Origin of the sequence: Deinococcus multiflagellatus, assembly GCF_020166415.1 — a bacterium.
GTDB classification, from domain to species: domain Bacteria; phylum Deinococcota; class Deinococci; order Deinococcales; family Deinococcaceae; genus Deinococcus; species Deinococcus multiflagellatus.
In genome coordinates, this window is sequence record NZ_JAIQXV010000002.1 from 277,266 (window position 1) to 389,429 (window position 112,164).

At 68.3% G+C, this 112,164-nt stretch carries 109 protein-coding genes and 1 tRNA gene (1 of these 110 cut by a window edge); 65 read left to right on the forward strand and 45 right to left on the reverse strand.

Annotated elements, in window-relative coordinates; genetic code table 11:
* Both K7W41_RS04315 and K7W41_RS04320 read left to right on the forward strand, forming a co-directional pair.
* Positions 1-365, forward strand: the final stretch of a protein-coding gene (locus K7W41_RS04315) for a glycosyltransferase family 4 protein (protein ID WP_224605092.1). It extends 778 nt beyond the left edge of the window; the window shows 365 of its 1,143 coding nt (coding positions 779-1,143); its start codon lies off the left edge, out of view; it ends in the stop codon at positions 363-365.
* Between the two features lie 623 nt (positions 366-988).
* Positions 989-1,213 carry a hypothetical protein gene (locus K7W41_RS04320; RefSeq protein ID WP_224605095.1) on the forward strand — a complete coding sequence of 75 codons (225 nt, stop codon included), beginning with the start codon at positions 989-991 and terminating at the stop codon, positions 1,211-1,213.
* Between the two features lie 276 nt (positions 1,214-1,489).
* Here the strand turns inward: K7W41_RS04320 and K7W41_RS04325 are convergent, their stop codons facing one another.
* The gene (locus tag K7W41_RS04325) at positions 1,490-3,508 is read right to left on the reverse strand and encodes a S9 family peptidase (protein ID WP_224605098.1); all 2,019 of its coding nucleotides are present in this window, start codon (positions 3,506-3,508) and stop codon (positions 1,490-1,492) included.
* A 588-nt stretch (positions 3,509-4,096) separates the two neighbouring features.
* On the opposite strand from K7W41_RS04325, the gene K7W41_RS04330 reads away from it, so the two are divergent.
* On the forward strand, positions 4,097-4,288 hold the full coding sequence (locus tag K7W41_RS04330; protein WP_107137890.1) for a hypothetical protein: 192 nt from the start codon (positions 4,097-4,099) through the stop codon (positions 4,286-4,288).
* A gap of 75 nt (positions 4,289-4,363) precedes the next feature.
* Positions 4,364-5,473, forward strand: a complete 1,110-nt coding sequence (locus K7W41_RS04335) for a M20 family metallopeptidase (RefSeq protein WP_224605101.1) — start codon at positions 4,364-4,366, stop codon at positions 5,471-5,473.
* Between the two features lie 137 nt (positions 5,474-5,610).
* Here K7W41_RS04335 and K7W41_RS04340 read toward each other — a convergent pair whose 3' ends face one another.
* Positions 5,611-7,506 (reverse strand): putative bifunctional diguanylate cyclase/phosphodiesterase, encoded by a 1,896-nt coding sequence (locus K7W41_RS04340; RefSeq protein WP_224605103.1) that lies wholly within the window; start codon positions 7,504-7,506, stop codon positions 5,611-5,613.
* 100 nt (positions 7,507-7,606) lie between these two features.
* On the opposite strand from K7W41_RS04340, the gene K7W41_RS04345 reads away from it, so the two are divergent.
* Positions 7,607-7,909 (forward strand): hypothetical protein, encoded by a 303-nt coding sequence (locus K7W41_RS04345; RefSeq protein WP_224605105.1) that lies wholly within the window; start codon positions 7,607-7,609, stop codon positions 7,907-7,909.
* 101 nt (positions 7,910-8,010) lie between these two features.
* On the opposite strand, the gene K7W41_RS04350 is transcribed toward K7W41_RS04345, so the two are convergent.
* The 4 genes from K7W41_RS04350 to K7W41_RS04365 form a co-directional block, all read right to left on the reverse strand.
* Entirely contained in the window at positions 8,011-8,694 is a 684-nt protein-coding gene (locus K7W41_RS04350) for a PIG-L deacetylase family protein (RefSeq protein WP_224605107.1), read from the reverse strand.
* Between the two features lie 246 nt (positions 8,695-8,940).
* Positions 8,941-9,438, reverse strand: coding sequence for an EVE domain-containing protein (locus tag K7W41_RS04355; RefSeq protein WP_224605108.1), 498 nt, complete (start codon positions 9,436-9,438; stop codon positions 8,941-8,943).
* Between the two features lie 34 nt (positions 9,439-9,472).
* Entirely contained in the window at positions 9,473-10,567 is a 1,095-nt protein-coding gene (locus tag K7W41_RS04360) for a permease prefix domain 1-containing protein (RefSeq protein WP_224605109.1), read from the reverse strand.
* Positions 10,564-10,893 (reverse strand): PadR family transcriptional regulator, encoded by a 330-nt coding sequence (locus K7W41_RS04365; protein WP_224605110.1) that lies wholly within the window; start codon positions 10,891-10,893, stop codon positions 10,564-10,566. Before K7W41_RS04365 ends, K7W41_RS04360 begins: the two co-directional genes overlap by 4 nt.
* Positions 10,894-11,015: 122 nt before the next feature.
* On the opposite strand from K7W41_RS04365, the gene K7W41_RS04370 reads away from it, so the two are divergent.
* Together K7W41_RS04370 and K7W41_RS04375 are read left to right on the forward strand one after the other, a co-directional pair.
* A complete protein-coding gene (locus K7W41_RS04370; protein ID WP_224605111.1) occupies positions 11,016-12,086 on the forward strand; it encodes a S1C family serine protease in 1,071 nt (356 codons plus the stop codon).
* A gap of 117 nt (positions 12,087-12,203) precedes the next feature.
* The gene (locus tag K7W41_RS04375) at positions 12,204-12,428 is read left to right on the forward strand and encodes a hypothetical protein (protein WP_224605112.1); all 225 of its coding nucleotides are present in this window, start codon (positions 12,204-12,206) and stop codon (positions 12,426-12,428) included.
* Positions 12,429-12,592: 164 nt separating this feature from the next.
* Here the strand turns inward: K7W41_RS04375 and K7W41_RS04380 are convergent, their stop codons facing one another.
* Genes K7W41_RS04380 through K7W41_RS04390 form a run of 3 tightly spaced genes read right to left on the reverse strand, consistent with a single transcriptional unit; the run spans position 12,593 to position 14,645 of the window.
* Complete coding sequence (locus tag K7W41_RS04380; protein ID WP_224605113.1) at positions 12,593-13,513, reverse strand: aldose 1-epimerase; 921 nt, start codon at positions 13,511-13,513, stop codon at positions 12,593-12,595.
* Positions 13,510-14,220, reverse strand: coding sequence for a 23S rRNA (guanosine(2251)-2'-O)-methyltransferase RlmB (rlmB, locus tag K7W41_RS04385; RefSeq protein WP_224605115.1), 711 nt, complete (start codon positions 14,218-14,220; stop codon positions 13,510-13,512). The genes K7W41_RS04380 and rlmB overlap by 4 nt, the downstream gene beginning before the upstream one ends.
* A gap of 32 nt (positions 14,221-14,252) precedes the next feature.
* Positions 14,253-14,645 carry a nuclear transport factor 2 family protein gene (locus K7W41_RS04390; RefSeq protein ID WP_224605117.1) on the reverse strand — a complete coding sequence of 131 codons (393 nt, stop codon included), beginning with the start codon at positions 14,643-14,645 and terminating at the stop codon, positions 14,253-14,255.
* A gap of 598 nt (positions 14,646-15,243) precedes the next feature.
* Between K7W41_RS04390 and K7W41_RS04395 the strand changes: the two genes are divergently transcribed.
* Positions 15,244-15,690 carry a hypothetical protein gene (locus tag K7W41_RS04395; RefSeq protein ID WP_224605120.1) on the forward strand — a complete coding sequence of 149 codons (447 nt, stop codon included), beginning with the start codon at positions 15,244-15,246 and terminating at the stop codon, positions 15,688-15,690.
* Positions 15,691-15,842: 152 nt separating this feature from the next.
* Here K7W41_RS04395 and K7W41_RS04400 read toward each other — a convergent pair.
* Together K7W41_RS04400 and K7W41_RS04405 are read right to left on the reverse strand one after the other, a co-directional pair.
* Positions 15,843-15,918 (reverse strand) — tRNA-Lys (locus tag K7W41_RS04400).
* A gap of 37 nt (positions 15,919-15,955) precedes the next feature.
* Positions 15,956-17,146 carry a glutamate ligase domain-containing protein gene (locus tag K7W41_RS04405; protein WP_224605123.1) on the reverse strand — a complete coding sequence of 397 codons (1,191 nt, stop codon included), beginning with the start codon at positions 17,144-17,146 and terminating at the stop codon, positions 15,956-15,958.
* Positions 17,147-17,269: 123 nt separating this feature from the next.
* Here K7W41_RS04405 and purE point away from each other — a divergent pair, with 123 nt between their 5' ends.
* From purE to K7W41_RS04430, 5 genes are all read left to right on the forward strand, one after another.
* Entirely contained in the window at positions 17,270-17,767 is a 498-nt protein-coding gene (gene purE / locus K7W41_RS04410; protein ID WP_396115111.1) for a 5-(carboxyamino)imidazole ribonucleotide mutase, read from the forward strand.
* Positions 17,764-18,888, forward strand: a complete 1,125-nt coding sequence (gene purK / locus K7W41_RS04415) for a 5-(carboxyamino)imidazole ribonucleotide synthase (RefSeq protein ID WP_224605128.1) — start codon at positions 17,764-17,766, stop codon at positions 18,886-18,888. Before purE ends, purK begins: the two co-directional genes overlap by 4 nt.
* A gap of 129 nt (positions 18,889-19,017) precedes the next feature.
* Positions 19,018-20,181, forward strand: coding sequence for a VanW family protein (locus K7W41_RS04420; RefSeq protein WP_224605131.1), 1,164 nt, complete (start codon positions 19,018-19,020; stop codon positions 20,179-20,181).
* Between the two features lie 268 nt (positions 20,182-20,449).
* Positions 20,450-20,779 carry a hypothetical protein gene (locus tag K7W41_RS04425; protein WP_224605134.1) on the forward strand — a complete coding sequence of 110 codons (330 nt, stop codon included), beginning with the start codon at positions 20,450-20,452 and terminating at the stop codon, positions 20,777-20,779.
* A gap of 105 nt (positions 20,780-20,884) precedes the next feature.
* Positions 20,885-21,463, forward strand: a complete 579-nt coding sequence (locus K7W41_RS04430) for a GNAT family N-acetyltransferase (RefSeq protein ID WP_224605135.1) — start codon at positions 20,885-20,887, stop codon at positions 21,461-21,463.
* Between the two features lie 70 nt (positions 21,464-21,533).
* Here the strand turns inward: K7W41_RS04430 and argB are convergent, their stop codons facing one another.
* Together argB and K7W41_RS04440 are read right to left on the reverse strand one after the other, a co-directional pair.
* Entirely contained in the window at positions 21,534-22,283 is a 750-nt protein-coding gene (gene argB, locus K7W41_RS04435; protein ID WP_224605137.1) for an acetylglutamate kinase, read from the reverse strand.
* Between the two features lie 43 nt (positions 22,284-22,326).
* Positions 22,327-22,836, reverse strand: coding sequence for a GNAT family N-acetyltransferase (locus tag K7W41_RS04440; protein WP_224605138.1), 510 nt, complete (start codon positions 22,834-22,836; stop codon positions 22,327-22,329).
* Positions 22,837-22,999: 163 nt separating this feature from the next.
* Here K7W41_RS04440 and K7W41_RS04445 point away from each other — a divergent pair, with 163 nt between their 5' ends.
* Complete coding sequence (locus K7W41_RS04445; protein ID WP_224605139.1) at positions 23,000-24,013, forward strand: tRNA dihydrouridine synthase; 1,014 nt, start codon at positions 23,000-23,002, stop codon at positions 24,011-24,013.
* Entirely contained in the window at positions 24,010-24,582 is a 573-nt protein-coding gene (locus K7W41_RS04450; protein ID WP_224605140.1) for a DinB family protein, read from the forward strand. The genes K7W41_RS04445 and K7W41_RS04450 overlap by 4 nt, the downstream gene beginning before the upstream one ends.
* 369 nt (positions 24,583-24,951) lie before the next feature.
* On the opposite strand, the gene K7W41_RS04455 is transcribed toward K7W41_RS04450, so the two are convergent.
* On the reverse strand, positions 24,952-26,148 hold the full coding sequence (locus K7W41_RS04455; RefSeq protein WP_224605141.1) for a S8 family serine peptidase: 1,197 nt from the start codon (positions 26,146-26,148) through the stop codon (positions 24,952-24,954).
* Positions 26,149-26,410: 262 nt separating this feature from the next.
* Here K7W41_RS04455 and K7W41_RS04460 point away from each other — a divergent pair, with 262 nt between their 5' ends.
* The gene (locus K7W41_RS04460; RefSeq protein ID WP_224605142.1) at positions 26,411-27,226 is read left to right on the forward strand and encodes an SDR family NAD(P)-dependent oxidoreductase; all 816 of its coding nucleotides are present in this window, start codon (positions 26,411-26,413) and stop codon (positions 27,224-27,226) included.
* Between the two features lie 76 nt (positions 27,227-27,302).
* Complete coding sequence (locus tag K7W41_RS04465) at positions 27,303-28,397, forward strand: App1 family protein (protein WP_224605143.1); 1,095 nt, start codon at positions 27,303-27,305, stop codon at positions 28,395-28,397.
* A 161-nt stretch (positions 28,398-28,558) separates the two neighbouring features.
* Here K7W41_RS04465 and K7W41_RS04470 read toward each other — a convergent pair whose 3' ends face one another.
* Positions 28,559-29,653 (reverse strand): GNAT family N-acetyltransferase, encoded by a 1,095-nt coding sequence (locus K7W41_RS04470; protein ID WP_224605145.1) that lies wholly within the window; start codon positions 29,651-29,653, stop codon positions 28,559-28,561.
* Positions 29,654-29,731: 78 nt separating this feature from the next.
* Positions 29,732-30,367, reverse strand: a complete 636-nt coding sequence (locus tag K7W41_RS04475; protein ID WP_224605148.1) for a helix-turn-helix domain-containing protein — start codon at positions 30,365-30,367, stop codon at positions 29,732-29,734.
* Between the two features lie 266 nt (positions 30,368-30,633).
* Here K7W41_RS04475 and K7W41_RS04480 point away from each other — a divergent pair, with 266 nt between their 5' ends.
* Positions 30,634-31,092, forward strand: a complete 459-nt coding sequence (locus K7W41_RS04480; RefSeq protein WP_224605150.1) for an NUDIX domain-containing protein — start codon at positions 30,634-30,636, stop codon at positions 31,090-31,092.
* Between the two features lie 205 nt (positions 31,093-31,297).
* On the opposite strand, the gene K7W41_RS04485 is transcribed toward K7W41_RS04480, so the two are convergent.
* Positions 31,298-31,573 (reverse strand): hypothetical protein, encoded by a 276-nt coding sequence (locus tag K7W41_RS04485; protein WP_224605153.1) that lies wholly within the window; start codon positions 31,571-31,573, stop codon positions 31,298-31,300.
* A 94-nt stretch (positions 31,574-31,667) separates the two neighbouring features.
* Here K7W41_RS04485 and K7W41_RS04490 point away from each other — a divergent pair, with 94 nt between their 5' ends.
* Entirely contained in the window at positions 31,668-32,954 is a 1,287-nt protein-coding gene (locus K7W41_RS04490) for a replication-associated recombination protein A (protein WP_318010890.1), read from the forward strand.
* A 100-nt stretch (positions 32,955-33,054) separates the two neighbouring features.
* Positions 33,055-34,026: a hypothetical protein gene (locus K7W41_RS04495; RefSeq protein ID WP_224605156.1), complete on the forward strand. Its 972-nt coding sequence runs from the start codon at positions 33,055-33,057 to the stop codon at positions 34,024-34,026.
* Positions 34,027-34,284: 258 nt separating this feature from the next.
* Here K7W41_RS04495 and K7W41_RS04500 read toward each other — a convergent pair whose 3' ends face one another.
* Positions 34,285-34,743, reverse strand: coding sequence for a DIP1984 family protein (locus tag K7W41_RS04500; RefSeq protein WP_224605159.1), 459 nt, complete (start codon positions 34,741-34,743; stop codon positions 34,285-34,287).
* A gap of 338 nt (positions 34,744-35,081) precedes the next feature.
* Between K7W41_RS04500 and K7W41_RS04505 the strand changes: the two genes are divergently transcribed.
* Positions 35,082-35,519 carry a hypothetical protein gene (locus K7W41_RS04505; RefSeq protein WP_224605161.1) on the forward strand — a complete coding sequence of 146 codons (438 nt, stop codon included), beginning with the start codon at positions 35,082-35,084 and terminating at the stop codon, positions 35,517-35,519.
* Here K7W41_RS04505 and K7W41_RS04510 read toward each other — a convergent pair.
* A complete protein-coding gene (locus tag K7W41_RS04510) occupies positions 35,482-36,588 on the reverse strand; it encodes an IS4 family transposase (protein ID WP_224605162.1) in 1,107 nt (368 codons plus the stop codon). The genes K7W41_RS04505 and K7W41_RS04510 overlap by 38 nt on opposite strands.
* A 363-nt stretch (positions 36,589-36,951) precedes the next feature.
* Between K7W41_RS04510 and K7W41_RS04515 the strand changes: the two genes are divergently transcribed.
* The 7 genes from K7W41_RS04515 to lysS all read left to right on the forward strand — a co-directional run bounded on the left by K7W41_RS04515 (position 36,952) and on the right by lysS (position 44,617).
* Positions 36,952-37,200: a hypothetical protein gene (locus K7W41_RS04515; RefSeq protein WP_224605163.1), complete on the forward strand. Its 249-nt coding sequence runs from the start codon at positions 36,952-36,954 to the stop codon at positions 37,198-37,200.
* A 3-nt stretch (positions 37,201-37,203) separates the two neighbouring features.
* Positions 37,204-37,614, forward strand: a complete 411-nt coding sequence (locus K7W41_RS04520; RefSeq protein WP_224605164.1) for a hypothetical protein — start codon at positions 37,204-37,206, stop codon at positions 37,612-37,614.
* A 484-nt stretch (positions 37,615-38,098) separates the two neighbouring features.
* Positions 38,099-40,402 (forward strand): endonuclease MutS2, encoded by a 2,304-nt coding sequence (locus K7W41_RS04525; RefSeq protein ID WP_224605165.1) that lies wholly within the window; start codon positions 38,099-38,101, stop codon positions 40,400-40,402.
* A 50-nt stretch (positions 40,403-40,452) separates the two neighbouring features.
* Positions 40,453-40,974, forward strand: coding sequence for a hypothetical protein (locus K7W41_RS04530; RefSeq protein ID WP_224605166.1), 522 nt, complete (start codon positions 40,453-40,455; stop codon positions 40,972-40,974).
* Positions 40,975-41,134: 160 nt separating this feature from the next.
* Positions 41,135-42,262 carry an MFS transporter gene (locus K7W41_RS04535; RefSeq protein WP_224605167.1) on the forward strand — a complete coding sequence of 376 codons (1,128 nt, stop codon included), beginning with the start codon at positions 41,135-41,137 and terminating at the stop codon, positions 42,260-42,262.
* Between the two features lie 120 nt (positions 42,263-42,382).
* The gene (locus K7W41_RS04540) at positions 42,383-42,871 is read left to right on the forward strand and encodes a GreA/GreB family elongation factor (RefSeq protein ID WP_107137924.1); all 489 of its coding nucleotides are present in this window, start codon (positions 42,383-42,385) and stop codon (positions 42,869-42,871) included.
* A gap of 204 nt (positions 42,872-43,075) precedes the next feature.
* Positions 43,076-44,617, forward strand: a complete 1,542-nt coding sequence (gene lysS, locus K7W41_RS04545) for a lysine--tRNA ligase (protein WP_224605168.1) — start codon at positions 43,076-43,078, stop codon at positions 44,615-44,617.
* Positions 44,618-44,677: 60 nt separating this feature from the next.
* Here the strand turns inward: lysS and K7W41_RS04550 are convergent, their stop codons facing one another.
* Positions 44,678-45,742 carry an IS4 family transposase gene (locus K7W41_RS04550; RefSeq protein ID WP_224605169.1) on the reverse strand — a complete coding sequence of 355 codons (1,065 nt, stop codon included), beginning with the start codon at positions 45,740-45,742 and terminating at the stop codon, positions 44,678-44,680.
* A 624-nt stretch (positions 45,743-46,366) separates the two neighbouring features.
* On the opposite strand from K7W41_RS04550, the gene K7W41_RS04555 reads away from it, so the two are divergent.
* The 20 genes from K7W41_RS04555 to K7W41_RS04650 all read left to right on the forward strand — a co-directional run bounded on the left by K7W41_RS04555 (position 46,367) and on the right by K7W41_RS04650 (position 68,800).
* Complete coding sequence (locus K7W41_RS04555) at positions 46,367-47,710, forward strand: ROK family transcriptional regulator (RefSeq protein ID WP_224605170.1); 1,344 nt, start codon at positions 46,367-46,369, stop codon at positions 47,708-47,710.
* Entirely contained in the window at positions 47,707-48,942 is a 1,236-nt protein-coding gene (locus K7W41_RS04560) for an ABC transporter substrate-binding protein (protein WP_224605172.1), read from the forward strand. The genes K7W41_RS04555 and K7W41_RS04560 overlap by 4 nt, the downstream gene beginning before the upstream one ends.
* A gap of 97 nt (positions 48,943-49,039) precedes the next feature.
* Positions 49,040-50,164, forward strand: coding sequence for a carbohydrate ABC transporter permease (locus K7W41_RS04565; protein ID WP_224605174.1), 1,125 nt, complete (start codon positions 49,040-49,042; stop codon positions 50,162-50,164).
* 151 nt (positions 50,165-50,315) lie between these two features.
* Positions 50,316-51,227 (forward strand): carbohydrate ABC transporter permease, encoded by a 912-nt coding sequence (locus K7W41_RS04570; protein WP_224605176.1) that lies wholly within the window; start codon positions 50,316-50,318, stop codon positions 51,225-51,227.
* Positions 51,228-51,395: 168 nt separating this feature from the next.
* Positions 51,396-52,544, forward strand: coding sequence for an ATP-binding protein (locus tag K7W41_RS04575; protein WP_224605179.1), 1,149 nt, complete (start codon positions 51,396-51,398; stop codon positions 52,542-52,544).
* A 425-nt stretch (positions 52,545-52,969) separates the two neighbouring features.
* Entirely contained in the window at positions 52,970-53,305 is a 336-nt protein-coding gene (locus tag K7W41_RS04580) for an NADH-quinone oxidoreductase subunit A (RefSeq protein WP_224605182.1), read from the forward strand.
* A 148-nt stretch (positions 53,306-53,453) separates the two neighbouring features.
* Positions 53,454-53,990 (forward strand): NuoB/complex I 20 kDa subunit family protein, encoded by a 537-nt coding sequence (locus tag K7W41_RS04585; protein ID WP_221089625.1) that lies wholly within the window; start codon positions 53,454-53,456, stop codon positions 53,988-53,990.
* Positions 53,991-54,040: 50 nt separating this feature from the next.
* A complete protein-coding gene (locus K7W41_RS04590; protein ID WP_380058220.1) occupies positions 54,041-54,676 on the forward strand; it encodes an NADH-quinone oxidoreductase subunit C in 636 nt (211 codons plus the stop codon).
* A gap of 163 nt (positions 54,677-54,839) precedes the next feature.
* Positions 54,840-56,075 carry an NADH dehydrogenase (quinone) subunit D gene (gene nuoD / locus K7W41_RS04595; protein ID WP_224605332.1) on the forward strand — a complete coding sequence of 412 codons (1,236 nt, stop codon included), beginning with the start codon at positions 54,840-54,842 and terminating at the stop codon, positions 56,073-56,075.
* Positions 56,072-56,500, forward strand: a complete 429-nt coding sequence (locus K7W41_RS04600) for a hypothetical protein (protein WP_224605185.1) — start codon at positions 56,072-56,074, stop codon at positions 56,498-56,500. The genes nuoD and K7W41_RS04600 overlap by 4 nt, the downstream gene beginning before the upstream one ends.
* Before the next feature lie 20 nt (positions 56,501-56,520).
* Complete coding sequence (nuoE, locus tag K7W41_RS04605; protein ID WP_224605187.1) at positions 56,521-57,141, forward strand: NADH-quinone oxidoreductase subunit NuoE; 621 nt, start codon at positions 56,521-56,523, stop codon at positions 57,139-57,141.
* A complete protein-coding gene (nuoF, locus tag K7W41_RS04610; protein ID WP_224605190.1) occupies positions 57,138-58,478 on the forward strand; it encodes an NADH-quinone oxidoreductase subunit NuoF in 1,341 nt (446 codons plus the stop codon). The genes nuoE and nuoF overlap by 4 nt, the downstream gene beginning before the upstream one ends.
* Positions 58,479-58,584: 106 nt before the next feature.
* Positions 58,585-60,756: an NADH-quinone oxidoreductase subunit NuoG gene (gene nuoG / locus K7W41_RS04615; protein ID WP_224605193.1), complete on the forward strand. Its 2,172-nt coding sequence runs from the start codon at positions 58,585-58,587 to the stop codon at positions 60,754-60,756.
* A gap of 175 nt (positions 60,757-60,931) precedes the next feature.
* Positions 60,932-62,107 (forward strand): NADH-quinone oxidoreductase subunit NuoH, encoded by a 1,176-nt coding sequence (gene nuoH / locus K7W41_RS04620; RefSeq protein WP_224605194.1) that lies wholly within the window; start codon positions 60,932-60,934, stop codon positions 62,105-62,107.
* A gap of 159 nt (positions 62,108-62,266) precedes the next feature.
* Positions 62,267-62,803 (forward strand): NADH-quinone oxidoreductase subunit NuoI, encoded by a 537-nt coding sequence (nuoI, locus tag K7W41_RS04625; protein WP_221089619.1) that lies wholly within the window; start codon positions 62,267-62,269, stop codon positions 62,801-62,803.
* A gap of 232 nt (positions 62,804-63,035) precedes the next feature.
* Entirely contained in the window at positions 63,036-63,665 is a 630-nt protein-coding gene (locus tag K7W41_RS04630) for an NADH-quinone oxidoreductase subunit J family protein (RefSeq protein ID WP_224605197.1), read from the forward strand.
* Positions 63,665-63,967: an NADH-quinone oxidoreductase subunit NuoK gene (gene nuoK / locus K7W41_RS04635; protein ID WP_224605199.1), complete on the forward strand. Its 303-nt coding sequence runs from the start codon at positions 63,665-63,667 to the stop codon at positions 63,965-63,967. The genes K7W41_RS04630 and nuoK overlap by 1 nt, the downstream gene beginning before the upstream one ends.
* Before the next feature lie 6 nt (positions 63,968-63,973).
* Positions 63,974-65,902 (forward strand): NADH-quinone oxidoreductase subunit L, encoded by a 1,929-nt coding sequence (nuoL, locus tag K7W41_RS04640; RefSeq protein ID WP_396115074.1) that lies wholly within the window; start codon positions 63,974-63,976, stop codon positions 65,900-65,902.
* Positions 65,899-67,341, forward strand: a complete 1,443-nt coding sequence (locus K7W41_RS04645; RefSeq protein WP_396115076.1) for an NADH-quinone oxidoreductase subunit M — start codon at positions 65,899-65,901, stop codon at positions 67,339-67,341. Before nuoL ends, K7W41_RS04645 begins: the two co-directional genes overlap by 4 nt.
* A 1-nt stretch (position 67,342) precedes the next feature.
* Complete coding sequence (locus K7W41_RS04650) at positions 67,343-68,800, forward strand: NADH-quinone oxidoreductase subunit N (RefSeq protein ID WP_224605202.1); 1,458 nt, start codon at positions 67,343-67,345, stop codon at positions 68,798-68,800.
* 230 nt (positions 68,801-69,030) lie between these two features.
* Here K7W41_RS04650 and proS read toward each other — a convergent pair whose 3' ends face one another.
* Positions 69,031-70,515: a proline--tRNA ligase gene (gene proS, locus K7W41_RS04655; protein WP_224605204.1), complete on the reverse strand. Its 1,485-nt coding sequence runs from the start codon at positions 70,513-70,515 to the stop codon at positions 69,031-69,033.
* 111 nt (positions 70,516-70,626) lie between these two features.
* On the opposite strand from proS, the gene K7W41_RS04660 reads away from it, so the two are divergent.
* From K7W41_RS04660 to K7W41_RS04675, 4 genes are all read left to right on the forward strand, one after another.
* Positions 70,627-71,097: an NADAR family protein gene (locus tag K7W41_RS04660; RefSeq protein ID WP_224605206.1), complete on the forward strand. Its 471-nt coding sequence runs from the start codon at positions 70,627-70,629 to the stop codon at positions 71,095-71,097.
* A gap of 48 nt (positions 71,098-71,145) precedes the next feature.
* Positions 71,146-73,083: an alpha-amylase family protein gene (locus tag K7W41_RS04665; protein ID WP_224605207.1), complete on the forward strand. Its 1,938-nt coding sequence runs from the start codon at positions 71,146-71,148 to the stop codon at positions 73,081-73,083.
* A 92-nt stretch (positions 73,084-73,175) separates the two neighbouring features.
* On the forward strand, positions 73,176-73,592 hold the full coding sequence (locus tag K7W41_RS04670) for a pyridoxamine 5'-phosphate oxidase family protein (protein ID WP_224605208.1): 417 nt from the start codon (positions 73,176-73,178) through the stop codon (positions 73,590-73,592).
* Between the two features lie 135 nt (positions 73,593-73,727).
* Positions 73,728-74,861, forward strand: a complete 1,134-nt coding sequence (locus tag K7W41_RS04675; RefSeq protein ID WP_224605210.1) for a tetratricopeptide repeat protein — start codon at positions 73,728-73,730, stop codon at positions 74,859-74,861.
* A gap of 72 nt (positions 74,862-74,933) precedes the next feature.
* On the opposite strand, the gene K7W41_RS04680 is transcribed toward K7W41_RS04675, so the two are convergent.
* The 8 genes from K7W41_RS04680 to sufC form a co-directional block, all read right to left on the reverse strand.
* Positions 74,934-75,113: a hypothetical protein gene (locus K7W41_RS04680; RefSeq protein WP_224605211.1), complete on the reverse strand. Its 180-nt coding sequence runs from the start codon at positions 75,111-75,113 to the stop codon at positions 74,934-74,936.
* A gap of 313 nt (positions 75,114-75,426) precedes the next feature.
* Positions 75,427-76,779 carry a Fe-S cluster assembly protein SufD gene (gene sufD, locus K7W41_RS04685; RefSeq protein WP_224605212.1) on the reverse strand — a complete coding sequence of 451 codons (1,353 nt, stop codon included), beginning with the start codon at positions 76,777-76,779 and terminating at the stop codon, positions 75,427-75,429.
* Positions 76,780-76,788: 9 nt separating this feature from the next.
* The gene (locus K7W41_RS04690; protein WP_224605214.1) at positions 76,789-77,241 is read right to left on the reverse strand and encodes a hypothetical protein; all 453 of its coding nucleotides are present in this window, start codon (positions 77,239-77,241) and stop codon (positions 76,789-76,791) included.
* Complete coding sequence (locus K7W41_RS04695) at positions 77,238-77,450, reverse strand: hypothetical protein (RefSeq protein WP_224605218.1); 213 nt, start codon at positions 77,448-77,450, stop codon at positions 77,238-77,240. Before K7W41_RS04695 ends, K7W41_RS04690 begins: the two co-directional genes overlap by 4 nt.
* Positions 77,447-77,905, reverse strand: a complete 459-nt coding sequence (locus K7W41_RS04700; RefSeq protein ID WP_224605221.1) for a DUF7832 domain-containing protein — start codon at positions 77,903-77,905, stop codon at positions 77,447-77,449. Before K7W41_RS04700 ends, K7W41_RS04695 begins: the two co-directional genes overlap by 4 nt.
* A 5-nt stretch (positions 77,906-77,910) precedes the next feature.
* Positions 77,911-79,317 (reverse strand): Fe-S cluster assembly protein SufB, encoded by a 1,407-nt coding sequence (gene sufB, locus K7W41_RS04705; RefSeq protein ID WP_224605222.1) that lies wholly within the window; start codon positions 79,315-79,317, stop codon positions 77,911-77,913.
* Positions 79,318-79,350: 33 nt separating this feature from the next.
* Positions 79,351-79,596 (reverse strand): DUF4377 domain-containing protein, encoded by a 246-nt coding sequence (locus K7W41_RS04710; protein WP_224605223.1) that lies wholly within the window; start codon positions 79,594-79,596, stop codon positions 79,351-79,353.
* A 103-nt stretch (positions 79,597-79,699) separates the two neighbouring features.
* Positions 79,700-80,455, reverse strand: a complete 756-nt coding sequence (gene sufC, locus K7W41_RS04715; protein WP_224605224.1) for a Fe-S cluster assembly ATPase SufC — start codon at positions 80,453-80,455, stop codon at positions 79,700-79,702.
* A gap of 151 nt (positions 80,456-80,606) precedes the next feature.
* Here sufC and K7W41_RS04720 point away from each other — a divergent pair, with 151 nt between their 5' ends.
* Positions 80,607-81,383: a type III pantothenate kinase gene (locus tag K7W41_RS04720; protein WP_396115083.1), complete on the forward strand. Its 777-nt coding sequence runs from the start codon at positions 80,607-80,609 to the stop codon at positions 81,381-81,383.
* A 179-nt stretch (positions 81,384-81,562) separates the two neighbouring features.
* On the opposite strand, the gene K7W41_RS04725 is transcribed toward K7W41_RS04720, so the two are convergent.
* From K7W41_RS04725 to K7W41_RS04745, 5 genes are all read right to left on the reverse strand, one after another.
* A complete protein-coding gene (locus K7W41_RS04725; RefSeq protein ID WP_224605226.1) occupies positions 81,563-82,741 on the reverse strand; it encodes a zinc-dependent alcohol dehydrogenase in 1,179 nt (392 codons plus the stop codon).
* 124 nt (positions 82,742-82,865) lie between these two features.
* Positions 82,866-83,609 carry an SRPBCC family protein gene (locus K7W41_RS04730; protein ID WP_224605227.1) on the reverse strand — a complete coding sequence of 248 codons (744 nt, stop codon included), beginning with the start codon at positions 83,607-83,609 and terminating at the stop codon, positions 82,866-82,868.
* 155 nt (positions 83,610-83,764) lie between these two features.
* Positions 83,765-84,781 (reverse strand): SDR family NAD(P)-dependent oxidoreductase, encoded by a 1,017-nt coding sequence (locus tag K7W41_RS04735; protein ID WP_224605228.1) that lies wholly within the window; start codon positions 84,779-84,781, stop codon positions 83,765-83,767.
* Between the two features lie 297 nt (positions 84,782-85,078).
* Positions 85,079-86,284, reverse strand: a complete 1,206-nt coding sequence (locus tag K7W41_RS04740) for a sensor histidine kinase (RefSeq protein WP_224605229.1) — start codon at positions 86,282-86,284, stop codon at positions 85,079-85,081.
* The gene (locus K7W41_RS04745) at positions 86,284-86,823 is read right to left on the reverse strand and encodes a hypothetical protein (RefSeq protein ID WP_224605230.1); all 540 of its coding nucleotides are present in this window, start codon (positions 86,821-86,823) and stop codon (positions 86,284-86,286) included. Before K7W41_RS04745 ends, K7W41_RS04740 begins: the two co-directional genes overlap by 1 nt.
* 98 nt (positions 86,824-86,921) lie before the next feature.
* Here K7W41_RS04745 and K7W41_RS04750 point away from each other — a divergent pair, with 98 nt between their 5' ends.
* The 4 genes from K7W41_RS04750 to K7W41_RS04765 are packed head-to-tail and all read left to right on the forward strand — an operon-like array spanning position 86,922 to position 89,876.
* Positions 86,922-87,881, forward strand: coding sequence for a carbohydrate kinase family protein (locus K7W41_RS04750; RefSeq protein ID WP_224605231.1), 960 nt, complete (start codon positions 86,922-86,924; stop codon positions 87,879-87,881).
* Positions 87,878-88,906: an endolytic transglycosylase MltG gene (gene mltG, locus K7W41_RS04755; RefSeq protein ID WP_224605232.1), complete on the forward strand. Its 1,029-nt coding sequence runs from the start codon at positions 87,878-87,880 to the stop codon at positions 88,904-88,906. The genes K7W41_RS04750 and mltG overlap by 4 nt, the downstream gene beginning before the upstream one ends.
* A gap of 6 nt (positions 88,907-88,912) precedes the next feature.
* Positions 88,913-89,095 carry a hypothetical protein gene (locus K7W41_RS04760; protein WP_224605234.1) on the forward strand — a complete coding sequence of 61 codons (183 nt, stop codon included), beginning with the start codon at positions 88,913-88,915 and terminating at the stop codon, positions 89,093-89,095.
* A complete protein-coding gene (locus K7W41_RS04765) occupies positions 89,085-89,876 on the forward strand; it encodes a DUF421 domain-containing protein (RefSeq protein WP_224605236.1) in 792 nt (263 codons plus the stop codon). Before K7W41_RS04760 ends, K7W41_RS04765 begins: the two co-directional genes overlap by 11 nt.
* A 211-nt stretch (positions 89,877-90,087) precedes the next feature.
* On the opposite strand, the gene K7W41_RS04770 is transcribed toward K7W41_RS04765, so the two are convergent.
* The 3 genes from K7W41_RS04770 to K7W41_RS04780 all read right to left on the reverse strand — a co-directional run bounded on the left by K7W41_RS04770 (position 90,088) and on the right by K7W41_RS04780 (position 93,876).
* Positions 90,088-90,471, reverse strand: coding sequence for a 2Fe-2S iron-sulfur cluster-binding protein (locus K7W41_RS04770; RefSeq protein ID WP_224605238.1), 384 nt, complete (start codon positions 90,469-90,471; stop codon positions 90,088-90,090).
* A gap of 20 nt (positions 90,472-90,491) precedes the next feature.
* Positions 90,492-92,138 carry a sensor domain-containing diguanylate cyclase gene (locus tag K7W41_RS04775; protein ID WP_224605240.1) on the reverse strand — a complete coding sequence of 549 codons (1,647 nt, stop codon included), beginning with the start codon at positions 92,136-92,138 and terminating at the stop codon, positions 90,492-90,494.
* An 85-nt stretch (positions 92,139-92,223) separates the two neighbouring features.
* Positions 92,224-93,876 (reverse strand): adenine deaminase, encoded by a 1,653-nt coding sequence (locus K7W41_RS04780; RefSeq protein WP_224605242.1) that lies wholly within the window; start codon positions 93,874-93,876, stop codon positions 92,224-92,226.
* A gap of 90 nt (positions 93,877-93,966) precedes the next feature.
* On the opposite strand from K7W41_RS04780, the gene ygfZ reads away from it, so the two are divergent.
* Together ygfZ and K7W41_RS04790 are read left to right on the forward strand one after the other, a co-directional pair.
* Complete coding sequence (gene ygfZ, locus K7W41_RS04785) at positions 93,967-94,848, forward strand: CAF17-like 4Fe-4S cluster assembly/insertion protein YgfZ (protein WP_224605246.1); 882 nt, start codon at positions 93,967-93,969, stop codon at positions 94,846-94,848.
* On the forward strand, positions 94,841-95,287 hold the full coding sequence (locus K7W41_RS04790) for a hypothetical protein (protein ID WP_224605247.1): 447 nt from the start codon (positions 94,841-94,843) through the stop codon (positions 95,285-95,287). Before ygfZ ends, K7W41_RS04790 begins: the two co-directional genes overlap by 8 nt.
* A 241-nt stretch (positions 95,288-95,528) precedes the next feature.
* Here the strand turns inward: K7W41_RS04790 and K7W41_RS04795 are convergent, their stop codons facing one another.
* The 3 genes from K7W41_RS04795 to K7W41_RS04805 all read right to left on the reverse strand — a co-directional run bounded on the left by K7W41_RS04795 (position 95,529) and on the right by K7W41_RS04805 (position 99,728).
* Complete coding sequence (locus K7W41_RS04795) at positions 95,529-96,551, reverse strand: ABC transporter permease (protein ID WP_224605249.1); 1,023 nt, start codon at positions 96,549-96,551, stop codon at positions 95,529-95,531.
* A gap of 28 nt (positions 96,552-96,579) precedes the next feature.
* A complete protein-coding gene (locus K7W41_RS04800; RefSeq protein WP_224605251.1) occupies positions 96,580-97,602 on the reverse strand; it encodes an ABC transporter permease in 1,023 nt (340 codons plus the stop codon).
* Positions 97,603-98,009: 407 nt separating this feature from the next.
* A complete protein-coding gene (locus tag K7W41_RS04805; protein ID WP_224605253.1) occupies positions 98,010-99,728 on the reverse strand; it encodes an ABC transporter substrate-binding protein in 1,719 nt (572 codons plus the stop codon).
* A gap of 605 nt (positions 99,729-100,333) precedes the next feature.
* Here K7W41_RS04805 and K7W41_RS04810 point away from each other — a divergent pair.
* The 4 genes from K7W41_RS04810 to K7W41_RS04825 all read left to right on the forward strand — a co-directional run bounded on the left by K7W41_RS04810 (position 100,334) and on the right by K7W41_RS04825 (position 103,969).
* Complete coding sequence (locus tag K7W41_RS04810; RefSeq protein ID WP_224605255.1) at positions 100,334-101,329, forward strand: IS110 family RNA-guided transposase; 996 nt, start codon at positions 100,334-100,336, stop codon at positions 101,327-101,329.
* A gap of 160 nt (positions 101,330-101,489) precedes the next feature.
* Complete coding sequence (locus K7W41_RS04815; protein WP_224605256.1) at positions 101,490-102,413, forward strand: DMT family transporter; 924 nt, start codon at positions 101,490-101,492, stop codon at positions 102,411-102,413.
* Positions 102,413-102,772, forward strand: coding sequence for a tRNA-binding protein (locus K7W41_RS04820; RefSeq protein ID WP_224605341.1), 360 nt, complete (start codon positions 102,413-102,415; stop codon positions 102,770-102,772). Before K7W41_RS04815 ends, K7W41_RS04820 begins: the two co-directional genes overlap by 1 nt.
* 177 nt (positions 102,773-102,949) lie before the next feature.
* Positions 102,950-103,969, forward strand: a complete 1,020-nt coding sequence (locus tag K7W41_RS04825) for a D-alanine--D-alanine ligase family protein (RefSeq protein ID WP_224605257.1) — start codon at positions 102,950-102,952, stop codon at positions 103,967-103,969.
* A 211-nt stretch (positions 103,970-104,180) separates the two neighbouring features.
* Here K7W41_RS04825 and K7W41_RS04830 read toward each other — a convergent pair whose 3' ends face one another.
* From K7W41_RS04830 to K7W41_RS04850, 5 genes are all read right to left on the reverse strand, one after another.
* The gene (locus tag K7W41_RS04830) at positions 104,181-104,771 is read right to left on the reverse strand and encodes an antibiotic biosynthesis monooxygenase (protein WP_224605258.1); all 591 of its coding nucleotides are present in this window, start codon (positions 104,769-104,771) and stop codon (positions 104,181-104,183) included.
* A complete protein-coding gene (yedA, locus tag K7W41_RS04835) occupies positions 104,768-105,679 on the reverse strand; it encodes a drug/metabolite exporter YedA (RefSeq protein ID WP_224605259.1) in 912 nt (303 codons plus the stop codon). Before yedA ends, K7W41_RS04830 begins: the two co-directional genes overlap by 4 nt.
* Positions 105,676-107,028 carry a histidinol dehydrogenase gene (gene hisD / locus K7W41_RS04840; protein ID WP_224605260.1) on the reverse strand — a complete coding sequence of 451 codons (1,353 nt, stop codon included), beginning with the start codon at positions 107,026-107,028 and terminating at the stop codon, positions 105,676-105,678. The genes yedA and hisD overlap by 4 nt, the downstream gene beginning before the upstream one ends.
* 191 nt (positions 107,029-107,219) lie before the next feature.
* Positions 107,220-107,720: a hypothetical protein gene (locus K7W41_RS04845; protein WP_380055865.1), complete on the reverse strand. Its 501-nt coding sequence runs from the start codon at positions 107,718-107,720 to the stop codon at positions 107,220-107,222.
* Between the two features lie 119 nt (positions 107,721-107,839).
* Complete coding sequence (locus K7W41_RS04850; protein ID WP_224605261.1) at positions 107,840-109,015, reverse strand: phosphopentomutase; 1,176 nt, start codon at positions 109,013-109,015, stop codon at positions 107,840-107,842.
* A gap of 88 nt (positions 109,016-109,103) precedes the next feature.
* On the opposite strand from K7W41_RS04850, the gene lptB reads away from it, so the two are divergent.
* Together lptB and K7W41_RS04860 are read left to right on the forward strand one after the other, a co-directional pair.
* A complete protein-coding gene (gene lptB, locus K7W41_RS04855) occupies positions 109,104-109,886 on the forward strand; it encodes an LPS export ABC transporter ATP-binding protein (protein ID WP_224605262.1) in 783 nt (260 codons plus the stop codon).
* Between the two features lie 20 nt (positions 109,887-109,906).
* On the forward strand, positions 109,907-111,643 hold the full coding sequence (locus K7W41_RS04860; RefSeq protein WP_224605263.1) for a DUF3084 domain-containing protein: 1,737 nt from the start codon (positions 109,907-109,909) through the stop codon (positions 111,641-111,643).
* Positions 111,644-112,164 lie beyond the last annotated feature (521 nt).

Consider the following 112,164-nt stretch of genomic DNA (forward strand, 5'->3'; position numbering starts at 1 on the left):
TGACCTTTACGGGCCCCATTCCCTACGCCCGCGTGCCCGAAGCCCTGGCCGCCGCCGACGCGTTTCTCACCGCCAGCACCAGCGAGGTGCTGCCCATGAGCATGATCGAGGCCCTGGCCTCGGGGACCCCGCTGGTGGCGGCGCGCAGCCCGGCGGCCCTGGACCTCATCACCGAGGGCGAAAACGGCACCGTGCGCGAGCCCACCCCCGAGGCCCTGGCGGGCGGGCTGCTGGACACCCTGGCCCCGGCGCGCCTGCCGGCGCTGCAGCGCGGCGCCCGGACCAGCGCCGCCCGCTACGACCTGCCGGTGCGGGCGCAGGCACTGGAAGCGGTATACGAACGTGTGCTCGCCGGGCGGTCTTAGGCCAACCGCCCCGCCGAAGGGTCTGGAGGTCAATGGCACGCAGTCAATGGACGCACAGCTGCAGAAAGCGCCATGAGCAGCGATGGTTTGGCCGGCAGCCAACTTTCGTTTACATGCTGATTAGTCACCGGTGGGATTTAACCTATGATTGTTGCACAAAACGATGAAAATCAGGATGTTTATTGGCATTCTTCCTTATGAAGACATGCAGAGTGGTAGTTCCAGATGATTATGCTCATGTGGTTGAAAAGACATTGAAGATTATAGAAGAGGCTTGGCAAATAAGACCACAGCAAGACATCCATATTCATAAAAGCGAGAACTGGTGGCCTGGTATTTCACCCCACCTCACACCTATTGAATACATCTGGCGCAGAATCTACCGTTCGCGGGACGAGGCCATTTGGAAGAGGTCTGCCGCCTGCCACGTTCAACTGAATCGTTGCGCTCTTATCTTGCTGAGGTCTTGCCCTGCGCCCCATGTGCCAGAAGTGTCCGTAGGGAGTCGCCTCTTTCAACCGGCGAGCAAAGAGGAGCGAGAACAGTGGTGGCTGTGTCATGAACTCACCCACGCCTGCACCTCGCATCTCCAGCTGCCTTTCTGGCTGAATGAGGGACTCGCCATGCTCGTGACTGATCTCTATGCTGGGCGTCAGACCGTACAGATCAGCACGCGACCAAGCTCGCACGACGAGGCCATCCTCACCATGAACGCGGTGCACCTGCACAAGCTCTCAGAGGATGAGTGGTTCGCCATTTACGCGCAGAGTTATTGGCGCACCCAGCAACTTTTTGACGAACATCCCCAGGCTCTTCAGCAGGCCCTGTGCCATTCCGCGAGGTGCTGAAGCAGGTCGGCCAAGAATTCGGTGATGGCCGCGGCCAGGACAAAACGCGTGTCCTGCCGCGTCCCGAAGTTGATGAGCTGGCCCCCGGTTGGCCGGGCCCCCGGCGCGCGGCCAACCGGCTCATACGGATTTCGGATAATCCGTTACAGCCCCTACGCGTCGCTTCGGTGCTTTCACTCCTCTCCGTCACCGTTTTTCCTTCTCTGCTGCGCAGCTCTGCGAGTCCCTCCGGTCGGGTTAATCCGTGATGGAATAACGGATTAACCGGAATCCTTATCAATCCGTGGCGGCCACGCCCGCGCTTTCGCGGCTCCGGTCGGTGGGGTGGGGCGTTTGGCCCAGCCATTGCCCCAGCCAGCTCAGATACTCGTTCAGGCGCACCAATCGCCGGTCGGGGCGGCCAGAGCGGCTCAGTTCGTGGTCCTCGCCGGGAAAGCGCACAAAGCGCACCGGCACGCCGTGCAGGGTCAGGGCGGCGTACCACTGCTCGGCCTGCTCCACCGGGCAGCGGTGGTCCAGCACCGAATGCACGATCAGGGTGGGGGTCTGTACATTCTCCACGTACTGCAGCGGGCTCAGGTCCCACAGCTTCAGGGCGTCGGCGCGGCGGTGAAAGTTCAGGCCCAGTTCGTCGTCCCAGAAGCGCAGGCCAATGTCGCTGGTGCCCCCGAAGGAAATCAGGTTGCAGATGGAGCGGTCGGTGATCGCCGCCTGAAAGCGGGGGGTGTGCGCCGTGATCCAGTTCGTCATGTAACCGCCGTAACTGCCGCCCATCACGGCCGTCCGGGTGCGGTCCAGGGTGGGGTCGGTGTCCAGGCAGCGGTCAAAAAAGGCCAGCAGGTCGTCCATGTCCACGCTGCCCCAGCGGCCATGAATGGCGTCCACCCAGGCCTGCCCGTAGCCCACGCTGCCGCGCGGGTTGCTGTAGCACACGCCGTAGCCGTGCGCGGCCAGCAGCTGGAACTCGTGCATGAAAGCGTGGCCGTAATCGGTGTGGGGCCCGCCGTGAATGTTCAGCAGGGCGGGGAAGGGGCCCTCGCCGGCCGGGCGCAGCACCCAGCCTTCGGCCTCGCCCAGTTCGGTGGCAAAGGTCACGCGGGTGGGGGAGAGCACCGGAAAGGGCAGGGCCGCGTGCAGCTCGGTCACCGCCACGCCGTTCAACTCCACCTCGGGAAAGCGGTCGGCGCGTTCGCGGATCAGGGCCACGCCGCCGCCCCGGGCCGTAAAGGCCGCGATCACGGTGTGCGGGTCGTGGTCGTGGGGGCGCACCTTACCGTCAACGGTGGCGGTGAACAGCCCGCAGCTGCCGCGCACCGTCGAGGAAAAGAGCAGCGTGCGTTCGTCCAGCCATGTGGGCTTGGCGGGCATGGCGCCCACATGGCAGTCGCCGCCAACCAGATTGCCCACCGGGGCATCGTGGCCAGGGTCCAGGCGCTGCGGGGCCGCGCCGCCCTGCAGGGGCAGCAGGTACAGGTGGGCGTGCTCGGTGTTGCCCTGGCCCTCAGGGCGGCCCACCAGCACGAACCGCTGGCCGTCCGGGTGCGGCACCACCGCCTGCACCGCCGAGTTCCACGCGGTTACCTGCCGGGGCTTGGCCGCGTTCAGGTCCAGCTGCCACACCTCGTCCTGCCACTGGGCGCCGTGGCGCTCGCTCTGGGGGGCCACGAACAGCACGCCCTGACCGCCGGGCAGCCACGTCACGCCGCTGATCTCCACTTCGGGGGCGTACCACTCGCGCACCTCACCGCTCTCTACGTGCAGCACAAACAGGCGCGCGGGGCGTTCAGGCAGCCAGTCGCGGCCGTTAAAGCGGTAGCGCGGCTTGGTGATGATCCGGGCCTCGCCGCGCTCGTCGCGCTTGTCCTCGTCGTCGGCGGTGCTCAGGAAGGCGAGGTGGGTGCCGCCTGGGCTCCACTGCAGGTCCTGCACGCCGCCCCGGAAGTGCGTGACTTGCCGCGCCTCCCCGCCCGAGAGCGGCAGCAGGTACAGCTGCGCGCCGCCCTCACCGGCCTTGCGGGTAAACGCCAGCGTCTGGCCGTCCGGCGACCAGCGCGGCGAGCCGTCGCGGCCCTCGCCATGCGTCAGCGCGCGGGTGCCGGCCGCGTCCGCAAGCCAGATCTGGCCCTTGTAGCGCGGCTTGGCAAAGGCGGCGTCGGGCTTGTGGGGGTCCTCTTCTTCCACCCGCGTCAGCACAAAGGCGGCGCGCTGGCCGTCTGGGCTGATCTGGGGGTCCGAGGGAAACGAGAGGCTCAGCAGGGTCTCTGGGCCGGGCTGGGCCGCCTTTGGTTGCGTCATGGCCCCCAGTCAAGCACACCATGCCCCCCCGGGCCGAGTCGCCCGTCCGGCCTGGGGGGCATGGCGGTGGCTAGGCCCGGCGGCGGCTCGACAGGGCCGGTGAAGCCGCAGGAGCCAGAGACTCGAAGGGGTTCTCAGCGTCAGTGGACGACCATCAGCCCCCACCTGAACCGGCCCGCTTGGCACCGTGCGTCACCCCCGTCTTTGGGTTGCACAGAGACCCCTCCAGATGGGGGCGCTTCGGCCGGTCGCGGCGTTCAGCCAGTGGAGGAGGGGGGGCCTGCCCTTTCATCCTTTGACCGGTCTTCCAGGACCCAGGGGGCCTCAGGCAGCACCCTTCCCCCCCCTCTGACTCTGTGAGCGCGCACCCTATAGAAGCGCTTCCAAACGCGAAAAATTCCCATTCATGATGACTCGCTCAAGGCGGAGTGGAACGAGTCTCGCTATTTCCAAAGAACCTTACCTTACTCTGACTGTACCGGCCCAATCCGGTCTGTCTCTCCCCTTCTGTCGGTGTGCGCCGCACGCTGACTGTCCGCCGACATCCCTGGTTTTTACTTCTCTTCATCGTCCCTCTGGAGGTCTGCTATGCAAGAGCTGTCCTGCACCTGGGTTCCCGGCACCTTTGATGTTGTTCGCCTGAAGTTCGCCGGCCGGACCGTGGAAATGACCAGCACCCGTCTCGCCCGCCTGTTTGGCAAACAGGCCCTGCACGACCTGTACCTCAAGGGCAGTGCCAAACTCAAGGCCGATCCGCAGCAGGTGGCCCTGCTCAGCTGAGTGCTGCCGCCGCTGCCCCCTCTTCAGGCGCCCCCTTCCCCGGGGCGCCTTTTTGCGGCGCGCTAGCATGCCGCCATGACCCCACACGTCCCCGACATAGACCCTCTGGCCCTGCAGGCCGATCTGCGCCAGCTCGTGGAGATCGAGTCGCCGTCCAGCGACCCGCTGGCGGTGGCGCATGTGATGAACGTGGTGGAAGGCTGGGCGCGCGACTTGGGCGCCCAGACCCACGCCCTGGGCGGCGGCACCCGTGTCTTTCACTTTGGCGTGGACGGCACCCGGCCCCCCCTGCTGGTGCTCACCCACGCCGACACCGTCTGGCCCCACGGCACCCTGGCAGGCATGCCCCTGCGCGTGGACGGCGAACGCCTGTATGGCCCCGGCACCTACGACATGAAAGCGGGCATCGTGGGCCTGTTTCACGCGCTGCGGGCCCTGGGTGGGGCGTGGCCGCGCGGCGGGATCACGGTGCTGCTCTCGCCCGACGAGGAAACCGGCAGCGAAACCAGCCGCGCCCACATTGAAGCCGCCGCCCGCCAGAGCCGCGCCGCGCTGGTGGTGGAGCCCCCGGTGGCCGACACCCACGCCCTGAAAACCGGGCGCAAGGGCACAGGGTCGTTTACGCTGACCTTCAGCGGGGTGGCCAGCCACGCGGGCAACAAGCCCGAGGAAGGTGCGAGCGCCATCACCGCCGCCGCCGAGGCGGTGCTGGCCCTGCAGGCCCTGGCCCGCCCCGAAGCCGGCACCACCGTCAGCGTGGGCCTGATTGCGGGCGGCAGCGCCGTGAACGTGATTCCCGCCGACTGCACCCTGCAGGTGGACCTGCGCGTGAGCACCTTGGCCGAGGCCGAGCGCCTGGACGCCGCCGTGCGCGCGTGGCGCCCCAGTGACCCCCGGGTGCGCGTGGCTGTGTCGGGGGGCCTGAACCGCCCGCCCTTCGAGCAGGGCGCCGGCACCCTGGCGCTGTACGAGCAGGCCCGCGCCGTGGCCCACGACCTGGGCTTCGAGCTGCCCCACGCGGTGGTGGGCGGCGGCAGCGACGGCAACTTCACAGCGCCCATCATTCCCACCCTGGACGGCCTGGGTGCCCCCGGCGACGGGGCCCACGCCGCCCACGAACACGTCCGCCTGGACCGCTGGCCCGACCATGTTCGCCTCCTGACCCGCCTGCTGCGCGAGGTGTAGGAGAGGGGGAAGGGCGAGGTTTCTGGCGGGGCTGGCTGTTGGGTCAGCAGCCTTCGATGGGTGGTGGGAAGGGCCCAGGTGACGCCTCCTTTCTGTAGCCAGGCGCCGTCGCCAACCCCCTCCTACGCGGCCCGCCCTCAGGAGCCGGACGGGATTTCGGGCTGGGGTGCGGCCAGCAGGGCGTCCAGTTCGGCGGGGGTCACTGGCGGGCAGAGGCCGTGGCCCTGGCCCAGCGGGCAGCCCAGGGCGCGCAGCACCTCCAGCTGGGCGGGGTGCTCAATGCCCTCGGCGGTCAGCTCGGCGCGCATGTGCCCGGCGATGTCCAGGGCGGCGCGCGTCAGGGCGTGGGCAAACCCGCCCGTCTCGTGGTCCGACAGCCCGGCGATGATCGAGCGGTCCAGCTTGACCCCGGTAATCGGCATGGTGCGCAGGCGCGCCAGATTGGAGTACCCGGACCCGAAGTCGTCAATGCTGATGCGCACGCCCAGCTCGCGCAGGTCCTGCAGGGTGCGCGCCACCCGGTCGTCCTCGTACAGCACGGCGGTTTCGGTGAGTTCCAGTTCCAGGCGCCGTGCCGGCAGGCCCGTGTGGTCCAGGGCTTCCCGCACCGTCGCCACAAAGTCGGCCTGCAGCAGCTGCACCGGGCTCACATTCACGCTGACCCGCACGCCTGGCCAGCCGCGCGCCGCCCGGCAGGCTTCGCGCAGCACCCAGGCCCCCACGGGCATGATCAGGCCCACCCGCTCGGCCACCGGAATGAACTCGCCCGGGGGCACCGGGCCCAGCTGCGGATGGGTCCAGCGCAGCAGCGCCTCGGCCTTGATCAGGCGCCGGTCGCGCAGGCGGTAGATGGGCTGAAAGCGCAGGGACAGTTCAGAGCGGGCCAGGGCGTGGCCCAGGTCGCGGGCCAGCACCTGAAAGCGTTCGGTGGCGGCGTCCTGCTGCGGGTGGTAGCGCCGCACCTGCCGCCGCCCGGCGCGCTTGACCGCGTACATGGCGCTGTCGGCGTGCCGCAGCAGGTCGGTGGGGTGCTGGGCGTCGTCGGGATACAGGCTCAGGCCAATGCTGACCGTGGCGTCCACCCCCACGCGGCGGCTGGGTTCCAGCGGCGCCTGCAGCAGGTGCTGGGCCAGCGCGTGGGCCTCGGGCTCGCGGGTGTCGGGCAGCAGCACCACGAACTCGTCGCCGCTGAGGCGGTACACCTGCGCCGCTGGCCCGGCCAGGCGCTGCAGTTCGCCGGCCAGCCCACGCAGCAGGTCGTCGCCGGCCGCGTGGCCCAGGGTGTCGTTGATCACCTTGAAGGCGTCCACGTCCACGAACAGCACCGCAAAGGGCGTTTGCTGGGCGGCCAGCCGCCCGAGTTGTTCGTGCAGGCGCACGCGTCCGGGTAGGCCGGTCAGCAGGTCGGTGTACACCAACTGCTGCAAGACCCGCTGCTCGCCGTGCAGCCGCCCCAGGGCGTCGTTGCGCTGCATAAAAAAAGACGCCCCGTACAGGCTGACGGCCGCCGACAGGTTGATCTGCAGCAGCGCCCGCGCCAGATCCACCGGCAGGCCCTCTCCCTGCACCACCGGCCACAGCACGATGATCAGGCTGCAGGCACCCACCGCCCACAGCAGCGCCCCCAGCACCCGCCGCACCTCGCGCGCCAGATCGGTCAGCATGGTCCAGGTGATCACGGTGGGCAGCCACACCAGGGTTTCGAGCACCTCCAGCACCCGGGTGTAGGGATCGCGCAGCACAAAGCCCAGCAGCAGCAGCTTGACGCTCAGAAACAGGCCGCTGCCCGCCGTGACGATCAGGGTGATCTGGCGAATGGACCCCCATGACCGCGCCACCGCCAGCCAGCAGCCCACCAGCAGGACCGACATGGCGAGGTACAGCGGCGGGTCGTAATAGGTGTCCCAGGGGTCGGGGCGGGCAAACAGCAGCGCCGCCAGCACCGACAGCTGCACCACCGGCAGGCCCAGCAGCAGCATGCGCCGCCACGCTTGGTGCAGCTCGTGCGTGATCGGCGTGCCTTCTGGTTCCATGCCCGGCAGCCTATCCACCCGCGCCCTACAGTTTCCATACGCGGCCGTGCGCGCCGCGGCGCCCTTGTGCCGGGTGCGGCGCGGCCCGCACAATCACCCCATGTTCCGCCTGCGCCGCCGCCCTCCCAACCCGTATGTCAAGACCGACAGCCCCCAGGTATTCCGCGTGCGGGTGCGCACGCAGCTCCACGGCGAGGAGGTGGAGGTGCGGTTTACCAAGGGCGCGCACATCGCCGCCGAGGAAGACGGCACTTTTTTCTTCCGCAAGCCCATCGTCTCGCCCCGCCACCTGGACCGGGGCGAACTGCTGGTGCGCTTTGACCGCGCCTACCGCGTGACCGCCACCGAGGGCGAGGGCCTGACCTTTATCCCGGTGAGCGAGTGGCCGGACCCTGAGGCGTAACCGGGGAAGCGGCTCTGTCACTGCTCTGACAACGCAGCCCCTTTCAATGGGGGCGTTGCGCCCTCTGCCCCCTCAACCCGAAGACCCCCTCTGGCCAGTGTTCAGGCCCGGCCTGCTCCCAGTCCCACGGCGTGAAAGGTCTCTTCTGTGATGCGCTGGGGGAACTTGCGAATAAAGTCCACGGTGCTCAGGGCCTGGGTGCGGTGACAGGCGATGGCCTGCAGCTTGCGGGTCACATGCGCGCTGACATCGTGGCGCACATTCGGCGGCAGCCACTCGGCGCGCAGGGCCTCGTGCTCGGGGGGCACGTCGCTGGCGTAGTACCACAGCTGGGGGCGTTCCTGGGGCGGCAGCGCGTCCCAGGCCGCCTTGACGGCGCGGTGGGTGGTGACGTGGTCGGGGTGGCCGTTGCTGCCGTTGGGGGGAAAGGTCAGCACGATTTCGGGGCGCAGGCGCGTCATGGCCTCGCGCGCCGTGTCCACCAGCGGGGCGAAGGGCTGGTCCTGCAGGTACTTGTCGGGAAAGTGGTGGTGTTCAAAAACGCTGCCCGGGTGGCGCGTCAGGCCAATCACGTCCAGGCAGGCGGCCAGTTCCACCTCGCGCATGCGGGCCAGGGCTTCGGGCGAGTCGCACAGGCCCAGGGTGCGCCCGGCCTCGCCCCGGGTCAGGGTCACCAGGCCGCATGGCTCGTCCGCCGCCAGATGCGTCATCAGGGTGCCAGCGGCGCCGTACACCTCGTCGTCGGGGTGCGGCACGATCAAGAGGAGTTTCAGGCGGGGGCTCATGCCGCCCAGGATACGGCGCGCGCCGCCTAGCGCTTGGAGCGGGGCGAGCGGCTGGGGCCACCCTGCCACGCCGCCAGAAGTAGTGACACCACAATGACCATGAAAGCCAGCAGCAATTCCATAGGGCATCCTCCCTTTCTTTATCTGACGTTAATGTGACGGCACGAGGCCGCGCCGTGAAATATCCATCAACCTCAGACCAATTGTGAGTAAACGCCCAACTGTACTGCCCCCTGCGAAAGCCCGTCAAAGGGCCAGCGGGGGGGGTGGTCCAGGCAAGTGGGCCAGCGCCGTGCCGGCCGCCTGCAGCGCCGCTTCAAACTGCCCGGGGCTGACCGGCAGCACGCTCAGGCGTGATCCGCGTGCCAGCAGCGGGGAATCAGCCCAGGCGGGCAGGCCCCGCAAGTCGTCCAGGGTCACCAGCCGCGCCAGGGCCTGGACCGGGGCCACATCCACCATGCTCCAGCGCGGGGCTTCCGGCGTGGCTTTGGGGTCCAGGTAGGGGCTCTGGGGGTCAAACTGCAGGTTGTCCGGGTAGGCCGCGCGCACCACCCGCGCCACGCCCGCGACCCCGGGCGGCTTGGCCCCCGAGTGGTAAAAGAGGCACAGGTCGCCGGCGGCCATCTCGCGCAGGAAGTTGCGGGCCTGATAGTTGCGCACCCCGTTCCAGGGCTCGCGCCCGGCCCGTTCCAGGTCCGGGTAGCCAAAGACCTCAGGTTCCGATTTCAGCAGCCAGAAACGCATGGCCCCCAGGGTAGAGGGTCCGGGGCCGCGCAGTTCAGGGGACGGCCGGGGGCAGGGGCGGGAGGGGCTGGGCGTCGCCGCTCAGCTGAAGCTGTCCCCCGCCCCAGCTGTACCCCCCGTCGCCGCCGGGTGTGCGGTTCAGGGGCAGGACGGCCACGTAAACACCCCGCGCTTTGGCGCTCAGGTTGCTTGCTGGCAAGCTTATGGTGTTGGGATCGGCCTGTGGGTCCACCTGCAGCCGGTACAGCACCGTCCATTCATTCAGCCGCAGGGGCATGACCCCCCGCTGCACGAAACCCTGCCCAGCGGGCGGCACCGTATGGGTTTCCTGGGTGGGGGTCTGGGTGGACAGCTGCTGCGTGACCTGATGCAGCCGCACGCGGGGACTGTGGCAGGGGTTTTCCGTGGTGGCCAGGCCACCACTGTACACAGAAATGCCCGAATTGGCCCAGCGCGAAGGCAGACCGTACCCCGACACGAAGATGATGGCCTGAGAGGCGCCCTCGCACGTGGCGGTCTGGGAGGTCAGCAGCAGCCGTTCCTGGTAGCGGTAGCTCCCGGGCAGGCGACCTGCGAAGTTCTGCTCCTCCTGCGCGGCGATGTGGTTGACCGAGACATCCGCCCCAAGGGGTTCCCAGCCCCCCTTCGAGCCGCTGACGGTGGCATAGACCGCCGCCTGGGTGCCGCGCGGATAGGTCAGGGTGACCGCCTGGTAAATGCCTCTGGGGGCGTCTGGCCGCGCGAAGAGCGCTGAAATGTCCTGCTGGTTGGTGGCCTCAAACCGCGCGCCTTCCTGGGGCGGCAGCCACTCGCGGTAGGCCGTCCAGCCCAGACCGCCCAGCACCAGCGCACCCAGGGTCAGCCAGCCGGCGCGGTGGGTCAGGGCGTGGCCCAGCAGGCGCCGGTTGACCGGCTGCGGGTTCCCCATGGCGCGCACGGCCAGGAACTCGGCTTCCTCGGGGGAAAAGCCCTGCGCTTCGTGCTCGGCGGCGCGGTCCAGCAGGTGGGTGCGCAGTTCGGCGGCGGCGTCCAGCCGCTCGGCGGCGGGCAGGCCCCGGGTGGCGCGGTGAACATAGCCTTCCACGGTCAGCGCCGAGGAGAGAAGGGCAGGGCGCCGCAGCAGCTTCATGCGGCCCGCCGCAGCAGCAGGGCGTCGAGGGCGCCGCGCAGGGTCTGCCATTCCTGGCGCTTGTGCTGCAGGGCGCGCCGGCCGTCGTCGGTCAGGCGGTAGACCTTGCGGGGGGCGCCCCCCCGGTCACTGGGTTGCCAGTCGCTCTCGATCCAGCCCGCTTTCACGAGGCGGTGCAGCGCCGGGTACAGACTGCCTTCGCGCAGGTCAAAGAGGCCCCCGCTGCGGGCGTTGACATGGTTCAGAATGTCCAGCCCGTACCGGGGCTGATCCTGCAGGGCGGCCAGCAAGGCCAGGTCCAGCGTGCCAGATTTGAGCGGATTCATAGGGACCTCCTAAGTTGCTTGCTTTGCAAAGTAGTGCTTGGCAAGAGTCTTGTCAAGCAAGGAAGCGGACCCCCGTGCCTTTCACTACCGTGGTTCCCCGGCGCGCGCACTACACTGCCCGCGTGCGCGCCTCGCCCTGGCTTCCGGTTCTGCTGCTGCTGGCGCTGGCCGCTTACCTGCTGCCAGATGCCAATCTGCCCTTTGCGCCGCCCGCCCCGGTGACGCAGGGCGCCCTGCCCGCCCCGCCGCGCGCCCTGCCGGCCCAGTCGCAGGCGCTGTTCGAGCGCAGCCGCCCCGCCACGGTGCGCGTGGAGAGCGTGAACCCCGACACCCGCAACGCCGGCATTGGCACCGGCTTTTTCATCAGCGCGGGCGGGCAGGTGCTCACGGCCTACCATGTGGTCAGCGGGGGGCGGCTCTTTCAGGTGCGCACCCTGTCGGGCGAGTCCTACCCCGCGCGGGTGACCGCCTTTGACGCCAACAACGATGTGGCGCTGCTGACGGTGCGCGGCGGCGAGGCGTTCCCCTTCCTGAAGCTGGCCACCCGGGCGCCGCGCGTGGGCGAGACGGTGCTGGCCATTGGCAACAGCGGCGGCGATTTCCTGCAGCCGCGCCGGGGCCAGCTGCTGCGCCTGAACGCCGCCTCGGCCCGCGCTGATTTTCCGGGCGGCACCCTGGAAATGACCGCGCCCCTGGCCCCCGGCGACAGCGGCGGCCCCATCCTGGACGGCAACGGGCAGGCGATTGGCGTGGTGAGCTACATCAGCGTGGACGGCAGCGGGCGGACCCGGCGCAGCTACGCGGTGCCGGTGGTGGAAGGCAACGAGCTGATCGTGGCCCTGCGGAGCGGCGAGAAACGCGACGTGCCAGTGGTGGGTCTGTTCTTCGACTCGCTGCACAGCGGCCTGACCGATCCACCGGGCGGCGTGGTGGACGCGGTGGCCCGCCGCAGCCCCGCCGAGCGCGCCGGCCTGCGCGGCAGCGTGCGCGACGACCAGGACAACCTGGTGAGCCTGGGCGACGTGATCGTGCGGGTCAACGGCGAACGCACCCGGGACGCCAACGCCGTCATTAACGCCATTCGGCGCCTGAAAATTGGCGAAACGGTGGTCTTGACCTACCTGCGCGGCGAAGAAACCCGCGAGGCCCGCGTGACCCTGGTGCCGCGCGCCACCGTGCCCGACCTGCCCTGACAGCGGCGGCCAGTGCCACCCAGGGGCTCAACAACAGCCCCTCCATCGCTCTGGGTTCTCCTGAGACCTTCAGTCGCCGCCCATCCTGGTTTCACTGCCCCAGTGCAGACTGCAGGGATGTCCAGAGCCTTTGTTCGTGAAGATGAGGGGGAGCGCTGGCAGCCCCCGGCCCCCCGCCGCGCCTACCGCATTGTGTGGCGGGGCCATGAAACCCAGCCGCCGGAGGTGGTGCGCGAAACCGACGATCTGCTTGACGCCTTGCGCTGGTTACAGACCCGCGACCAGCGCCACCTGTTCGAGCTGCGCGACGGCCACGGCGTGCTGCTGGCCACCGCCAGCTGAAGGCAGGGAAGGGAAAGCCCCCGCCTCTCCTCACCTGGAGGCGCGGGGGGTTCTTTGGGGCCAGCGGGAGTGGGGGAGAGGTGGGCGGTTGCCTTCAGAACTCTCTTCAGAGTGCAGCCCTTCTGGCGAGCGCCAACCCTTTCCCCACCTTGCGGGACCACCCTCTACTCACCCGACCAGTCGCCCTCCAGCGTGAAACGCACGGTGCCGGCCAGGGTCTGCCCCGGGCTCAGCACGCGCAGGTCGGTGCCGTCCACGCCGCGCGGGGCCAGATTGACAGCGTCGGTGGCGTGTGAGACCGGCTCTAAGGCCAGGCTGCCGTCCGGCGCCGTGAACACCACGAGGTGCGAATACACGTTGTCGGCGGTGATGGTCAGGGCCCGGCGGCCCCAGTCCAGCCGCGCCACGCCGTTCCAGGCGGTGTAGGTGGCGTCAATCTGGCGCTCGCCCACGGGCACGGGGCGCCGGAAGTCCTCGGCCGGGGTGACCGGCCGCGCGGCGCCCAGCGGCAACTGGCGTTCATCGGTGTCGTAGAGCAGTTCGGCGTCCACCTCCAGCGTGGGGTCTACGCCCCCGGCGCCCGCCTGCCGCGCAAAATACGGGTGCAGGCCCAGTCCGGCCGGCATGGGCTGGGTGTCGGCATTCACGAGGCTGACGGTGGTGTCGAGGTGCGGGCCGTGCAGGCGGTAGTCCACGGCGGCGGTAAAGGCCCAGGGCCAGTTCACGTCGGCAAAGTCGCGGCTGTCAAAGGTGGCGCGCAGGTGAGAGGCGCTGGCTTCAGCCACCTGCCAGGGGCGGTTGCGCACGTCGCCGTGCTGGGCCAGCCCATTTTTGGTGGTGGGGCGCAGCTGCACCTCCTGGCCCCCGAAGGAAAAGCGGGCGTCGCGGATACGGTTGCTGTAGGGCAACAGCAGAAAGCTGGCGCACTGGCTGCTGGTCTGCACCGTGCCCAGGTCCACCGGGCGCAGCACAGGCACCCCGGCCGCCGCGCGCAGGTTCAGCACGCTGGCGCCCAGGCCCGGCAGCACCTCCAGGGTCAAGTGCTCGCTGCGCAGGGTGTGCACCGGGCCGTGGCCTGGGGTCACGCGCGGCCCCGGGTGATTTCAAACAGCAGAATGCCGGCCGCCACCGAGGCGTTCAGGCTCTGCACCCGCCCGCGCACCGGAATGCTCACCAGGGCGTCGCATTTCTCGCGCACCAAGCGGCGCATGCCTTCGCCCTCAGCCCCGATGACCAGGGCCACCTTGCCGCTGAAATCCAGCTGGCGCACGTCCTGGGCGGCTTCGCCGGCTGCGCCGTAGACCCACACCCCCTCTTTTTTCAGGGCTTCGATGAGGCGGGGCAGGTTCTTCGTCTGGGCCACGGGCAGGTAACTGGTGGCTCCGGCGGCGGTCTTGGCCACCACCGGCGACAGCGGCGCGCTGCGGCGCTCTTCCACCACCACGCCGTGCGCGCCCAGCACCTCGGCGCTGCGGATAATCGCGCCAAAGTTGCGCGGGTCGGTGATGCCGTCCAGCAGCACGATCAGCAGGTCCTCGCCGCGCTGCTCGGCCAGGTCCAGAATGTCGTCCACGCTGCCCCACGCCAGGTCCTCGACTTCGGCCAGCAGGCCCTGGTGGGCGGTGGTGCCCGCCAGCTGGTCCAGTTCTATGCGCGGCGCGAAGCGCAGCCGGACCCCCGTGGCCTTGAGCTGCGCCACCAGCGCCTCTTCCACGCCCCGCGCGACCAGGACCTCACTCACGCGCCCTTCGCGAAGTGCCTCTAGCACCGGATTCCGCCCGTACAGCAACATGTCAGGCAGTGTACCCGGCGCGGGGGCCTGGGCTATTCCGCTGCCGGGGCCACGAACGCCGCGCTGTCGTAGTAGGTGCGGAAGGCCGTCACCCGGCCGCCTTGCACCTCAATGAGGCTCACGCCCCGGTAGGCCACGTCGCGTCCGCCGGCCAGCTGGCCTGTGGTTTCCCACTCCATCACGCCCAGGCCGCCTTCTTCGTGGCTGCGGGAGAATTCGCTGTGCACCTGCGCGAAGTTGTCGAGGTAGGTCTGCCAGAACTCGCGCGCGCCGTCCAGGCCCTGCCAGCTGTGCGCGCTGAGGTTGCGCAGCGTGACCTCTGGGGCGTGCAGGGCCAGCAGGTCGTCCAGCTGCCGGGTGTTCTCGGCGGTCTGAAGCGCGGCCATAAAGCGTTGGGTGGTGCTGCCATCCGGGGCGTACGTCATGGGCCCCAGCACACCACCCGCCCCGCCCGCAAAGCGTAGGCGCGGCTACGGGCTGAAGAAGGAATGAAGGGAAAGAGCGCGGAACTGCCAAGTGGAGGTGTGGGCGGCGTAGAGGTTGAAGAGATGGACCAGGCGTGAACGAGTGGTGGGCGGCTTTGCAAGGGACAGACTCCGTTTCGCCAGAGGCAAAGGCCAAGAATTTGGTGCAGCTGGCGGCCAGGCCCCTGGGCCTCTTCAGGCAGCGGGTACAAAGCTCCAGCCCTGCGCGGTTCGTTGGCGCCACGCAGGAGGTCACGTTTATGCGGCAGCTGGCTGCGTAAGGCACATCCCCTCGTCCACGCGGAAACTTAGTGGGTGCAGCGTTGCTGGCGGCGCAAGGAACGTGGGCAGCGTTCGATGGTGAATGTGCGCGGTTGCGCAGGTGCAGAAAGTGTCAAGATGCCGGCATGACTGATCAGGTGCGGGCGAACGTGCAAGCCCGACCAGCCGAAAGGCGCGGGCGTCGGGCTGACCTTGCTGGCACACTGGACAAGACTTGCCAGAGCGTGCCCTGCCCCCTTCACGGTGGCGGAGGCAGGGGTCGAAAGGGCTCAACCCTATGAGCCGCCAGCCTCGCAAGGCCAGGGTTGCACCTGAAAGTGGAAATGGGCAGACCGGTGGGTACGTGGGCATGAAGGCTACGCTCGCCGGAGGGTGTTTAGGTCTTGGCATGACCTCTTTAATGGGCGCCATACAACAGGGGAGTGCCAGGCAAGGGGTTTTCGCCGCAGGTCTGCTCCTGGCCGCCCTTCTGATCTGGAAGAAACTCAGCGACAGGATCGTGGAAACCGTCTTTTGGTGGCTGGGGATTGCCTCTTTATGGCTGTTTTGCGGGCTATGCATCGCCATGACGTTGCTTGGCCTGGTGTACGCGGCGCTGAGCATACGCGAGGGAGACTCGGTCTTTTGGACAGCATTGGTGATCGTTGCCCTGGCCCTGCCATGTGCGCTGGCACTGGGCCGGGGCGCGCTGCAGCTTCGGCGGCCAGACACAGGTAAACCGTAATCCATGTTTAGAACTTCGAGGCGCCGCCGTGAAGTTCGGCCTTGCTTCCCCTTGGTCTGTGTGAGGGGCCCCACAGATGAAGTGCTGAGCAACGTCAGCGCACAAAGGCTGAGCGCAAAAGAAAAAACGGCGCCTGAAGCACCGTTTCTGTCTGGTGGGTCGTGTAGGAATCGAACCTACAACCCGCTGATTAAGAGTCAGCTGCTCTGCCAATTGAGCTAACGACCCAGAGCGGAGGGAAGTATACGGGCCGTTGTCCAGACTGTCAAGCCGGTCTGGTCGCCAACTGGGCCCGCACCGCCCCGGCCAGATAGAGGCTGCCGGCTACCAGCAGCGTGCCGCCCGGTGGCGTCAGTGACAGGGCGCGCGTCAGGGCCTGCGCGGGGTCGGGCACGGCCTCGCCGCCGAACATAGCCGCCAATTCGGCCGGGGGCGTGGCGAGGTCGCCGGGGGCCGTAAAGACCCGAGTGGGCGCCACCGCCAGCAGCGGGGCCAGGGTGGCGGCCGTGTCCTTGCGGGCCAGCCCGCCGAACAGCAGCACGTCGGCGTGGGGCACGGCCAGGGCCAGGGCGTGGGTGGCGTGGGGGTTGTGGGCGCCGTCCACCAGGACCGTTTTGCCGCTGTGCTCAACGCGTTCCAGGCGCGCGGGGTGGACCGCGTTCAGGGCGGCGTCCACGCCCCTGGCATAGCCCAGGGTGCGCAAGGTGGCGGCGGCCAGCGCAGCGTTCTGCGTCTGGTGGGCGCCGGCCAGCGTGGGTGGGCGCGGCAGGGCAAACAGTTCAGGGTGGCTGTGCGGGGTCAGCAGTGGGGCGCCGACCGTCTGGGCCACCTCGGCGACCACGGTCAGGGCCTCGCCCGTGGCGGTGGTCAGCAGGGGCACGCCGGGCTGGGCGGCGCCTGCCTTGTCACGGGCAATCGCGGCCACCGTCTCGCCCAGCACCGCCGTATGGTCCAGGCCCACATTGGTCAGGGCCACCGCCGCCACCCGGCTCAGGGCCTGGGTGGCGTCGCTCTGGCCGCCCACGCCGGCTTCCATCACCGCCACCTCCACCCTCTCCTCGGCAAATACCTGGCAGGCCAGGGCCAGGGTCAGGTCGAAAAAAGCCCCGTCGGGGGCGTGCGCCTTGGCCCAGGCGATAAAGGCGGCGGTGCGCGCCGGGTCCAGATCCGCGCCGTCCACCCGAATGCGTTCCTCGTAGGCGTGCAGGTGCGGGCTGGTAAAGCGGCCGGTGCGCACGCCCGCTGCCCGCAACCCGGCCTCCAGCATGGCGCAGGTGCTGCCCTTGCCGTTGGTACCCACCACGCGGATGCTGGCAAACGCGCGCTCCGGGTGGCCCAGGGCCGACAGCAGCGCCCGCGCGCCGTCCGGGCCCCGGGCGCGGCCCGCGCGGGTGCGGGCATACAGCCAGGGGTAATCGGGCCAGTCGGAACCGGGGGCAGGGGGCGGGGCGGCCATGCGCGCACGGTAAAGCAAGGGGCGGGGCCAGGGCCAGCCCGTCCAGCCCAGCCGGCAGCGCCCCCCGCCCCGGCAGGTACGATGCAGCCCGTGACCGATCTTGCCGGAGAAGGAACGCCGCGTGTGGGCGTGGTGATGGGCAGCCGCAGCGATTTCGAGACGATGGAAGGCGCCCTGACCGTGCTGCGTGACCTGGGGGTGCCCTACGAGGTGCGGGTCCTGTCCGCCCACCGCACGCCCGCGCTGCTGCCCAGCTACGGCGCGCGGGCCGAGCGGCTGAACCTCGCCTGCATCATCGCCGGGGCGGGGGGCGCGGCGCACCTGCCGGGCATGCTGGCGGCCTTTACGCGGGTGCCGGTGCTGGGCGTGCCGGTGCAGTCGCGTGCCTTAAGTGGTCAAGACAGCCTGCTGAGCATCGTGCAGATGCCCGCCGGCGTGCCGGTGGCCACCTTTGCGATTGGCGCAGCGGGCGCAAAGAACGCCGCCCTGTTTGCCGCCGCCCTGCTGGCCACCACCGACGAGGCTGTGCGCGCCCGCCTGGACGCCTTCCGCGCTGCCCAGACCCGGGCCGTACTGGACGACCCCTTCTTCGACGGCCACCCCCAGGCGGGCGAGGCATGAGCGCCCCAGCCCCTACCCTGGGCATCCTGGGCGGCGGCCAGCTGGCGCAGATGCTGGCCCTGGCCGCGCTGCCGCTGGGCGTGCGGGTCACGGTGCTGGAGCCCGACCCGGCGGCCCCGGCGCGGTTGTGCGCCGAGCACCTGCAGGCGCCCTACACCGACCCGGCTGGCCTGGAGCGGCTGGCGGCGTGCGACGCCGTCACCCTGGAATTTGAAAATGTGCCCCTGCCGGCCCTGGCCGCGCTGGAAGGCCGCGTGCCGGTACGCCCGGGGCCCGGGGTCCTGGCGCGCAGCAAGCACCGCGCCCACGAAAAGGAAGCCCTGCGCGCGGCCGGCGTGGGCACCGCGCCTTTTGTGGTGCTGGAACAGGAAAGCGACCTGCCCGGCGCCCTGGCCCAGGTGGGCGGGCAGGGCCTGCTGAAAACCAGCGAACTGGGCTACGACGGCAAGGGGCAGGTGCGGGTGAGTTCCGATGCCGACCTGCGCGCCGCCTGGGCCGAACTGGGCCGCGTGCCCTGCGTGCTGGAGGGCCTCGTAGCCTTTGAGCGCGAACTCAGTCTGGCGGTGGCGCGGACGGCAACCGGGGAGGTGGCTTTAGGGCCGCTGGTGGAGAACGTGCACCGCCACGGCATCCTGCGCACCAGCGTTTTCCCACCGGCCGCTCCGCCCGCCACCGAGGCCAGGGCCCGCGAACTGGCCCGCGCCGTGGCCGAGGGCTGGGGCCTGGAAGGCCTGCTGACCCTGGAATTCTTCCAGCTGGCGGGCGGCGAGTTGCTGGTAAACGAGGTGGCCCCGCGCGTACACAACAGCGGCCACCTCACCCAGGACGGCGGCGGGGTCAGCCAGTTTGAAGCCCAGGTGCGCGCGGTGCTGGGCCTGCCGCTGCGCGACTGGGCGCCGCTGCTGCCCTGCGCCATGGTGAACGTGGTGGGTGTGGCGGGCCCGGACGGCCAGCCGCTGCACCCCGACTGGGCCGCCATTGACGCCCTGGCCGGCACGCGGGTGCATCTGTACCACAAGGCGTGGCGGGCCGGGCGCAAGCTGGGCCACGTGAATCTGGTGGCGCCCGACGAAGCGACCTTGCAAGAACGTCTGGTGCAGCTTGAAGCCCTGATTCCCTGACCACCGCAGCCCATCAGCCTGAAGGGGGGCTGACCGCCCCAGAAACCTCAACCTTCCGGGAAGGCGGGCTAAGCGGCAGTCAAAGTCCGCCTCACGGGCGCGGGGCACGCGCCCCCTAGCCTGAAAGGCATGATCCGCTCTGCGCGTATGCTTCTTCCTCTGCTCACGCTGGCCCTGGCGGGCGGCGCGCAGGCCCAGACCTTCAAACTGGTGTTCCAGACCACCGAGGCCTCGATCCGCAAGGGCGAGGTTCGCCAGCAGGCCATCGTCAAGTCGTGGGCGCTGCCGGCCGCTGGCGTAAAGGCCAGCAAGAAATACAACAAGGTCAGCAGCACCTTCACGCCCATTCTGAACAAGATCGAAAAGACCCTGAACGCCCGCAAGCCCAAGCCCGCCGTGTTCCGCAACGTGGGCGGCAGCTGGGTGGCCCAGGGCCAGACCGGCTGGGTCTTTGACCGCGACGCCACCAAGGCCAACCTGCTGCGGGCCATCCGTTCGGGCAAGGGCACCGCGCAGGTGGCCTTTAAGCGCATTGAGCCCGCGCGCAGCGTGAAGGTCCTGGCCGGGCGCGGCGTGCTGTGGCATGTGGCCACGGGCAGCAGCAGCTACGCGGGCAGCCCCAGTTTCCGCGAGAAGAACATTCTGGTGGGCGCCAGCAAGCTCGACAACTTCTTTATTGCCCCGGGCCACGAATTCAACTTCAACGAGGAAGTGGGCCAGATTGACGCCAGCACCGGCTTCGTGAAGGGCTTTGTCATCAGCGGCGGCACCCTCACCAAGGAAGACGGCGGCGGCATCTGTCAGGTGAGCACCACCATCTTCCGCGCGCTGTACCAGGCCGGGCTGCCCATCGTGGAGCGCCACGAGCACAGCCACCGCGTGAAGTACTACGACCCTGTGGGCTTTGAGGCCACCGTGTACGCCCCGGCCAAGAACCTGCGCATGAAAAACGACACCGGCGCGCACCTGTTTATTCAGGCCAGTTGGAACAAGGCCGCCGATACCCTGCGCTTTGATGTCTTTGGCGCCAACACCGGGCGGCAGGTGAGCATCAGCAAGCCCGTGATCACCAACTTCAAGGCGCCGGCCAAGCCCAGCTACACCGCCGACAAGAGCGTGGCCCTGGGCGGGCGCCGCCTGCTGGACACCCCGGCGCAGGGCATGACCAGCGTGATTACCCGCACCATCAAGGTGAAGGGCAAAGTGGTGAGCAAAGACACCCTGAAAAGCGTGTACGAGCCCTGGGGCGCGGTGTACGGCGTGAACCCCAAGGACAAGCGCCTGAAGCGGTAAGTGTCTCTCTGGGGCGGGCGGCGCTGGGTCAGGCGGTCCGCCTTCGTGCTCGGGGCACCTTCTGACAGCGGTACTCCGTTCCGTTAAGGGGAGAAAAGCACCCCCCTCAACTCCACTCCGACCGCTGTCTGTCACGGGTACTCGCTCCGCTCGCCCCACATGACCTGAAGGTGAACCCTTCAGGTCATGTGGTTCCCGTTATGACAGCCGCCTGATGTCGTGCAAAACTTCGTCGCCCGCCACGGCCGCTTCCCGGTACACTGCGGGCGTGCTCCTGACAATCCTGCTGCTTCTGATGGCTCTGGGTGGAGTCGCGCTGCTGCTGAGCGGCGTGACCCGGGGCCAGTCCCGTTACTCGGCCATTCCCCAGGGCCACGCCCGCCGTGACAGTGCCCAGGACGTGTTCTGGGAAGCCCGCGTGCTGGCCGCCCTGCACGGCAACCGCGCGGCCCTGGAACGCCACGTCCTGAGCAAGCAGCGCAGCCACCCCGGCCTGAAGCGCTGGCAGCTGCTGCGCCTGGTGGACCTGGACCTGGCGAAGAAGGCCGGCAAAGGCCGTCACGTCCCGCGCCCCGCCGTGTTCCGCACACACTTCTAGGGCAGCCTCAGGTCGAACAGCCCCGGCTGCGGGGTGGCCCACACCAGGGCCGTGGCCGGGTTGCCTGCGCGTGGCCCGCCCCTTTTTCTCTACACTGCCGCGCAGATGACCCTGCCGCCTGTGCCCGGTGACCTCCGCACCCCCCGCCTGTGGCTGCGCCGCCCGGCGGTGGCCGACGCCCCGGCGCTGGTGGCGGCCGTCAACGCCTCGCTGCCCGAACTGCGCCGCTGGATGCACTGGGCCCAGGCGCCCCTGACCCTGGAAGGCGCCCAGGCGAACCTGCACGCCGCCGCCGAGCGCTTCGAGACGCGCGAGAACCTGCGCTACCACGTCTGGAACGCCCAGGGCACCGAACTGCTGGGCAGCAGCGGCTACCACGCCCTGGACTGGCGCGTGCCCAAGGGCGAAATCGGCTACTGGATCGCCACGGCGCACACCGGCCAGGGCTATGCCCGGGAGGTCGCGCAGGCCCTGACCGAACTGGCCCTGGGCCCGCTGGGCTTTGGCCGCCTGGAAATCCGCTGCGACCCCGACAACACCCGCAGCGCCCGCATCCCCCAGGCCCTGGGCTACACCCTGGACGCCCGCTTCGTGAATGACGACGTGCGCGCCGACGACCCGGCGCAGCGGCGGGACACGCTGGTGTTCAGCCGGCTGGGAGGCGCGGTGATGGTTGAGGGTTGAAAGTTGATGGAAAAAGAAGAGGAGCGCACGGCTCTGTGCCCTTCACCATCACCCTTCAACCATTCACCATCTACGGCGTCAGCCTCGTCCCCGCCGCTCCGCGCGCGGCCTGCGCCAGGACGCCGGCCCGCATCCCGCTGGCGATGACGGCAAAGGGCGCGCCCCGGTCCAGGGCGTCCAGCGCCGCGCGCACCTTGGGGATCATGCCGCCGGCGATCCATCCGGCCTCAATGCCGGCCTCGGCCTCGGCGCGGGTCAGGTGGGGGGCGAGGCTCTGGGGGTCGGGGTAGGCGCGGTACACGCCCTCCACATCGGTCAGGAACACGATGCCGTCGCCCAGGGCGCCTGCCACCGCGCCGGCCGCCGTATCGGCGTTCACGTTCAGGGGTTCGCCGGCCTCGTCCACCGCCACGCAGCCCACCACCGGGGTCAGGCCAGCGCCCAGCAGGGTGCGCAGCAGCGTGGCGTTCACGCCGGTCACGCGGCCCACGCGGCCTAGTTCGGGGTCCAGCAGTTCGGCCTGCAGCAGGCGGTCATCGCGGCCCATCAGGCCCACGGCGCGGCCCACGTCCTGGCTCAGCTGCTTGTTCAGGCCGCACAGCGCCAGTTCCACCACCTGCATGGCCTGGGGCGAGGTCACGCGCAGGCCGCCCCGGAACTCGCTGGGCACGCCGCGCGCACTCAACTCCTGCTCAATCACCGGGCCGCCGCCGTGGACCACCACCACCGCGTGTTCTGCGCGCAGGGCCGCGATTTCCCCGGCCACGGCCCGGCGCAGCTCCAGACTTTTCATGGCATTGCCGCCGTACTTGACGATCACCCTTTGGAGTGTAGGCGAGAACGGGGTGGGGCAGTCTTTAGGGCTAATCGTGGCTGGCGCGCAGCGGGGCCGCCGCTGCGGGCGTGGGGGGGCGGGTGCCCACCGGGCGGGCGTACCACGTCATTACCGGGCGGGCGTCCAGGGTAAACGTAAAGCCCAGGCGTTCCCAGAAGCGGGCGCCACGTGGGTTGTCGCCCAGCACGCTCGCCAGGATGCGCGTGGTGCCCGGCGGTACCCGGCCTTCAAGGTGACGCACCGCGCGGCGGCCCCAGCCCTGCGACTGACGGTCCTCGCGGATCAGCAGCAGGTTGATGGTCAGGTCGCCGACTTCGGGGAAATCGCGTTTGCAGTCGAGGCTGCCAATGACCTCGCCACTCTCGTCAAGCAGCAGTTCCAGGCTGCGGCGGGGGTCTAACAGGGCCACCTCCACGTCCCGCTGCACTTCACTGAGGGTGGGCAGGCGCGTGCTGAGGAGCTCGAAATATCCCGGTGACGCGGCGTACAGCTGGTGGAGCAGCGGCGCGTGGTGCAGCGCCAGCGGCGTAACGTTCAAAGGGCCTCCCCGGGTCCGGCTGGGACGGGTAAAGAGCGGCTGAGTGGTGGCCGGACTGAGCCGAGCATACGCCCCCGGCAGCCGGACGCGGTGAATTCCGTCACAGCCGAGCCCCAAGGCCGACTTCACCGAACAGGGGGGGCGGGTGCGCTACCCTGCACAGATGATCGCCGCCCCGAACTTTTACGCCCGTCAGCTCGCGCGCCCCGGCGCCGTGCTGGCCCCCATGGCGGGTTACAGCGACGCCCCCATGCGCCAGCTGGCCGCCGAGCAGGGCGCGCTGTGGACGGTCAGCGAGATGATCAGCGCGCGTGGGCTGGTCTCGGGGGGCGACAGCGAGAAACTGAACCTGGGCCGCCCCTACCCCGGCGAGCAGGGGCGCGTGGTGCAGCTGTTCGGCGCCGACAGTGAGGTGCTGGCCGAGGCCGTGGCCCGCGCCGAGCGCTGGTTTGCCCCGGCGGCCCTGGACCTGAACATGGGCTGCCCGGTGCCCAAGATCCGGGGGCGGGGCGGGGCCTGCCTGCTGCAGACCCCCGAGGTGGCCTACGAACTGGTGCGCGCCATGAAGAGCGCGACCGCGCTGGACGTGAGCGCCAAGATTCGCCTCGGCTGGGACCATGACCGCAGCCTGGAGGTGGCCCAGGGCCTGGAAGCGGCGGGCGCGGCCCTGATCACGGTGCATGGCCGCACCAGTGCCCAGCGTTATACCGGCGAGGCCGACTGGGACGCCATTGCGCGCGTGGCGGCGGGCGTGAAGGTGCCGGTGGTGGGCAGCGGCGACGTGACCACCCCGACCATGGCCCGGCAGCGCGCGCGCACGGGGGTGGCCGCCGTGATGATCGGCCGGGGTGCGGTGGGCAACCCATGGATCTTCCGCGCACTGGCCACCGGCCAAGACGAGCGCCCAGGGCCTGTCCAGCGCGCCCGCACCGCCCTGCGCCACGCCGAGCTGCAGGAACAGTTCTACGCCGACCCCACCGGGCGCCTGACCCTGCGCCCGCTGCGCAAGGTGCTGCCCGCCTACCTGCCGGATTTCCCCGAGTTGCGTGACGCCCTGGTGAGCGTGGTGACTGTGCAGGACGTCAGGTTGGCCCTGCGCCCGCTGCTGGAAGACCCGCAAGGCAGGCAAGTGGCGCCGGGGGGCGGCGCGGCGGGGTATGCTGTGGGTCATTCATGAACGTGCGCGAGTACTACGCCTACCTGACGGCTGCGCGGGAGCAGCTGTGGAACTTCCTGCGCGCCCTGCCGGCAGCGGACCTGGACCGGAACCTCATTGAGACCGGCGACCGGTTTCACTGCATCAAGGACCTGCTGCTGCACGTGACCGATGTGGAAGACCACTGGGTGCACGGCATTGCCCTGGGCGACGGCGTGCAGGCGCAGTACCCCCACGACTGGGTGCAGCCGCGCGCGCAGCAGTACGACCTGAACTGGATTCTGGAGTACAGCCGGGAAGTGACCCGGCGCACCCAGGCCCTGCTGGACAGTGGCCCGGACCTGGACCGCAGCGTGAAGCTGGTGCAGGACGACCCCGCCAGCGACACCGTGACCCTGGACCAGCTGCTGTGGAACGTGATGACCCACGAGGTCCGCCACACCGCCCAGATTGCCCTGATGATCCGCCAGCTGGGCCACACGCCGCCCTGGCTGGACTACATGCGCTTCGTGCGCCCGCAGAGCACCCCCGCCCAGGCCGGCGCCCCCGACCAGGGCCTGGACGCCGGCGATCTGGACGACGATCTGTAGGTTTGCCAGAAGATATGAGCGCCGCGCCCCGGAAGTGGGGCGCGGCTTTGTTGTGGGCGGCGGGTGGTCCCGTTGTCACGAAGCAGCGGGCTCGTTTCCTGGCAGAGAGATCAGGAGGGCCCTCATGCGCACAGCATCGAGGTACTGACCTGGGTGGTTCGGTGAGAGCGCTGATCTTGCTTGTGGGGCAGGGTGGGACTCGAAGGGCTTCGCAGAAGGAGGGGGGCAGCAGGGCCAGCCTCTGACCCAAGCTTGTTCCCGCAGCCCTGCTCGTGGAGAAACCAGCAGTCCGAGGGGATTCTGGGCGCAGGTCAAGGGCGAGAGAGCTTCCCCGCCTGCGCCTCTGGACCCCTGCGGCAGCCCCCGCCCTCACTTCCCCAGGCTGGAGGCCAGGGCGAGTTTCAAGGCCCCTTCGGCATTCAGCAGGCCGGCGCCGCAACTGTGCTCGGGCTGGGGGTCGCAGCGGCCCCCGGGGAAGGGCGCGGCGCTGCGGCTCAGGTACGAGCGCAGCAGGGCCGGGCTCAGGCCAGGGCGCACGCCCAGCAGCAGGCTGGCCACCCCGGCGGCGTGGGGGGCGGCGAAGCTGGTGCCGTTGGGGCTGCGCTCGCCGCCTGGGCCCGCAGCGCTGCTGGCCACAATGCCCTGCGTGGGGTCGCCCCCTGGGGCCGCCAGGGCCACCGCGCGGCCCCAGTTGGCGTAGCCCGGACGCTGTCCGGCGGCGTTCACGCTGGTCACGGTCAGCACGTTGCGGCAGCCGGCCGGGGAATAGCCGCCCGCGTCCCGGCCGTCGTTGGCCGCGCCGGCAATGACCAGTGCGCCCTTGGCCGTCACGGCGTCTACTGCCGCCTGCACCCGCGCGTCGCAGCCCGTCAGAGGAATAAAGTCGGCGTACAGGCTGAGGTTCAGAATTCGCGCTGGGTTGGGGTTGGCGGGTACGCCCGGGACGCTCAGGCCAGCGGCCCACTTCAGGCCGTCCACCAGATCCGGAACCTCAATGGTGCCGTCCACCGCCGCCACCCGCACATGGACCACCCGCGCCTGCGGGTTGATGCCCGCCATGCCCCGCCCGTCGTGCGCCGCGCCGATCAGGTTGGCGATGATCTCGCCGTGGTAGGCGAACTCGCCCACCGCGTGGGCATCCGGGTCGCGGCCAGTGCCGTCCCCCGCGCGGGCCGGGCTGCTCACGAAGTCGTAGCCATTGATGGCCCGCGCGCCCAGTTCGGGGCTGGGCACGTAGCCGGTGTCCAGCACGGCCACGGTCACCGGGGCGCCCCGGGGGCCATTGCCGGCGCCGGGCAGCAGCGCCCAGGCCTGCGGCAGCCGGACCGCGCTGAGGTTCCACTGCCGCGCGTACAGGGGATCGCTGGGCGTGATGGCGCTGGCGGCCGAGGCGCTGGGGGTGGGGGTCGTTGGGGCCGTGCTGGACGGCAGCGGCACCAGCGGGGCGCTGGACCGGGGGGCCGCTGGCAGCGGGCTGAGTTCCGGCAGCGTGAGGTCCTGCGCGGGGGCGGCCGAACCCAGCAGGGCCGCGCCCAGCAGCGTGCAGGCAAGCAGTCGGGGGGTCATCCGTGCAGTGTGCCGCCCCCATCTGACGCCGACCTGAGCGGTACCCAGAGCGCCTCTTAAGCGCGGAGCGACCCTGGGCGGTGTCTGCCAAAGGCAGCGGGGGGGAGAGGGGCCGCATTCTGGCCTGGGGGCGGAACGGGCCGCCGCTGTGGGTGAAGGACCGGCGAAACAGCGGCGCTGGCGGCAGGGAAGGGTACGCCTTCGGTCTCAAGCAGGCCAGAGACGCCCCTTTAGGAGCCGCATTGGGGCTACCATCACCCCTATGAACGCTTCTGCGGGGCCCGTCCTCCCCACCCATCCCACCGCGCGCCCTGTGGTGGTGCTCACCGGAGCGTCCAGCGGCATTGGCCGGGCCACCGCCGAGGAACTGGCCGATCTGGGCTACGCCCTGGTGCTGGCCGCCCGCCGCGAGGGCGAGCTGCACGCCCTGGCCCGCCGCCTGGACCCGTCCGGCGCGCGGGTGATCGCCGTGCCCACCGATGTCACCGACGACGCCTCGCGCCGCGCGCTGCTGGCCGCCGCCCAGGCCCACTTTGGCCGCATTGACGTGCTGGTGAACAACGCCGGGGTCACCGTGGAGCGCGGCTGGTGGTGGAACGACGCCGATCCCCTGCGGGTGTTGCGGGTGAACCTCGAAGCGCCGGTTGAACTCACGCGCCTGCTGCTGCCCGCCCTGCGCGCCCAGGGCAGCGGCCACATTGTGAACATCGGCTCGGTGGCGGGGCTGGCGGCCACCAACGGCATCTATTCGGCCAGCAAGTTCGGGCTGCGCGGCTTTTCGCTGGCCCTGCGGCGCGAACTGCTGGGCAGCGGCGTGCATGTCAGCCTGGTGGCGCCGGGCTTCGTGAAAAGCGAGATGACCGCCCGCGCCCGCCTGCCCATGCCGGGCCCCGAGGTGGTGGCGCGCGCTGTGGCGGCCGTGCTGCTGCGCCCGCGTGCCGAAACGGTTGTGCCTGCCCCCTACCGCGCGCTGGTGTGGCTGGAGCGCCACTTTCCGGCCCTGGGCGACTGGGTGGTGCAGCGCCTGATCTGGCGCCGTTACGACCACAGCGGCGCTTCAGACGCCGCGCGGCGCTGAGCCCCAGCCCCGGTTTGAACAAAGGCGCAAGGTGGCCTTTACGCGGCCGGGGGCAGGCGCCGCTTAGACTGGGCGGGTGAATCTGGTCAAGACCGCTTTCAAGACCATTCAGCCGTCGCTGGAACGGGCGGTGCTGACCGTGGACCGGGCCTTTAGCGGCTACGTGCAGCCCCGCCGGGCGCGCGGCAAGCTGATTCTGCAGCCCTACGTGGGCTGGGGCACCCCGCAGCATGTAGAGCTGACCGGGCGGGTGCTGCTGCCGCGCACCCTGGCCCCGGCCCGCAAGGGTGACCGCCGCTGGCAGAACGCCCGCAACATGCTGCGCCGCCTGCTCTCGCGCGAGGTGGCCGGGGTCAAGGTGCTGGGCACCCTGGACGGCGTGACGGTGGGCGCGGTCAGCGACAGCGACGGCTACTTCACCCTGAACTTCACGCCCAGTTCGCCGCTGGGGGGCGGCTGGCATCAGGTGAGCCTGAAGATGGAGGGCCGCGAGGTCAGCGCCGTGGCCCGGGTGCAGGTGGTCTCGGCGGCGCGCTTTGGCGTGATCAGCGACCTGGACGACACCGTCCTTAAGTCGGACGTGACCAGCCTGCCGCGCATGCTGAGCACCGTGCTCACCGGCAACGCCCGCACCCGCCTGCCGTTCCCCGGCGTGGGCGCCCTGTACCGCGCGCTCACCCGCGACGGCGAGGCCCGCAACCCCATCTTCTACGTGTCCAGCAGCCCGTGGAATCTGTTCGATCTGCTGTGGCAGTTTCTGGACTACCGCCGCATTCCGCTGGGGCCCATGTTCCTGCGCAACTGGGGCATGGACCTGCTAGGCGGGCACGGCGGGCACAAGCACACGGTCATCGAGCGGATTTTCGAGCGTTTTCCAGAACTGCCCTTTGTGCTGGTGGGCGACAGCGGCGAAAAGGACCCCGAAATCTACGCCGAGGTGGTGCACCGCCACCCCAACCGCGTGCTGGCCGTGTACATCCGCGACGTGACTGAGGCCAGCCGCGACGAGGGCGTGCTGAAACTGCGCGAGGAGGTGCGCAAGGCCGGGGTGGACCTCGTGCTGGCCGCCGACAGCCTGAACGCCGCCAGCCACGCCATGGCGATGGGCCTGATCACGGCGGGCGAATACCGCAGCGTCCTGACCAGCGTGGCGCGCACCTACGAGAACTAGAGCGGTTGACGAAAGAACGCCCTCACCCCTCGCTGCGACGCAGCTCTTCGAGTTCCACGAGGGGAGAGGGTCGAGACCCAACCATCTTTAGGTCGGCGGCTCTAGACGTGCCAGGCGCAGCGGGACGGCCAGCATCTTTCCGGCCGCCCCGCTCGTCCCATCTAGCGCGCCGCCGCCCCGGCCAGATACGCCTGTGCCTGGGCCACCTCCAGTTGCCAGAGGGTGGTGGTCGAGTAGGGCCGGAAGCCCATTTCCTCGTTGATCCGGCGCATGGCCGCGTTGCTGTCGGCGTTTTCGGTGCGTACAAAGCGGGCTTCCGGGTTGCGGGCCAGGGCGCGCTGCAGGGCGGCGGCTTTCAGCCAGCGGCCCAGCCCCAGGCCCCGCGCCTCGGGGCGGACCCCGGTGGCGCCCTGGGCCAGCAGGGTCGGCCGCGCGGGGTGCCATGTCAGTTCGGTAAAGCCCACGAGGCCGCCGTCGTTCGGCCGCCGGGCCACCACCAGCACGCGCTGGCGCCCCGAGGCCTGAAAATGCGCCTCCGCCTCGCGGAACTGCTCGGTGCTCAGGGCGCTGTCCTCCATGTCCAGGTCGCCCAGTGGCTGGTCGTTCATCACCTGGGTCAGTTCGGCAAAGGCGGCGAGATCGGCCCCAGGCACCTCGCCTTCCCACAGGTCCAGGCGGTGGCCCTGGGCGCGCGCCTGTCCCTGGGCGGCCCACTGCGCCAGCTGTTCGTGTGACAGGTCTGCCAGCGCCAGCTGGTTCACCTGCGCGCTCAGGCCCGGGGTGGCCCCAGCGCGGCGCAGGGCCGCCTCGCCGGCGGGCACCCGGGCGTGGCTGCCCAGCAGCAGCAGTCGGCGCTCAGCCTCGTGGGCGGCTTCCGTCACCTGCGCCAGCAGGGTGCGGCCCAGGCCCTGGCGGCGGTAGGGGGCCAGCACCCCCAGGTTCACCTGCGCCAGATGCCGGTTCTGGTCCAGGTTCACCAGGGCTATGTTTGCCTCGGCCACCACGCGCCCGCCGTCCCACACGGCCCAGGCCGGCAGGGCCACGAATGGGGGCAGGTGGCGCAGCTGCGCGGCCAGCTGGCCGGGCTGAATGGCCGGATCATCCGGCTGCCGCTCGTGCAACTGGGCGGTGGCAAAGGCCGCCAGCGCCTCCACCAGCGCGTCCGGGGCGGTGCGGGCGTCGTAGGGCTCCAGGCGAAGGCCAGCGGGCAGGCGGGGCGAGTGGGTGGGGACGGGCAGGGGGGTCGGCTGCGACATAGGGGCTCCTGGGCCGGGCCTTGGCGGCTGGCCTGAATGTGGGGTGTGGGGGCGTGGAAGGGGGCGTCGGCCCGGCTCTCAGGGCCCGTGCAGATGGCCGGGAAAACTCATCAGGACGAAGGTGGTGGGCTGGGCGCGGTCCGGTGCGGGGGCAGGGCCATCCTCCAGTTCGCTCAGCAGCTGATCCAGGGCCGCCTGCACCTGCCGGTACCGCTCTGGGGTGAGCTGAACCGCCCGCAGGCGCATGGCCGGGGGGTAGGGGCCCGCTGGTGCGGGGTCGCCCGCTGCGGCCGTGACCCCCAGGCTCACGGTCAGGTGGGTGTCCCCGTGTGGCTCTCCCAGGTCCTGCCGCGTCTGCCAGCCCAGCACCGCGCGGGCGTAGGCGCCCGTGATCTCGCGCATGACCGGCTCAATCAGCGTCAGGGGTTCGTCCATCCGCACGAGGTCGCGCGGCACCTGAAACGTCTGGGCGGCGGCGCGGTACAGCGTGCCCTTGCCCTGGCGACCATCGGCGAGCAGCAGGCCCGTGCGCGCCAGCTTGCCCACATGGTAGGCCACGCGGTTGGCGGGTTCGCCCAGTGCGCGGGCCGCCTGACTGGCGGTGCGGGGGCTCAGAAACTGTTCCAGAAGGCGGGCCCCATACGTGAAGTCCAGCAGCGCCGCCGCCTGCGCGGGGGTGGTGATCTGGAGGGGGGTGGCCTGGGGTTCGGGCATGGGGGCATTGTGCCCGGCGTGGATTTCAAGAGAAACCCACCCCTTTGAAATGGCTCCTTCTCAGTCGCTCGCTGTTGATCTTGAGATCAACCGAGCGGGCTGGAACAGCGGCGTCGCAGAGCGAGAACCAAAAAAAGGGCCTCGCCCCGAGAATGGAAACGTTTCTGCGCTGTTCTGAAACGTTGGCATGGGGGAGGGGCGAGGCCCTTCAATGGCCCGGCACCTGCGGCCCGCCCACGGCACGGGCGCCGCTACACTGCGCCCCAATGCCTGACTACATCGCCGACCTGCGCGCCCTGATCGGCCACCGTCCGGTCAACCTGATGGGCGCGTGCGGCCTGATCCGGGATGCCCAGGGCCGCTTGCTGCTGCAACGGCTGGCGGGCCGCGACGTGTGGGCCCTGCCCGGCGGCCTGTGCGATCTGGGCGAGCCGCCCCTGGTCACCCTGCAGCGCGAGGTCTGGGAGGAAACCGCCCTGACCGTGCAGGCCGCGACCCTGCTGGACCTGCTGACCACGCCGCTGCGGACAGTCCCCAATGGCGATCAGGCGCATTTTTACACCGCCATCTACCGCGTGGATGCGTGGCACGGCACCCCCGTCCCCGACGGCGTGGAAGGGGTGGAGTTGGCCTTTTTCGCCCCCGACGCGCTGCCGGCCCTGCGCGGCCAGCCGGGCGAGTATGCCCGCGCGTGGCTGGGGGGGCAGAGGGGGCACGAGCCATGAGCCATGAGCCATGGGCTTTGAGCCCTAAGCCCTAAGCCCAGACGCGTGGGTCTCTGGAACAGCAAGTCTTGACCGGTTGCCCCGCTCCCCGTATGGAAGGTCCTCTACCGCAGGAAGGGGCAAGGTGTCTCATGGCTCACGGCCCATAGCCCATGGCCCTCTCAGTGTCTTTCCCCATGGCTCATGGCCCAGAGCCCATGGCCCTTCAGTCCCCCACGAACACCAGCCGCTCGAACGTGCCGTCCGGCCGCGCCTCCGGCAGCCCCGCGTCGGCGGCCTGTTTCAGCCGGTCCAGGGTGACCGAGACCGCCGGGCCCTCGCCGTACAGGCGCGCGGCCTCGTCGGTCAGTTGCACCTCTAAGCCACGCCCCGCGCCGTCGGTGGCGCGCAGCACCAGCCCGGGGCCGGGCACCTGCTGCACCTGCACCCCGGGCGCAAAGCCCGTCAACGCCACCTGATGCCGCAGGGTTGTCTCGTCCATGCCGGCATTCTGGCGCGGTCTGGGGGCACCGGGGCGGCTCCCTAAAGAAAAGCACGGTCCACGGGGGGCCGGGCCGGCCCGTATGCTGGCGCCTGTGACGCTGTTTGATCCGCCTGCCCCCCTGGCCGAGCGCCTGCGCCCCCGCTCGGTGGCCGAGGTGGCGGGGCAGACCCACCTGCTGGGGCCCGGCAAGCCACTGACCCGCGTGCTGCAGGGCGGGCGCCTGGGCAGCCTGATTCTGTGGGGCCCGCCCGGCGTGGGCAAAACCACCCTGGCGCGGCTGCTGGCGGGCGAGGTGGGCGCGCATTTCATCGCCCTGTCGGCGGTGAGTGCCGGGGTTAAGGACGTGCGCGACGCCGTGGCCGAGGCCGAGCGCCAGCGCGCCCGGGGCCTGCGCACCGTGCTGTTTCTGGATGAAATTCACCGCTTCAACAAGGCCCAGCAGGACGCTCTGCTGCCGCATGTGGAGTCGGGGCTGCTGACCCTGATCGGCGCCACCACCGAAAACCCGTCATTCGAGGTGAACCCGGCGCTGCGCTCGCGCGCCCGCACCCTGGTGCTGCAGGCCCTGAGCCAGGGGGAGGTGCGCGGCCTGCTGGAGCGCGCCCTGATCGACGAACGGGGCCTGAGTGGGGTCACGGCCCAGCCCGAGGCCCTGGACCTTCTGGCCCGCCTTGCCGAGGGCGACGCCCGGCGCGCCCTGAGCACGCTGGAGGTGGCCGCCACCCTGGCCAATCCGGTGACCCCAGAAGCCATCACTGAGGCGTTCGGGCGCCACCTGCCGCAGATGGACAAGAACGGCGAGGATTTTTACAACCTGATTTCCGCGCTGCACAAGAGCGTGCGGGCCAGCCATGTGGACGCCAGCCTGTACTGGCTGGCCCGCATGGTGGAGGGCGGCGCCGATCCCCGCTACATTGCCCGGCGCATCATCCGCATGGCCGCCGAGGACATTGGGCTGGCCGATCCCCAGGCCCTGCGGCTGGCGGTGGCCGCCCACGACACCGCCGAGTTTCTGGGCCACCCCGAAGGGGATCTGGCGCTGGCGCAGGCGGTGGTGTATCTCGCCCTGGCGCCCAAGAGCAACAGCGTGTATGTGGCCTGGGGCGAGGCCCTGAAGGCCGTGCGCGAGGGCGAAAGCCTGCCCGTGCCCCTGCACCTGCGCAACGCCCCCACCGCCCTGATGCGCCAGCAGGGCTACGGGCAGGCCTACGCCTACTACTTCGACGACCCGGAAGGTTCGTTTGCCCAGTCTTACGTGCCAGACGGCGTGCAACTGGACCTGTACGCCCCCACCGGCGAGGGCTGGGAAGCGCGCGTGGCGGAGCGCTGGCGCAAGCTCAAAGACGCCCACGGGGAAGGGGAGGGCGGCGGGGGCTGAGGGCCAAGCTCTGACGGCTAAGCCCTGACAGACAGGACATTCGACGGCGCCCTTTTCCCTACTGTGCAGGCACCACAATTTCGCCGGAGGTGCTTCCGTCATGCTCAGCCGCCCTGTTCTGCCCCCGCCCCACATTCGTCTCTCCTGGCTGGTGCCGCTGCTGGCTGCGGTCACGGCCCTGGTCCTGCTGCCGTACGCCACGCCCCAGGGCCGCACGCTGCTGGCCGGCGCCGCGCTGTTCGACGCCACCCTGACCACCGCCCTGCTGGTGTGGGCCGCGTCGCCACGCCAGGAACGCCACTGGCCCCGCGCCCTGCTGCTGGGCCTGCGCGGCGGACTCGTGCTGGCCCTGTGCGTCCCGCTGGTGCGGGATTGGTGGGGGCTGGGCGTGGCGGTGCTGGTGGCAGGCGCGGCCCTGGGCCTGCGGGGCCTGCGCCGGCCCCTCCCCGAAGGCTTTGCCGAACTCGACGATGTGGAGCGCGCCGAGGCCTCGCTGGCCCGCGCGCTGCCCTCGCCCCGCATGGCCCGGCTGCTGAGCTACGACGCCCTGCTGTGGCCCCACCTGTGGCGCCGCCCGGCCCTCCCCGAAGGCCAGCACTTCGGCACCCAGCGCGGCTCTTCGGTGCCCGGCACAGTGACGCTGCTGCTGTTTTACACCGCCCTGGAAAGCCTGCCGGTTCATTTTGTGCTGGCCCCGCACTCGCCCACGGCGGCGGCCCTGCATCTGGCCGCGAACGCGCTGGGCGCCGGGTGGCTGCTGGCCTACACCCGCGCGCTGGCGCGCCGCCCCCTGACCGTCACCCACCGCCGCCTGTACCTGCGTACCGGGCTGCACTGGACCGCCAGCACGCCGCTGGTCAACGTGCAATCGGCCCGCGCCGTTGTGGCCGGACAAGACGCCGCTGTGCCCACCATCGCGGTGGGGGTAAAACCGAACGTGGTGCTCACCTTTGCCCAGCCGGTGCGCGTGCTGGGGCCCTACGGGATGACGAAAACGGCCGCCCAGCTCAGCCTGCATGTAGACGACCCTAAGGGGTTTCTGGCGGCGGTGGGGGGCGGGACACAGGCCTAACCCCCGGATCAGGCACCGGCCTGAAGGCCAAAACAGCCCCGCCTGCTCGTCAGAGAAGCAGGCGGGGTGGAGAGGCTCACCGGACGCCGAAGCGTGGTGGTGAGGGGTGAAGCGTTCAAGGTCAGGCGTGAGGGGTGCTGGGCGTGCCCGGTGAGAGGGGTGACACTTGCCCCAGTGCCTGCGGGAGGTTGCAACGTAACCCTGTTGCGAGGGGGACTTCCGCTCGCCCTGTGGGCCTCTCCGCTCTGCACTGTGCGCCTAAGCGGGCAGGTCCGTCAACCAGTTGGTCTGCTGAATCTGGGCTTCCAGTTCGCGGCGGGCTTTGGCCAGTGCGTCCACCTGCGTCTGGAGCACCCGGGCGGGCAGGGTGGGGAGAATACGCACTTCGCTGGTGCTGTAGCGGGTGGGGCGTTCAGAGGCGGTCAGGGCGGCGCGGCGCAACGCCTTCAGGCGCAGGTCGAGCAGGTCACGCCTTGTCAGGGCGTCGGTCAGGGTTTCACCGCCCGGCAGCGTGGCCGACAGGTTGGCGCGGTGAATCCGGGGCAGCAGGGTATTCAGCGCGCCGACCACCCGGTCGAACTCTTCCAACAGGGCCTGGGGCGACTCCGACGGCTCCTCGCCTTCCTGCACCAGCATGTTCCGAACAAGGCGCTCTTCCAGCTGAGCGGCGCGTTTTTGAAGGTCGGCACGTTCAATCAGGGCTTCGGCCAGTTTCATCGGCTTCAGCGTACCGGCTGCGCTGACTACCAGTCAAAACTCGTCGTCAACGTCAATCAGAGCCGTTAATCTACTGATCCGTGCGTTGATCCATAGCAGCAGAGGAGGCGGAGTACACCTGGGGCCACTCGTCGGCACTTGACCCCGATATGGTGAATGGTCGCCCCCTCGGGCAAGGAGCGCGCTACAGATTTATGCTCGGATCAGTAATGGTGCTAGGCGGAAGAAGCGGCTGAGAAATCAGGCCCTGCTGATCACTCCCACATTTACAGCACACTTGCCACCGGTCGGCCGAATATTGCTCTTCCTTCTGCGAACGGAAGTGGCACACTAACGGGATGAACTGGTGGGTAGAAGGACGTAGTGGATTCCGGGCTAGCCTGTTGATTATTGGGCTCTCGTCCTGCTCATCTGCACCCAATCAGGCGGCCCAACAGTTACAGGTCCAAGCGCAAGCCTTCTTGGGAACGCAGAATCCATGTCTCCACACATCTGAAGTCACTGACGAGGACCACTATTACGTTGGGTGGGATCAAGTGGCGTCCAAACAGGTAAATGTTTCTGCGCAAGAAACTCTTCCTATCCATATCGAGAACGTCGAAGAGCTTATTTCTCGCGATAATGCTCAGGTTGTGCGAAAATTAATCTCCCCGAATGCAGTTGCCGAGATAGAGACGATAAACCCTGTTTCTTATATCCGATTGTCATTCAAGGGTGAAGGCAAAGAACGAAAAATGATCAAGCAAACGTGTTTGATGGAGGACTTGAACGGCTGAGTCCCCTCTTGCCTTCAAAACGGCCTAAAAGTCGCTGCACGCTTTGCCAAGCAGAAGGCGATGGGTGAAGCAACAGATCTTGAAGATGGTCAAGGCCCATTCGGAACACGGACACCATGCGGTGTCCGTGTTTCTTGCGTTTAACAGGCTGTTTGGCGGCCAAGAGCTGGCCCGTGACGCAGGCCCAGATGAAGGCGGCAGACACGCAGGTGAGCAGCGTCGAGACACGTTCAGCCTGTGTCAGGCCAGTGTCTTCCAGATTAAAGCCTCTGGTTTTGAGAGCTGAGTGCAGATTTTCTGCCTGCCAGCGCTGGGCATAGCGGCGGAGATTCACCGAAGCGTGGCCCCGATAAGCGAGGTACAAGACCTCTCCAGCAGCATTCTTGGTGGCACACAGGCGCAAGGGCACGCCGTAGACGACGACAGAGCGGTGCCGGCAGCGAATCTCGCCCGTCTGAAGCTTCTTAAAGCAGGCCCAGATGGGCAGTTTGCCGGTTCCGATGGTGGTTATGGCCGGGAGACGAATACAGGGCGCAATGCCATGCTGATGCAGATACGTGAACCACGACTTCCCGATGAACTCCCGGTCCGCCAGCAGAGTTCCAATGTGTCGCTCGGGGCAACACTGAAGGAATCGGCTCAGGAGCGCTTCGCGCACCTGTTGCGAGCTGCTGCCCCCATGAGGGAGCAGGGCCCACATCAGCGGCAGACTGAAGCCGTCCCAGACGGCGGACAGGAGGAGAATATTGACATCCTGCTTGCCGAGCTTCCAATTGGTGCGGTCCAGGATCAGGTGCAGCTCGCTGTCCGGGAGGAATGAGAGCGCAAACCGTGCGAAGAGCTGGGCAGGGAACTCGAAACGGACAAACCGGCGCAACCGCTGGTACCGCGTGTCGAGTGAGCCGGGTAACGGCCCATGGGTCTTCAAGGTGTACAGCACGACACTGCGGGCTTGCACCATGGCCAAGATCAAGGCTGCCAGCACCTCCAGGCGCCGGGCATCGATGGGAAACGCAGACCGCAGCGCAGTCTGCAAGGTCTCGTGGGGGTGTCGGCTCCGGGTTTTCATTGCAGAAACACCCTAAAGGCGCCGACTTTTCCTTGGCTGTCAGGAGTTTTGACTGGTAGTCAGCCGGCTGCGTTCGCCCGGGGCCGGAGAGTTCTGCAGGGGTGGCGCGGCCACGTCGCCCTGACCCGCCCCTCTGCTGATCACGGCCTGATCATGGGGGGCGGTGTTCACTGGGCCCAGCGCCCGAACAGCGCCGCCAGCACGCCCGCCCGGTCCTGTTCCCGCGCCCGCCCCTGCGGCGCCGCTCTGCCGCCTGCAGGGCAGGGGAGGCCATTGCCCGCGACCTGTCGCCACCGTTTGCCCAGCCGCCCTCAGCTCTCGCCGTCCCGTTTTGCCGGCCCGTCACCCCTGGAGGAGAGGATCATGACCGACCAGCCCGCGCCCGCCCGCCGCAGCGCCACCTTCACCGTGGATTTCGGTGACACCCCACTCTCGCCCGAGTTCCGCGCCCTGCTGGACCGCCGCCTGCGCCTGACCACCATGCAGACCCTCGCCGAGCTGGACCTGCACGGCGACAGCGAACTGCACTACAAGTTTCCCAAAGAGTGGATGGGCATTTTTATTCGCCCGGACAAGCAGATTGCCGAGCGGCTGCGGTCGTTCACCCGCTAGGCCATGACCGCCTTGCCCCGTGGGCCGCTGCTGTGTCCCAGTTCCACCTGCGCGCCCGGCCATCTGCTGATCGGCGTGGTGGCGCCCGGCGGCCTGATTCAGCTGCTGCCCAGCGCCCTGGAGGTGGACGCCGAGTTTGTGGCCGCCGCCCACACCGGCCGCGCGCCGGAAAAACGCTTCCGCTTCGCCTCGCCCTGTCAGGCCGGGGGCTGCGCGCAGTGGACCGGGCAGCGCTGCGGCGTGATTGACGCGGTGGCCGAGGTGGTGCCCACGCAGCCCGGCGCGGCCCTGCCCGCGTGCAGCATCCGGGACCGCTGCCGCTGGTACATGCAGACCGGCGAGGGCGCCTGTCAGGGCTGCGCCTATGTGGTCACAGACCTGGGGACTACCGCTGGGCACCCGGCCCTCAGTTAGCCGCCGGGCACCAGCAGGGGGAGCGCGCCACCCATTGGGGTCGGCGCGCCTCTTCCTGAATTGGGAATTGGGCCAATGCGTTCTGGTCAATGGTTCGGCCAGGTTCAGCGTCCACGGCAACGAGCAGCAATCAATACGGTATTTTTGCTCTTTCCCCTTGTGTAGGGCTGGGACAGCTCGCACCGCGAGAGGTTGGGGCTTGAAAAGCTGCGCAGCAGAGGGGGGTGAGCGGGCTCAGTCGCCCACACCACGTTTTCGGAACGGCCCCCTCCACAGGCTTAAAAAGTGTCCGAACCATTTCTGGTAGGGCCTGCTGTCCATTTCTGGAGCATCCGGGACAGAACTGGATGCTTCTCTCCTGCGGAGCCTTCCAGGTCCAATTCCCGGACATCCGTCTCTTTTCCCTCCCCGAATTGGGTCAATGCTTTCTAAGCCACTCGGCGCACGGTCAGGCTGGGGCGTGGCCGGTATGCTCCTGAGCGAGATGTCCTTCGATGCCCGCGCCCTGTCCGCCCTGGATTTTCCCCGCATCCTCTCTGCCCTGGCCGAGCGCAGCGCCACCACCCTGGGGGCGGCGCGTGCCCGCAGCCTGCGCCCGTCGAGCGACGCCGGGCGGATTGCGCGGGAACTGGACGAGGTGGAAGACGCCCTGTTCGGGGTCAGTCTGTCCCTGGGCGGCATTCAGGACATCAGTGAGCTGCACGCCCGCGCGCAGGAAGGCCGGGTGCTGACTGGGCAGGAACTGCTGAGCGCCGCCTATTCCCTGGACGGCGCCATGACGGTGGGGCGCGCCATCAATGCCAATTCGCGCGGGCCGCTGCGCGAGGTGGCCGGGGACCTGGGCGACCACAGTGAGCTGGTGCGCCGGGTGCTCTCGGCCCTGGACCGCGACGGCGCCGTGCGCGACGACGCCAGCCCGCGCCTGCGCGACCTGCGCAAACGCATTGAGCCCCTGCGCGGGCGCATCCGGGAAAAACTGGCCGCCACGCTGGACAAGTGGGCCGACGTATTGCAGGAGCACATCGTCACCATTCGCCGCGACCGCTACGTGCTGCCGGTGCAGGCCAGCCGGGTGGGGCAGGTGCAGGGCATCATCGTGGACGCCAGCGCCACCGGCCAGACCTACTTTGTGGAACCGGCGGCGGTGACGCAGCTGAACAACGAACTCACGCGCCTGATCCTGGACGAAGAAGCCGAGGTCCGGCGCATTTTGACGGAACTGTCGGGCCTGCTGGCCGCCGACAGCGCCGTGCCCCTGACCCTTTCGGCCGTGGGCGAACTGGACCTGATCGCCGCCAAGGCCCGGCTGGCCCGCGACTGGCGCCTGAACCGGCCCGAGAGCGTGCCCGGCGGCACCTACGACCTGCGCGAGGTGCGTCACCCCCTGATTGAAAACCCGGTCGCCAACGACATCTCGCTGGGCGACACCAAGCTGCTGCTGATCACAGGCCCCAACATGGGCGGCAAGACGGCCACCATCAAAACCCTGGGTCTGGCCGTGTTGATGCACCAGTGCGGCATGTACGTGGCGGCGGCCAGCGCGAAGTTGCCGGTGGTGCGCGACGTGCTGGTGGACATTGGCGACGAACAGAGCATTGAGGCGTCCCTGTCCACCTTTGCCAGTCACCTCAAGCACCTGCGCTACGTGCTGCGCCACGCCGCCCCCGACACGCTGGTGCTGGTGGACGAGTTGGGTTCGGGCACCGACCCCAACGAGGGCGCCGCACTGGCCCAAGCGATGATCGAGTGTCTGCTGGCGCAGGACGCGCGCGGCGTCATTACCTCGCACCTCTCGCCCCTGAAGCTGTTTGCGCTGGAAACGCCGGGCCTGAAAAACGCCTCGATGGGCTTTGATGTGGACACCCTGGCCCCCACCTACGTCTTGCAGGTGGGACAGCCGGGGCGTTCCTTTGCGCTGGCGATTGCGCAGCGCATGGGGCTGCTCGCCGGTGTCCTGAACCGCGCCGAGGAGCTGCTGGGCCCCGACGCTGGCCTGATGGAGCGCATGTTGGAGGGCCTGGAGCGAGAGCGCCGCGACCTGCGCGCCCAGCTGGACGCCACCGCCGCCGCCCGCCAGAGCGCCGAGGCCGAACTGGGCCGGGTGCGGCAGGAGCGCGAAACCCTGGAAGCCCGCCGGGGCGAGATGCTGGCTGAGGCCGCCCAGAAGGCCGAATCGCTGTACGCCGACGCCATTGAGCGGGTGCGGACCCTGCGCGCCCGCGCCCAGGAAGACAGCGCCCGCCCGCGCGTGATGCAGGAACTGCGCGAGCTGCGCGTGGCTGCCCAGAAGGCCCGCCCGGCGGCGGCCCCGCGCGAGGACCGGGGCGACCCCATTCGCGTAGGCAGCGTGGTGGACGTGCCGGCCTACAACGCCAGCGGGCAGGTACTGGAACTGCGCGGCGACGATCTGGTGGTGCAGCTGGGCGTGATGAAGGTGGGCGTCAAGCGCCGCGACGTGCGCTTGAAGGGCGAGCCCAAGCCGGTGGCGGCGGGCGCGCCCAAGACCCGGGGCCCACGCTTTACCGGCACGACCGCCAGCACCTTCCAGAACGAACTGCAGCTGCGCGGCCTGGGCGTAGAAGAGGCGGTGGAAGAACTGCGCGCCGCCATTCTGGAAGCCCACGCCCTGAAAGAAAGCCCGCTGCGCGTGGTGCACGGCAAGGGCCAGGGCGTGCTGCGGCGCCTGCTGCGCGAGTACCTGAAGGGCGAGAAGAAGGTCGAATCCTTCCACGACGCCGAGGCCAACCAGGGCGGCCACGGCGTGACCATCGTGAACATCCGGCGCTGAGGGGCGGGGCAGGCTGGGCAGCGGGTGGCCGGCGCGCCGCCCCTGGGGCCATGACCCGCCATGTCCTGGGGTGGACCCTCCTGGCCCTGACCCTGGCGGCCTGTGACCCTCAGGGGCTGGATCTTTATAGCCCAGTCAGTGCGCGCGACTATGTCCGGTCCTGCGCCCGCAGTCAGACCGACGTGTACTGCGAGGCCCTTTTGCCCACCCTCGCCGCCGTGCAGGGGCCGGTGGCGGTCCTGGTGCCGAATATGGGCGACGACGAGCGAACCGCCCATCTGGCCCGCCTGCTGGCCGAGAAGGGCCTGAGCACCGAAGCCTTCCTGCGCGACGAGGCCGCGAAAGCCGCGTTTGCCCGCGCGAACCTCTTTGCGCTGAACCGGCTGACCACGGGCGTGCACCGAACGCTCGACGGGCGACCCCATCAGGTTCGCTGCGACCCCGGGCAGGAGGTCTGCCACGTGGACGACCTGAGCGGCGTCAACCGCCTTCAGCATCTGCCGCCGGGCAACGGCAGTGTCTACGCCACAGCGGCGCCGAGCGCAGACGCCCTGCCCTTCTTCCGCTTCTGACCGCTCCGGGGCCCGCGCCAACCTGAGATCAGCAGGGGCCCTTGGCGCCGCTGTCTCTTGCCGACTGTGCTCTGGAGCCGCCGTGGGAAGCGCCCAGGGCAGCTTTGCTCTGTAGACACGCGATCTCTCGCCACCGGAGCGCCCTGCTAGCATCCCGGCTGTGAATGCCGCCCCCACCCCGTCCGTGCCGCTGTCCTGGCCCCTGCTGGCCACGGGCGCGGCGGCCTTTTTTACCCTGGGGGTCATTCAGGCCATGTACGGCCCGGCCTTTGGGCTCTTTGAGGCCCGTTACGGGGTGTCCACGGCGACCGTGGGCCTCATCGCCAGCGCGCACTTTCTGGGCTCGGCCTGCGCGCCGCTGCCGGTAGGGCTGCTGCTGCGCCGCCTCAGCGCGCGGGCCGGCACCTCGTGGAGCCTGCTGGTGCTGGCGCTGGGCATGGTGGGCGTGGTGCTGGCCCCCACCTGGCCGCTGGCGGTGGCGGCGGCGGCCGTGGGGGGCCTGGGCCTGGGCGGGGTCAGCGCCTGCATGAACGCCGCGTACGCCAGCGTGGGGGCGCGCGCCGTGAACCTCGTGAACGCGGTGTTCGGGGTGGGCAGTCTGATGTCGCCGCTGCTGGTGGCGGGCCTGGGCGCCGGGCTGGCCGCCCCCTTCCTGACGGTGGCCGCCCTGTGCGCCGCCACGTTTGTCGTGGGCCGCGTGTGGGGCGTGCCCGAGATCGTGACCCGCCGCCCCGAGACGGCGCCCGCCCGCCCCGGGGTGCAGGCGGGTCTGCTGGCCGCGCTGCTGGTGGCCTACGTGGGCATGGAGGCCGGTTACGGCGCCTGGATCGTGCGCTACCTGACCGGGCACGGCGTGGGGGGCGCCGCGCTGATTCTCAGCCTGTTCTGGGGGGCCCTGACCGTGGGCCGGGTGCTGACCGGGGTGTTCGGAGGCCGGGTGGCGCCCCACCGCCTGCTGCTGGCCTGCGCCGCCGCCCTGATCACCCTGGCCGCCCTGGCGCTGGTGCCCGCCTGGGCCCCAGTGGCCTTCCTGGGCGCGGGGCTGGCGCTGGCCCCGGTGTTCGGCACCACCCTGGCCTGGGCCAGCCAGACCCTCTCGGCGCGGCTGGTGCCGCTGCTGCTGGTGGCGGGTTCGGTGGGCGGGGTGCTGGCGCCAGCGGCGCTGGGGGCCCTGCTGGCCCGCTTTGGGCTGGCGGCGGTGCCACTGGGCCTGGGCACGCTGGCCCTCCTGATGGGCGCTTTTACCCTGCTGGCGCGGCGGGGCCTGCGCCCGGGGGCCGCCGCCTAGCAAAGCGCATTGTCAGCGCTGGGGGCGTGTGGCAGAATGCGCGGCGAATTCTCACCCCAACCCACCCATCATGGCCGAGCGGGGCATGGCATGGCCCGGCGGCGCAACGGAGGCTCCAGAGTGGCACAAGCGACCAGACAGGTAAAGCTCACGCGCGAAGGGTACGAGCGGCTGCAAAAAACGCTCGATCAGGAAATGGCCCGCCTGGCCGAAGCCACCCGGATTCTGCAAGAGCAGATGGAAACCAACTCTGATACCGAGGACACGGGGTTAGAGGACGCCAAGCGCGAGAAGATGAATATCGAGGCGCGCATTGACGAGCTGGAAGACACCCTGGCCCGCGCCACCGTCATCGAGGACCACGAGCATGACGGCCGCATTGAGCTGGGCGCCATTGTGGTGCTGGCCAACGAAACGACCAAAAAGGACATGAAGGTCCAGGTGGTCAGCGCCGCCGAAGCCACCGTGACCGGCGGCAGCCTGCCCCGCGTCTCTGAAGACAGCCCGGTGGGCAAGGAACTGATGGGCCGCAAGAAGGGCGAATCCTTTGTGGTGAACCTGGATAACGGCAAGCAGATGAAGTACAAGGTGAAGAGCATCGAATACTAGGTTTCAGGCGCGGTGTTTAAATGAGCGGCAACGCGCGGGCCGCCCCGCGCGGCGAAGACCACAACCACTCAACGGACGCAGATGGTCAATGGCAGATGGCAGAAGGCGAAACAGCCTGGGCCATCTGCTTTTTGTCAGCCGCCATCCGCCCTGAGCCATTTGCCTTCTGCCATCTGCCACCAACCCGCCCCTATACTTCCCCTCATGTCCGACGTCCCCCCCGCGCCGCGCCCCGAGGGCCTGCACGAGCAGACCGTCAGCCGCCTGAACAACCTGGACGCGCAGGTTGCCGCCGGCTTTGAAGCCTACCCCTACAGCTACGCGCGCACCCACCACGCCCGCGACGTGCTGGCCGCCCACCCCGGCGAACTGGAAAGTGGGCAGGAATGGCCCGAAGAGGTCTACGCCCTGGCCGGGCGCGTGACCCTGATGCGTCACATGGGCAAGGCAGCCTTTGCCGACCTGAATGACGAGCACGGCAAAATCCAGCTGCATTTCTCCAAGCAGGACACAGATGGCTTTGACGCCACCAAGAAGATTGACCTGGGCGACATCATCGGCGTGCGGGGCTTTCCCTTCGTGACCAAAACCGGGCAGCTGACCCTGCGCGTCACCTCGTGGCAGCCGCTGGTCAAGAGCCTGCATCCCCTCCCCAGCAAGTTCCATGGCCTGCAGGACGAAGAACTGCGTGCCCGGCGCCGCTACGTGGACCTGATGGTGAACAGCGAGAGCCGCGAGGTCTACCGCACGCGCTCACGGATGCTGCGCTTTATTCGTCACTTCCTCGACAGCCGTGACTTCATGGAGGTTGAGGGCCCCACCTTGCAGGTCGTCCCTGGCGGCACCGAGGCCCGGCCTTTCAAGACCTTCCACAACGCCCTGGGCCACGAGTTCAGCCTGCGCATCAGCCTGGAGCTGTACCTCAAGCGGCTGCTGGTGGGCGGCTTCGAGCGCGTGTACGAGATTGGCCGCAACTACCGCAACGAGGGCATTGACCGCACCCATAACCCGGAATTCACCATGCTGGAGGCGTATTTCGCCTACGGCGACTACAACGACATGATGAAGCTGGTCGAGCAGCTGTTGCACGACCTCGTGGTGGAACTGAAAGGTGAGCCGAAGCTGACGTACCAGGGCAAGGAACTGGATTTCTCGCTGCCCTTCAAGCGCCTGGATTTCGTGACGGCGCTGAAGGAGCAGGCCGGGCTGGACTTTGATCCGCTGGATCTGGTCAAGCTGCGGCAGTGGAGCGACGAGCGCCACCCCGAGTTCCGCAAGGTGCCGGACTACAAGCTGCTGGACAAGCTGGGCGGCGAGTACGTGGAACCTCTGCTGCAAAACCCCACCTTCCTGACCGACATGCCGCTGGCGATCAGCCCGCTGGTGAAGGTGCACCGCGAGCGCGCTGGGCTGGCCGAACGCGCCGACCTGTACGTGGCGGGCTTTGAGCTGGCCCCCATCTACTCCGAGCTGAACGACGCCCTGGACCAGCGCGCCCGCTTTGAGGCCCAAACAGCCCGCCGTGAAGCCGGTGACGACGAGGCCCACGAGCAGGACGAGGATTTCCTGCTGGCCCTGGAATACGGCATGCCCCCCACGGCCGGCATGGGCATGGGCATGGACCGCCTCGCCATGCTGCTCACCGACCGCGATTCCATCCGCGACGTGCTGCTCTTCCCCCTGCTGCGCCCTGAGGGCACGGGCGGGGAAGGGGAGAAGGGCGAGGCTGAAGCCAGCGCCCAGTAGCAGTTCAGGACAAGCAAAGTGCGCGCAGGCCGGGAAAGGGGAGAAGTCCTTTTCCGCTGACTACTCTTCAAAACGTGGCATGAGGGTCAGCAAGGTGCGCCAGGACGACGGGGACGGGTGAAGCAGGAGATCCTGGAGATGGTCCAGGCCGAGTCGGAACACGGACACAGCACGGTGTCCGTGACTTTTGATCTTGACCTTGGTCCGCGCCGCCAGCAGTTCTCCCGTCACGCAGGCCCAGACGAACGCCACGCTGACGACCGTCAGCAGGGTGGACACCCGCTCCGCGCGGGTCAGGCCCGTGTCCTCCAGGTTGAAGCCCCTGGTCTTCAGGGCGGCGTGCAGGTTCTCAGCCTGCCAGCGGCCTGCGTACCGTCGGAGATTCGGTCCCACGTGCCCCCGGTACGCGAGGTACAGCGTCTCTCCGGCCGCGTTCTTCGTCGCGGCGCCTCGGAGGGACACGCCGTAGATCAGGGTCTGGCGCCGCCAGACCCGCACTTCACCCACCTGGAGATTTTTGAACACGGCCCAGACTGGGAGGCGGTGTTTCCCGATGGTGGCGCGTGCCGGGAGTCGAATGCACGGCGCGATGCCGTGCTGGTCAAGAAACCGAAACCAGTGCTGGCCGATAAACTCGCGATCGGCCAGGAGGCACCGGACCCGGAGACCTGGGCACAGCGTCAGGAAACGCGCCACGAGCGATTCCCGGGCACGGGAATCACTAGCGCCCCCGTGTGGGAGTAGCGTCCACATCAGGGGCAGGCTGAACCCGTTCCACACGGCGGAGAGCAGCAGGATGTTCACGTCCTGCTGCCCCAATCTCCAGTTCGTCCGGTCCAGGATCAGATCCACGGGGCCTTCGGGCAGGAAGGAGAGGGCAAAGCGGGAAAACAACCCCTCTGGGAAGGAAAACCAGACGAAGCGACACAGGCGCTGGTATCGGGCCGTGAGCGATCCTGGCAACGCCACGTGGGTTTTGAGGCTGTACACGACGACCGTGCGCGCCTGGATGACCGCCAGGACCAGGGCCGTGAAGACCGTCAGGCGGCGGGCATCAAGAGGAAAGGCAGACCGCAGGGCAGTCTGCAAGGGATCGTGAGGGGGTCGACTTCCCGGGGGTTTCATCGAAGAAACACCGTACAGGAGCCGACTTTCTGCTGCCTATTCCCCGTTTTGAAGGGTGGTCAGCCTTTTCCGGCCTGCCGTTGTGGATGCGGCAGAGGGAGTGTTGACCGTTCCGGGGGGTGGCTGTCTCTGGCCCCGCTTTTCTGTGCAAGAGGTCAACCCCGTAAGACGGGAGAAAAAGGACGTGGATCTCTCGTGCGCGCTTGCCATGTTCCCCTCTCCCCGTGTGGGAGAGGGAGGAGCGAAGCGACGGAAGGGTGAGGGGGCCACCGGGTGGCGCCGACGGCTGTGGCATCCATGAAGTGCCCTCTGGCGTCCCCGGACCCGCGTTTGCCCATTGGGACGCTGCCGCCCTCATTCACCCTGGGAGGCCAGAAACGCCGTCCCTGTGCGGCAGTTCACCGCTCGCCTTCTGCGCTGCCCCCCACCTGCCTGCACAACCCGGCACTGGAACCGCTTCATTCATTCGTTCGTTTGACAAACAAAATTGCCAGGGCGCACCATCGGAGCACACAACCCTGACCCTGTATTCAGATCACCTGTATCTGACGACGTTTTCCTGTCTTTCTCTGCCCTGGCCCGGCTGCCTGCCGGGAAGGCCCCCCATGCTTCAAGGACGCCTGCATGCTGCACGATGACCCCCACAGCGCCGACACCCTGGACCTCGCGGCCATCCGCGCGCGGCACACGCTGCTGCTGCTGGGGCTGCTGTGGAACCGTGATCTGGCCCGGGTGGATATTGCCCGGGATTTGGGCCTGTCGCGCAGCGCGATCAGCTCGATTGTCACGGAACTGATCAGTGTGGGGCTGGTGCAGGAGGTGGGCACGCGCGGCAGCAGCGGTGTGGGCCGCAAGGCCACCCTGCTGAACCTGAACACCCGCGCCGCCGCGCTGCTGGCCGTGGACCTGGGCGCCAGCCACGCCCGGGTGGACGCCCTGGACCTGCACTGCCGCACCCTGGCCACCCAGAGCGTGCCGCACGACATCCAGGCCGGGCCGCGCGCCACCTACGCCCTGCTGCACGACCTTTGCCACGACGTGCTGCGTGCCGCGCGCCTGAATCCGGCGCAGGTGGCCCTGGTGGGCGTGGGCATTCCGGGCCCGGTGGACCACGACACCGGCCGGGTGGTGCAGCCGCCCAACATGCCCGGCTGGGACGGCGAGAACGTGCGCGAGGCCCTGCGCACCCTGCTGGGCCTGGAGGTGCTGGTGGACAACGACGCCAACCTGGGCGCGCTGGCCGAGGCCCGCTTTGGCGCACACCGGGGCACCCAGGACCTGATTTACGTGAAGGCCGCCACCGGCATTGGCGCGGGCGTGCTGCTGGGCGGGCGCCTGCACCGGGGCACGCGCGGCGGGGCGGGCGAGATTGGGCACATCAGCATCAACGAGCAAGGGCCGGTGGGGCGCAGCGGGAACCCCGGCAGTCTGGAGAGCTACGCGGCGGCGGGCGTGCTGCTGCGCCTCGCCGAGGAGCGCCGCGCGGCCGGGGTGCCCAGCACGCTGCCCACGCCGGTCACCCTGGCCAGCCTGCTCACGCACGCCAACACCGATCCCCTGGCCCGCGCCGTGTGGGAAGAAGCCGGGCACCACCTGGGCGTGGCGATCAGCACCGCGCTGAACCTGTTTAACCCGGCCGCCGTGGTGATCGGCGGGCGGCTGTCGCAGGCGGGCGAGGTGCTGCTCTCGGCGGTGCGGGCCAGCGCCCAGAGCCGCACCATGCGCATCAACGCCGACCGGGTGCGCATTGACCTGGGCACCCTGGGCGGCGACGCCGGGGTGCTGGGGGCCGGCGCCATGATGCTGGATTCGCTGTTTACCCCCCGGGGCCTGCCGCACCTGTACGGCATTGCCCGCGTCAACCAGAGCGCCCACGACCTCGCCGCCAGCCGCGCGCCGCCCGGCCTGGGCCCCAGCGACCCCGCCCCCACCCGATCCCATTTTCCCCCGTACGGAGGAGTCTCATGAAAAAAGCCCTGATGATCGCCGCCGCCCTCGCCCTGACCACCAGCGCCGCCGCCGCTGGCAAGCTGGAAATCTTCTCGTGGTGGTCCGGTGACGAAGGCCCCGCCCTGGACGCCCTGATCAAGGTGTACAAGCAGAAATACCCCTCGGTAGCCGTGGACAACGCCACCGTGTCGGGCGGCGCGGGCACCAACGCCAAGGCCGTGCTGAAAACCCGCATGCTGGGCGGCACCCCGCCCGACTCCTTCCAGGCGCACGCCGGGCAGGAACTGATTGGCACCTGGGTGGTGGCCAACCGCATGGAAGACCTCAGCGGGCTCTTTAAATCCGAGGGCTGGGACAAGGCGTTTCCCAAGGACCTCGTGCGCCTGATTTCCAGCAAGGGCGGCATCTGGAGCGTGCCGGTGAACGTGCACCGCAGCAACGTCATGTGGTACAACCCCGCCAAGCTGAAGGCCTGGGGCGTGACCGTGCCCAAGACGTGGCCCGAGTTCCTGAAGACCTGCAGCACGCTGAAGGCCAAGGGCGTCGCCGCGCCGCTGGTGGTGGGTGAAAACTGGACCCAGCAGCACCTGTGGGAATCCGTGGCGATTGGCACCCTGGGCGCCAAGGGCTGGGAAGACCTGTGGTCCGGCAAGCTGAAATTCACCGACCCGCGCGTGGTGGGCGTGTTCACCACCTTCGGCAAGGTGATGGACTGCGCCAACAAGGACGCCTCGGGCCTCAGCTGGCAGCAGGCCAGTGACCGCGTGATCAGCGGCCAGAGTGCCTTTAACATCATGGGCGACTGGGCGGCCGGGTACTTCACCACCACCAAGAAACTGGCCCCCAACACCGGCTTCGGCTGGGCCCCGGCCCCCGGCACCACCAAGACCTTCGTGATGCTGGCCGACTCCTTCGGGCTACCCAAGGGCGCCAAGAACCGCGCCGAGGCCCTGAACTGGCTGAAAGTCCTGGGCTCCAAGGCCGGCCAGGACGCCTTTAACCCCCTCAAGGGCTCCATCGCCGCGCGCACCGACAGCGACCTGAGCAAGTACAACACCTACAGCCGCTCGGCTGCCGCCGACTGGAAGAGCAACAAGATCGTGGGTTCGCTGGTGCACGGCGCCGTGGCCCCCGAGAGCTTCATGAGCGCCTTTGGCACGGTGATTGACCAGTACGTGGCCAGCCGCAACAGCTCGGGCGCCGCCGCCGCCGCCCAGCAACTCGCGGCGCGCGCAGGCATCGGCAAGTAACCAAGTAGGTTGTGGGCTGTGGGTTGTGGGCTGTGGGAACGGCTTTTTTCCTACACTCTGCAGCCCACGGCCCACGTCCCTTGAAAGGAGGCCCATCATGAAAGGCCTGAGTAAAGACCGTCTGTGGTCGGTCGCCGTATTGCTGCCCAGCGTTCTGCTGATCGCGGTGTTTGTGTACGGGTTTATCGCGCGCAGTGTGTACGTCAGCATGACCGATTGGGGCAACGACCCCACGCAGGCGCTGGCGCTGGACCCGGTGATCCGCTTTATCGGGCTGGCGAACTACCAGGACCTGTTTACCGGCTTTCTGCAGGGCCGTTTCCGGCAGGAACTGGTGAGCACGGTGTTTTTCACCGCCTTTTTCATCCTGGGCTGCCTGGGCCTGGGGCTGGGGCTGGCGCTGATCCTGGACCGCAACCCCCGGGGCGAGGGGCTGTGGCGCACCATTTTCCTGTTTCCCATGAGCCTCTCGTTCATTGTGACCGGCACCATCTGGCGCTGGATGCTGCAGCCCGGCGGCGGCGTGAACCAGGCCCCCACGCTGTTTGGTGGTCAACCCAGCACCTTTCCTTGGCTCAGCAGCACCGAGGCGATCTGGAAGTTCGACTGGAACAAGCTGCCGCTGCTGACCGCCACTGTTGTGGCCGTGGTGCTGATCGTGGTGGCGGTGCGGGCCCTGCGCGCCGGGGACCGCCGCCGCACGCTGGTGGCCGCCCTGTGCGCCGCGCTGCTGCTGGGCTGGGCGCTGTTCGTGGCGCCCAACCTGAAACTGCTGCCTGCCCCGGAACTCCACGGCTTTAACCTCGCCCTGATCGGCATCATCATCGCCGCTGTGTGGCAGATGAGCGGCTACACCATGGCGCTGTATCTGGCCGGCCTGCGCGGCATCCCCGAGGAACTGCGCGAGGCCGCCAAGGTGGACGGCGCCGGTGACCTGGGCATGTACCGCCACGTCATTTTCCCGCTGCTGGCGCCCATCAGCCTGTCCGCCATGATCGTGCTGGGGCACATCAGCCTGAAGATTTTTGACCTTGTGTACGCCATGTCGGGGCCCGACAACATCAACACCAGCGTGCCCGCCCTGAACATGTACCTCACCAGCTTCCGCCAGAACCAGTTCGCCCTGGGCGCGGCGATTGGCACCATCCTGCTCGTGCTGGTGGCGTTCGTGATCGTGCCGTATCTGGCCTCGCAGTTCCGGGGCGAGGAGGGACACGCGTGAGGGGTGATGGTCGAGGGTTGATGGGTGATGGAGGAGGGGCGGCAATGATGTTGAAGGTTCGAGGTGGCAGGTTGGTTGGCGAGTGGCGCGCTGTTTCTATCAACCGTCAACCATCAACGGTCAACGCGGCTCCGCGCAGCGGAGGCCCCGCATGACCACCACCCTGCCCACCCACACCGCCCCGGCGGCGGCTCCCCGCAAACCGCTGCGTCCGGGCCGCGTGGTGATGTACGCCCTGCTGGTGCTGGCCGCGCTGTTTTTCCTGATTCCGGTGTATCTGCTGTTTGCCACGGCCCTGAAAAGCCCGGACGCCATTGCCGAAGCTACCACCTGGCACTGGCCCAGCGTGCTGAACTGGGGCAGCTTCCGCGACGCCTGGGCCAAGATTGGCGGCAACATGCTCAACAGCGTGTTTCTGGCGGTGGTGGCCACCCTGCTCAGCGCCGTGCTGGGCAGCCTGAACGGCTACGCCCTGAGCAAATGGAAGTTCCGGGGCGCCAACACCCTGTTCGCCCTGATGCTCTTCGGCATGTTCATTCCGTACCAGGCCGTGCTGATTCCGCTGTTCCAGTTCGTCGAGTCCGTCAAATGGGCGCCCATCGATCTGGGCTTTGTCACGATTCCAGGCTTTCAGCTGTACGGCAGTATCTGGGCCCTCATCCTGACCCATGTGGTGTACGGCATTCCCATCACCACGCTGATTTTCCGCAACTTCTACGCCGATGTGCCTGACGCCCTGATTGAAGCCGCCACCATTGACGGCGCGGGCTTCTGGCAGATCTACGGCAAGGTGATCTTCCCCATCAGCATTCCGGGCTTCGTGGTGGTGATCATCTGGCAGTTCACGCAGGTGTGGAACGAGTTCCTGTTTGCCGCCACCCTGACGAACACCAGTTCGCAGCCCGTGACCTACGCCCTGTCGCAGCTGGCGGGGGGGCAGGCGGTCAGCTGGAACCTGCCCATGGCCGGCGCCATTCTGGCCGCGCTGCCCACGCTGCTGGTGTACATCCTGCTGGGCCGGTACTTCGTGCGCGGCCTGCTGGCCGGGAGCGTGAAGGGGTAGACAGAAGGCCATGAGCCATGGGCTCTGAGCTATGAGAAAGAAGGGTCTGGGCCATGAGCTTTGGGGGTTGTCCCCATGGCTCATGGCCCAGAGCCCATGGCCCCTTCCCCCCTTTCACCGCCCCTTACACTTCCGTCAGGCAGCGGCGGCTATGCTGTAGCCCACTTCATGACGATTCCCGAACCCCCACCCGTGTTCGTTGTGACGGCGGAACCGGCGCGGGCGCAGGCCTTGCGGCCACTGCTGCCCCGTGCCAACGTCCGCCAGATCAGCGACGCCGAAACGCTGCTGCGTGAAGCGCATGTCACCCCCCCCGATGTCGCGCTGCTGTACACCGACACGCCCGGCGTGCCGCTGCATCAGGTGCTGCCCATGCTGCGCCAGCGCGCCGAACTGGCCGGCACCTACTGGCTGGCGGTGGGTTCGCGCGGGCTGGGCGAGATGCTGGGCGCGGGGGTGGACGCCCTGATCAGTGAAGCCACCCCGCCCCAGGCGATGGCGGTGCAGGTGCAGACCCTGCTGGCCCGCGCGCAGCAGCACCGCGACGCCCAGGCCCGCGTGGCCTCGCTGCAGCGCCGCCTGGACACCTGGGAGCACGAGGAACGGGTGCGCGACCAGCTGGTGCACATGCTGGTGCACGACCTGAAAAACCCCATCGCGGCAGTCATGGGCCTGCTGGAAATCGTGCAGGAAGACCCCCGGGTGCCCGAAGACAACCGCGACCTGCTGAAGGTGGCCCGCGACGAAACCCAGCACCTGCTGCACCTCGCCGTGAACATGCTGGACGTGCGCAAGATCCAGGCGGGCAAGATGAACCTGCGCCGGGAGCTGATGTTCACCCCCATGTTCCGCGAGGTGGTGGAACTGGCCTGCGGTGACGTGGGCAGCGGCCTGCGTGACCGCCACCTGCGCGTGGACGTGGAACAGGACCTGAGCCCCGCCAGCGCCGACCCCGAGATTCTGCGCCGCGTGCTGGCCAACCTGATCAGCAACGCGCTGAAACACACCATGACGGGCGGCCTGATCGCTGTGGCGGTGCGCGGCCTGGGCGACAGCGTGCAGGTCACCGTGCGCGACGACGGCGAGGGCATTCCCGAAGACGACATTCCCAACCTGTTTGCCGCCTTCGAGCAGTCCCGCCTGACCCTGCACGGCCGCTTTGACACCGGCATGGGGCTGGCCTTCTGCAAACTGGCTGTGGAAGAGCACGGCGGCAAGATCTGGGTGGAATCGGTGCGCGGCCAGGGGGCCACCTTCTTCTTCACCCTACCCCTCGCCGCCGACAACGACGACGACGATTTTGCCGAACTGGTGTAGGGGTTCAGGCGCCCAGCCGCACACGGCAGCGCCCATCCTGCCTCACCGCCACAAGTCCTTGCCTGTTTATTGAAGGCCGCCTCTGTCTCTCAGGGGCAGCCTTTTTTCTTGCCCATCGTGCGGGCGGTGATGGTCTGGCGACGTTGCCCAGCGGGTCAGGTCTTCGCTTGCCCAGACGGACGAGGGAGGCGCTTCCTTGCCCCTCACCCACCCCCCAGCCTTGCCCCTTGTGCTGTCTGGGGAATCGGGCCCGCAAGCGCGCAGGACGTGCTAGAACAAGGGTGCACCACAAGTCAGGCAAGAGGAGTTCGGACGCACTCTCTTTTTTTCCAGCATTTCGTGCCGTTTTTCACGAGCGAGGCTAGTGAAGCGCGGGCACGCACGCAGAAAGGGGAATTGTTATCGAATACGCCAACTTTGTCATCATGCTGCTCGTGTCGCTGGGCATCGGCATTGTTGCCGTGCTGGCCAGCGCCCTTCTGGGCCCCAAACGCCGGGGCAGCCGCACCAAGCTCATGGCCTACGAAAGCGGCAACGACCCCGAAGGTGGGGTGGGCACCGGCCAGCGCTTCCCGGTGCATTTCTATCTGGTCGCCATGCTGTTCATCATCTTCGACATCGAGACGGCGTTCTTTTACCCGCTGGCGGTGGCCTACCAGAAGCTGATTCCCTTCGCGTTCTTCGAGGCGATCACCTTCGTGGGGCTGCTGCTGGTGGGCTACGTCTACATCCTGAAGAAGCGGGTGCTGGAATGGAACTAAGGGATGTGGAGAGTAGAAAGTTGATGGTTGATGGACAGGGCGAGGGGGAAAGCATGCAGATGCCGCCTGTTGAAAACCCGGCTTTTATGTATTGGCTGGTGGTGCTCCATCAACCATCAACCATCAACCATCAACAGAGGACGCCCTGATGGCACTCAAAGAACTGTTCGAGAAGGACTGGCAGGAACTGGAATCCGAAGGCGTCCTCTTCTCCAGTCTGGAAAAGCTGGTGGCGTGGGGGCGCAGCAACAGTCTGTGGCCCGCCACCTTCGGGCTGGCGTGCTGCGCCATTGAGATGATGAGTTCCACCGACGGGCGCAACGACCTGGCCCGTTTCGGCTCGGAGGTGTTCCGCGCCTCGCCCCGGCAGGCCGACGTGATGATCGTGGCCGGGCGGCTGAGCAAGAAGATGGCCCCGATCATGCGCCGGGTGTACGACCAGATGCCGGACCCCAAATGGGTGATCAGCATGGGGGCCTGCGCCAGTTCGGGCGGGATGTTCAACAACTACGCGATTGTGCAGAACGTGGACACGGTGGTGCCCGTGGACATCTTCGTGCCCGGTTGCCCGCCCCGCCCCGAAGCCCTGATTTACGCCGTCATGCAGCTGCAAAAGAAGGTGCGCGGCGAAGCCTTTGACCAGATGGGCCACCAGCTGCCGATGGTGGACGCGTGGACCCGGTGAGCGGCGAGAAGTTGACGGGCCGAGAAGGCGGCGTGCAGTCGTCCCAGACGTTGCCCGTGGCCCCGGTGGCAGCGGCGCCTGTCCCGGCCCCGCCCTCGCGCGACGTGACGCCCCTGATGCGCGAACTGGGGCTGGATGAAGACCACGCCGCCGAGCCCACCGCCGTGGTGCCGGCCGGACACCTGCGCGCGGTGGCCCAGGTGCTGAAGGAACGCGGCTTCATGCTGATGGACACGGTGGGCATTGACTACAGCGCCTACACCGAGGGGCGCCCGAAGCGGTTTGCGGTGCTGCACAACCTCTACCACCCCCGCGACCACCGCCGCCTGTTTCTGCGCGTGTGGCTGGACGACGGCGAGGCCCTGGACAGCCTGTACCCGGTGTGGAAGGCCGCCAACTACCTGGAGCGCGAGGTTTACGACCTGCTGGGCATTGTGTTCACCGGCCACCCCGACCTGCGCAAGGTGCTGACCCCCGACGACCTGGAAGGCCACCCCCTGCGCAAGGATTTCCCGCTGGGCGAAAGCCCCACCCTGTTCCGCGAGGGCCGCTTTCTGGACCCCGCCGCCTTCCGCGCGGGCCTGACCGGCCGCGACGCGGGCATGACCGGCTACCGGGGCGAATTCCGCCGGGGCGAACGCGGCGAACGCCTGCCGCCCGTGATGCCGGAAGGAGGACCGAAATGATGGTGATGGGTGATGGTCAAAGGTTGATGGAGGGCTGCGTGGGTGCCCTTTCCATCAACCATCCACGTTTCACCATCAACGCGACCGGAGGTCGCCCATGACCACCACCGACAAACCCACCCACGGCCGCCTGACGCCTGGGGGCACGTTGCCGCCGGAGCAGATGGGGCCCGATCATCAGGAAAGTGACCGCCAGGAGCGGCTGGGCGCCGAGGGCACAGAGGCGCTGATGCACACCGAGATCATGTCGCTGAACGTGGGGCCGCAGCATCCCTCCACGCACGGCGTGCTGCGCTTGGTGGTGGACATGGACGGCGAGTACGTGGTGAAGGTGACCCCGCACATGGGCTATCTGCACACGGGCTTCGAGAAAACCTTCGAGCACCGCACCTACCAGCAGGGCGTGACCTACGCGCCGCGCACCGATTACCTGCACTGCTTCGGGCACGAACTGGCGTACGTCCTGAGCGTGGAAAAGCTGCTCTCGGCGCAGGTGCCAGACCGCGCGACCACCGTGCGGGTGATCCTGCACGAGCTGGGGCGCATTCACAGCCACCTTGTGTTCGTGGGCACCGGCCTGCTGGACCTGGGCGCCCTGACGCCGTTCTTCTACGCCTTCCGCGAGAAGGAAGCGCTGCAGGACCTCTTTGAAGCCGTCTGCGGCTACCGCATGAACCAGGGCTACTTCCGGGTGGGCGGCCTGAGCCGCGATATTCCCGAGGACTGGCCGGGCCGCGTGGCAAAGTTTCTGGACCAGATGGACCGGGGAGTGGACGAATACAGCACGCTGTTTGCCCAGAACCCCATCTTCCTGGACCGGGCCAAGGGCGTGGGCGTCATTCCGCCCGAAGTGGCCATTGACCTGGGCCTGACCGGGCCCAACCTGCGGGCCAGCGGCGTGCCCCTGGACCACCGCAAGGACAATCCATACTGCGGTTACGAGCAGTACGACTTCAACGTGATTACCAGCCAGGACGGCGACAGTCTCGCGCGCTTCAACATGCGCCTTCTGGAGTTCCGCGAGAGCATCAAGATCGTGCGGCAGGCCCTGAAACTCCTGAAACCAGGGCCCGTGAAGGACCCCAACCGCAAGATTTCGCTGCCGCCCCGCCACGAACTAGAAACCAGCATGGAAGCGGTCATTCACCACTTCAAGCTGGTCACCGAGGGCTTTCACCCGCCCACCGGCGAGGTGTACGTGCCGGTGGAGAGTGCGCGCGGCGAGGTGGGGTACTACATCGTCTCGGACGGCGGGAGTATGCCCTACCGCGTGAAGATTCGCGCGCCCAGCTTCGTGAACCTGCAGGCTCTGGAATACGCCTGTGTGGGCGCGCAGTTTGCCGACCTGATCACGATTCTGGCGACCATTGACCCGGTGCTGGGAGATGTGGACCGGTGAAGATGTTGGAAGCACAAAACTCGATGTCGGGTTTTCGGCGTATTGATTCAACTGTTTGGCGCAAGACAGAGGGTGTTTCTGGGCAAGTGGTGGACTTCGATATTCGTACCGATGAGCCGTTCACTCAGGAGACTCAAGAGATAGAGAAGTTTTTCGGACAAGTCAAAGCTTCAGAGCCTGCTTACAGAGCGCTGATCGCTCAGGATTTCGTTCGGGATGACGCCTGGTCAACATGGTGTGGCATAGAAAATCCTGGGCAGGAAGCGCTATGCGACTCCATGCAATTGCGCTGGATCATTGCGACGACGGACAAAAGCAGCCGTTGGGGCTACATCCTTGTTTACGACAGTTTGCTTCCAAACGCCTATGAGTTGAGCGGCTGGTTCGATGCTCAAGGCCACTTTATGCACGCCGAAGTCGAGTAGGGCGGGTAGCAGGAGGAATTTTGTCTTACTTCGCGGATAAACAACCACTGGTGGCGGATATTTTCAGTCGCTACCCCGATTCACCGCAGGGCCGCCGCTCGGCGCTGATGCCGCTGCTGCGGGAAGTGCAGGACGCCGAAGGCTTTGTTTCAGAGGCGCGAATGGCGGAAATTGCCGCGCTGGTGGGCACCACGGCCACCGAAGTGCGCAGTGTCATGAGCTTCTATTCCACGTACCACACAGTGCCCACGGGCCGCTACCACCTGCAGGTCTGCTCCACGCTGATGTGCGCGCTGGCGGGTTCGGATGAGCTGTGGGACCACCTCGTGGCCGAATTGGACGTGCAGCCCGGCGAGGTCACAGCTGACGGCCGCTTCAGCGTGCAGAAGGTGGAGTGCCTGGGCAGCTGCGGCACTGCGCCCATGATGCAGATCAACGACGACGGCTACTACGAGAACGTGGGCCCGGGCAAATGCGCCCGGATTCTGGCGGACCTGCGCGCGGACCGCCAGCCGCTGCCGGATAACCCCGTGCCGGTGACGGTGACGGCGGAAGGCCGGCAGCTGACCGCCAATGGGCAGGCCGTGGGCACCAGCGTGACGGGCCTGGCCGTGCTGCCCAGCCCAGGAGGCACCGCATGACCGTGGCCGAGCCCGCCCCCAAACCCATCACCAGCGGCAAGGACCCGCGCTTTGCCCCCACGCTGTACGCCTACGTGGGCCAGGAAGGCAGCTGGACCCTGGACTTCTACCGCCGGGCCGGGGGGTACGAGGCCGTGAAGCGGGCCTTTGCCATGGGCCCAGACGCCGTGATTGATGAGGTCAAGAAGTCGGGCCTGCGGGGGCGCGGCGGCGCCGGCTTTGCCACAGGCCTCAAATGGTCGTTCATGCCCCTGAATGACGGCCGCCAGCACTACATCATCTGCAACGCGGACGAGTCGGAGCCGGGGTCCTTCAAGGACCGCTACCTGCTCTCTGAAGACCCGCACCAGCTGATTGAAGGGATGCTGATCGCGGGGTACGCCATGCGCGCCAGCGTGGGCTACATCTACATTCGCGGCGAGTACGTGCACGCCGCCGAGCGCCTGTGGGCCGCCATTCACGAGGCGCGCACGGCCGGACTGCTGGGCAACAACGTGCTGGGCAGCGGCTTCGACTTCCAGCTCTACGTGCACCGGGGCGCCGGGGCCTACATCTGCGGCGAGGAAACCGCCCTGATGAACTCGCTGGAGGGCCTGCGTGCCAACCCGCGCCTGAAGCCGCCCTTCCCGGCCGCCGCTGGCCTGTACGGCCTGCCCACCACGATCAACAACGTGGAAACCTTCTGCGCCGCCACCCAGATTCTGCGCTACGGCGCCGACTGGCACGCGGGCATGGGCACGGAAAAAAGCAAGGGTATGAAGCTCTTTCAGATTTCCGGACCCGTGGCGCGGCCCGGCGTGTACGAACTGCCGCTGGGCACCACCTTCCGCGAACTGATTTACGACTGGGCGGGCGGCCCACTGGAAGAGATGAAGGCGATCATTCCGGGCGGCAGCAGTTGCCCCATGCTGCCCTGGACGAACGCGATCCTGGACACCCAGATGGACTACGAGGCCATTGCGGCGGCCGGCTCCATGCTGGGCACGGGCGGCGTCACCCTGATTCCGAAGGCCGACTGCATCGTGAACGCCACCTGGAATCTGGTGCGCTTTTATGGCCACGAGTCCTGCGGCAAATGCACGCCCTGCCGCGAAGGCATTTCCAGCTGGATGACCCGCATGTACCAGAAGCTGGTGACCGGGCGCGGGCAACCCGGCGACGTGCAGCTGATTCTGGACATGTCCGACAACATCGGCGGGCGGTCCTTCTGCGCCCTGGCGGACGCCTGCCTGGGCCCGGTGCTAAGCAGCATCAAGCTGTTCCGCGAGGAATACGACGCGCTGGCGACGACCGGGCAGCCCATGTACGGGCCCAGGAAACGCTGGAGGGATGCGTGATGTTGATGGTTGATGGAGGAAGGTTGATGGAAAAAGCGCATCCTCAGCGCAGTCTTTCCATCAACGATCAACGGTCAACTATCAACGCTGGCCGGGAGGAACACGCATGAAAGTCACCGTCGACGGCCACGAACTCGACCTTCCGGCCGGCACCAGCGCCATTGACGCGGTCTTCGAGTCGGGCGGGGACGTGCCCTACTTCTGCGCGCATCCCTACCTCTCGCCCGTGGGGGCGTGCCGCATGTGCCTGGTGGAATCTGGCAGCCCGCGCAAAAACCCGGACGGCTCGTTCGTGATGGAAGGGGAGGGGGACGCGGCCAGGCCCAAGATTTTCTGGTTCCCCAAGCCCATGGCGTCGTGCACCATGCAGGCCACCGAGGGCATGCACATCCGCACCGCCAAGACCAGCGACGTGGTGGCCAAGGCGCAGGCCGGCATGATGGAATTCACGCTGCTGAACCATCCGCTGGACTGCCCCACCTGCGACAAGGGCGGCGCCTGCGAGTTGCAGGACCGCGCCTTTGAGTACGGTTATGGCGCCAGCCGCTACGGCTTTGATCGCCGCCACGCGGACAAGCACTACCCGCTGTCCGATTTCGTGATTCTGGACCAGGAGCGCTGCATTCACTGCAAGCGTTGCGTGCGCTACTTCGAGGAAGTGCCGGGCCAGGAGGTGCTGGACTTTATCGAGCGCGGCGGCCACACCTTCATTGACACCGAAGAGGGCGGGCTGCCGCTGGGCTTTCAGGGCAACATCACGGACATCTGCCCGGTGGGGGCGCTGCTGGACAACGTGGCGCGCTTCCGGGGCCGCAACTGGGAATACGACCACACACCCACCACCTGCACCCTGTGCCCGGTGGGCTGCTCCATCACCGCCGATGCCCGCAACGGCCGCCTGGAGCGCGTGGTGGCGCGCGAAAACCGCGAGGTGAATGAAGCCTGGATCTGCGACGCGGGCCGCTTTGGGCACCCGTTTGCCAGCGAGGAGCGGCTGACCACCCCCCTTATTCGCAATGAGGACGGCGAACTGGTGCCTGCCACCTGGGATCAGGCCATCACCGCGATCAACCGTGGGCTGGCCGGCTTGCCCCTGGCCGACCTGGGCCTGTTCGTGGGCGCCGATGCCACCCTGGAGGAAGGGGTGGCGCTGGAAGCCCTGGCCGACGCCCTGCAGGCCCGGCATGTGGACCACGGCCCCCGGCAGGCGGTGCACATTGCCCCCACCGCCACACTGACTGATGTGGCCCAGGCCGACTTTGTGGCCGTCCTGGGCGCCGATCTGGGCGAGGAAGCCCCGGTGCTGGAACTGCGCCTTCTGGAAATGCTGCGCGGCGGCGTGCTGCCGCCCGAGTTTGCCCACGGCACCGCCATTGCCGATCTGCGGCTGGTGGAGCGGCCCGCCCGCAAGACCGAGCGCCTGGCGGTCATTGGCGGGGAAAGCCGGCTGTGGACGCACGCGGGGCACCGCATCGCAGCCAGCGGCGCGGCGGCCCTGAGCGGGCTGGCCCAGCCGGGCACCCCCGCCCTGCGCGCCGTGCGCGAGGCCCTGGACAAGGCCGAGCGCCCCGTCCTGATTCTGGGCGCCGACGTGCTGAACGCGGCGGGGGGCTCCTTCGCCGCGGCGCTGGCTGATCTGGCCGGCCGGACCGGTGCCAAGGTGCTGGGCCTGCCCGCTGGCCCGAACAGCCTGGGCCTGGGTGCCCTGAACCTCGTGCCCCGCGCTGGCGGCCTGGGCGTGAATCGGCTGGCCGAGGTGCCCGCCGCGTTTATCAGCCGCCTGGACCCCGGTGTGCGGGCGCGCGGCTTCACGGTCGTGCACGACCTCCACCTGACCGCCACCGCGCAACTGGCCGATGTGGTGCTGCCCGCCGTGAGCAATTACGAGAAGCGCGGCACCACCGTCAACCTGGAAGGCCGCCTGCTGCCCCTGGCCTCGGCCGCCATTCAGGCCGGCGACTCGGCCGACCTGATCCGCACCCTCACTGCCCTGGCCGAGGCCCTGGGTGTGAAAGCCCCCGTGCGCGGCCTGCGCGGCGCCCAGACTCTGGCGCAGACCCGCCTGGGCGTGAACCTCGCGGAACTGCCGGCCCAGGGCCAGCTGCACACCTTCCCCCGCCCCTACACGGCCCCCACCCAGCCCCACACCCCGCGCCTGTGGACCGCGCGCATGGTCCGCCGCGATCAGGACTGGGTGGACCGCATTGCGGACCTGACCCAGGGCGGCTGGACGCTGCCCGTGTCGCCAGCTGGCCCTCAGCCGGGAGGGGATGACTGATGGGGGGCGGATGGTTGATGGTTGATGGCGGATGGCCGATGGCGCGAGGGGCAGGGGGGGCGCTTGGGTTGAGGTGGTCACACGCCCCCTCACCCCAGCCCTCTCCCACGAGGGGAGAGGGAGCAAAGACCGCGTCCCGCCTCCTGCGTACCGCATCCCATCCGGAGGCCCTCTAATGCCCGACTGGCTCGCCACCCTCCTCATTTCGCTCCTCAAGGCTGTGCTGGTCGTGCTGGGGCTGCTCACCACCTTCGCGTACATGACGCTGGTGGAGCGCCGCCTGCTGGGCCGCATGCAGCTGCGCCCCGGGCCCAACCGCGTGGGGCCGATGGGCCTGTTGCAGCCTGCCGCCGACGCGATTAAAAGCATCTTCAAGGAAGACCTGAACGTCACGCTGGCCGACAAGCTGGTGTACACCCTGGCGCCCATCGTGGCGATTGGCATGGCGCTGACCGCCTTTGGTGGTCTGCCCGCTGGCCCGGCGGGCAGCCTGTTTGGCGAGAACCCCTGGGTCTACAACCTGGACGCCGGCATTCTGGCCCTGCTGGCGCTGACCTCTATGGGCGTGTACGGCATCTTCCTGGGCGGCTGGGCCTCGGGCAGCAAGTACCCGATTCTGGGTGGCCTGCGTTCCAGCGCGCAGATGATTTCCTACGAGCTGGGCATGGGCCTGAGCATCCTGGGCCTGCTGATGCTGGTGGGCACCACCAGTTTCCACAGCATTGTCGGTTGGCAGGCCACGAACGGCTGGCTGATCCTCTTTCAGGCGCTGGGCTTCGCCCTGTTCCTGATCTCCTCGTTTGCCGAGACCAACCGCACGCCCTTTGACCTGCCCGAAGCCGAGCAGGAGATCGTGGCCGGCTACCTCACCGAATATTCCGCGATCAAGTGGGCGCTCTTTCAGATGGCGGAATACGTGAACATGATCACTGCCTCGGCTGTGATGGCCACGCTGTTTTTCGGCGGTTGGAAGGGCCCGCAGTTCCTGAACGGCCTGATTCCGGGCATCTCGGACTGGCCGCTGATCTGGCTGATCCTGAAGATCGCCTTCTTCCTCTTCCTGTTCATCTGGGTGCGCGCCACGCTGCCCCGGTTGCGCTACGACCAGCTGATGCGCTTTGGCTGGAAGCTGGTGCTGCCCCTGGCGCTGGCGAACACGATCATGACCGCCGCTGTGCTGGCCTTTTCTGGGCCATTTGGGCTCTGGAAACCCGGTAACCCCTGGGTGATGGGCCTGCTCAGTCTGGCCGCCCTGCTTGCGCTCCTGCTCATGAGTGACCGCGTGCGCACGCTGTGGAACCAGCCGACCGTGCGCCGTGAGGGCGAAGTGCGGCTGGGGGGTGGGGACTGATGGGGCAGATGGTTGATGGTCGATGGCTGATGGCGGATAGCCAAAAGTCGAGAAGTCGAGAAGTCGAGAAGTCGAGCCACTGCCTCCCGCATCCCGCCTCCCCCTCTTTTCCCACTCCCCACTTCCCACTTCCCACCCCCCCCTTGAAAGGAGCCCCCCATGGGCGTGCTTGAGATCGCCAAAGGCATGGGCGTCACGCTGAGCAAGCTGTTTCAGAAGCCCGTGACGGTCAGTTACCCCGAGCAGCGGGCCACGCTGCAGCCGCGTTTCCGGGGGCGGCATATCCTCACGCGGCACCCGGGCACCGGGCTGGAAAAGTGCATCGGCTGCTCGCTGTGCGCCGCCGCCTGCCCGGCCTACGCCATTTACGTGGAGGCCGCCGAGAACGACCCCGCCGCCCCCGTCAGCCCCGGCGAGCGCTACGCGAAGGTCTACGAGATCAACATGCTGCGCTGCATCTTCTGCGGCATGTGCGAGGAAGCCTGCCCCACGGGCGCCGTGGTGCTGGGCAACGAATTCGAGATGGCCGATTACCGCTACCGCGACTTTGTCTACGGCAAGGAAGACATGCTGGTCGGCGTCACCGGCAGCCTCCCCCAGCGCCGCGAAGCCGAGCGCAAGGGCAAACCCGTGCGCCTGGGCTTTCAGCTCGAAGGCGGCGTGCGTGAGGAACTGGAAGGGGTGAAGTACCAGTGAGGGGGGGAAGGTTGAAGGTTGATGGTCGATGGCCGATGGCGATGGGGGCAAGGTGGGCGCTTGGGCTGAGGTGGTCACACGCCCCCTCTGCTGCGCAGCTCTGCGAGCCACCCAAACCCTTTCTGCTCCGCAGAGAGGAAGTTTACACCGCCTCCCGCGTCCCGCACCCCGCCCCCCATCTTTTCCCACTCCCTACTTCCCACTCCCCACACCCCATGACCGGAGCCCACCCATGACCCTCGCCTTCATCCTTCTGGGCGCGCTGGCGATTGTGGGCGGGATCATCACCATTGCGGCAAAGAACGCCGTTCACGCGGCGCTGGGGCTGGTGGGCACGCTGCTGTGTGTGGCGGGGCTCTTTGCCACCCTGAACGCCTCGTTTCTGGCGGCCACGCAGGTGATCGTGTACGCGGGGGCCGTGATGGTGCTTTTTCTCTTCGTGATCATGCTGCTGAACGCCAACCAGCCGGTCACGGGGCGCGACCCGGTGCCGTTTGTGCGGGAACTGGCGGGGATTGGCGGCACGCTGCTGGCCGGCGCTTTTGTGGTGCTGGCCTTTACCTACAAAGACCCGCGCCCGTTGGCCGAGGGGGCGGCGGCCCTCAAAGGCGGCAGCGCGCTGGTGATGGGGGAGACGCTGCTCACGCGTTTCCTGCTGCCCTTTGAAGCGGTGAGCATTCTGCTGCTGGTGGCGATTGTGGGCGCCGTGGCCCTGGTGCAGCGCCCCGAAGCCCAGCCCGACGGCGTCCCGGATGAACTGGAAGAGCCCATCGGCGCCGCGCGGCCCGAACGGGAGATGGCCCCCCGAACGGGCGCCCAGCCCGCGCTGCAGGCCGGGCGCGAAAGTGAGGTGGGCGCGTAATGGTGTCAACGGGCTCGTATGTGGCGCTGTCGGGCATTCTGTTTGCCCTGGGCATGATTGGCGTGCTCACCCGGCGCACGGCGATCATGGTCTTTCTGTCGGTGGAACTCATGCTGAACGCCGCGAACCTCGCGCTGGTGGCGTTCGCGCGCTCGTGGGGCGACCCCACCGGGCAGACCGCCGTGTTCATCGTCATGACGCTGGCCGCCGCCGAGGTGGCGATTGGCCTGGCGATCATCGTCGCTATTTTCCGCAAGCGCGAGACCACCAACGTGGACGATCTCGCGGCCCTGAAAGGCTGAGTGGCTATGGAGAGTCTGCCTGCGCTGTACCTGCTTCCCCTGCTGCCGCTGCTCTCGTTTGCGCTGCTGATCACGCTGCCGCGCCTGTTTCCCGGCAAGATCGGCGGCTGGGTCGCCACGGGCGCGGTGGGGGCCGCCTTCGTCGTGGCCGTGCTGCGCTACCTGAACCAGGGGGCGGCCCCCGCCCACGAGGTGCTGTGGACGTGGCTGCCCAACATGGCCCTGAACGCCAACCTCTCGGTGGGCTTCTGGTACGATCAGCTTTCGGCCCTGATGGCGCTGATCATCACGGGCATCGGCTTCCTGATTCACCTGTACTCGATTTCCTACATGGGCCACGACCCCAAGTTCACGCGCTTTTTTGCCTTCCTGAACTTCTTCGTGGCCATGATGCTGATTCTGGTGCTGGCCGACTCCTACCCCCTCATGTTCGTGGGCTGGGAAGGCGTGGGCATGGCAAGTTACCTGCTGATCGGCTTCTGGTTTAACGGGCGCCACAGTGAGGCCTCGGATCAGGACGTGCGCGAGGCCAGCGACCGCGAGGGCGTGGCGAATTCCAACGCCGCGCGCAAGGCGTTCATCATGAACCGCATTGGCGATCTGGGCTTCATGCTGGGCATGTTCCTGCTGTTCAAGCTGTACGGCACCCTCTCCATCCCCGAACTGGCCGAGCGGGTGGACGGCGGCGCGCAGGTGGCGCAGGCGGGCATTGAACTGGCCTGCCTGTTCCTGCTGGTGGGCGCAGTGGGCAAGAGCGGTCAGCTGCCCCTGACCACCTGGCTGCCCGACGCGATGGCGGGCCCCACGCCAGTGTCGGCGCTGATTCACGCGGCCACCATGGTCACGGCGGGCGTGTATCTGGTGGCGCGCAGCCACTTCCTGTACGACCTCGCCCCGAACGCCAGCCTGTGGGTGGCCTGGGTGGGCGGCCTGACCGCCCTGTACGGCGCCCTGTCGGCCCTGAACCAGCACGACATCAAGAAGATTCTGGCGTTCTCCACGGTGTCGCAGCTGGGCTACATGTTCATGGCCGTGGGCCTGCACGCCTACTCGGCGGGCGTCTTCCACCTGCTCACCCACGCGTTTTTCAAGGCGCTGCTGTTCCTGGCGGCGGGCGCGGTTATTCACGCGCTGCACGATGAACAGGACGTGCGCCGCATGGGCGGGCTGCGCCGCAAGATGCCGTTTACGCACCTGGTGTCGGTGGCGGGGGTGCTGGCGATTGCCGGAATTCCTATCTGGAGCGGCTTCTTTTCCAAGGACGCCATTCTGGCCGCCGCCTACGAGGCCAACCCCGGCCTGTACGTGATTGGACTGGGCGTGGCGCTGCTCACCGCCTTTTACATGGGCCGCTGGTATTTCCTGGTCTGGGCCGGCACTTACCGGGGCCACGGCCACCCGCACGAGGCCGACCTGATCACCAAGGTGCCGCTGGGCATCCTGGCGGCGCTAGCGACCCTGGGCGGCCTGCTGAATATCCCCACCTTTCTGGGCGGCAAGCACGCCTTTGACGACTACCTGGGCCGCGCCATTCCGGTGCACGCCCACGAGATTCCCGTGAGCACCGAGTGGCTGCTGACCCTGCTGGCGGTGGGGGCCGGGGCGCTGGGGCTGCTGTGGGCCTACCTGGAACACCGCCGGGGCACCCTGGTGGACGGCCCGCTGGGCGAAGCCAGCACCCGCGCGCTGTACCTGGATACCGTGTACGACAACCTCGTGGGTGCCCCCAGCAAGGCGATTGCCGGCGCACTGGACACCGTGGACCGGGGCACCGACGGCGCGCTGGGCGCCGTGGCGCGCAATGCCAGCGGGCCGGGCGGGCTGTTCACCCTGTGGCAAAGCGGCTTCGTGCGCGCCTACGCGGTCAGCATGGTCCTGGGCACCGCGCTGATCATCGGCTACTGGGCCCTGAAAACGATTGGAAGTGGCGCATGACCTTCACCGACTGGCTGCCGACCCTCATGATCTTTCTGCCGCTTGTGGGCAGCCTGCTGCTGCTGGTGGTGCCGAAAACCTTCCGCGACGAGGTGGCGGGCTTCATCGCCGCGCTGACCCTGGGCGTGGGACTGGCGATCTGGCGCGGCGGCGGCTCGGAACTGTTCCGCTGGGACTGGATTCCGCCGCTGGGCATCACCTACTCGGTGCAGCTGTCGGGCGTCAGTCTGGCGCTGGCGCTGGTCACGGCGTTCATGTCCTTTATCGCCATTCTGTACGCCGCGCGGCGCATTCCCAACCCCGGGCCCATGCTCTCGCTGATTCTGGCGATGGAAACCGGCCTGATCGGCATCTTTGCCGCGCAGGACCTGCTGCTGTTCTACGTGTTCTTTGAAGACGCCCTGATTCCCGCCCTGCTGATGCTCGCCATGTACGGCAAGGCCGGGCGCATGCAGGCGCTGGTGAAGTTCGCCGCCTACACGCTGTTTGGCAGCCTGCTGATGCTGGTGAGCATCATCGGCGTGCGCTACCTGGGCGGCAGCCCCACCTTCGCCATGGTGGACCTGAAACAGCACCTCGTGACGGGCCCCGCGCAGACGTGGCTGTACCTGGGCTTTCTGGCGGCGATGGCGGTCAAACTTCCGCTGTGGCCCCTGCACGCGTGGCTGCCGGACTTTCACGAGCAGAACCACGATTCCGGCGTGCCGGACGTGATGGGCACCCTGTACAAGGTGGGCGGCTACGGCATTTTCACCTTCGCCATTCCCCTGTTCCCGGACGCCAGCCTGGAACTGCGCCCCATCCTGATGGGTCTGGCGGCCTTTACGGCCCTCTACGCCGCCTGGATCGCCTTCCGGCAGACCGACTGGAAACGCCTGCTGGCCTACGCGGGCCTGTCGCACATGGGCTTCGTGGCGCTGGGCGTGTTCTCGCTGAACGAAACGGCCGTGATTGGCGCCATGTACCTGCTGGCCTTCCAGAACCTGTACACGGGCGCGCTGTTTCTCTCGGTGGGCATGGTGCAGGAGCGGATCGGCAGCCTGGAAACGCGCGTGGGCGGCCTGATGACCCAGGCGGGCGCCCTGAGCGGCCTCACGATGGCCCTGTGGTTCGCGTCCATCGCCGTGCCGGGGCTGGCCGGGTTTGTCGGGGAATTCTCGATTCTGCTGGGCGCCTATCAGGTCTCGCCGTGGCTGACCTTTATCGCCGGGATCACCACCATTGCCGCCGCCGCCTACGCCCTCACCGCCTTTCAGACCACCTTCTGGCAGGCGCGCCCACGGGGGGCCGTGGCCGTGCGCGACCTTGTGCATACCGAGTGGCTGGTGCTGGGCCTGCCGCTGGCGGTCCTGATTCTCTTTGGGGTGTACTCCGCCCCGGCCCTGAACCTCATGCAACCGGCGGTGCGCACCGTGCTGGCCGCCCTGGGAGGCAACTGAGATGCTCACGCCCCCCGATGTCGCCTTTTTGCCGCTGCTGCCCATCCTGCTGGTGCTGGCCGGCGCTATTTCCAGCACCCTGCTGGGCTTCTGGGTCAGCCGGCGCACGCTGACGTTTATTAACCTGGGCGCCACGGTGTTTTCGGCCCTCAGCCTGGGCTGGCTGTGGAACCGGGGCCTGACCGCGTTCGGCGGCAGCCTGATCGCCGATAACGCCGCGCTGCTGCTGGCCTTTGTGGTGCTGGTGGGCACCCTGATGACCCTGCTGGTGTCGCTGGACACCGCGTGGCGCGCCCGGGTGTCGTTCCCCGAATTCGACGCCATGCTGATGTACGCCGTGACCGGCTGCCTGCTGATCGCCTTTTCCGGCGACCTGATCGTGATGCTCATTGGCCTGGAGATCATGAGCCTGTCGGGCTACGTGCTGGCGACCCTGCAGGGCTCGCGCCGCGCCGAGGAAGCGGGCCTGAAGTATTTCCTGCTGGGCGCCGCCGGCAGCGCCGTGCTGATCTACGGGCTGGCCTTTGTGTACGGGGCCACCGGCAGCCTGAACTACGCCGCCATTGCCGAGCGCGTGGGTTCGGTGCAGGGGCTGCAGCCCCAGAACGTGGGGATTCTGGTGGGCGGGGCGTTGCTGCTGCTGTGCGGCTTTGCCTTCAAGGTGGCGCTGGCGCCCTTTCACCAGTGGACGCCCGATGTGTACGGCGGCGCGCCCACCAGCGTCAGCCTGTTTCTCAGTACGGTGGTGAAGGTGGCGGCCTTTGCGGGGATGCTGCGCGTGTTTGCCGGCGCCCTGGCCGACGCCCCGGGCTGGCACTCGGTGATGCAGATCCTGATTGCCGCCACGCTGATCGTGGGGAATCTGGCCGCGCTGCGCCAGACCAACTTCAAGCGCCTGCTGGCCTACTCGGCGGTGGCGCACACGGGCTTTCTGGCGATGGCGCTGCTGGGCACGCCGCAGATGGGCGGCGCGGCCCTCAGCTACTACCTGCTGGTCTACACCCTGATGACGGCCGCCGCCCTGGCCGTGGTGGCCGCCCTGCAACGCAGCGAGGCCGGCTTCCAGATCAGCGATCTGCGCGGGCTGTACTACCGCCACCCGGGCTACGCGGTCTGCCTCGCCATCTGCCTCGCCTCGCTGGCGGGCCTGCCGCCCTTTGCGGGGTTCTTTGGCAAGTATCTGGTGTTCCAGGCCGCCTTCCAGAACGGCTACGTGTGGCTGAGCGTGCTGGCCGCCCTGACCAGTGTGGCCGCGCTGGTGTACTACCTGCGCCCGGCCATGCTGCTGTTCATGCCGGACCGCACCCCAGCGCGCGAATACGCCCACGGCCAGCGCCCGGCCACCACCCTGGCGGTGGCCCTGGGCGTGGCGGGCGTGACCGTGCTGGGCCTGCTGCCCAACCTGTGGTACGGCTGGGGCGCCTCGCCCTTTATCTGGACCCTGCTGGCTGGCCGGTAAGGGCCACAGATGCCAAGGACCGCCCCCGAACTGGGGGCGGTCCTTTGTGCTGGGTGGGTGAAGCGAGTCCGCGTCGGGGCTGCTGACGGGGTCTTCCTAGAGGGGTATCGGATGGGGCCTGAGGGCAACCCTCAATGGCTCTGGGGTTCGCTGTCATCCGGATGCCGGATCATCCGTGACAGCCACTCCGCTTCCCCCGTTCCTCCATCACGGATGAACCGGAATCCTTGTCAGTACTGACGGCCGAAAATCACGCGCTTGCCATACGCGCCCGGCTGGCCGCATTTCACGCAGGGGCCCTCGCCGTGCTCGTGGAAGAACTCGGCGTCGTCCAAGGGCACGTTACGGGTGGTGGCCTTGGTGTCGTCCTTGATGCTCTTTTCGCAGGCGGCGTCGGCGCAGTGGTAGGCGCGGACCCAGTGGCCGGTCTCGATGGCGTCTTTGAACTCGTCGTAGCTGTCGGCCACCAGGGTGCGGGTCAGGAGGAACTCGGTGGCGCGTCCGTACAGCCAGTCGTGAATCTCGTCCAGGCGGGCGGTCATGCCGCCCACGGCGTCGGCGCGCGCCAGGGTTTCCTTCTCGTCACGGTTGCGGTTTTTCACCACGACCACGCCCTGCTCCAGATCGCGCGGGCCCAGTTCAATGCGCACGGGCACGCCCTTCAGTTCCCAGTCGTTGTACTTGAAGCCGTTGGTCACGCCGTCGCGCTTGTCCACCTTCACCTTCAGGCCCAGGCCGCGCAGTTCGGCGGCCAGCTTCTCGCCTTCGTCCACCATCTGGTCGAAGTTGTCCTTGCGGCCCACGGGAATAATGACCACCTGAATGGGCGCAATGCGGGGCGGCATGATCAGGCCGAAGTCGTCGCCGTGCGTCATGATGATCGCGCCGATGATGCGGCTGGAAATCGCCCAGGAGGTCGTGTGGGCGTACTCTTCCTTTTGCTCGCGCGTCTGGAACTTCACGTCAAAGGCCTTACTGAAGTTCTGGCCCAGGTAGTGGCTGGTGCCGGACTGCAGCGCCTTGCCGTCGCGCATCATGCCCTCAATGGAGTAGGTGGCCACGGCCCCCGCAAAGCGCTCGGAGGCGGTTTTCTCACCGCGCACCACGGGCAGGGCCAGCACGTCGCGGCAGAACTCGTGGTACAGGTCCAGCATCTGCCGCACCTCGGCGCGGGCCTCGGGTTCGTTGGCGTGGGCGGTGTGGCCTTCGTGCCAGAAGAACTCACTGGTGCGCAGGAACGCCTTGGTGCGCAGCTCGGCGCGGAACACGCTGCCCCACTGGTAATGCAGGAAGGGCAGGTCGCGGTACGAGTTCAGCCAGCCGCTCCACATGTGCCCAATGATGGTTTCGCTGGTGGGGCGCATCACGTAGGGTTCGCTGAGTTCCTCGGTGCCGATCTTGCTGACCGTGAAGAGTTCCGGCGCAAAGCCCTCCACATGGTCGGCTTCCTTGGTGATAAAGCCCATGGGAATCAGGGTGGGGAAGACCAGCGATTCGTGCCCGGTGGCCTTGAAACGGTCGTCCAGCCAGCGCACGATGTTTTCCCACAGCGCGCTGCCGTAGGGACGCACCACCATCGCGCCCGCCACGGGGCTGTTGTCGGCCAGATCGGCCTTTTTCACGACCTCGTTGTACCAGTCGTTGAAGTCTGTGCTCTGGGGGGTGACGCCGTACTGCGCCGCCTTCTTGTCCTGTTTCCCGCCGTCTTTCGTCATCGCCCCCCATGATACCGGGCGCAGGGAGGGTCGGAATCGGCCAGAAGCGCGGGGCAGGGCAGGTCAGGTGACCGAGGTGGGTACAGGGGAGGGCCGGGCAGACTGGCGGGCATGAGCCCCCAGACGCTGTCCTTCTACCGGACCGCTCACCCGTTCTCGAATTTTCATCCCAGCGTGTTTGTCGAAGAGGGCGTGACCTCCCGCTGGGCCGAGCAATACCTGATGGCCCGTAAAGCCCGGCTGTTTGGCGATAAAGCCACGTTGGCCCAGATTCTCGCCGCCGCCACCCCCGCTGAGTGCAAGGCACTGGGCCGCCGGGTCACGCCCTACGACGAGGTCTGGGCGCGCGAACGGTTCGCCGTCGCTCTGGACATGCTGCGGCTGAAATTTGGTCAGAACGCCCGGCTACGGGCCGAGCTGCTGGCCACGGGAGGCGCTGAATTGGTGGAAGCCTCGCCCACGGACCGCATCTGGGGCATTGGCTTTTCAGAAACGCAGGCAGAGGGCGCGCGGCAGGCGTGGGGTCAGAACCTGCTGGGGCTGGCCCTGATGGCGGTGCGGGCGGAGCTGCAACCAGCCTGACCACCCGAACTTGGAAACAGTTCCAAATCCGGTTTATGCTGGGTGCTCATGGCCCCTTCCGACCCCCTGCGGCTGCTGGCCCCCGATTCGCTGCGCCGCGCCTTTGACGATGACCGCGACGCCGATACTTTTCTGCTGCGCCTGGAGCGCTACGGCCCCGAGCTGATCGAGAGCCTGGGCGCCGTGTACGGCGAGGCGGCCACAGAGGCCCTGCTGCCCGAGCTGCTGGAAGTGCTGCTGCACGCGTACCACACCCGCCCCGCCGACCTGAAACGGCTGGACGAGGCCCGGCTGCTGCGCCCCGACTGGCTGCAGCAACCCGAGATGATCGGGTACGTGGCCTATGCCGACCGCTTTGCGGGCACTTTAAAGGGCGTGCAGGCCCGCGTGCCCTATCTGGAAGGGCTGGGCGTGAAATACCTGCACCTGATGCCACTCCTGAAGCCCCGGGCCGGCGAGAACGACGGCGGCTACGCGGTGGCCGATTACCGCGCGGTGCGCGAAGACCTGGGCAGCATGGACGACCTCTCGGCCCTGGCGGCGGACCTGCGGAGGCGGGGGATCAGTCTGGTGCTGGACCTCGTGCTCAACCATGTGGCGCAGGAACACGAGTGGGCCCACAAGGCCCGTGCGGGCGACCCCATCCACCGCGACTACTTCCACCTCTTTCCCGACCGCACCGTCCCCGACGCCTACGAGCGCACCCTGCCCGAAATCTTCCCGGATTTCGCCCCCGGGAACTTCACCTGGAACGAGGAGGCGCGCAGCTGGGTGTGGACCACCTTTAATGCCTACCAGTGGGACCTGAACTGGGCCAACCCGGCGGTGCTGCGCGAATTCGTGGACATCATCCTGCACCTTGCCAACCGGGGGGTGGAGGTGTTTCGCCTGGACGCCATCGCCTTCCTGTGGAAGCGCCCCGGCACCGACTGCCAGAACCAGCCGGAGGTGCACCACCTGACCCGGGCCATGCGGGCCTGCGCGCGCATCGCCGCGCCCGCCGTGGCCTTCAAGGCCGAGGCGATTGTGGCGCCGGGGGACCTGATTCATTACCTGGGCACCGGCGGGCACCACGGCCGCGTGAGCGACATGGCCTACCACAACTCGCTGATGGTGCAGCTGTGGAGCAGCCTCGCCAGCCGCGACACCCGCCTCTTTGAAGCGGCCCTGCGCGCCTTTCCGCCCAAACCCACGAACACCACCTGGGGCATGTACGTGCGCTGCCACGACGACATTGGCTGGGCGATCAGCGACCTGGACGCGGCGCGCGTGGGCCTCTCGGGGCCCGCCCACCGCCATTTTCTGAGTGACTTTTACAGCGGCGAGTTTCCGGGCACCTTTGCGCGCGGGCTGGTCTTTCAGCACAACCCGCAAACCGGGGACCGCCGCATCAGCGGTTCGGCGGCCAGCCTCGCGGGCCTGGAAGCGGCGCTGGCGGCCGGTGATCCCCGGCAGATTGATCTGGCGGTGCGGCGCCTGCTGCTGCTGCACGCGGTCACCCTGGGCTTTGGCGGCGTGCCCCTGCTGTACATGGGCGACGAACTGGCGCTGCTGAACGACCATGATTTTGCCGCCACGCCCGAGCACGCCCCCGACAACCGCTGGGTGCACCGCCCCCGCATGGACTGGGCCCGCGCCGAAGCCGTGGCCGCCGACGCCAGCACCCCCCACGGCCGCGTGAACGCGGGCCTGCGCCGCCAGATTGCCGCGCGCCAGGGATTGGCGCACCTGCACGCCAGCATCGAAAGCCGCCCTGTGCCCAGCCCCGACCCCTGCGTGCTGCTGCTGCGCCGCGACCATCCGCTGGGCACCTTTGTGGGCGTGTACAACTTCAGCGAACACACCATTCACCTGCCGGCCAGCGCCCTGCGCGAGCATCTGGGTGAACACGCGCTGGACCATCTGGCGGGCAGCGCCTTTACCTTCGGGCACGCGCCCGTGGTGCTGGACCCCTACCGCGCCCTGTGGCTGACCCAGGCGCCATAGGCGTAGGCATGGACGGGGCCGGTGGGCCCGGCATGACCGAAAGCTCAACAGGGACTGGTCCGCCGGCCGGGGCCCGCCCCCTACCATCGGGTATGGCGACCTCTTCCCTGAAAGCCCTGGCCCAGAAGATGCGCGGCATGGACTACTGCCTGCTCACCACGGTGAGCGCCCACGGCCAGCTGGCCTCGCGCCCCATGAGCAACAACGGCGAGGTGGAATACGACGGCACCAGCTACTTTTTTACCTGGGCCGATTCGCGCGCCGCCCGCGACATCGAGAAGAACAGCCACGTCATGCTGAATTTCAAGGCCGAGCAGGGGTTTCTGTTCGTGGCGGTGCAGGGCCACGCCCGCGTGCTGCACGACCGCCGCGTGATGAAAGACCACTGGCACGCAGAGCTGGAACAGTGGTTCAAAGACGGCCTGGACACCGAAGGGCTGGTGATGCTGGTGGTGGACGCCAAGCGCATTCAGTGGTGGGGCGAGGACGACGGCAAGATCGAGCTGTAACCACGTCTGGACTGCGGCGCGCGGGGTTCAGGCGGGCTGTTCCGCAGGGGGGGGCCGTCCACCGGGCCGCGCCGCCCCCCTTGCCCCCAGGGCACGGTCACCGCTCACCCGGCCCGCTTCCCTAGAGTGCGCAGCGTGGTCCCTTCCCCCCTGCACGCGGCTGCCCTGACCCTGCTGTTGCTGGCGCCGGCCACCCTGGCGCCCGGCGCGCAGGCGAGGCTGGCCGCCCCGGCCTCGGCGCAGCCAACCTTGCGGCTGGTGGCCGAGACGCTGCTGACCCCCGACGCCGTGATCGCCCTGATGAATGAGGGCCGTTTGGGTGAAGCCGAGGCCGCGACCCGCGCGGCGCTGGCCGCCCACCCGGAGTCCGCGCGGTCCCTGCTGATGCTGGCGCGGATCCAGGCCCGCCAGGGCGACCTGGGCACCGCCCGCGCCACCCTGAAACGGGCCGAGGCGCTGCCACAGTGGACCGAGCAGGCCCTCGCGGTGCCCTTTGAGGCGCCGGGCGACATTGAAGCCGTGATGCTGCGTGACCAGCCCGCCGCGCGCGGCCTGCTCGCCGACGTCCTGCTGGCCCAGGGGGATGACCCCAAGGCGTACTACCTGCTGGCCATGACCGAGGCCCTGGCCCAGCGCTGGGACGCCTCGCGCGCCGCGCTGGCCCAGGCGCGGGCCCTGGCGCCGGCGCTGCCGTTTGCCGATCCGCAGTCGCTGGCGTCACTGGAGCGGGCGCTGGGGAGCGGTCAGCCCCCGCAGGTGGCTGGCCCGGTCATCACCCCCGACCCAACCTCGCCCTGGGAATACCTGACGTGGATCGTGGTGGCGGGGGTGCTGGGGCGAACGATGTGGAAGGCGACCCGCCAGGGCAAAGAGCAGGCCGCGCGGCGCAAGGCACAGATCGCGGCGGCGACGGCGGAGGCGGCCCGGCTGCAGACGCAGCTGGCCCGGGAGCTGAACATCCCGGCCACCACCCCCGAGGAGCGGCAGCGGCGCACCCGCCTGCAAGCGCTGGCCGCGCAGGTGGATGAATGGTACGAACGGGCCCAGGCCGGCGCCCTGGACCCGCAGCTGCTGAACACGCTTTACGGCCAGCTGCTGGCCGCCGCGCAGAGCGACGAGGCCTACGCGGCGTACCAGCAGCAGCTTGCCCGGGGTGGGGCATGGGAAAGCCGCCGCGACAGCCCTTCGAGCCTCAACAGCACCGAGCGGGACAGCTGGAGCAGCGGTAGTGGGTCCAGCAGTGGCAATGCGGGCGGCAGTAAATGGTGACGCCGCACAGAACAGCGGCCAGTCTCCGCAGGAGCTAACCGCTGGCCGCCTGAGCAGCAAAGGCTCCCGGGCTCAGGCTTCGTCCACGGGTTCGCCATCAGAGCGGTCAATCAGCCGCCACAGGCGGTCAGGGTGGGACCGATGACGCTCTCCCTGGGTGGTCAGGGCCATAAGCTGCGCGCACACCGCCTGCACCGCCTGATCGTTGACCAGCTGCTGCAGAAACACACATTCCTCTGCGAGGAGGCCCATCTGCTCTGCGGGAAACTTGGTGCTGCACAGGCCAAGTCCCAGTTTGCCCAGCCCCCGCAGTTCGTAGGCGGACGCTCAGGCGGCAATGCGCCTGAGCACCACTGCCGGGCACCAGTCCACCTGTGCCGGCGTAGAGTCCCACTGAAACTCGGCCGCCCTGCTGCTGGGCAAGACACTTTCCCGCACCAGGGCAAAGCCAGTGACTTCGCCGCCCTCGTCAAAAGCCTCAAGGTGCAACCTCGGGTCCATCCCCCAGGAGGAAACAGCAGAGGCCAGCCTCCGGTCAAGACTGGCCTCGGACAAGCTGGGACGGTTAAACCGCGCCCACCTTCTTGGCGATGATGCCTTCGATGTACTTCACCACGCTGGAGAGCGGCACGCGGCCCAGCACGTCTTCCAGGAAGGCCGTGACGAGCATCTTCTCCGCGGTTTCCTTGCTGATGCCGCGCGAGCGCAGGAAGAACAGGGCTTCCTGGTCCACCGGGCTGGTGGTGCTGCCGTGGCTGCAGCGCACGTCGTTGGCGTTGATTTCCAGCTGCGGCACCGAGTAGTTGCGCGCCTCGCTGCTGAGCATCAGGGTGCGGTGCTTCTGGTAGGCGTCGGTCTTCTGGGCGCCCAGGTCCACCTTGATCATGCCGGAGAACACGCCCACGCTGGCGTCGGCGTTCACGCCCTTGTACAGCAGGTCGCTGTGGGCGTGCGCGGCGGCGTGGTGCTGCAGCGTGTAGTGGTCGAAGTGCTGGTCCTCGTTGGCAAAGTACAGTGCCAGCATCTCGCTGTCGGCGCCCTGGCCGCGCAGGTAGCTCTGCATCTCGGTGCGCGAGAGGGTGCCGCCCATTGTCACCACGAGGCTGTTCAGGGTCGCGTCGCGTTCCACATCGCCGCGCTGGCGCTGAATATGGGTCACGCCCTCGCCCCAGTTCTGAATGGAGACGTAACGCACGCGGGCGCCGTCCTTGACGACCAGTTCCACCGCGCCAATTGCGTAGGTGCCGGGCAGGTCGCCACTGGCCTGCTCGTCAATAAAGGTGACCTGCGCGTTGGCCTCGGCCACGACCAGCGTGCGGGTGGCGGTGTAGGTGCCCGCCTCGCTCATCACGCGGAAGGAGCCCAGGGGCAATTCAACTTCCACGCCGCGCGGCACGTACACAAACGCACCGTTCGTCCACAGGGCCGCCGCCAGCGCGGAGAACTTGCCCTCGCTGGGGTCGGGGCTCTTGCTGGGCGTGGTGCCGGGGGCCGCAATGGTGGTGTCGTCGGGCACTTCGGCCGGCACCACGGAGTAGAGGTACTGCTGCACCTTGTCCGCGTGCTGCTCCACGGCCGTCTTCAGGTCGGTGAAGATCACGCCCTTTTCGGTCAGCTCGGCAGGCAGTTCAGTGCGGTACACCACGTCCGGGCCGTCCAGCACCAGAAAGGCGCCCACGTCGGTCCCGGTCAGGCGCTGCTGCACGCTCTCCGGCAGGGCCGAGACATCGGTGACCACGTTGCGCTTGCCATGGGGGCGCAGGGCGGCGAAGTCCACATCCACCTGCGTGTACTTCCAGGCTTCGACGCTTTCGGTGGGCACTGGCAGGGTGTTGAACAGGTCCAGCGACTCCTGGCGCTTGGCGGTGAGCCACTCGGGGCCGCTGTGCGCGGCCAGTTGTTCGGTGAATTGGGTCATTGGGCCTCCTTAAAACCAGACCACCAGTGGCGAAAATTGCGCTCCCGCCAGGTCGGTCAATTTCAGATTTGGGTCGCTGTTCATCGCGTTGTTGATCGTATGACTGATAGAGGATGGCTGAACCAGTGTGGCAAAGAGGTCGTTTCTGCCGCCATGCCGCAGGTTATAGGCCAGGTAGTAAGCGGCCTGGAAATCGTCACTGTCGTCTATCCGTAGCTCTTGTTCCCGCTGATCGCTCTTGAGGATCAAGGTGTCGGCCATGTGAATGCCCAGCTCCTTGGCAAAGACGTACCCACAGGCTTCGCACAGGAAATGGAACGCCAGAGCTGCTTGCTCCTGGGACAGGCCTTGAAGGACGGCTTTCTCCTGAACCTCGTCATAGGGCACGCCCTGGTCGAACAGCTGAGCAATAACGCCAACGCGCTCCAAGGCCTCATGAAACTCGGGCGTATGTTCCGTCATCTGGCACCTCGTGGACTGTGCCACGGCCGACGCTGGGTGCCTTCTTCCCAGGCTACCTGCTCGTCTGGCGTCCAGTCCGAGGCGAAGGCGTGAAGTGCGGCCATCTGACGCTCCACATGTTCCTGCCGCTCTAGAAAGGTTTGCAGGGCCTGCACGCCTTCAGGTGACAGGCGGTCAATGCGGTCGTGGAGTTCTTTTGGAGCCGTCATTCTTCACCCCTCCCGCTGGATTGAGCATCTGAGCGCCCAGCCTGCCATTCGGCGTAGCGCTCATCCATCACGGCCAACACCTGCGCGGCGTTTTCCCAGGTGTCGGGCACATGGTAAACAGACGGCAGGTCGTCGAACAGGTTGAAGTAGTCGTGGAGGTACTCGCCAGCGCCCGCTTCTGAGGCGTAGTAGTGCCGGGCAAAGGCATTGCCCTCTGCCGTCAGCATGTCGCTGGTAAGCACCCCCACCCAGCGCTGAAACACCTGGGCGCCTGTGTGCTGCCGCGTCCGGATGGCCTCGGCGTCGGCGGACAGGGCATCTGCCAGAAGGTCACGGCTTGCCAGCCAGCTGAGAAACATGCCGGTGTGGACAAACCCCTGCGACGGCGGCAACTCCGGCGGGAAATCGCCGTCATAGTGCCACTTGGCCTTGTCGTAGCAGATGCCTCTGTCCACGCCGTTTAGCCGACCGAGCCTTCCATTTCCAGTTCGATCAGGCGGTTCAGTTCCACCGCGTATTCCAGCGGCAGTTCCTTGGCAATCGGCTCAATGAAGCCGCGCACGATCAGGCCAGCGGCCTCGTCCTCGCTCAGGCCACGGCTTTGCAGGTACAGAATCTGGTCGTCGTTGATCTTGGAGACGGTCGCTTCGTGGCCCACAGAAGCGTCCTTTTCCTCGATTTCAATGTAGGGGTAGGTGTCGGTGCGGGCTTCCTCGTCCAGCAGCAGGGCGTCGCATTCCACGTTGGTCTTGGAGCCCCTGGCGCCTTCGTAGATCTTGACCAGACCCCGGTAACTGCTGCGGCCACTGTCCTTGGAAATGCTCTTGGACACGATGGTCCCCGAGGTGTGCGGCGCAAAGTGAACGATCTTGGCACCCGCGTCCTGGTGCTGGCCGCGGCCGGCCATGGCGATGGAGAGCACCTCGCCACGCGCGCCTTCTTCCAGCAGGTAGCAGGCGGGGTACTTCATGGTGACCTTGGAGCCCAGGTTGCCGTCCACCCATTCCATCACGCCATTGCCGTACACGGCGGCGCGCTGGGTCACGAGGTTGTAAACGTTGTGGCTCCAGTTCTGAATGGTGGAGTAGCGGAAGCGCGCGCCCTCTTTCACCACAATCTCGATCACGCCGGAGTGGAACGAGTCGCTGGAGTACGCCGGGGCGGTGCAGCCTTCGATGTAGTGGGCCTGCGCGCCTTCATCCACGATGATCAGGGTGCGCTCGAACTGCCCGCTGCTTTCCGCGTTGATGCGGAAGTAGGTCTGCAGCGGAATGTCCACCTTGACGCCCTTGGGGATGTACACGAACGAGCCACCCGACCACACGGCGGAATTGATGGCGGCGAACTTGTTGTCCTCGGGCGGCACGATGGTGGCGAAGTGCTCGCGGAACAGCTCGGGGTATTCCTTCAGGCCGTCCTCGATGGACAGGAACACCACGCCCAGCTTTTCCCATTCCTCTTTGAGGTTGTGGTACACCATCTCGCTCTCGTACTGGGCGCCCACGCCGGCCAGCGCGGCGCGCTCGGCTTCGGGAATGCCCAGGCGCTCGAAGGTTTCCTTGACGTCCTGAGGCACGTCGTCCCAGGAGCGGGCGTTAAAGCCTTCGGGCTTGATGTAGTAGTAGATCTCGTCGAGGTTCAGGCCCGAGAGATCCGCGCCCCATTCGGGCATGGGCTTGCTCAGGAAGATGTCCAGGGCCTTCAGGCGAAAATCCAGCATCCACTGGGGCTCGTCCTTGGCCTTGGAGATCATCTCGACCACGTCGCGGCTCAGGCCTTTGGGGGCCTTGATCGCGTACCGTTCGGGGTTGCTCCAGCCGTATTCGTAGGTGTTGGCAATGGAAGCCGCTTCAGGATTGACAGTCATGAGGTCTCCTTGGGAGAGGCTAACAAGAGGGACTTATGGGCTTCCGGGCGTATACGTGCCGCTGTCTGGCGTCTTTTCCAAGACTTCCTTGAGCCCCATCAGAGTGACTGGCGCCCGGAATTGTTCTTCAACACTCAGGCGGTAGCGGAAACCTTGCTCGTGGGTGTAGCCGCTGATTCTTCCGTCTGGAAAAAGGCTCCAGGTGGCAGCGCTGCCCCGTTTCACGATCAGGCAGATGTCGTTGCGACCCGCGTCACACAGAACCGTGTTGGGCGCCACTTGATACTCCACCACTGTGGTTGGCGCCCGAAAGAGGTTGCAACTGCTCATCACAGGGGCACCCAGCACCGCTGCCAGCAAAAGACGCCGTCTGTTCATCGCTTTACGCCGTCGCCAGTTCCTTGACCCAGTCGTAGCCTTCGGTGTCGAGCTTCTTGGCGAGTTCGGGGCCGCCAGTCTGCACGACGCGGCCGTTCACGATGATGTGCACCTTGTCTGGAGTGATGTAGTCCAGCAGGCGTTGGTAGTGGGTGATGATCAGGCCGCCGAGGTTCTCGCCGCGCATGGAGTTCACGCCCTTGGCGACAATCTTCAGTGCGTCCACGTCCAGGCCGCTGTCGGTTTCGTCCATGATGATGTAGTTGGGGTCCAGCATCAGCATCTGCAGAATCTCGTTGCGCTTCTTCTCGCCGCCGGAAAAGCCGGCGTTCAGGTAGCGCTCCACGATGCTCTCGTCCCAGTCCAGGGTTTTCAGGGCGCTCTGCAGCTTGCCGTAGAACTCGGCAAAGCCCACTTCCTCGCCTTCAGGCTTGCGGGCCTGCATGGCCAGTCGCAGGAAGTTGGCGATGGTCACACCGGGGATTTCCACGGGGTACTGGAAGGCCAGGAAGACGCCCAGGCGGGCGCGCTCGTCGGGCTCCATCTCCAGAATGTTCTCGCCGTCCACCAGAATTTCGCCTTCGGTGACGGTGTATTCGGGGTCGCCTACGATCACTTTGGCCAGGGTGCTCTTGCCGTTGCCGTTCGGCCCCATGATGGCGTGCAGTTCACCCCGGGGAACAGTCAGGTTAATGCCCCTGAGGATGGGCTGATCACCGACGGAAGCGTGCAGGTTGCGGATTTCGAGCTGGTGGGTCATGAGGCTCCTTCGGGAATCACTGGATTTTGTTAGGAATGATTCCTACTTACCGTGTTATTTTACCCGCCCAGGCCCCTAAAGTCGAGTGAAGTGCTGGGGATTGCCGGGCCGCTGCCGCAGGGCTTTCCAGGCGCGCCGTACAATGCCGGGCGTGCCTGCTTTTCCCCTCCTGGCCGTGGACATTGGCAACACCAGCACTGTGCTGGGCCTGGCCGATGAAACGCTCACCCTGACCCACACCTGGCGGGTGCGCACCAACCGCGACATGCTGCCCGATGATCTGGCGCTGCAACTTCAGGGGCTGTTCTCGCTGGCTGGCGCGGCGCCCCCCCACGCCGCTGTGCTGAGCAGCGTGGCGCCGCCCGTGGGGCAGAACCTCGCGCTGGCCCTGCAGCGCCACTTCGGCATTCAGCCCTTCGAGGTGAGTGCCACCAACCTGCCCGACGTGCAGGTGGAACTGGACATTCCCGACGCGGTGGGCGCCGACCGCCTGTGCAACCTGTTCGGGGCGGAAAAGTACCTTCGGCAGCACGAATACGCCGTGGTGGTGGACTTTGGCACCTCCACGAACTTTGACGTGATCGGCCGGGGCCGCCGCTTTATCGGCGGGGTGCTGGCCACTGGCGCGCAGGTCAGCGCCGACGCCCTGTTCGCCCGCGCCGCCAAGCTGCCGCGCATTGCCCTGGAAGCGCCAAAGAGTGCCATTGGCAAGAACACCACCCACGCCCTGCAGTCGGGGCTGGTCTACGGCTACGCCGAGATGGTGGACGGCCTGCTGCGCCGCATCCGCGCCGAACTGCCCGGCCCCGCTGTGGCCGTGGCCACCGGCGGCTTCGCCCGCACCGTAGAAGGCCTGTGCCGCGAAATCGACCACTACGACGACACGCTGACCCTGCGCGGTCTGGTGGAACTCTGGGCCAGTCGGTAGGCGCGCCTGGGAGGTGCGGAAGGCGGCGTCCTGGCCCCCGTCGGGTCAGTCAAGCAGTCTCAAAGTCGAGGCGTCGAGAAGATCAGGGGTGCTCGACCCCCTGACCTCTCGACGCCTCGACCCTCAACCCTGGCCCCCAGGCCCCCCTCCATCACCCATCCACCATCCCCCGTCACCCCCTACGCCCAGGGATTCAGCACCACCTTGATACAGCCGCCCTGCTTGTCGCGGAAGGTCTTGTACAGGTCCGGGGCCTGATCCAGCGAGGCGCGGTGGGTAATGACGAAGCTGGGGTCAATCTGGCGCGCTTCAATGCGGGCCAGCAGCGGCAGCACGTAGCGGTGCGTGTGGGTCTGGCCCATCTTGAAGGTCAGGCCCTTGGCGAAGGCGGCGCCCATCGGCACCTTGTCAATCAGGCCGCCGTACACGCCGGGCATGCTGACCGTGCCGCCCTTGGCACAACTCAGCAGCGCCCAGCGCAGCGCCGTGATGCGGTCAAAGGTCAGGCGCAGGCGCTGCTTGGCTGTGTCGACCAGGGCGCCAGGGCCGTGCCCGTGGGCCTCCATGCCCACCGCGTCAATCACGTGGTCGGGGCCGCGCCCGCCCGTGGCTTCACGCAGGGCCACCAGCACGTCATCCTGCTCGTAGTTGATGGTCTGGCAGCCAGCGGCCTCGGCCATCGCCAGGCGCTCGGGCACGCGGTCAATCACGATGACGTGGGCGGCCCCCAGCAGCTGCGCGCTGCGTGCGGCAAACTGCCCCACGGGGCCGGCGCCAAACACGGCCACCACGTCGCGCCCCGGGATAATCCCGCACTGCTCGGCGGCCTGGTAGCCGGTGGGGAAGATGTCCGTCAGGAACAGCACCTGCTCGTCGCTCAGGTCGGTTTCGATCTTGTGTGGGTTCACGTCTGCAAACGGCACCCGCACGTATTGCGCCTGTCCGCCCGCGTAGCCGCCGTACATGTGCGAGTACCCAAACAGGCCCCCGCCGCTGACCCCGCCATACATGGCTTCGGTCATGCGGTGGTTGGGGTTGGAGTTGTCGCAGGCGCTGAACAGCCCGCGCCGGCACGGGTCGCACACCCCGCAGGCAATGTTGAAGGGCACCACCACGCGGTCGCCCACCTTGAGTTTCTTCACCTCGCGGCCGACCTCGACGACTTCGCCCATGAACTCGTGGCCCAGGATGTCGCCCTTTTCCATGCTGGGAATAAAACCGTCCAGCAGGTGCAGGTCCGAGCCGCAGATGGCCGTGGAGGTGATCTTGACGATGGCGTCGGTGGGCAGCAGCAGTGTGGGGTCCGGCACCGTCTCGACGCCAATCTTGTTCGTGCCCTGCCAGACAATGGCTTTCACATGGACCTCCGGTGAGCTTCAAGCGAGCCCGAGTGAAACGAGAAGGAGAAAAGGCTGCGCTGCGGCGATGCAGGCACCTGGGGGTGGGTTGTCCCCCGGACGCTGGAAGCAGAGCGGCGCCGCCTCATGCCTCGCCGCCCTTGGCGGCGCGGCCGCTCGTCTGTCCTTCGGTGGTGGGCGCGTGCCCCGTTTCCTGTTCCCGTTTGAAGCGCATCAGGTCGCTGCGCAGCTGCTGGGCGGGTTCCTCGCCGGTCAGGCGGGCCACGATGGCCCCGGCGGTGCCGGCGGGGGGCCGGTAGGCCAGGCGCACCACGACTTCGGTGCCGCGGTTGCCCGGGGCGGGCCGGAACAGCACCTCGCCGTGGTTTTCGACGGCCGCGCCCGGCAGGGACTGCCACGCGATGCGGCGGCCCGGCTCGTCGGCGGTGATCTCGGCGTCCCAGCTCACCTCGCCCGTGGGGGCCTTGACCGTCCAGCGGGACCGCTTCTCGTCCAGCACCTCCACGCGCTGCAGGTGCGTCATGAGCTGCGGCAGGTTCTCCAGCTGCCGCCAGATGGCGTACAGCTCGGCGGCCGGGCGGCCAACCGTCACGGCGTCGCCCACCAGCACCTCGCCGTCCTGGCTCTGGCGGATTTTCAGGGCGGTGGCAATGGGGTTGCGGCCGGTGGCGGCCATCGCCGCCAGACCCGCGCCCACGGTGCCCAGCACCAGCTTTTGCAGCGGGCGGGCGCTGCGCAGGCCCGCGCCCATCAGGGCCACGCCTACGCTGCCCACCACGGACCGTTCCAGGGGGGGCATGTGGGCGCCGGTGCTGGGGGCGTCGGCGGGCGGGGCATCGGTCGTTCGGGCTTGATCGTCCTGTGTCATGGCGCCTCCTGCGGGCTGTGGGCCCTGTCGGTGTGGGCAGTCAACCGGGCGCGCTGGGCCCGAAGTGCGCCCCGCCTTACTGTGTGACTGGCAGGTAAAGAGGGCGGGCCGTTTTGGGCGCCTTTATGACAGCGGGGTCAAGAAGAGGCCGCTCATCAGTTCAGATCGGTGCCCGCCCCGTGCGAGCCGCGCTGGTTAAATTCCTCTTCGGCCCCGCGCTTGATGGGGTTGGCGCGGGTCAGGGCACTTTCCACCGCGCGGCCTTCCACCATGCCGTCGCTGGACCCCGGGCCCGGCAGCGCCCGGTGGCCCAGCCGCAGCAGGTCGGCGGTCAGCTGCGGGGCCAGGGCCTGGGCGGTGCGCAGCAGCAGGGCCGGGCCGCCGATCATGGCCTCCACGTCCCCGCGCACCAGGGCGTTCACAATGCGCCGCGCGGCCTCGTGGGCGTCCAGCGACAGCAGCGGCGAGGCCGCGAGGTTGGCAAACAGAGCGTACTCCTTGGTGTACTGCCCCTTGACGGGGGCGTGCATGGGGCTGCCGGTGCGCATCAGGCCGGGCAACACCGTGGTCACCGACACCCCTTCAGGCGCGAGTTCGGCGCGCAGCGCCTGCCCCAGCCCGGCCGAGGCGAATTTGCTCATCACGTAGGGCGTGAGGTGCGGAATCGCCACCTTGCCCCCCAGCGAGGACACGATCAGCACCCGGCCGCCGCCGCGCAGGTGGGGCAGTGCCGCGCGGATCAGGCGCAGCGGCCCAAAGGCGTTGACCTCCATGGCGGTGCGGAAATCTTCTTCGGTGGCGTTGGCCACCGGCCCCAGTTGAATAATGCCGGCGTTGTTCACCAGCACGTCCAGGCGCCCGTGGGCCTGCACGGTGGCCTGTACCGCCCGCGCGGCGTCCTCGGGCACCGCCACGTTGCCCGTGACAGTGCTCACGCGGTCGCCGGCGTTCAGGCGCGCCTGGGCCCTTTTCAGGTCGGCCTCGGTGCGGGCCATCAGGGTCACGCGGGCGCCCCGGTTCAGGAATTCCTGGGCCAGCGCCAGCCCCAGCCCGCGAGAGCCGCCCGTGATCAACACGGCCTTGCCACTCAGGTCGTAGGGGGCTTTCAGGGCGCGCCGCGCGGCGAGGGCACCTGCGGCCCCCAGCACCAGCAGTCGTTTCGGGATTCGCATAGGGGCATTGTGTGGGCGCGTGGCCCCCACCAAGCCCAAGCATGAAGAGGACCGCAATGGGGCCAGAGAGGGTGAGGGTAGGGACGTGCGGGCTGGACCTGTGGGTCCCAAAGTGGGTCTCATACGGATTCCGTCCATTTCCGTAACATCCAGGAAAGAACTGGATGTTCCTCCAATTCCCGGAAATCCGTATTTTTTCCCTCTCCCTCCGGTCGAAAAAATTCCGTCAGGTATGACGGAATTTTTCGGAAGCCGTATCAAAGCGGGTGGTGCAGATGGGCCTGCTGGCTGCTTCCCTTACCCCCGCCCGAAGGCCACCCGGGCTTCCAGGCCGCCGCCCTGGGCCTCGTGCAGCGTGAGGTCGGCGCCGTTGGCGCGGGCCAGCCGGCGCGCCAGGGGCAGGCCCAGGCCGCGCCCGCTGGCCACGCGCGGGCGGTCATGGCCTGCCGCGAACACCGCCTCGCGCTGCTCGGGCGGCAGGCCCGGGCCCCGGTCCAGCACCCGGATCAGCGGGCCGCTGGTGTCGGTGGGCGCGCACAGCACCACCTGCACCGGCCCGGCCGAGTAGCGCAGGGCGTTTTCCACCAGGTTTTCCACCACCTGCCGCACCTGCGCGCTGTCCACGGTCCACATCACGGGCCCCGGGGGGCGGCGCACCCGCACCCGCTCGCTGTCCAGGCCCGCCAGCAGCGTGGCCAGATCGGTGGGCTGGGGCCGGGGGCTGATGTTCACGTACATGCCGTCCAGGCGCTCCAGTTCGGTGCGGGCCGCCAGAAAGGCCGCCTGCTCCTCAATGATGCGCAGCAGCTTTTCCCGGGCGCGCAGGTTGTCCTGGCCGCGCAGGGCGTCGGTGGCCAGCAGCAGGGCCTGCAGGGGCCGGCGCAGTTCGTGGGCGGCCATGCCCAGCGCCTCTTTGTGCTGGGCCTCGCGGGCGTGGCGGGCCTGCTGGGCCTGCCGCGCCGAGGTGAGGGCCCGGGCGATCAGCAGGGTGCTGATCAGACCCGTCAGGATGGCGGTCAGCACCACGCTCAGCTTGATCGCGTTCAGGGTGCGCAGCAGTTCGGCCCGCAACGCGTTCAGGCGGCTGTGGGCCGAGGCGTTCAGGGCCTGGGCAATGGCCAGCGCCTGGACCGTGTCGGCTGGGCGGCCCCGGCGCAGCAGGTCGCGCAGCTCCTCCATGCGGTACCCGGCGTCCGCCTCCAGGGTGGGCAGGTCCTGAAACTCCCGCTCCATGGCCGCGCGGGTGTCCAGGCTGGAGAGGGCCTGATCGCGCCGGTCGCGCACCTCTTCCGGGGTGGCGTGGGGATCGCGCTGCGCCAGGGCGTACAGGTGCACGCGGTTGAGCAGAGAGTCGTAGCTGTAGGCGGTCCAGGAGTTCGCCGGGTTGGCCAGGGTGCGCTGCGCCGGGGCAAAGGCCGCCAGCAGCAGGGCCGTGGACAGCACGCCCGGCAGCGCCGCGAGCAGCAGGTCGCGCCGCCCCAGCGCCGCCGGCCACAGCCGCATCAGCGCGGGCCGACGCTGCGCACGAACCACACCCACTGGCTGCCGTAGGGCCGGCGCGGAAACCGCAGGGGGTCCGGGGGAAACACGATCAAGAGCGGGCCTTTTTTCAGCGTGGGAATGGGCTTTCCGCCTGCCTCGTAGGCCACCATGATGGGCGCCGTCATGTAGTCGCTGGCGGCAATGATCGCCACGAAGCCGTCCTCGGCGGTCACGCGCAGGTCGCGCCCGGCAAAGCCGCCCCGGCGCGCCAGGTCGCGCAGCGGCACCCCGCGGTACTCGAAGCTCTGGCCCAGTTGTGGCTGGGTGCTGTTGTAACGCGTGGCCGGCAGCGCGCGCAGCTGCGAGAGGGTCAGCGCTTCGGGGGTCTGGCCGCGCACGGTCAGCAGGGGCCGCTCGCCTGGGCGGGGGGCCGGCAGCGGGCCCACGGCGCTGCGTGCGGGGCCCACGTACGGAAAGGGCATGGGCGCGGGCGCCCCGACCGCCTGCGCGCCCATGCCCAGCAGGGCGGCACACAGCAGCAGCGGCAAAGCAGAACGCACGCCGCCCATGCTAGCGGGGGGCGGGGCGCCCCTCAAGGGGGAAACGCCCCGCCGTCCCCTGGCGGGGGAAGGCCAGGGCGGTATGCTGCGGGGCGGACATGACCGCCCACACTGCATCCCCCCCACCGCTGGTGTCCCTGGGCGACCTGACCTGGGACGTGCTGGCCAAACCCGACACTTTGCTGCTGCCCGGCGGCGACAGCACGGGCCGCATTGAGCTGTCGGGCGGCGGCAGCGCCGCCAACCTCGCCGTCTGGGCCCAGCGTGCGGGTTACCCTGCGCGCTTTGTGGGCAAGATTGGCCGCGACCGCTTTGGCGAACTGGCCACCGCCGAACTGCGTGCCGAGGGCGTGGACGCCCACCTGACCCTGAGCGCCCAGCACCCCACCGGCGTGATTCTGGGCCTGATTGACCGCCGGGGCCAGCGCGCCATGCTGACCGGCCAGGGCGCCGACTGGGAACTGCTGCCGGAAGAGGTGCCCACCAGTGCCCTGGCCGGCGCCGCGCACCTGCACCTGACCGCCTGGAGCCTGTTTCGCGACCCTCCCCAGGCAGCGGCGCTGCACGCAGCGGCGCTGGCGCGCGCGGGCGGCGCGACCCTCAGCCTGGACCCGGGCAGCTTTCAGATGATTCAGGGCATGGGGCGCGACAACTTCCTGCAGGTGCTGTCGGGCGTGCCCTTTGACATCCTGTTTCCCAACGATGACGAGGCCCGCGCCATGAGCGGCTGCCTGGACCGGGAGGACGCCATGACGTGGTTCCGCACCCAGTTCCCGCACGCCTTGATCGTGATGAAGCTGGACGACGAGGGCGTGCTGATTGAGGGCCCAGAGCAGCCGCGCGTGCAGGTGCCCGCCACCGAGGACCGTGCCATTGACGCCACGGGCGCCGGGGACGCCTTTGGGGGCGCGTTTCTGGCCGGCTGGCTGGCCCACCGCGACGCGGTGAAGGCCGCGCAGCTGGCGGTGCAGGTGGGCGGCTGGGTGGTGGCCCGCTTTGGCGCCCGCCCCCCGGCCGACGACGATCTGCGTGCCCGCCTGCGTGGAGGCCGCGCATGACCCGGCTGAAACGGGCGGGGCCGCCCCTGTGGCTGCGGCTGGTGCTGGGCTTGCTGACCCTGCTGCTGCTGGGGGCTGGCGGCGCGGCGCTGTACGTGCGCAGCCTGCTGGCCCCGGCGGGGGGCGGCGCCTACACCCTGGAGGTGCAGCCCGGCGACACGCTGGCGGGGGTGGCGGCCCGGCTGCAGGAGAGGGGCATCGTGAAAAATGCCGACGCCCTGCGGCTGTACATGCGCCGCGAGGGCACCGCTGGCCGGTTGAAAGAGGGCCTGTACGACCTCAGTGGCCGCATGACGCTGGCCCAGGTGGCCGACAAGCTGGCCGGGCCCGCGCGCATTCCCACCGTCACCGTGACCATCCCCGAAGGGCGGCGGGTGAAAGACCTGCCCGCCATTTTCCAGAAGGCTGGCTTTGACGGCGCGGCCCTGCGCGCGGCCCTGAACGACGTGGGCCTGTCGCGCCACGCGGGCAAGGCGCGTAACCTCGAAGGCTTCGTGTTTCCGGCCACCTACGAGTTCCGCCCGGAGGACAGCGCCCGCACCATCGTGCAGACGATGGTGGCGCGCATGGAACAGGAATTTACCCCGGCCAATGTGGCCCGGGCCAAGGCGCTGGGCCTGAGCGTGCGCGACTGGGTGGTGCTGGCCAGCATGGTGCAGGCCGAGGCGGCGGGCGACGGCGAGATGCCCATTATTGCCGGGGTGTTCCTCAACCGCCTGAAGGTGCCCATGGCCCTGGGCAGCGACCCCACCGTGGCCTACGGCCTGGGCAAGGACCTGCCGGAACTGGACCGCCCGGCCGGGGATTTCAAGCGTGACACGCCCTACAACACCTATACCCGCGCCGGGCTGCCCGCCGGGCCCATCAACAACCCCGGGCAGGCGGCGCTGCTGGCGGTGCTGAACCCCCAGCGCACCCTGAAAGATGGCCGCGAGGCGCTGTACTTCCTGCATGGCCGGGACCGCAAGATTTACGTGAACCACTCGTTCGCGGAGCACAACCGCGATATCGCCCGCTACCGGTAGGCGGCCGTGACCCGGCGGGCCTTTTTAGAGGAGCGCAACGCCCTGTGGGCGCGGCTGCGCGCCCTGCCGCCGGGCACCCCCGAGTTTGAGCAGGTGCTGGCAGAGTTGAGCGCCCTGACCGGCTGGGACCGTACGCGGCTGCTCGCTGGTCTGGGTCTGCGCCCGGAGGAGGTGCCTGGTGGGCGCTGAGACCGTGCCGTTCGACTGGGGCCGCATGTTCCTAGGGGACGTGCCGCCGCTGTTTCTGCTGGAGATCGCCTTTCGCACCACCTTGATGTTCCTGTGGCTGGTGTTCCTGCTGCGCATTACGGGCAAGCGGGGGCTGGCGCAGCTCAGTCCGCTGGAACTGGCCATCGTGATTGGCCTGGGTTCGGCGGCGGGCGACCCGATGTTCTACCCCGAAGTGCCGCTGCTGCACGCCATGCTGGTGCTGGCGCTGGTGGTGGCCCTGCAGCGCCTGATGTCGCATCTGGTGATTCACAGCGAGGCGGTCGAGACCTTTGTGGAAGGCACGCCCATTGAACTGGTGCGCGACGGCGTGCTGAGCCGCCAGGCCATGGTGCGCGCCAACCTCAGCCGCGAGGACGTCTTTGAGCGCCTGCGGGCCCAGGGGGTGCGCCAGCTGGGGCAGGTGCAGCGCCTGTACTTCGAGCAGGACGGCGCCCTGACCGTGTTTACCCATGCGGGGGACCCGCCCCCTGGCTTGGCCGTGGTGCCGCCCTGGGATCTGGAACCCCCCCGCGAACTGACCCCGGCCGACGACTACCGGGGCCCGGTGGCCTGCCTGAACTGCGGGCAGGTGCGCCCCGCGCCAGACGCCGCCGGGCCGCTGGCGGCCCTGACCTGCAGCTGCGGTGAGTCGCGTTGGACCCCGGCGACCACCGACCCCCTGGGTTCCGGCGAACCCCCTGCCCCCGAGGAGCGCGGCGAAGGCGGCGGCCGTGGCCCTGGGGTGCCGGGCACCCGCTGAAGAGGGGAGGGGAACCCCGGCGGTGGGTCTGTCTTCGCCCACACCAGCTACAGACGCCAGAGCGCCCCAGGGATAAGGCCTGGGGCGCTCTCTTGCCGCAAACCTTCTCTCCGCAGAGCGTTGAGTTTGCCTCGGCGGCAAAGACTACAGGGAATCTTCCACCGCTCTGGGCGCGGCTCTCAGGGGCTCCCCGATGCCTGCCCCTGAACCCTTACCCCTCGGTGGAAGCGCCGGGGCGGGTGGTCCAAACCGGCTCGGGTTCAATCTGCTCGGCGGGGGCTTTACCCGGTTCCAGGCCGCTGCTGCGCGCGGTTTGCAGTGGGGTCAGCGCCATGTCCGGGGCGCACTCGATCTGGCAGGACAGCCGCGCGGTGCCCAGCAGGCCCTTTTCCTGCAGCTTGTCGTATTCGGCGGCTGTCATGGCGCCAGGCTCGCCGTCCTGAAAGCTCACGCGGCAGGTGGTGCAGCGCGCCACGCCGCCGCAGCGGTGCAGGATGTCCACCCCGCCGCGCTCCAGCGCCAGCACCAGCCGTTCCCCGGCGTGCGCCTGAATCTCGCCGTAGCCTTCCACCTGCACGGTCACCGTCTGCGTCATGGCCCCCAGCATGACACGCCCTAACGGAACAGGGTGGGCATGGTGACCTCGCCGTCCACCCAGACCCGGCCCTTTTCGCGCCGCTTGCCGCGGATCAGGGCGCTGTCGGCGCGCGCCAGCATCAGGCTGGGGGTGGGCGCGGTACCGGCCAGCACGAAGGCGAGGCCCGCCGTGGTGCTCAGGGCGTGCGCCACCCCGGCCGCCACCACCGGGCGCCGTCCCAGGGCGTCAAGCACCCCCTCCACGCGCAGGCGCACCTCCTCGGCGCTGCCCGCCTGCACAATCAGGGCAAACTCGTCGCCCCCCAGGCGCCCCAGCGTGTCGCCAATGCGCGCGGCGGCCAGCATGCGCGCGCCTGCGGCGTGCAGCACCTCGTCGCCGGCCGGGTGGCCATAGGTGTCGTTCACGGCCTTAAAGCCGTCCAGGTCAAAAATTGCCACGCCCAGGGCGCCTTCGGGGGGCTGGCGCAGCGTTTCGTCCAGCTGGGCCAGAAAGCTGGCGCGGTTGGGCAGGCCGGTCAGGGGGTCGGTGGTGGCTTGGCGCTGCAACTCGGCCAGGGGGCGGGTGGCGCGGCGCACCAGCGGCCACGCCAGCAGGGCGCTCAGGGCGCTGACCAGCAGCACAAAGGGCCACGCGCGGCGCCGGCCCGGCCCACCCATCAGTTCGTGGGCCGGGCCGTACACGCCCACCACCCACTGCACGCCGGGTTGCAACTCCACCGGCTGCACCACCGCCGCGTACAGCTCGCCTTCCAGCGTGATCCAGCGGACCTGCCGCGACACCTGGGGCCGCCCCTGGGCGTCCAGCAGGGCCTGCAGCGGGGCGTCGGCCACGGCCGAGAGCAGCGGCACGCCGCCCGCTTCGCCCGGCCACGCCCGGGAGGCGGCGATGGCGCGGCCCTGGGGGTCGGCCAGAAACGCGCGGCCCTGGGGGGGCAGCGGCAGGCCCTGCAGCAGCGACACCAGCTGCTGCAGTTGCACGTCGGCCCCCACCACCACCCCGCCGGGCCCGGCCACCGCCGCCGTGACCCCCGGCGCCTGCGACGAGGCGAACACGTAAGGCTCGGTCCACACCACCTGTCCGGGGTGCGCCCGGGCCAGGGCGTACCAGGGGCGGGTGCGGGGGTCATAGCCCTCGTCGGCCCGTGACTGCAGCAGCAGTCGGCCTGCGGCGTCCGTGGTGCGGTTGGTCACGCGCCGGGCAGGGCGCACCTCGATGACCCGGGTAAAACGGCCCTGGCCCTGGGGCCCATCACGCCGGGCAAACACAAAGCGGCCGTCGGGCCCGGCGGTCATCACGCCGCCCAGTTGCGGCACGCTGTCCAGCAAGGCGCCAAAACTCTGCAGGGTCTGCGCGGCGTCGTCCGGGCGCAGCAGCCCGGCGCGCAGGTTGGCCTCGCCCAGGCGCACCATATGCGCCGCCTCCTGCAGCGAGGTCTGCACGCTCAGCGCCGTGAGCTGCGCCAGCTGGCTGAGGTTGGTCTGGGCCTGGGCCCGCCGGGCGCGCGCCTGCACCTGCCCTTCGGCCCAGAGCGCCGCCGCCAGTGTGAGGGCCTGGGTCAGCAGCAGCGCGGCGAGCAGCCACGCCCGCGACGCCGCAAAGGCCCGCAGCGCCTGCGTGGATGTGCGCGGGCGCCACTGGGGCAGCGAGGAGGGCGGGGCAGACATGGCTGTGCGCGCAGTGTAGAGCTTGCCCGTCTCTGGGCCCCACCCCCGCTTGCCCCCCCTGTCCAGATGCCGCTGGGGGTGGGGGTCAGTCCAGCAGGCGCCACGCCGCCACGTCCAGCAGGCCGCGCGGCGTGAGTTTCAGGGCCGGAATCACGCTCAGGCCCAGGAAGCTGAGGGTGGTGACGGGATAGGGCAGGGTGCTCCCCGCCGCGCGGCAGGCAGCGGTGATCGCCTCCAGGGCGGCGGCGGCCTGGGCTGGCGGCAGGTCGGTCATCAGGCCCGCGTAGGGGAGGGGCAACTGGGCGCGCACCTGCTCGCCCGAGACCACCACCGCGCCGCCCCCCAGGGCTTCCAGGGCCCGGCCCGCCACCCGGACGTCCTCGTCGGTGCCGCCCAGGAACGCGGCGTGGTGGGCGTCGTGCAGCACGCTGATGCCCAGGGTCGCGCCAGTCAGCCCGGTGCCAGAGGTCCAGCAGCTGGCCCACTCGCCGCGCCCATAGCGGTCGGCCACCACCAGCCGGGCGTCGCCCGTGCCCGGGGCCCCCACCCCGGTGGTGATCTGGTCGGGGCGGACCTGCATCACCGGCCAGTGGGCGGGCACCTGGAAGCGGGCCGCGTCCCAGCCCGGCCCCAGCTGCACGCCACCGCGGCCCAGCGGCGGGGTGTGGGTCCCGGCGCGGGCCTCCTGGCCGCCCACGAAGGTCTCCAGCACTTCAAAGTGCTGCAGGTCGCGCAGCAGCACAAAGTCGGCGTGGTGGCCCGGGGCCACCAGTCCGTAGTCGTGCAGGCCCCAGTACTCGGCCGGGTTGCAGGTGACCAGCGCCACCGCGTGGGCCGGGTGCAGCCCGCCCGCCACGCAGGCGCGCAGCAGGCGGTCCAGATGGCCCAGTTCCAGCAATTCATCCACACTCACGTCGTCGCTGACCAGCATGGCGCGCCGGGGGCCCGCGCGCAGCACCGGCAGCAGGGCCTGCAGGTTGCGCGCTGCCGACCCCTCACGCACCATCAGCCACAGGCCCGCGCGCAGGCGCTCCTGGGCCTCTTCGGGCGTGGTGGCCTCGTGGTCAGAGTGGAGCCCGGCGGCGGCGTACGCCTGCAGGTCGCGCCCCCCCACCCCCGAGGCGTGGCCGTCCAGCCGCCGACCCGAGGCCCGACCCGCCTCCAGCACCGCCCACACGCCGGGGTCGCCGCCCAGCACGCCGGGGTAATTCATCATCTCGGCCAAGCCCAGCACGCCCGGCATGGCCAGCATCTGCGCGCTCTGGGCAGCGTCCACACAGGCGCCCCCCTGTTCAAACACGCTGGCCGGCACACACGACGGCGCGCTGGCCCACACCCGCTGGCCCGAGTGGCGCCCGGCCTCCAGCATCCAGGCCAGCCCCGAGGCGCCCAGCACATTGACCACCTCGTGCGGCTCGGCCACCACGGCGGTGGTGCCGCGCGGCAGGGTGGCGGCGGCGAACCCGGCCGGGGTCAGCAGGCTGGACTCAATGTGCACGTGGGCGTCCAGAAAGCCGGGGGCCAGAAACGCGCCGCGCGCCTCAACCGTGCGCGCGGCCTGAAAGCCGCTGCCCAGCGCGGCAATGCGCCCGCCACTCACCAGCACGTCGGCGCCGAAGACTTCGCCCGTGGCGGGCTGCACCACCTGCGCGCCGCGCACCAGCAAGTCGCCGGGCACCTCGCCCCGCGCCGCCCGCACCAGTTGCCGCCGATCCTCCCCGCCTGCGTGTCCTGCCATGCGTCAGTGTAGGGCAGCCGGCAGCGCCAGCCCCAGCGCCCCTCCCCAGGGCACAGATGCGCCCGGGGGCTGTCCCTTACCCTGGGCAGCATGTGGACTTCCATTCCGTCCAGCAGCCTGCGCGTGACCGGCGCCGACCGCGTGGATTTCGTGCACGGCCAGATGACCAACCACCTGCGCGCGGCCCCCACGCCGGGGCTGGTGCCCTGCGCCTTTCTGAACGTGCGCGGCCAGATTGAGCAGTTTGCCCGGGTCTACCGCCGCGAGGGGGACGTGTACATCCATCTGGACGAGGGACAGGCGGCGGCCCTGGCCGCGCGGCTGCGGCGCTACATCATCTTCGATCAGGTGGAGGTGCAGGACACCACCCCCGAGCTGCGCACCGTGCACCTGTGGCGCCAGGATGACCTGCCGGGCTGGGACGCGGCGGGTGGCGACGCCCAATCCCTGACCCTGAACGGCGCGGCGGTGCTGGGCGGCCGGGTGAACCGCACCGGCACCCCGGGCGTGGACCTGCACTATCTGGCGCGCGAGGAGGCGGGCGTGCTGGCGGCTCTGGGCGGCCATGAGGTCCCCCTAAGCGACCTGGACGCGGCGCGTGTGGCGGCCGGGATACCCGATATCACCCGCGACGCCCTGACCGGCACGCTGCCGCAGGAGGTGGGCCTGGACCTGGGGGGGCCGCTCCCGGCCATCAGTTACCGTAAGGGCTGCTACGTGGGCCAGGAGATCATGGCCCGGCTGGAGGCGCGCGGCAACACTCGCTACCACCTTGCCCGGCTGCAGGGGCAGGGCGGCGCGGGCTGGCCGGCCGGCCATGAGGTGACCTTTGAGGGCCGCGTGGTGGGGCAGGCGGGGCTGTTTGCGGGCGGCGCCAGCCTCGCCCGGGTGCGCAAGGACCTGCCGGCCGGTGCGGCGCTGCAGGTGGGCGACGTGGCCGTCACGGTGCAGCTGCTGGGCGCCCATGCTTAAGGCCTTTGCCCGGGACCTGCGCGTGGGCACCCCGGCCGCCCGGCAGCGGGCCGCCCGGCGGGCCTACAGCCTGGGGGTGGCCCAGGCCGCTGTTCCGGCCGTGTTGGTGGGGCTGGTGCAGGCTGCCCAGGGCGGCGCGGCGCTGCCCCTGGGCAGCCGCGTGGCCGTGGCGGTGCTGGCCGCCGGGCTGGCGGCGGCCGCCTATGTGCTGGCCCGGCGCTCGGCCCGCCGGGCAGACGTTCCGGCGGCGCAGGCGGCCCTCACCGCCGCGTTTCAGAGTGCCAGCGTGCCAGGGGTGCCGCTGCTGATGGCCGGCGCCTTTGTCCCCACCTGGGGCCTGGTGCTGGCACTCCTGGTGCTGGCCGCGCTGGCGCATGGGGTGGTCTGGCGCAGTCTGGCCGGTTGGGTCCGGCCAGCGGGAGAGGGGCAGCCCGGTTGAAGCGGGCAAGCTGGGAAGGAGGGGCGTTGACTCTGTCTTCCTGGCCCAAGCGAAGAAAAGCGCCGCGCCCAAGATTTCGGGCGCGGCGCTGCTGATACGGACTGCCGTCCATTTCCGTAACATCCAGAAAAGAACTGGATGTTCCTTCAATTCCCGGAAATCCGTCCTTTTTCCCTCTCCCTCCGGTCGGAAAAATTCCGTAACACGTTACGGAATTTTTCGGAAGTCGTATGAGAAGGCTTTAGCGGGACTTGGGGTCCAGCGCGTCGCGCAGACCGTCGCCAAAGAGGTTAAACGCCAGGCTGAACAGCACGATAAACACCGCTGGGTAGACCAGCACGTACCAGTAGTCGGGCTTCAGCCACGCGCGGGCAAAGTCCACCAGCTGGCCCCATTCAGAGTAGCCCGTGTCAAAGCCCAGGCCCAGGAACGACAGGCCGGCGATGCTGAGGGGCACCGTGGCGAGGTCCAGCACGGCGGTGGTGAACACGGCGGCCACACTGTTGGGCACCACGTGCTTCATGATCAGGCGGAAGTCGCGGGCGCCCAGGCTGCGGGCGGCGTCCACGTACTCCAGTTGCCGGGTGCGCAGCACTTCACCGCGGATCAGTCGGGCGTAGCTGGCCCAGCCAGTAATGCAGAAGGCCACGATCATGGGAATGGTGGGGTCATAGTCATCGCCGCCGCCCGAGAACCGGGCGCGCAGAATAGTCAGGATCACCACCGTCAGGATCAGCGGGGGCAGTGCGAACAGCACGTCAATAAAGCGCTGAATCAGGTTGTCAATCCATCCGCCGTAGTAGCCGCTGATCGCGCCAATAATCACGCCGATCAGCAGGGTAATGCCCACAATAATGAACGACAGTTTCAGCGCCGTGCGGGTGCCCCACACCAGGCCGTAGAAGATGTTGTAGCCGTTCACCGTGCCGAAGATCGCTTCGCGGCTGGGGGCGGTGGGCTGCTGCTGAAAGCTCAGGCGCTCAATGAGGTAGCAGCTCTTGGGCGGGGTGAGGGTGGCCTGCCAGAAAGCGGCGTGCACCGGGTTGTACACCTCGCTGGCCTGGGTGATGTTCAGGTCGCGCAGGCAGTTGCCGCTGGGTTTGGCAATCAGCGGGGCGAACAGGGCCATCAGCCCAAAGAGCAGGGTGACGATCAGGCCCGTGATGGCCAAGGGGTTGCGGCGCAGCTTGCGGATGGCCGGGCTGGTCCAAAACAGCTGCCAGCTGCTGCGGTCTTTGGTGGTGGGGGCGACAGCGGTGGTCATGCGGTCCTCCAGAAAGCGGGGCGGGGCATCAGTCGAACCTCACGCGCGGGTCAATAACCCCGTACAGAATGTCCACCACGGTGCTCACCACCACCACGATGATGGCCGAGAGCATGGCAAAGCCCAGCACGGCCGCCAGGTCCACGCCCTGCGCGGCCTGCACCACCCACTGGCCAATGCCGGGGTAGGCGAAGATGGTTTCCGTAATCAGCGACCCGCTCAGCAGGCCAATGATCAGAAAGCCCGCCAGCGTCACGATGCTCAGCAGGGCGTTGCGCCGGGCGTGCTTGTTGTTCACCACGCGGCTGGACAGGCCCTTGGCGCGGGCCGTGCGCACGTAGTCGCTGGTCAGCGCCTCAAGCATGTTGTTGCGCATCACCTTGATGATGCTGGCACTGAGCACGATCACCAGGGTCAGGGCCGGCAGAATCAGGTGCTGCAGTACGTCCCAGGCAATGTCCCAGCGTCCGTTGAGGGCCGCGTCCACAGTCAGCAGGCCGGTGTAGCGCTGAAGATCGGCCAGGGCAAACTGGTTGAGCACACTCACCTGCCCGGCACCCGGCAGCACGCCCAGGTAACCGTAAAAGATGGCCAGCAGCAGAATGCCGACCACGAAACTGGGCAGGCTGTAGCCCAGCACCACCAGTACACGCAGCACCTGGTCAATGAACTTGTCCTTGTGCAGGGCGCTGAGGGTGCCCAGCCAGATGCTGAGCAGCAGAATAGGAATGGCCGTGACCAGTGTCAGCTCAATGGTTCGGGGCAGCCGCTCTTTGATCGTCACGATCACGTCCTGGCTGCTGGCCTTGGAATAGCCCAGGTCGCCTTTCAGGGTGGCCGTCAGCCAGCGGCTGTACTGCACTGGGAAAGGGTCATTCAAGCCGCGCTGCTCGATGATCTGTTGCAGCCGCGCGGCCTGCTGCTCGCTGCGGATGTACGGCGCGGCGCGCTGCTCGGGCGTGAGCAGCTGCGTCAGGCCAACGATCATCAGGGACAGGACGAGCATCACCACAGGAATCTGGATGACCCGCCTCAGGATGAAATTAAGCATGAAGCCCTCGGGGAAAGCTCCGGCCCCGCGCACCTCGGCGGCGCGCGGCGCAGGGGGAGAGAAGGTGAAGAGTCACAAATCCGACAGTTGGAGGCGCGTGCATGGAATCCGCCCGTTAGGGTAGACCAAGACGGGCGGGCAGCGCAAAGGTGCGCGGCCAGACCGCAGCGCGGCCAGGAGCGGGAGGCCCCGGCGCCCAGCGCGGTGTGTGGCCCGCCCCGCAGGGCCCTGGACCGTGGTCCAGGGCCCGCAACCCTTAAGAAACGCTCTAGCCGGGGGGCCACACTGCCCCGCTGGCCCCCGCGTCTGGGCCCCCATGGTTAGGGCCTGTGCCCAAGGCGACAGGGCAGCCCACACCGGAGCTGCCCTGGCCGTGCTGGCCCCCCCGCCTGGGGAGGGCCAAAGCCTTACTTCTTGCTCAGTTCCTTCCAGAACGTGCCCGTTGCAAAGCTGATCATGGGGTTGAAGTTGCTGCTGCTCGCGCCCACGAGGTTGTCACGGAAGAAGTTGTAGCCCACGCCTGCGGGAATCAGGATGAAGGGGGCCTGCTCGTAGGCCTTCTTGCCCACGAGGCTGTACAGGCGGTTACGCTCGGCGGTGTTCACCGTGTTGCGGGCCTGCTCCAGCCACTTGTCCACCTGGGCATCCTTGAAGTTGCTGCGGGGGAAGTAGTAGCCGTTGCTGGAGTAGAAGGTGTACATGAAGTTGTCGGGGTCGGCGTAATCCGGCGCCCAACCGATGATGATCATCGGCTCCTTGCCCGTCTTGGAGTCGGACAGCATTTCGCTCCAGGGCTTGGCCGAGATGTTCACCTTGAACTTGGGGTTCAGGGCTTCAATGTTGCGCTTCAGGATTTCCATGGCCGTCTGGGCCGGCACGCTGCCCGCGCGGTAGTTGGCGTTCAGCACGAAGCCGTTCTTCCACAGCTGCCCGCCCCAGGCGCGGCGCAGGTAGGTTTCGGCCTGCTTGGCGTCAAACTTGTAGGTGCCGATCTTGGCGTCGTAGCCGGGGAAGGTGTCCGGCAACAGCATGGTGCGCTGCTTGCCCTTGCCCTTTTGCACGTCGGCAATGTACTGCGCGTAGTTAAAGGCGTAGGAGAAGCCGCGGCGCACGTTGGCGTCCTTGAAGAAGTTCGCCGGAATGCCCTTGCCGTCCAGCTTGCCGCTGCCCAGTGCGCCAGAGCTCTTGATGTTCTGGTTCATGAAGATGGCGGTCGCCGTGGTGTTGGGCAGGTTGTCCATCCAGGCCACGCCGGGCTTGCCCTTGATCTGTTCTTCGTCCACGGCGCGCCCGCCGCCCTCGATGATGTCGGCGTCGCCGCGCAGGAAGGCCTGCTGACGGGCCGCGAGTTCCGGCACCTTCTGGATGATCACGTTCTTGATGGCCGGCTTCTTGCCCCAGTAGCCGTCAAACGCGGTGGCCAGGAAGGCGTTGGCGTCCTTGCGCACGAACTTGTAGGCGCCCGTGCCGCTGGGGGCCTTGCTGAGGTTGGAGTTGGTCAGGTCTTTGCCCACCCAGTTCTTCCAGTCGGCTTCGGTGCCCTTCCACTCGCCAATCTTGATGGCGTACTCGCGGTCCACGATGCTCTGGCCGGTGTAGGCCAGCTTGGCCAGGAACGCGGGGTCCACCGAAGGCAGGTTGAACACCAGCTGGCCGGCGCTGTTGCACTCCACGGCCTTGTCAATGCGCGCCCAGGTGATGGTTTTGTCGTCGTTGGCGTTGGCACCCGTGCCTAGCAGCGACTCGGCGATGAACCAGTTGCCGGACTCGGCCGAGTTCGTCACCAGGTTGCGCTCGAAGGTGTATTCGGCGTCGGCGCAGTTGAAGGTGTTGCCCGAGTGGAACTTGACGTTCTTGCGCAGGTCGAAGGTGTAGGTCTTGCCGCCGTTGCTGATGGTCCACTTGGTGGCCAGCAGGGGCTCGAGTTTGGTCAGGCTGGCCCCGCTGTAGGTCAGCAGGGTTTCGTACATGTTTTCCACCACGGCGCCCGAAGCGGTGTCGTAGGTGACACCAGGGTCCATCGTGGGGATGTCCGCAGCGGTCTGCTCCACCAGGGTGTCTTTGGGGGCAACGGCCAGGGCGGTGGTCAGGGCGAGCAGGGCGGTCAGTGCAGCGATCTTCTTCATTGAGCCTCCGTAGAGCTACGTTTGACAGCGGGCGCGGGCAGTGAAGACGAAATGCACAGTAGGCCCCGTGACAGGCTGTCGGTGGTTTGATCGCGCGCATCATAGCGCAGGAGGTTTGGGGATGGTGTGACGTGCGTCCGGCCGCTGACCGGGGCTGTCCAGCGTTTCGGCGCGGCTTATGGGGACAGGTCCGGGCCAGGCGGCGCCAGGCTCTCATCCGGGTCTGTGCGGCTTCTCACGCGGTCCGTTTTGGCCCTGCGGCGGATGAGGCGGCTCTTCCAGCGCCCTGGGCGCGGCCCTCTTGGTCGGCCCCTCACTTTGTTTTCCTCATCAGCCCTGCTGGGCACAACCTGGGGCGGCGCGGCGTGCCCTCCTTATGTCTTAGGCCAGGCGGCCATTCCTGATCAGAATGGAGGTGCAGGCCAGCTGGAGCCCTCAAGCCTCTGCCCTCCCTAGACCCACCAAGGTCGTTGCGGAGATTTTGGCCAGCTCCAGCGCTCTCCTCGCAGACTGCACGCTATCCGAGACCACCAAGTCTGAACCATAAGAGCCAGTTCCGAGAGAGCACGACCTGACGATCATGACACTCACTGTGGAGGTTTGTGATGCATGTTCTGGGACTGGATATGGCCAAAGACACCTTCTGCGCTCATCTCCTGCGGGATGACGGAACAGGGCATGCCCTGTCGAACTTGCCCAACACACCAGCCGGATTTGACCGCGTGTTGCGCTGGGCACATAAAGCTGGCGCAGCTCCACAAGAGCTGCACGTTGTCATGGAGCCGACTGGGGTGTACTGGGAACACTGTGCTCAACACCTGTTCCAAGTGGGTTGCACGGTCAGTGTGGTGAATCCAACCCGCATCCGTTATTTCGCGCGCTCTGAGATGCTGCGGGGCAAAACCGATTCGATGGACGCCCGAACCATCGCTCTCTATGGTGTTCGAGCTCAGCCGAACGCTTGGTCCCCTCCCAGTCCCGCACTTCAAGAACTCAAAATTCTGGTTCGTGAACGAACCGCCCTTACCCAGATGCTGAGTTCAGAGCAGGGCCGCTTGCATGCGGCTCAACACCGCGCTTGGGGGAGCACGGTGAGTCTTCGTCTCGTGCAGGAACGCATCGCGTTCCTGAAAGCACAGATTGTGGCTCTCGAAACAGCCATGAACGACCTTGTGCAAACGGACGAAGCCTTAGGCAAACCCCTCACCTTGTTGATGACCATTCCTGGCTATGGCTTCCTGACGGCCGCCAGTGTGCTGGCAGAGACGGACGCCTTCGCGTTGATGGACACTGGAGCGGAAATCGCCGCCTATGCTGGTATTGCTCCGGCAGCCTACCAGTCCGGCACCAGCGTTCAGGGACGAGGGCGCATCTCCAAAATCGGCAATGCTTCATTGCGGCGGACCGCCTATCTTGCTGCCGCTGGCGTCAAGCATGGGAAAGGCCGTTTGGGACAGTATTACCGACATTTACGTGCTCAGGGGAAGCCCCCGAAGGTGGCACTCATCGCCTTGGGCCGCAAATTGTTGCGAACGGGCCTTGCTGTTGTGAAGTCAGGTCTACCCTATAGCGAAACCTATGTTCGTCCTGCGCTACAGTAGGCCCATGTCAACGATGGGTTACGACATTCTTCCCCCGCCTGCACCCCTCGCGTAAGGCGGGGCGAGTGCAGAGACCACGCGCGACCCCTGAGGGTCATGCGCTGCTCCATCGTTGCGCTTGCCCCTGAAGACTTCACCTTCTCGTCTTCTGGGAGAATTCATGTCCATTTCCGCTGTTCGCGCGCCCATGTCCTTTGGCGTGCTGCTGATTCTGTTCAGTGCCGTGCTCTGGGGCACGGTCGGTGTCACGGTGGCTTCGCTCTACCGTCTGACGGATCTCAGTGCCCTGACGGTCGGGCTTATCCGGGTTGCCCTGGCCGTGCCCGCGCTGGTGACTGCCTCCGTCCTCCTCCGACAGTTTCAAACCTTCAAGCTGACCGGCCCTTTCATTGGATTGGCTGCCTTGATGGGGCTGGCCACCGCCGCGTATCAGGTGTGTTTGTTTGCGGCGATCCAGGAGGCTGGGGTGGCTGTCGCTGCCTTGATCGCCCTGTGCACCGCGCCCGTCTGGGTAGCCGTCCTGTCCGCTGTGGTGTTCCGAGAACGGCTGCCGCTCAGGGCCGTGCTCCTGCTCGGCGCGGCGCTGTGTGGCGCGGCGCTGCTCGTCTACCAACCCGGGGCCGCGCAGTCTGCTGGGACGCGGCCTCTGGTCGGGGCCGCTTGGGCGCTCGGGGCGGCACTGAGCTATGCCACCCTCACGGTCGTCAGCCGCGCCCTCGCGCCCCTGGCCTCGCCGCTCGTGTCGTTAACCGCGGCGTTCTCGGTGGCCACGGTGTTGCTGCTTCCGCTCGCACTGCGGGAGGGGATCACACTCATGGCCGTGCCCTGGTCTGCCTGGGGGTTGCTGGTGTACCTGGGTGTCGTGACGACGGCTCTGGGGTATGTGGTGTTCCTGCGGGGGCTGCGTACCACGCCAGCGACCTTCGCCAGTGTGTTGACCCTGCTCGAACCGTTGGTGGCGGTCGTGTTGGCTGGGGTGTTTCTGGGTGAACGGCTCCTGCCGTTGAACCTGCTGGGCGCAGGCCTTCTGGTGGTGAGTGTAGGGTGGTTTACCCGAGTGTGGAACAAGGAGCGTGGTGCGTGATGGCAACCGAACGGAAAGACATCGTGGCGTTTGAAGACACTCTGGGCCGCCTGGACATTCGCTTGGGCCGGATCGTGGAAGCCGTGCTGGAACCCAGTGCGCCCCGGCCGGCGTACCGGTTGACCATCGATTTTGGGAAATTTGGCCGGAAAGTCAGTGTTGGGCGCTTTACCCAGCACGCCTCTGACGACCTGGTGGGTCGGCAGGTAGTGGGTGTGCTGAACTTCGAGCCGCGCCAGATTGGAGCTGTCATGTCGGAGGTGCTGATTCTGGGGGTGCAGTTCCCCGGCGCGGCCAGTGGCGAAGCGACCGTCTTGGTCCCAGCACATGAGGCCAAAATCGGCGGGAAAGTGTTCTAAACGTCGGAGGATCAAGGGGGTAGGCCGCACGCGGCCTACCCCCTTTCGATGAAGCGTGGCAGGTGGTGGAGTGGCGAGGTGCGAGGAGAGGGCCGACTATGCTCTATAGACAGGCCAGCAAGAAGACGCTATCTCCGCAGGGGGCGGGCCCAGGAAGGCCGTGGCATACTGCGCCGCGTGAAGAAGCGCATTTTGCTGCTGGCTGGGGGCCAGTCTGGAGAACACGAGGTCAGCCTGCTCAGCGCCCGCAGCGTGCTGGGCGCCCTGCCGCGCGACCAGTTCGACGTGACACCCGTGGTGATCAGCAAGCAGGGGCGCTGGCTGCCGCCCACCGAAACGGTCCGCGCGTTGGAGCAGGGGGCGGCGCCCGTGGGGGGCGACCTTGTGCTGCACCGCGCCGCCAGTGCCGAGGGGTACGACGCGGTGTTTCCGCTGTTGCACGGCCCCATGGGCGAGGACGGTACCGTTCAGGGCCTGCTGACCCTGGCCGGCATTCCCTTTGTGGGCAGCGGCGTGCTGGGCAGCGCGGTCAGCATGGACAAGGTGATGACCAAACAGGTGCTGGCCTCGGCCGGGATTGCCCAGGTCGCGTGGCGGCTGGCGGTCCGGCGCGAGTGGCAGCAGACCCCGGACGCCGTGCGGGCGCGCGCCGCCGACCTGGGCTACCCCCTGTTCGTCAAGCCGGCCAACCTGGGCTCCAGCGTGGGGATCAGCAAGGTGGGCACCCCCGCCGAACTGGACGGCGCCCTGCAGCTGGCGTTCAGCCTGGACCGCCGCGTGATTCTGGAAGCCATGACCGCCCACAAGCCCCGCGAGATCGAGGTGGGCATTCTGGGCAACGACGCGCCCATCGCCAGCCCGGTGGGCGAACTGCGCTTTGAGGCCGAGTTCTACGACTACGAAACCAAGTACACCGAGGGCCGCGCGGCCATGCATATCCCCGCGCCCCTGCCCCCCGAGGTGGCCGAGCAGGCCCGCCAGACCGCCCTGACCGCCTTCCGCGCCCTGGACTGCGCGGGGCTGGCCCGCGTGGATTTCTTCTACCTGGAACAGACCGGCGAACTGCTGCTGAACGAGGTCAACACCATGCCCGGCTTTACCACCACCAGCATGTATCCCAAGCTGTTCGAGGCGGCGGGCCTAAGCTACAGCGAACTGGTGACGAGGTTGGTGCAACTGGCGTTAGAGGAGAGGTGAGGGGGGTGCGGGGCGGGGGTTGCGGGGCGGGGGTTGCGGGATGCAGGAACACCCTTGGGCTTGATAAGAAAGACGCGCTTTGGCCCTGCTGTGGGGCATTCAGGAGAGCGTTGAAGAAGGCGGGGGCCGGTGGGGTCCCGCGTTCTTCGTCAACCTCTCTGCCTTCCAGGCCCGTCCTTTCCCGCGCACCGCTTCCCGCTTCCTGCCCTCCCTACTTCCCCCTCAGCCAGCCCGCCGCCCAGCGCGTCACGGCCGGCATCACCAGATAGGTCATGGACAGCACCACCACGACCATCTGCGGCAGAACATGCAGGGGCGTGGGCCAGTGGCCCAGCCACGGGGCCAGGGCGGTGCCGAACAGCCAACCCGTCCCCAGGCTGACCGGGTACAGCGCGGCCAGGGTCAGCAGGGCCATCTTCCACCGGGGCGGCTGGCGCAGGCTGGGGGCGGCGGGGGGCGTAAACCAGAAATCAAGCCCGGGCTGTTTTTCAAAGCTCAGCTGCTCATCCACCAGCGGCGTGACCCGCGCCAGCCAAGCAGCGCGCTCCGGGGACAGCTCCCAGGCGGCGGCGCTGGTCAGCGAGTCGAAACGGGCCACCAGGGTGTATTCGTGTTCCCCGGGCGCCGGGCGAATGACCCCGGTGCCCCGGTGGCCGGGAATGCCCGCCAGCAGCGCATTGGCTTCGGTCAGCAGCGCTTCATAGGCGGCCTCCTGGCCGGGCCGAATGCGCCGCCGGATCACCAAGCTGGTGGGATCGCTGGGCTGGTGCTCCTGGAATTGCAGGCCCGGTTCGGCGGTCACGCGGCGCCCTCGGCCGGGGGTCCGTCGCTGGTGCGGCGCGGCCACGCCACCAGCAGCACCCCGGCCAGAATCACCCCCAGGGCCACCCAGCCCAGCGCGCCCAGGCGCTCGCCGCCAAAGCCCACGCCCAGCAGCACCGCCACCACCGGATTCACGTAGGCGTAACTGGTGGCCAGCGCGGGCCGGGTGTGCGCCACGAGGTACATGTACGCCGAGTACGCCACCAGGCTGCCAAACACCGTGAGGTACAGCAGCGCCCACAGACTGGCGGCGCTGGGGGTGCCCCAGCGTTCGCCCAGCAGCACACTGAGGGCCAGCAGCACTGCGCCCCCGGTGAGCATCTCGGCGGCGCTGCCCATCAGCCCGGCGGGCAGCGGCAGGCGCCGCGACCACTGGCTGCCGAAGGTCCAGCAGATCGGCGCCAGGATCAGCAGCAGGGCCGCCAGCGGTGTGGCGCGCAGTTCGCCCACGTTCAGCAGGGCAATGCCGGCCAGGCCCACCCCAATGCCCAGCCACTCGCGCCCGCCGGTACGTTCGCCCCACAGCCGCCCGAACAGCGCGGCGAACAGCGGCGAAACGGCGATGATCATGGCGGCCACCGAACTGCTGGCGTCGCGCTCGGCCAGCGTGACCAGCCCAGTGCCGCCGCCCAGCAACAGGGTGCCCACCAGGGCACTGGCGCCCCATTCCCGGGCGGTGGGCCACGGCGCCCCGCGCCAGCGCAGCACAGCCAGCAGCAGCGCCCCGGCCACCACAAAGCGCGCGGCCAGCATGCCCAGCGGCGGCAAGGTTTCAATCGCCACCTTGATGCCGAAATACGTGCTGCCCCACACCACGTACACCAGCCCCAGGCACAGCAGCACGGCGGGGGTAAGCGCGGCGGGCGCCGGGCGCGCGGCCGGGGTCATGTGGGCAGAAAGGCGCCGGGAGGGCTTCCCTCGGCTTCAGGGCTCAGGCGGCTTTCGATGGCGCGGGCGTGGGCTTCCAGGCCCTCGGCGCGGGCCAGCAGCGCCCCGGCCGGGCCAATGCGGCGCAGCGCCCCCTCGTTCAGGCCCACCACAGAGATGATGTTCTGGAAGTCGCGCACGTTCACTGGGCTCATGAAGCGGGCGGTGCCCCCGGTGGGCATCACATGGCTGGGGCCCGCCACGTAGTCGCCCAGGGCCTCCATGCTGGCCTCGCCCAGAAACACGCCGCCCGCGCGCTGCACCCTCCCCAGCAGGCGCCAGGGGTCGCGGGTCAGCAGGCACAGGTGCTCGGGGGCGTACAGGTTGGCGAGGTCCAGGGCCTCGTCCAGCGACCCCGCCAGCACCACCTTCATGCGCGCCAGAACCGAATCGCGCGCCCAGCTCCGGTTGGGTTCGGGTAGGGCTTCGAGCTGGCCGTGCAGTTCGGCCTGCACAGCCAGCAGCAACTCGCGGCTGGTGGACACCAGCACCGGCTCGGCGCCGTTGTGCTCGGCCTGGGCCAGCAGGTCGGCGGCCACAAAGCGTGCCGAGGCGCTGTCGTCGGCCACCACCAGGGTCTCGGTGGGGCCGGGCAGGCTTTCAATGCCCGCCATGCCGTACACCATGCGCTTGGCGATCACCACGAACAGGTTGCCGGGCCCGGCGATCTTGTCCACAGCGGGAATACTGGGCGTGCCGTAGGCCAGCGCCCCAATGGCCTGCGCGCCCCCCACCTTGAAGATCTGCGAAATCCCCAGTTCCCGCGCCGCCACCAGAATCGCCGGGTGGACCGTGCCGTCCCGGGCGGGTGGCGTGGTCACCACGATCTCGGGCACGCCTGCCACCTGCGCGGGCACCGCCGTGTGAATCAGCGTGCTGATCAGGGGCGCCAGTCCACCGGGCACGTAGACCCCCACGCGCCCCAGAGGCCGCACCAGCTGCCCCAGGGCGCCGTCCGGGCCGTGGTTCAGAAAGCCGTGGGCGGGCTGCTGCGCGTAAAAGGCGCGCACCCGGGCAATGGCGGTGCGAATGGCGTCGTGCAGGGCCTCGTCCACCGTGGCCGCCGCCAGCTCGGCGGCCGACACCGCCAGCGCCTCAGGCCGGTGGCCGTCCAGCCGTTCGGTCCAGTCGCGCAGGGCCTCGTCGCCGCGCGCGCGCACGTCGGCCAGCAGGCGCTCGACCACCGCTTCCGGGCTCAGAGGCTCGCCAAAGGTGGACTTGATGCGGGCCAGCACGGCGTCTGGCACCGGCAGGTCATTAAAGGTGCGCGTCAGGGCGCGCCGGGCGTCTTGGCCTTGCAGGACTTGCATGGGGGGCTCCAGGAGGGGGGTGTGGGGCGTGGGTTGTGGGGGGTGGGAAAGGCAGTGGGGGAGTGGGAAGTGGTCAGTGGGAGGGCGAACACCGCCGCTGGCTGGCGACGTATGACTGGCGACTCAGTCTGCGCGTGGTCGTCGCCGGGAACCTAACGGTTGTTTGGACGGGTGGGGGCCAGGGCCGGGCCCTACACCCGGCGGCGGCGGCGTTCGCGGTCGGGGGCGGGGCGGCGGCTGGGGGTCTGGGCATTGGCCTCTACAGCGCCGAAATCGGTGGGCTGAATCAGGCGGAGCAGGCGCCAGGGCTCGGCCTGTTCGACATACACATAGGCGTTGCCCGGGCGCAGGAAATACCCGGTGCAGGGCACGCCGCCCACCTCGGTGTCCGGCAGGCGCTGAATCAGCACGCGCCCGCCGGTCAGCTGCGCGCCCAGGCGCTCGGGGCCGCCGCCCTCGTGGGCGGTGAGGTGACGCAGCCACAGCAGCAGGCTCACGGGGTCGTGATATTCGGTGACCAGCGGGGCTGACGCCTCGTCGCGGCCCTGGCGCAGGTGAATCAGGCCCGCGCGGCGGTCAAACTGCACCTCGAAACTGGGGCGGCCCCGGCCGTCGCCCTCGGCGTAGCCCAGGCTGGTGAGGTGGCGGGGGTGCAGGCGGCTGTGCTGCACGCGGCGGATTTCCGGCAGCACGCCGCCAAAATCGGTCTGTACCCGCGCGGCCAGGGCGCTGCGCTCGGTGCTTAGCGCCCAGTGCTGCTCGCCCGCGTAGCGCCCGCCCAGCGACAGGGTGAGGCTAAACGCCCCTTCTTTTAGCTCGGGCGCGTCCAGAAGCTCTCACCCGGTCCCGGCCACTGGGCCCCCAGCGCCTCGGCCACCGTGGCGCCCACATCGGCAAAGGTGGCGCGCTCGCCCAGGTTCACGCCGGCCCAGCCCGCGCGGTGCATCAGCAGCAGGCCGTGTTCGCGGGTGTGGTCGCTGCCGTGCCACGTGGGGTCGTTGCCGTGGTCGCTGATGATGATCAGGGCGCCGTCTTCGGGTGTGGCGGCGATCAGGCGGGGCAGCGCGGCGTCAAACTCGGCCAGGCAGGCGCTGTAGCCGGCCGGATCGCGGCGGTGGCCGTACTTGCTGTCAAAGTCCACGAGGTTCGTGAAAATCAGCCCCGAGGTGCCTTCACTGGCCGCCTGCTGCATTCGGGCCAGCGTCTTGGCGACGCCGTCGGCGTTGCTGTCGGTGTGAATTTCCTCGGTAAAGCCCTGGTGGGCGTAGATATCGGGAATCTTACCAATCCCGATCACGGCCTGCCCGGTGGCCTTCACCGCGTCCAGCACGGTGGGCGGCGGCACCAGGCTGTAATCCTTGCGGTGTTCGTTCGCGCGCTCAAAGGGAAACTCGCCCCGGAAGGGCCGGGCAATCACGCGCGCCACGGCGTATTCGCCCTGCAGGATCTCGCGGGCGGCCTGGCACCACGCGTACAGGGTCTCCAGCGGCACCACGTCCTCGTGGGCGGCAATCTGAAACACCGAGTCGGCGCTGGTGTACACAATCGGGGCGCCGGTTTTCAGGTGCTCGGGGCCAAAGTCGCGGATCACGTCGGTGCCGCTGTAGGGCTTGTTGCACAGGTGGCCCTTGCCGGTGGCGGCGTCAAAGCGGTCCATCACGGCGGGCGGAAAGCCGTCCGGGAACACCTGGAAGGGGTGCTGCAGCTGCACACCCATGAATTCCCAGTGGCCGGTGCTGGTGTCCTTGCCGGGGCTGACCTCGCGCATGCGGCCGTAGGCACCCTGGGCGGGCCCGGCGGGCACCGTCTGGGGGCTGGTCTGTACGGTGGGCACCTGCGCCAGCCCCAGCGCCGCCAGGTGGGGCAGCGCGGCGGGGGCGGCCTGCAGGGTGTGGTTCAGGGTATGGGCTCCGGCGTCGCCAAACCGCGCGGCGTCGGGCAGCTCGCCCACGCCCACGGAATCCAGCACGATGATCGTCAGCAGCATGTGTTCAGTGTAGGCCAGATGGGCCCCCCCGCCCCGTCCCATCTGGCCCTCACGGGCGGCGCCGGAGGCCCGTGCTACGCTGCCAGACGTGACCGCGCCCCTGTCCCACCCGCCCGCCGCGCCGGCGCCCGGCGCCCGCGAGGCCCGGCCGGTGCTGCACGCCGAGGGCCTGAGCAAGACGTATGGGCGCCGCGCGGTGGTGCGCGGCGTGAACCTGGAGGTGCGCCCCGGCGAGATCGTGGCGCTGTTCGGCCCCAACGGCGCCGGCAAGACCACCACCTTCTACATGCTGGTGGGCTTTATTCGCCCCGGCGGCGGGCGCATTGGCCTGGGCGAGCGCGACGTGACCCGCCTGCCCATGCACGAGCGCGCCCGGCTGGGCCTGGGTTACCTGCCGCAGGAACCCAGCGCCTTTCGCAAGTTGACCGCCCGCGACAACCTGCTGGCGATCCTGGAATACCAGGGCCTGCCCAGAAGCGAGCAGGAGGCCCGCGCCGACGCCCTGCTGGCCGAATTTGGCCTCTCGCATCTGGCAGGTAGCTTCGCCTACCAGCTTTCGGGGGGCGAGCGCCGCCGCCTGGAACTGGCGCGGGCCCTGACCACCGACCCCGATTACCTGCTGCTGGACGAGCCCTTTACCGGCGTGGACCCCAAGAGCATCCGCGAGATTCAGCGCCTGATTCGCGAATTGCGTGACCGCCGGGGGCTGGGCGTGTTTATCACCGACCACAACGTGCGCGAGACCATTGCCCTGACCGACCGCGTGTACCTGATGTACGACGGCGAAGTGAAATTTGAAGGCACGCCCGCGCAGTTTGCCCAGGACGAGGACGCCCGGCGCCACTACCTGGGCGACGATTTCGAGCTGTGATCCAGGGAGGGTGAGGCGCGGTGCTGTGGCTGTTTTTGCCCTTCGTGGTGATTCTTTCCGGTGTGGTGGCCTACGCCGCCGACACCATTGCCAAAAAGGCCGGGCGCAAACACCTGCGCTGGTTTGGGCTGCGGCCCAAGCAGACCGCCCTGATTGTGGCGGTGCTCTCCGGCATGGCGATCAGCGCCGCCAGCCTCGCCGCCTTCTTGCTGCTCAACCGCTCGGCGGTGAACACCATTGCCCAGGCCGATCAGCTGCGCCCCCAACTGGAGGAGCTGCGCCGCGAAATCACCGTGGCCCAGGCCCAGATTCGCGCGGCCCAGCAGGACCGTGACCGCGCCCAGCAGGAAGCCCAGCGCCTGCGCACCCAGCAGCAGGCCGCCGAGACGCGCCTGGAGGCCGCCCGGCGCGACCTGAACGCGGCGCGCGCCGCCGAAGCCACCCTGAAAACCCAGGCCGCCGGGCTGCAGGGCCGCGTGCAGACCCTGACCCAGACCCGCCAGACCCTCGAAGCCCGCGCCGCCCAGAGCCGCGCGCAGCTGGCCCAGTCGGACGCCGCCCTGAAGGCCAGCCGCAGCCGCGCCCAGACCCTGGATGCCCAGGTGGTGGACCTGAACGCCCGCGTGGCCCTGGCCCAGCTGGAGGTGCGCCGTGCCCAGGACCGTGCCCAGGCCGCGCAAGAGGCCGCCGAAACCGCCCAGGTGCGCGCCGCGCAGGCCCAGACCAGTGCCCGCCAGGCGCAGGCCCAGGCCCAGACGCAGACCCGCGCGGCCCAGGCCCAGGCCCGCACGGCGCAGACGCAGGCCCAGGCCGCCCAGGCCCAGGTGCGCGCGGCCCAGGTGCAGATGGCCCAGGTGCAGGCTGCCCGCGACGCTGCCCGTGACGCACTGGCCCAGGCCAAGACCGAACTGGCCCGCGCCCAGGCCCAGCAGCGGCAGGCCCAGGCGCAGCGCCAGCAGGCCCAGGCCGAGGTGACCCGCCTGAGCGCCGAACGCACCCGCCTGAGCACCGAGCGCGATCAGGCCGCCCGCGAGCGCGATCAGGTCCGCGACGATTTGGGGCGCCTGCAGCAGCAGCAGGCGCAGCTGAAAAGCAGCAATGAAGCCCTGGCGCGCGATCTGGCCCAGGCCAAAGCCACGCTGGGCCGTCTGCAGGACGAGTATTCCAGCAGCCGCGCCGAGCTGAGCGCCACCCGCAACAGCGACCTCGCCTACCCCAAAAATGAGCTGGTGTACGCCGCCGTGGTGCCCAGCGTGCGCAACCTGGACACCTTCTTGCAGGACGCCGGGCGCAGTGCCCAGGCCCGCGGCGCCCGCGGCACCCCGGCCGTGCGCCTGAGCGCCGCCGCCCGCAGCGCCCTAGAAACCAAGCTGCGCGGCCTGAACGTGAGCACCTTCGTGCAGTGCCGCGCCGCCCAGAACGCGGCCACGGGCCTGCCTGTGGAACTCACCTGCGACGCGCGGCCCAACACCGTCTTGTTCCGGGGCAACCAGATCATCCGCCGCGCCAGCGTGTCGCTGGGCGGCAATGCCAAGGCGCTGCAGGAACAGATCAGCGACCTTGTCAAGGACACCGTGCTGGACGTGACTTCGCGCGGGGTGCCCAGCGAGTACGTGCAGGGCCTGGACGTGACCGAGTTCGCGGACCTGCTGACCCGCCTGGGCAACCGCACCGGGGGCACGGCGGTGGTGGGCATTGCCGCGCGCAGCGATGTGAAGCCCGGCAGCCGTGTGGACCTGTATCCGGTTCTGCCCTGAAGGGCGGGGAGTAGGAAGTAGGTTGTGGGAAGTGGGGAAGACGGCTGGGGGTGGCGCTTCCCGAGCAGAGCAGACGGCAAGACACGTTTTCGTCAATGGTTGGATTCGTTTGGGCAGTTGGCGGTAAGCGGCCTGACAAACCTGCTGTCTTTCCCCTCCCCCTCGTGGGGGACTCGCAGAGGGGGGAAGCGAGTGGGGCGTCCCAGACGAGGTTTCTCCATCGCCTGCTTGCCTCTCCTAAAAACGGTCCGACCTCTTGCTGATCAATGGTTCGGACAGTTTCAGCATTCCACACAGGACAGTCTGATAAACACGCTGTTTTTCTCCTCCCCCCTCGTGGGGGAGGTCGGGAGGGGGGGCAGCGAGTTAAGCGTCCCAGACGACCTTTCTTCCATACACCACTCGCCACGCTTGAACACTGTCCGCACCATTGGCTGATCCGAAATCTGACAAATTCTGGAGCATGTTCTGGAAGGTTTTCAACCGGACGGCCTCGCAGAGCGGCGCAGCAGAGAAGGAAA

Coding starts and splice junctions, on each gene's coding strand:
- K7W41_RS04320 (WP_224605095.1), top strand. CDS start 989: ATGCTCGTGACTGATCTCTATGCTGGGCGTCAGACCGTACAGATCAGC.
- K7W41_RS04325 (WP_224605098.1), bottom strand. CDS start 3,508: ATGACGCAACCAAAGGCGGCCCAGCCCGGCCCAGAGACCCTGCTGAGC.
- K7W41_RS04330 (WP_107137890.1), top strand. CDS start 4,097: ATGCAAGAGCTGTCCTGCACCTGGGTTCCCGGCACCTTTGATGTTGTT.
- K7W41_RS04335 (WP_224605101.1), top strand. CDS start 4,364: ATGACCCCACACGTCCCCGACATAGACCCTCTGGCCCTGCAGGCCGAT.
- K7W41_RS04340 (WP_224605103.1), bottom strand. CDS start 7,506: ATGGAACCAGAAGGCACGCCGATCACGCACGAGCTGCACCAAGCGTGG.
- K7W41_RS04345 (WP_224605105.1), top strand. CDS start 7,607: ATGTTCCGCCTGCGCCGCCGCCCTCCCAACCCGTATGTCAAGACCGAC.
- K7W41_RS04350 (WP_224605107.1), bottom strand. CDS start 8,694: ATGAGCCCCCGCCTGAAACTCCTCTTGATCGTGCCGCACCCCGACGAC.
- K7W41_RS04355 (WP_224605108.1), bottom strand. CDS start 9,438: ATGCGTTTCTGGCTGCTGAAATCGGAACCTGAGGTCTTTGGCTACCCG.
- K7W41_RS04360 (WP_224605109.1), bottom strand. CDS start 10,567: ATGAAGCTGCTGCGGCGCCCTGCCCTTCTCTCCTCGGCGCTGACCGTG.
- K7W41_RS04365 (WP_224605110.1), bottom strand. CDS start 10,893: ATGAATCCGCTCAAATCTGGCACGCTGGACCTGGCCTTGCTGGCCGCC.
- K7W41_RS04375 (WP_224605112.1), top strand. CDS start 12,204: ATGTCCAGAGCCTTTGTTCGTGAAGATGAGGGGGAGCGCTGGCAGCCC.
- rlmB (WP_224605115.1), bottom strand. CDS start 14,220: ATGTTGCTGTACGGGCGGAATCCGGTGCTAGAGGCACTTCGCGAAGGG.
- K7W41_RS04390 (WP_224605117.1), bottom strand. CDS start 14,645: ATGACGTACGCCCCGGATGGCAGCACCACCCAACGCTTTATGGCCGCG.
- K7W41_RS04395 (WP_224605120.1), top strand. CDS start 15,244: ATGAGCCGCCAGCCTCGCAAGGCCAGGGTTGCACCTGAAAGTGGAAAT.
- K7W41_RS04405 (WP_224605123.1), bottom strand. CDS start 17,146: ATGGCCGCCCCGCCCCCTGCCCCCGGTTCCGACTGGCCCGATTACCCC.
- purK (WP_224605128.1), top strand. CDS start 17,764: ATGAGCGCCCCAGCCCCTACCCTGGGCATCCTGGGCGGCGGCCAGCTG.
- K7W41_RS04420 (WP_224605131.1), top strand. CDS start 19,018: ATGATCCGCTCTGCGCGTATGCTTCTTCCTCTGCTCACGCTGGCCCTG.
- K7W41_RS04430 (WP_224605135.1), top strand. CDS start 20,885: ATGACCCTGCCGCCTGTGCCCGGTGACCTCCGCACCCCCCGCCTGTGG.
- K7W41_RS04445 (WP_224605139.1), top strand. CDS start 23,000: ATGATCGCCGCCCCGAACTTTTACGCCCGTCAGCTCGCGCGCCCCGGC.
- K7W41_RS04450 (WP_224605140.1), top strand. CDS start 24,010: ATGAACGTGCGCGAGTACTACGCCTACCTGACGGCTGCGCGGGAGCAG.
- K7W41_RS04455 (WP_224605141.1), bottom strand. CDS start 26,148: ATGACCCCCCGACTGCTTGCCTGCACGCTGCTGGGCGCGGCCCTGCTG.
- K7W41_RS04460 (WP_224605142.1), top strand. CDS start 26,411: ATGAACGCTTCTGCGGGGCCCGTCCTCCCCACCCATCCCACCGCGCGC.
- K7W41_RS04470 (WP_224605145.1), bottom strand. CDS start 29,653: ATGTCGCAGCCGACCCCCCTGCCCGTCCCCACCCACTCGCCCCGCCTG.
- K7W41_RS04475 (WP_224605148.1), bottom strand. CDS start 30,367: ATGCCCGAACCCCAGGCCACCCCCCTCCAGATCACCACCCCCGCGCAG.
- K7W41_RS04480 (WP_224605150.1), top strand. CDS start 30,634: ATGCCTGACTACATCGCCGACCTGCGCGCCCTGATCGGCCACCGTCCG.
- K7W41_RS04485 (WP_224605153.1), bottom strand. CDS start 31,573: ATGGACGAGACAACCCTGCGGCATCAGGTGGCGTTGACGGGCTTTGCG.
- K7W41_RS04495 (WP_224605156.1), top strand. CDS start 33,055: ATGCTCAGCCGCCCTGTTCTGCCCCCGCCCCACATTCGTCTCTCCTGG.
- K7W41_RS04500 (WP_224605159.1), bottom strand. CDS start 34,743: ATGAAACTGGCCGAAGCCCTGATTGAACGTGCCGACCTTCAAAAACGC.
- K7W41_RS04505 (WP_224605161.1), top strand. CDS start 35,082: ATGAACTGGTGGGTAGAAGGACGTAGTGGATTCCGGGCTAGCCTGTTG.
- K7W41_RS04510 (WP_224605162.1), bottom strand. CDS start 36,588: ATGAAAACCCGGAGCCGACACCCCCACGAGACCTTGCAGACTGCGCTG.
- K7W41_RS04515 (WP_224605163.1), top strand. CDS start 36,952: ATGACCGACCAGCCCGCGCCCGCCCGCCGCAGCGCCACCTTCACCGTG.
- K7W41_RS04520 (WP_224605164.1), top strand. CDS start 37,204: ATGACCGCCTTGCCCCGTGGGCCGCTGCTGTGTCCCAGTTCCACCTGC.
- K7W41_RS04525 (WP_224605165.1), top strand. CDS start 38,099: ATGTCCTTCGATGCCCGCGCCCTGTCCGCCCTGGATTTTCCCCGCATC.
- K7W41_RS04530 (WP_224605166.1), top strand. CDS start 40,453: ATGACCCGCCATGTCCTGGGGTGGACCCTCCTGGCCCTGACCCTGGCG.
- lysS (WP_224605168.1), top strand. CDS start 43,076: ATGTCCGACGTCCCCCCCGCGCCGCGCCCCGAGGGCCTGCACGAGCAG.
- K7W41_RS04550 (WP_224605169.1), bottom strand. CDS start 45,742: ATGAAACCCCCGGGAAGTCGACCCCCTCACGATCCCTTGCAGACTGCC.
- K7W41_RS04555 (WP_224605170.1), top strand. CDS start 46,367: ATGCTGCACGATGACCCCCACAGCGCCGACACCCTGGACCTCGCGGCC.
- K7W41_RS04560 (WP_224605172.1), top strand. CDS start 47,707: ATGAAAAAAGCCCTGATGATCGCCGCCGCCCTCGCCCTGACCACCAGC.
- K7W41_RS04565 (WP_224605174.1), top strand. CDS start 49,040: ATGAAAGGCCTGAGTAAAGACCGTCTGTGGTCGGTCGCCGTATTGCTG.
- K7W41_RS04570 (WP_224605176.1), top strand. CDS start 50,316: ATGACCACCACCCTGCCCACCCACACCGCCCCGGCGGCGGCTCCCCGC.
- K7W41_RS04575 (WP_224605179.1), top strand. CDS start 51,396: ATGACGATTCCCGAACCCCCACCCGTGTTCGTTGTGACGGCGGAACCG.
- K7W41_RS04580 (WP_224605182.1), top strand. CDS start 52,970: ATGCTGCTCGTGTCGCTGGGCATCGGCATTGTTGCCGTGCTGGCCAGC.
- K7W41_RS04585 (WP_221089625.1), top strand. CDS start 53,454: ATGGCACTCAAAGAACTGTTCGAGAAGGACTGGCAGGAACTGGAATCC.
- nuoD (WP_224605332.1), top strand. CDS start 54,840: ATGGGGCCCGATCATCAGGAAAGTGACCGCCAGGAGCGGCTGGGCGCC.
- nuoF (WP_224605190.1), top strand. CDS start 57,138: ATGACCGTGGCCGAGCCCGCCCCCAAACCCATCACCAGCGGCAAGGAC.
- nuoG (WP_224605193.1), top strand. CDS start 58,585: ATGAAAGTCACCGTCGACGGCCACGAACTCGACCTTCCGGCCGGCACC.
- nuoH (WP_224605194.1), top strand. CDS start 60,932: ATGCCCGACTGGCTCGCCACCCTCCTCATTTCGCTCCTCAAGGCTGTG.
- nuoI (WP_221089619.1), top strand. CDS start 62,267: ATGGGCGTGCTTGAGATCGCCAAAGGCATGGGCGTCACGCTGAGCAAG.
- K7W41_RS04630 (WP_224605197.1), top strand. CDS start 63,036: ATGACCCTCGCCTTCATCCTTCTGGGCGCGCTGGCGATTGTGGGCGGG.
- nuoK (WP_224605199.1), top strand. CDS start 63,665: ATGGTGTCAACGGGCTCGTATGTGGCGCTGTCGGGCATTCTGTTTGCC.
- nuoL (WP_396115074.1), top strand. CDS start 63,974: ATGGAGAGTCTGCCTGCGCTGTACCTGCTTCCCCTGCTGCCGCTGCTC.
- K7W41_RS04645 (WP_396115076.1), top strand. CDS start 65,899: ATGACCTTCACCGACTGGCTGCCGACCCTCATGATCTTTCTGCCGCTT.
- K7W41_RS04650 (WP_224605202.1), top strand. CDS start 67,343: ATGCTCACGCCCCCCGATGTCGCCTTTTTGCCGCTGCTGCCCATCCTG.
- proS (WP_224605204.1), bottom strand. CDS start 70,515: ATGACGAAAGACGGCGGGAAACAGGACAAGAAGGCGGCGCAGTACGGC.
- K7W41_RS04660 (WP_224605206.1), top strand. CDS start 70,627: ATGAGCCCCCAGACGCTGTCCTTCTACCGGACCGCTCACCCGTTCTCG.
- K7W41_RS04665 (WP_224605207.1), top strand. CDS start 71,146: ATGGCCCCTTCCGACCCCCTGCGGCTGCTGGCCCCCGATTCGCTGCGC.
- K7W41_RS04670 (WP_224605208.1), top strand. CDS start 73,176: ATGGCGACCTCTTCCCTGAAAGCCCTGGCCCAGAAGATGCGCGGCATG.
- K7W41_RS04680 (WP_224605211.1), bottom strand. CDS start 75,113: ATGGGCCTCCTCGCAGAGGAATGTGTGTTTCTGCAGCAGCTGGTCAAC.
- sufD (WP_224605212.1), bottom strand. CDS start 76,779: ATGACCCAATTCACCGAACAACTGGCCGCGCACAGCGGCCCCGAGTGG.
- K7W41_RS04690 (WP_224605214.1), bottom strand. CDS start 77,241: ATGACGGAACATACGCCCGAGTTTCATGAGGCCTTGGAGCGCGTTGGC.
- K7W41_RS04695 (WP_224605218.1), bottom strand. CDS start 77,450: ATGACGGCTCCAAAAGAACTCCACGACCGCATTGACCGCCTGTCACCT.
- sufB (WP_224605222.1), bottom strand. CDS start 79,317: ATGACTGTCAATCCTGAAGCGGCTTCCATTGCCAACACCTACGAATAC.
- sufC (WP_224605224.1), bottom strand. CDS start 80,455: ATGACCCACCAGCTCGAAATCCGCAACCTGCACGCTTCCGTCGGTGAT.
- K7W41_RS04730 (WP_224605227.1), bottom strand. CDS start 83,609: ATGACACAGGACGATCAAGCCCGAACGACCGATGCCCCGCCCGCCGAC.
- K7W41_RS04735 (WP_224605228.1), bottom strand. CDS start 84,781: ATGCGAATCCCGAAACGACTGCTGGTGCTGGGGGCCGCAGGTGCCCTC.
- K7W41_RS04740 (WP_224605229.1), bottom strand. CDS start 86,284: ATGCGGCTGTGGCCGGCGGCGCTGGGGCGGCGCGACCTGCTGCTCGCG.
- K7W41_RS04750 (WP_224605231.1), top strand. CDS start 86,922: ATGACCGCCCACACTGCATCCCCCCCACCGCTGGTGTCCCTGGGCGAC.
- mltG (WP_224605232.1), top strand. CDS start 87,878: ATGACCCGGCTGAAACGGGCGGGGCCGCCCCTGTGGCTGCGGCTGGTG.
- K7W41_RS04770 (WP_224605238.1), bottom strand. CDS start 90,471: ATGACGCAGACGGTGACCGTGCAGGTGGAAGGCTACGGCGAGATTCAG.
- K7W41_RS04775 (WP_224605240.1), bottom strand. CDS start 92,138: ATGTCTGCCCCGCCCTCCTCGCTGCCCCAGTGGCGCCCGCGCACATCC.
- K7W41_RS04780 (WP_224605242.1), bottom strand. CDS start 93,876: ATGGCAGGACACGCAGGCGGGGAGGATCGGCGGCAACTGGTGCGGGCG.
- ygfZ (WP_224605246.1), top strand. CDS start 93,967: ATGTGGACTTCCATTCCGTCCAGCAGCCTGCGCGTGACCGGCGCCGAC.
- K7W41_RS04790 (WP_224605247.1), top strand. CDS start 94,841: ATGCTTAAGGCCTTTGCCCGGGACCTGCGCGTGGGCACCCCGGCCGCC.
- K7W41_RS04795 (WP_224605249.1), bottom strand. CDS start 96,551: ATGACCACCGCTGTCGCCCCCACCACCAAAGACCGCAGCAGCTGGCAG.
- K7W41_RS04800 (WP_224605251.1), bottom strand. CDS start 97,602: ATGCTTAATTTCATCCTGAGGCGGGTCATCCAGATTCCTGTGGTGATG.
- K7W41_RS04805 (WP_224605253.1), bottom strand. CDS start 99,728: ATGAAGAAGATCGCTGCACTGACCGCCCTGCTCGCCCTGACCACCGCC.
- K7W41_RS04810 (WP_224605255.1), top strand. CDS start 100,334: ATGCATGTTCTGGGACTGGATATGGCCAAAGACACCTTCTGCGCTCAT.
- K7W41_RS04815 (WP_224605256.1), top strand. CDS start 101,490: ATGTCCATTTCCGCTGTTCGCGCGCCCATGTCCTTTGGCGTGCTGCTG.
- K7W41_RS04820 (WP_224605341.1), top strand. CDS start 102,413: ATGGCAACCGAACGGAAAGACATCGTGGCGTTTGAAGACACTCTGGGC.
- yedA (WP_224605259.1), bottom strand. CDS start 105,679: ATGACCCCGGCCGCGCGCCCGGCGCCCGCCGCGCTTACCCCCGCCGTG.
- hisD (WP_224605260.1), bottom strand. CDS start 107,028: ATGCAAGTCCTGCAAGGCCAAGACGCCCGGCGCGCCCTGACGCGCACC.
- K7W41_RS04850 (WP_224605261.1), bottom strand. CDS start 109,015: ATGCTGCTGACGATCATCGTGCTGGATTCCGTGGGCGTGGGCGAGCTG.